The sequence below is a fragment of the Jiella avicenniae genome (genome assembly GCF_021390325.1).
Lineage (GTDB): Bacteria > Pseudomonadota > Alphaproteobacteria > Rhizobiales > Rhizobiaceae > Jiella > Jiella avicenniae.
On sequence record NZ_JAJUWU010000004.1, the window covers coordinates 112,895 to 225,614 of the forward strand.

At 67.6% G+C, this 112,720-nt stretch carries 108 protein-coding genes, 1 tRNA gene, 1 other RNA gene, 1 pseudogene and 1 riboswitch (2 of these 112 cut by a window edge); of the genes and pseudogenes, 65 read left to right on the forward strand and 46 right to left on the reverse strand.

Features of this window, described 5'->3' with window-relative positions; all coding sequences use genetic code 11:
- The 8 genes from LZD57_RS04935 to lpxB form a co-directional block, all read left to right on the forward strand.
- A protein-coding gene (locus tag LZD57_RS04935; RefSeq protein WP_233718093.1) for a phosphatidate cytidylyltransferase crosses the window boundary here: on the forward strand, positions 1-526 show its 3' portion. It extends 326 nt beyond the left edge of the window; the window shows 526 of its 852 coding nt (coding positions 327-852); its start codon lies beyond the left edge, outside the window; it ends in the stop codon at positions 524-526.
- Between the two features lie 120 nt (positions 527-646).
- A complete protein-coding gene (rseP, locus tag LZD57_RS04940; protein WP_233718101.1) occupies positions 647-1,786 on the forward strand; it encodes an RIP metalloprotease RseP in 1,140 nt (379 codons plus the stop codon).
- 200 nt (positions 1,787-1,986) lie between these two features.
- Positions 1,987-4,437 (forward strand): outer membrane protein assembly factor BamA, encoded by a 2,451-nt coding sequence (gene bamA, locus LZD57_RS04945; protein WP_233718102.1) that lies wholly within the window; start codon positions 1,987-1,989, stop codon positions 4,435-4,437.
- A 52-nt stretch (positions 4,438-4,489) separates the two neighbouring features.
- Complete coding sequence (gene lpxD, locus LZD57_RS04950) at positions 4,490-5,551, forward strand: UDP-3-O-(3-hydroxymyristoyl)glucosamine N-acyltransferase (protein WP_233718103.1); 1,062 nt, start codon at positions 4,490-4,492, stop codon at positions 5,549-5,551.
- Complete coding sequence (gene fabZ / locus LZD57_RS04955; protein ID WP_233718104.1) at positions 5,544-6,011, forward strand: 3-hydroxyacyl-ACP dehydratase FabZ; 468 nt, start codon at positions 5,544-5,546, stop codon at positions 6,009-6,011. The genes lpxD and fabZ overlap by 8 nt, the downstream gene beginning before the upstream one ends.
- A 2-nt stretch (positions 6,012-6,013) precedes the next feature.
- A complete protein-coding gene (gene lpxA, locus LZD57_RS04960) occupies positions 6,014-6,820 on the forward strand; it encodes an acyl-ACP--UDP-N-acetylglucosamine O-acyltransferase (RefSeq protein WP_233718106.1) in 807 nt (268 codons plus the stop codon).
- A 4-nt stretch (positions 6,821-6,824) separates the two neighbouring features.
- On the forward strand, positions 6,825-7,736 hold the full coding sequence (locus LZD57_RS04965; protein ID WP_233718107.1) for an LpxI family protein: 912 nt from the start codon (positions 6,825-6,827) through the stop codon (positions 7,734-7,736).
- The gene (lpxB, locus tag LZD57_RS04970) at positions 7,733-8,902 is read left to right on the forward strand and encodes a lipid-A-disaccharide synthase (protein ID WP_233718109.1); all 1,170 of its coding nucleotides are present in this window, start codon (positions 7,733-7,735) and stop codon (positions 8,900-8,902) included. The genes LZD57_RS04965 and lpxB overlap by 4 nt, the downstream gene beginning before the upstream one ends.
- A gap of 142 nt (positions 8,903-9,044) precedes the next feature.
- Here lpxB and LZD57_RS04975 read toward each other — a convergent pair.
- From LZD57_RS04975 to LZD57_RS05010, 8 genes are all read right to left on the reverse strand, one after another.
- Positions 9,045-9,120 (reverse strand) — tRNA-Ala (locus tag LZD57_RS04975).
- A 294-nt stretch (positions 9,121-9,414) separates the two neighbouring features.
- Positions 9,415-10,020 carry a recombination mediator RecR gene (gene recR, locus LZD57_RS04980; protein ID WP_233718119.1) on the reverse strand — a complete coding sequence of 202 codons (606 nt, stop codon included), beginning with the start codon at positions 10,018-10,020 and terminating at the stop codon, positions 9,415-9,417.
- Positions 10,021-10,038: 18 nt separating this feature from the next.
- Positions 10,039-10,362: a YbaB/EbfC family nucleoid-associated protein gene (locus LZD57_RS04985; protein WP_233718126.1), complete on the reverse strand. Its 324-nt coding sequence runs from the start codon at positions 10,360-10,362 to the stop codon at positions 10,039-10,041.
- A gap of 144 nt (positions 10,363-10,506) precedes the next feature.
- Positions 10,507-12,411, reverse strand: coding sequence for a DNA polymerase III subunit gamma/tau (locus tag LZD57_RS04990; RefSeq protein ID WP_233718128.1), 1,905 nt, complete (start codon positions 12,409-12,411; stop codon positions 10,507-10,509).
- Between the two features lie 97 nt (positions 12,412-12,508).
- A complete protein-coding gene (locus LZD57_RS04995; protein ID WP_233718130.1) occupies positions 12,509-12,832 on the reverse strand; it encodes a type II toxin-antitoxin system RelE/ParE family toxin in 324 nt (107 codons plus the stop codon).
- Entirely contained in the window at positions 12,819-13,112 is a 294-nt protein-coding gene (locus LZD57_RS05000; protein ID WP_233718132.1) for a ribbon-helix-helix domain-containing protein, read from the reverse strand. The genes LZD57_RS04995 and LZD57_RS05000 overlap by 14 nt, the downstream gene beginning before the upstream one ends.
- Positions 13,113-13,194: 82 nt before the next feature.
- Positions 13,195-13,485 carry an amidohydrolase family protein gene (locus tag LZD57_RS05005; protein ID WP_420844743.1) on the reverse strand — a complete coding sequence of 97 codons (291 nt, stop codon included), beginning with the start codon at positions 13,483-13,485 and terminating at the stop codon, positions 13,195-13,197.
- Entirely contained in the window at positions 13,479-13,847 is a 369-nt protein-coding gene (locus LZD57_RS05010; protein ID WP_233718133.1) for a hypothetical protein, read from the reverse strand. The genes LZD57_RS05005 and LZD57_RS05010 overlap by 7 nt, the downstream gene beginning before the upstream one ends.
- Positions 13,848-14,027: 180 nt before the next feature.
- On the opposite strand from LZD57_RS05010, the gene LZD57_RS05015 reads away from it, so the two are divergent.
- Positions 14,028-15,428, forward strand: coding sequence for an ammonium transporter (locus LZD57_RS05015; protein WP_420844744.1), 1,401 nt, complete (start codon positions 14,028-14,030; stop codon positions 15,426-15,428).
- Positions 15,429-15,638: 210 nt separating this feature from the next.
- Positions 15,639-16,646 (forward strand): zinc-dependent alcohol dehydrogenase family protein, encoded by a 1,008-nt coding sequence (locus LZD57_RS05020; protein ID WP_233718134.1) that lies wholly within the window; start codon positions 15,639-15,641, stop codon positions 16,644-16,646.
- Between the two features lie 313 nt (positions 16,647-16,959).
- Here the strand turns inward: LZD57_RS05020 and LZD57_RS05025 are convergent, their stop codons facing one another.
- From LZD57_RS05025 to LZD57_RS05040, 4 genes are all read right to left on the reverse strand, one after another.
- Positions 16,960-17,697: a DUF4396 domain-containing protein gene (locus tag LZD57_RS05025; RefSeq protein WP_233718135.1), complete on the reverse strand. Its 738-nt coding sequence runs from the start codon at positions 17,695-17,697 to the stop codon at positions 16,960-16,962.
- Between the two features lie 305 nt (positions 17,698-18,002).
- On the reverse strand, positions 18,003-18,236 hold the full coding sequence (rpsU, locus tag LZD57_RS24125) for a 30S ribosomal protein S21 (protein ID WP_338034684.1): 234 nt from the start codon (positions 18,234-18,236) through the stop codon (positions 18,003-18,005).
- 538 nt (positions 18,237-18,774) lie between these two features.
- Positions 18,775-20,187: a cytochrome P450 gene (locus tag LZD57_RS05035; RefSeq protein ID WP_233718138.1), complete on the reverse strand. Its 1,413-nt coding sequence runs from the start codon at positions 20,185-20,187 to the stop codon at positions 18,775-18,777.
- Positions 20,188-20,362: 175 nt separating this feature from the next.
- Positions 20,363-20,800 carry an acyl-CoA thioesterase gene (locus LZD57_RS05040; protein ID WP_233718139.1) on the reverse strand — a complete coding sequence of 146 codons (438 nt, stop codon included), beginning with the start codon at positions 20,798-20,800 and terminating at the stop codon, positions 20,363-20,365.
- A 216-nt stretch (positions 20,801-21,016) separates the two neighbouring features.
- Between LZD57_RS05040 and gyrB the strand changes: the two genes are divergently transcribed.
- On the forward strand, positions 21,017-23,455 hold the full coding sequence (gene gyrB / locus LZD57_RS05045; protein ID WP_233718141.1) for a DNA topoisomerase (ATP-hydrolyzing) subunit B: 2,439 nt from the start codon (positions 21,017-21,019) through the stop codon (positions 23,453-23,455).
- A gap of 56 nt (positions 23,456-23,511) precedes the next feature.
- On the opposite strand, the gene LZD57_RS05050 is transcribed toward gyrB, so the two are convergent.
- On the reverse strand, positions 23,512-24,276 hold the full coding sequence (locus tag LZD57_RS05050; protein ID WP_233718143.1) for a Uma2 family endonuclease: 765 nt from the start codon (positions 24,274-24,276) through the stop codon (positions 23,512-23,514).
- 60 nt (positions 24,277-24,336) lie between these two features.
- A complete protein-coding gene (locus tag LZD57_RS05055) occupies positions 24,337-26,517 on the reverse strand; it encodes an esterase-like activity of phytase family protein (protein ID WP_233718145.1) in 2,181 nt (726 codons plus the stop codon).
- 150 nt (positions 26,518-26,667) lie between these two features.
- On the opposite strand from LZD57_RS05055, the gene ybgC reads away from it, so the two are divergent.
- The 11 genes from ybgC (at position 26,668) to LZD57_RS05110 (ending at position 39,764) form a co-directional block, all read left to right on the forward strand.
- Positions 26,668-27,141 carry a tol-pal system-associated acyl-CoA thioesterase gene (gene ybgC / locus LZD57_RS05060; protein WP_233718147.1) on the forward strand — a complete coding sequence of 158 codons (474 nt, stop codon included), beginning with the start codon at positions 26,668-26,670 and terminating at the stop codon, positions 27,139-27,141.
- A gap of 369 nt (positions 27,142-27,510) precedes the next feature.
- Positions 27,511-28,215, forward strand: coding sequence for a protein TolQ (gene tolQ, locus LZD57_RS05065; RefSeq protein ID WP_233718620.1), 705 nt, complete (start codon positions 27,511-27,513; stop codon positions 28,213-28,215).
- A 106-nt stretch (positions 28,216-28,321) separates the two neighbouring features.
- Positions 28,322-28,771: a protein TolR gene (gene tolR, locus LZD57_RS05070; RefSeq protein ID WP_233718149.1), complete on the forward strand. Its 450-nt coding sequence runs from the start codon at positions 28,322-28,324 to the stop codon at positions 28,769-28,771.
- Positions 28,772-28,796: 25 nt separating this feature from the next.
- Positions 28,797-29,918 (forward strand): hypothetical protein, encoded by a 1,122-nt coding sequence (locus LZD57_RS05075; protein ID WP_233718151.1) that lies wholly within the window; start codon positions 28,797-28,799, stop codon positions 29,916-29,918.
- A 181-nt stretch (positions 29,919-30,099) separates the two neighbouring features.
- The gene (tolB, locus tag LZD57_RS05080) at positions 30,100-31,410 is read left to right on the forward strand and encodes a Tol-Pal system beta propeller repeat protein TolB (RefSeq protein WP_233718153.1); all 1,311 of its coding nucleotides are present in this window, start codon (positions 30,100-30,102) and stop codon (positions 31,408-31,410) included.
- Positions 31,411-31,658: 248 nt separating this feature from the next.
- The gene (pal, locus tag LZD57_RS05085; protein ID WP_233718155.1) at positions 31,659-32,189 is read left to right on the forward strand and encodes a peptidoglycan-associated lipoprotein Pal; all 531 of its coding nucleotides are present in this window, start codon (positions 31,659-31,661) and stop codon (positions 32,187-32,189) included.
- Between the two features lie 267 nt (positions 32,190-32,456).
- Positions 32,457-33,449: a tol-pal system protein YbgF gene (gene ybgF, locus LZD57_RS05090; RefSeq protein WP_233718157.1), complete on the forward strand. Its 993-nt coding sequence runs from the start codon at positions 32,457-32,459 to the stop codon at positions 33,447-33,449.
- A gap of 20 nt (positions 33,450-33,469) precedes the next feature.
- Positions 33,470-34,861: a tRNA lysidine(34) synthetase TilS gene (gene tilS / locus LZD57_RS05095; protein ID WP_233718166.1), complete on the forward strand. Its 1,392-nt coding sequence runs from the start codon at positions 33,470-33,472 to the stop codon at positions 34,859-34,861.
- 136 nt (positions 34,862-34,997) lie between these two features.
- Positions 34,998-36,917, forward strand: a complete 1,920-nt coding sequence (gene ftsH, locus LZD57_RS05100; RefSeq protein ID WP_233718173.1) for an ATP-dependent zinc metalloprotease FtsH — start codon at positions 34,998-35,000, stop codon at positions 36,915-36,917.
- A gap of 220 nt (positions 36,918-37,137) precedes the next feature.
- Complete coding sequence (glmM, locus tag LZD57_RS05105) at positions 37,138-38,484, forward strand: phosphoglucosamine mutase (RefSeq protein WP_233718180.1); 1,347 nt, start codon at positions 37,138-37,140, stop codon at positions 38,482-38,484.
- 338 nt (positions 38,485-38,822) lie between these two features.
- Positions 38,823-39,764 (forward strand): outer membrane protein, encoded by a 942-nt coding sequence (locus tag LZD57_RS05110; protein ID WP_233718182.1) that lies wholly within the window; start codon positions 38,823-38,825, stop codon positions 39,762-39,764.
- A gap of 105 nt (positions 39,765-39,869) precedes the next feature.
- On the opposite strand, the gene LZD57_RS05115 is transcribed toward LZD57_RS05110, so the two are convergent.
- Positions 39,870-41,762 carry a monovalent cation:proton antiporter-2 (CPA2) family protein gene (locus LZD57_RS05115; RefSeq protein WP_233718184.1) on the reverse strand — a complete coding sequence of 631 codons (1,893 nt, stop codon included), beginning with the start codon at positions 41,760-41,762 and terminating at the stop codon, positions 39,870-39,872.
- 149 nt (positions 41,763-41,911) lie between these two features.
- Here LZD57_RS05115 and LZD57_RS05120 point away from each other — a divergent pair, with 149 nt between their 5' ends.
- The 6 genes from LZD57_RS05120 to lpxK all read left to right on the forward strand — a co-directional run bounded on the left by LZD57_RS05120 (position 41,912) and on the right by lpxK (position 47,567).
- Complete coding sequence (locus LZD57_RS05120; protein ID WP_233718186.1) at positions 41,912-43,258, forward strand: TldD/PmbA family protein; 1,347 nt, start codon at positions 41,912-41,914, stop codon at positions 43,256-43,258.
- Positions 43,259-43,262: 4 nt separating this feature from the next.
- Positions 43,263-44,066 (forward strand): inositol monophosphatase family protein, encoded by an 804-nt coding sequence (locus LZD57_RS05125; RefSeq protein ID WP_233718187.1) that lies wholly within the window; start codon positions 43,263-43,265, stop codon positions 44,064-44,066.
- A 43-nt stretch (positions 44,067-44,109) separates the two neighbouring features.
- On the forward strand, positions 44,110-44,340 hold the full coding sequence (locus LZD57_RS05130; protein ID WP_233718188.1) for a DUF4170 domain-containing protein: 231 nt from the start codon (positions 44,110-44,112) through the stop codon (positions 44,338-44,340).
- A gap of 97 nt (positions 44,341-44,437) precedes the next feature.
- The gene (locus LZD57_RS05135; RefSeq protein WP_233718189.1) at positions 44,438-45,196 is read left to right on the forward strand and encodes a lysophospholipid acyltransferase family protein; all 759 of its coding nucleotides are present in this window, start codon (positions 44,438-44,440) and stop codon (positions 45,194-45,196) included.
- Positions 45,193-46,524 (forward strand): lipid IV(A) 3-deoxy-D-manno-octulosonic acid transferase, encoded by a 1,332-nt coding sequence (gene waaA / locus LZD57_RS05140; RefSeq protein WP_420844746.1) that lies wholly within the window; start codon positions 45,193-45,195, stop codon positions 46,522-46,524. Before LZD57_RS05135 ends, waaA begins: the two co-directional genes overlap by 4 nt.
- Positions 46,521-47,567, forward strand: a complete 1,047-nt coding sequence (gene lpxK, locus LZD57_RS05145; RefSeq protein WP_233718191.1) for a tetraacyldisaccharide 4'-kinase — start codon at positions 46,521-46,523, stop codon at positions 47,565-47,567. Before waaA ends, lpxK begins: the two co-directional genes overlap by 4 nt.
- Before the next feature lie 31 nt (positions 47,568-47,598).
- Here the strand turns inward: lpxK and LZD57_RS05150 are convergent, their stop codons facing one another.
- Complete coding sequence (locus tag LZD57_RS05150) at positions 47,599-47,817, reverse strand: DUF2093 domain-containing protein (protein ID WP_233718193.1); 219 nt, start codon at positions 47,815-47,817, stop codon at positions 47,599-47,601.
- A gap of 338 nt (positions 47,818-48,155) precedes the next feature.
- Positions 48,156-50,045: a DNA mismatch repair endonuclease MutL gene (mutL, locus tag LZD57_RS05155; RefSeq protein ID WP_233718195.1), complete on the reverse strand. Its 1,890-nt coding sequence runs from the start codon at positions 50,043-50,045 to the stop codon at positions 48,156-48,158.
- A gap of 236 nt (positions 50,046-50,281) precedes the next feature.
- On the opposite strand from mutL, the gene LZD57_RS05160 reads away from it, so the two are divergent.
- The 3 genes from LZD57_RS05160 (at position 50,282) to xylB (ending at position 54,244) form a co-directional block, all read left to right on the forward strand.
- Positions 50,282-51,085 (forward strand): hypothetical protein, encoded by an 804-nt coding sequence (locus LZD57_RS05160; RefSeq protein WP_233718196.1) that lies wholly within the window; start codon positions 50,282-50,284, stop codon positions 51,083-51,085.
- A gap of 160 nt (positions 51,086-51,245) precedes the next feature.
- Entirely contained in the window at positions 51,246-52,559 is a 1,314-nt protein-coding gene (xylA, locus tag LZD57_RS05165; RefSeq protein WP_233718197.1) for a xylose isomerase, read from the forward strand.
- 227 nt (positions 52,560-52,786) lie between these two features.
- Positions 52,787-54,244, forward strand: a complete 1,458-nt coding sequence (gene xylB / locus LZD57_RS05170) for a xylulokinase (protein ID WP_233718199.1) — start codon at positions 52,787-52,789, stop codon at positions 54,242-54,244.
- A 106-nt stretch (positions 54,245-54,350) separates the two neighbouring features.
- Here the strand turns inward: xylB and thiD are convergent, their stop codons facing one another.
- The 9 genes and pseudogenes from thiD to LZD57_RS05215 form a co-directional block, all read right to left on the reverse strand.
- Positions 54,351-55,163, reverse strand: a complete 813-nt coding sequence (thiD, locus tag LZD57_RS05175) for a bifunctional hydroxymethylpyrimidine kinase/phosphomethylpyrimidine kinase (protein WP_233718200.1) — start codon at positions 55,161-55,163, stop codon at positions 54,351-54,353.
- A gap of 290 nt (positions 55,164-55,453) precedes the next feature.
- Positions 55,454-56,047, reverse strand: a pseudogene (locus tag LZD57_RS05180) (thiamine phosphate synthase); the annotation flags it as partial.
- On the reverse strand, positions 56,044-56,829 hold the full coding sequence (locus LZD57_RS05185) for a thiazole synthase (protein WP_233718202.1): 786 nt from the start codon (positions 56,827-56,829) through the stop codon (positions 56,044-56,046). The gene LZD57_RS05185 and the pseudogene LZD57_RS05180, both read right to left, overlap by 4 nt.
- 4 nt (positions 56,830-56,833) lie before the next feature.
- Positions 56,834-57,031: a sulfur carrier protein ThiS gene (gene thiS / locus LZD57_RS05190; RefSeq protein ID WP_233718204.1), complete on the reverse strand. Its 198-nt coding sequence runs from the start codon at positions 57,029-57,031 to the stop codon at positions 56,834-56,836.
- Positions 57,028-58,005 (reverse strand): FAD-dependent oxidoreductase, encoded by a 978-nt coding sequence (locus LZD57_RS05195; RefSeq protein ID WP_233718206.1) that lies wholly within the window; start codon positions 58,003-58,005, stop codon positions 57,028-57,030. The genes thiS and LZD57_RS05195 overlap by 4 nt, the downstream gene beginning before the upstream one ends.
- A gap of 5 nt (positions 58,006-58,010) precedes the next feature.
- A complete protein-coding gene (thiC, locus tag LZD57_RS05200) occupies positions 58,011-59,846 on the reverse strand; it encodes a phosphomethylpyrimidine synthase ThiC (RefSeq protein ID WP_233718208.1) in 1,836 nt (611 codons plus the stop codon).
- 179 nt (positions 59,847-60,025) lie between these two features.
- Positions 60,026-60,134: riboswitch (TPP riboswitch) on the reverse strand.
- 75 nt (positions 60,135-60,209) lie between these two features.
- Complete coding sequence (locus LZD57_RS05205) at positions 60,210-60,512, reverse strand: type II toxin-antitoxin system RelE/ParE family toxin (RefSeq protein WP_233718210.1); 303 nt, start codon at positions 60,510-60,512, stop codon at positions 60,210-60,212.
- Positions 60,509-60,775, reverse strand: coding sequence for a type II toxin-antitoxin system ParD family antitoxin (locus tag LZD57_RS05210; RefSeq protein WP_233718212.1), 267 nt, complete (start codon positions 60,773-60,775; stop codon positions 60,509-60,511). Before LZD57_RS05210 ends, LZD57_RS05205 begins: the two co-directional genes overlap by 4 nt.
- A gap of 536 nt (positions 60,776-61,311) precedes the next feature.
- Positions 61,312-63,618: an NADP-dependent malic enzyme gene (locus tag LZD57_RS05215; RefSeq protein WP_233718213.1), complete on the reverse strand. Its 2,307-nt coding sequence runs from the start codon at positions 63,616-63,618 to the stop codon at positions 61,312-61,314.
- 188 nt (positions 63,619-63,806) lie between these two features.
- Here LZD57_RS05215 and LZD57_RS05220 point away from each other — a divergent pair, with 188 nt between their 5' ends.
- A complete protein-coding gene (locus LZD57_RS05220; protein ID WP_233718214.1) occupies positions 63,807-64,664 on the forward strand; it encodes a UDP-2,3-diacylglucosamine diphosphatase in 858 nt (285 codons plus the stop codon).
- Positions 64,665-65,699: a glycosyltransferase family 4 protein gene (locus LZD57_RS05225; RefSeq protein ID WP_233718215.1), complete on the forward strand. Its 1,035-nt coding sequence runs from the start codon at positions 64,665-64,667 to the stop codon at positions 65,697-65,699.
- Between the two features lie 51 nt (positions 65,700-65,750).
- On the opposite strand, the gene LZD57_RS05230 is transcribed toward LZD57_RS05225, so the two are convergent.
- Complete coding sequence (locus LZD57_RS05230; protein ID WP_233718217.1) at positions 65,751-67,091, reverse strand: DUF2252 family protein; 1,341 nt, start codon at positions 67,089-67,091, stop codon at positions 65,751-65,753.
- A gap of 254 nt (positions 67,092-67,345) precedes the next feature.
- Here LZD57_RS05230 and LZD57_RS05235 point away from each other — a divergent pair, with 254 nt between their 5' ends.
- From LZD57_RS05235 to LZD57_RS05255, 5 genes are all read left to right on the forward strand, one after another.
- A complete protein-coding gene (locus LZD57_RS05235; protein WP_233718219.1) occupies positions 67,346-67,957 on the forward strand; it encodes a hypothetical protein in 612 nt (203 codons plus the stop codon).
- Between the two features lie 270 nt (positions 67,958-68,227).
- Positions 68,228-68,395 (forward strand): hypothetical protein, encoded by a 168-nt coding sequence (locus LZD57_RS05240; protein WP_233718221.1) that lies wholly within the window; start codon positions 68,228-68,230, stop codon positions 68,393-68,395.
- Between the two features lie 5 nt (positions 68,396-68,400).
- Positions 68,401-68,799, forward strand: a complete 399-nt coding sequence (locus tag LZD57_RS05245; protein WP_233718223.1) for a hypothetical protein — start codon at positions 68,401-68,403, stop codon at positions 68,797-68,799.
- A 342-nt stretch (positions 68,800-69,141) separates the two neighbouring features.
- Positions 69,142-69,279, forward strand: coding sequence for a hypothetical protein (locus tag LZD57_RS05250; RefSeq protein ID WP_233718224.1), 138 nt, complete (start codon positions 69,142-69,144; stop codon positions 69,277-69,279).
- A 93-nt stretch (positions 69,280-69,372) separates the two neighbouring features.
- The gene (locus LZD57_RS05255) at positions 69,373-69,831 is read left to right on the forward strand and encodes a GNAT family N-acetyltransferase (protein ID WP_233718225.1); all 459 of its coding nucleotides are present in this window, start codon (positions 69,373-69,375) and stop codon (positions 69,829-69,831) included.
- 205 nt (positions 69,832-70,036) lie between these two features.
- Here LZD57_RS05255 and LZD57_RS05260 read toward each other — a convergent pair whose 3' ends face one another.
- A complete protein-coding gene (locus LZD57_RS05260; RefSeq protein WP_233718226.1) occupies positions 70,037-71,569 on the reverse strand; it encodes a YifB family Mg chelatase-like AAA ATPase in 1,533 nt (510 codons plus the stop codon).
- 433 nt (positions 71,570-72,002) lie between these two features.
- On the opposite strand from LZD57_RS05260, the gene LZD57_RS05265 reads away from it, so the two are divergent.
- The 4 genes from LZD57_RS05265 to LZD57_RS05280 are packed head-to-tail and all read left to right on the forward strand — an operon-like array spanning position 72,003 to position 75,193.
- Positions 72,003-72,884, forward strand: coding sequence for a zinc-dependent alcohol dehydrogenase (locus tag LZD57_RS05265; protein WP_233718228.1), 882 nt, complete (start codon positions 72,003-72,005; stop codon positions 72,882-72,884).
- A 28-nt stretch (positions 72,885-72,912) separates the two neighbouring features.
- Entirely contained in the window at positions 72,913-73,311 is a 399-nt protein-coding gene (locus LZD57_RS05270) for a 6-pyruvoyl trahydropterin synthase family protein (protein ID WP_233718230.1), read from the forward strand.
- Positions 73,308-74,375 (forward strand): glycosyltransferase, encoded by a 1,068-nt coding sequence (locus tag LZD57_RS05275; protein WP_338034680.1) that lies wholly within the window; start codon positions 73,308-73,310, stop codon positions 74,373-74,375. Before LZD57_RS05270 ends, LZD57_RS05275 begins: the two co-directional genes overlap by 4 nt.
- On the forward strand, positions 74,372-75,193 hold the full coding sequence (locus LZD57_RS05280; protein ID WP_233718232.1) for a class I SAM-dependent methyltransferase: 822 nt from the start codon (positions 74,372-74,374) through the stop codon (positions 75,191-75,193). The genes LZD57_RS05275 and LZD57_RS05280 overlap by 4 nt, the downstream gene beginning before the upstream one ends.
- A gap of 10 nt (positions 75,194-75,203) precedes the next feature.
- Here the strand turns inward: LZD57_RS05280 and LZD57_RS05285 are convergent, their stop codons facing one another.
- The 6 genes from LZD57_RS05285 to LZD57_RS05310 form a co-directional block, all read right to left on the reverse strand.
- Positions 75,204-75,746 carry a cytochrome b gene (locus LZD57_RS05285; RefSeq protein ID WP_233718233.1) on the reverse strand — a complete coding sequence of 181 codons (543 nt, stop codon included), beginning with the start codon at positions 75,744-75,746 and terminating at the stop codon, positions 75,204-75,206.
- Positions 75,747-75,815: 69 nt separating this feature from the next.
- Entirely contained in the window at positions 75,816-76,949 is a 1,134-nt protein-coding gene (gene modC / locus LZD57_RS05290; RefSeq protein WP_233718234.1) for a molybdenum ABC transporter ATP-binding protein, read from the reverse strand.
- Positions 76,946-77,617: a molybdate ABC transporter permease subunit gene (gene modB / locus LZD57_RS05295; protein WP_233718240.1), complete on the reverse strand. Its 672-nt coding sequence runs from the start codon at positions 77,615-77,617 to the stop codon at positions 76,946-76,948. The genes modC and modB overlap by 4 nt, the downstream gene beginning before the upstream one ends.
- A gap of 10 nt (positions 77,618-77,627) precedes the next feature.
- Positions 77,628-78,383, reverse strand: a complete 756-nt coding sequence (gene modA / locus LZD57_RS05300; protein WP_233718242.1) for a molybdate ABC transporter substrate-binding protein — start codon at positions 78,381-78,383, stop codon at positions 77,628-77,630.
- Positions 78,384-78,446: 63 nt separating this feature from the next.
- Positions 78,447-78,854, reverse strand: a complete 408-nt coding sequence (locus LZD57_RS05305; protein ID WP_233718244.1) for a winged helix-turn-helix domain-containing protein — start codon at positions 78,852-78,854, stop codon at positions 78,447-78,449.
- The gene (locus LZD57_RS05310) at positions 78,851-79,801 is read right to left on the reverse strand and encodes a ribokinase (RefSeq protein ID WP_233718246.1); all 951 of its coding nucleotides are present in this window, start codon (positions 79,799-79,801) and stop codon (positions 78,851-78,853) included. Before LZD57_RS05310 ends, LZD57_RS05305 begins: the two co-directional genes overlap by 4 nt.
- Positions 79,802-80,409: 608 nt before the next feature.
- On the opposite strand from LZD57_RS05310, the gene LZD57_RS05315 reads away from it, so the two are divergent.
- The 10 genes from LZD57_RS05315 (at position 80,410) to LZD57_RS05360 (ending at position 89,484) form a co-directional block, all read left to right on the forward strand.
- Entirely contained in the window at positions 80,410-82,302 is a 1,893-nt protein-coding gene (locus LZD57_RS05315) for a methyl-accepting chemotaxis protein (protein ID WP_233718248.1), read from the forward strand.
- Positions 82,302-82,616, forward strand: a complete 315-nt coding sequence (locus tag LZD57_RS05320; RefSeq protein ID WP_233718249.1) for an STAS domain-containing protein — start codon at positions 82,302-82,304, stop codon at positions 82,614-82,616. The genes LZD57_RS05315 and LZD57_RS05320 overlap by 1 nt, the downstream gene beginning before the upstream one ends.
- Positions 82,613-82,984: a response regulator gene (locus LZD57_RS05325; RefSeq protein ID WP_163463994.1), complete on the forward strand. Its 372-nt coding sequence runs from the start codon at positions 82,613-82,615 to the stop codon at positions 82,982-82,984. The genes LZD57_RS05320 and LZD57_RS05325 overlap by 4 nt, the downstream gene beginning before the upstream one ends.
- A gap of 82 nt (positions 82,985-83,066) precedes the next feature.
- Entirely contained in the window at positions 83,067-85,346 is a 2,280-nt protein-coding gene (locus LZD57_RS05330) for a chemotaxis protein CheA (RefSeq protein WP_233718250.1), read from the forward strand.
- A 5-nt stretch (positions 85,347-85,351) separates the two neighbouring features.
- Positions 85,352-85,834, forward strand: coding sequence for a chemotaxis protein CheW (locus LZD57_RS05335; RefSeq protein WP_233718251.1), 483 nt, complete (start codon positions 85,352-85,354; stop codon positions 85,832-85,834).
- Between the two features lie 171 nt (positions 85,835-86,005).
- A complete protein-coding gene (locus LZD57_RS05340; RefSeq protein ID WP_233718253.1) occupies positions 86,006-86,848 on the forward strand; it encodes a CheR family methyltransferase in 843 nt (280 codons plus the stop codon).
- 146 nt (positions 86,849-86,994) lie between these two features.
- On the forward strand, positions 86,995-88,026 hold the full coding sequence (locus tag LZD57_RS05345; protein WP_233718255.1) for a protein-glutamate methylesterase/protein-glutamine glutaminase: 1,032 nt from the start codon (positions 86,995-86,997) through the stop codon (positions 88,024-88,026).
- Between the two features lie 86 nt (positions 88,027-88,112).
- Complete coding sequence (locus LZD57_RS05350; protein ID WP_233718257.1) at positions 88,113-88,502, forward strand: response regulator; 390 nt, start codon at positions 88,113-88,115, stop codon at positions 88,500-88,502.
- Positions 88,499-89,038 carry a chemotaxis protein CheD gene (locus tag LZD57_RS05355; protein ID WP_233718259.1) on the forward strand — a complete coding sequence of 180 codons (540 nt, stop codon included), beginning with the start codon at positions 88,499-88,501 and terminating at the stop codon, positions 89,036-89,038. The genes LZD57_RS05350 and LZD57_RS05355 overlap by 4 nt, the downstream gene beginning before the upstream one ends.
- An 80-nt stretch (positions 89,039-89,118) precedes the next feature.
- On the forward strand, positions 89,119-89,484 hold the full coding sequence (locus LZD57_RS05360) for a hypothetical protein (RefSeq protein ID WP_233718261.1): 366 nt from the start codon (positions 89,119-89,121) through the stop codon (positions 89,482-89,484).
- A 164-nt stretch (positions 89,485-89,648) separates the two neighbouring features.
- Here the strand turns inward: LZD57_RS05360 and LZD57_RS05365 are convergent, their stop codons facing one another.
- The 5 genes from LZD57_RS05365 to rpsF form a co-directional block, all read right to left on the reverse strand.
- Positions 89,649-90,926: an SAM-dependent methyltransferase gene (locus LZD57_RS05365; protein ID WP_233718263.1), complete on the reverse strand. Its 1,278-nt coding sequence runs from the start codon at positions 90,924-90,926 to the stop codon at positions 89,649-89,651.
- Positions 90,927-91,275: 349 nt separating this feature from the next.
- Positions 91,276-91,872 carry a 50S ribosomal protein L9 gene (gene rplI, locus LZD57_RS05370; RefSeq protein WP_233718264.1) on the reverse strand — a complete coding sequence of 199 codons (597 nt, stop codon included), beginning with the start codon at positions 91,870-91,872 and terminating at the stop codon, positions 91,276-91,278.
- 81 nt (positions 91,873-91,953) lie between these two features.
- Entirely contained in the window at positions 91,954-92,919 is a 966-nt protein-coding gene (locus LZD57_RS05375; RefSeq protein WP_233718265.1) for a hypothetical protein, read from the reverse strand.
- Positions 92,920-93,107: 188 nt separating this feature from the next.
- Positions 93,108-93,356 carry a 30S ribosomal protein S18 gene (rpsR, locus tag LZD57_RS05380; protein WP_233718267.1) on the reverse strand — a complete coding sequence of 83 codons (249 nt, stop codon included), beginning with the start codon at positions 93,354-93,356 and terminating at the stop codon, positions 93,108-93,110.
- 6 nt (positions 93,357-93,362) lie between these two features.
- Positions 93,363-93,818, reverse strand: a complete 456-nt coding sequence (gene rpsF / locus LZD57_RS05385) for a 30S ribosomal protein S6 (RefSeq protein WP_233718269.1) — start codon at positions 93,816-93,818, stop codon at positions 93,363-93,365.
- Between the two features lie 389 nt (positions 93,819-94,207).
- Between rpsF and LZD57_RS05390 the strand changes: the two genes are divergently transcribed.
- The 7 genes from LZD57_RS05390 to LZD57_RS05420 all read left to right on the forward strand — a co-directional run bounded on the left by LZD57_RS05390 (position 94,208) and on the right by LZD57_RS05420 (position 99,119).
- The gene (locus LZD57_RS05390) at positions 94,208-94,612 is read left to right on the forward strand and encodes a DUF6152 family protein (protein WP_233718271.1); all 405 of its coding nucleotides are present in this window, start codon (positions 94,208-94,210) and stop codon (positions 94,610-94,612) included.
- 27 nt (positions 94,613-94,639) lie between these two features.
- Positions 94,640-95,119 (forward strand): DUF2214 domain-containing protein, encoded by a 480-nt coding sequence (locus tag LZD57_RS05395; RefSeq protein WP_233718272.1) that lies wholly within the window; start codon positions 94,640-94,642, stop codon positions 95,117-95,119.
- Between the two features lie 178 nt (positions 95,120-95,297).
- On the forward strand, positions 95,298-95,831 hold the full coding sequence (locus tag LZD57_RS05400) for a hypothetical protein (protein ID WP_233718274.1): 534 nt from the start codon (positions 95,298-95,300) through the stop codon (positions 95,829-95,831).
- A gap of 5 nt (positions 95,832-95,836) precedes the next feature.
- Positions 95,837-96,373: a hypothetical protein gene (locus LZD57_RS05405; protein ID WP_233718275.1), complete on the forward strand. Its 537-nt coding sequence runs from the start codon at positions 95,837-95,839 to the stop codon at positions 96,371-96,373.
- 479 nt (positions 96,374-96,852) lie between these two features.
- Entirely contained in the window at positions 96,853-98,472 is a 1,620-nt protein-coding gene (locus LZD57_RS05410) for a BCCT family transporter (protein WP_233718277.1), read from the forward strand.
- A gap of 91 nt (positions 98,473-98,563) precedes the next feature.
- Positions 98,564-98,827: a BrnT family toxin gene (locus tag LZD57_RS05415; RefSeq protein ID WP_233718279.1), complete on the forward strand. Its 264-nt coding sequence runs from the start codon at positions 98,564-98,566 to the stop codon at positions 98,825-98,827.
- Positions 98,808-99,119: a BrnA antitoxin family protein gene (locus LZD57_RS05420; protein WP_233718281.1), complete on the forward strand. Its 312-nt coding sequence runs from the start codon at positions 98,808-98,810 to the stop codon at positions 99,117-99,119. The genes LZD57_RS05415 and LZD57_RS05420 overlap by 20 nt, the downstream gene beginning before the upstream one ends.
- Here the strand turns inward: LZD57_RS05420 and LZD57_RS05425 are convergent.
- Both LZD57_RS05425 and leuB read right to left on the reverse strand, forming a co-directional pair.
- Positions 99,116-100,306, reverse strand: coding sequence for a BaiN/RdsA family NAD(P)/FAD-dependent oxidoreductase (locus tag LZD57_RS05425; RefSeq protein ID WP_233718283.1), 1,191 nt, complete (start codon positions 100,304-100,306; stop codon positions 99,116-99,118). The genes LZD57_RS05420 and LZD57_RS05425 overlap by 4 nt on opposite strands.
- Positions 100,307-100,395: 89 nt before the next feature.
- Positions 100,396-101,511 carry a 3-isopropylmalate dehydrogenase gene (leuB, locus tag LZD57_RS05430; protein ID WP_233718284.1) on the reverse strand — a complete coding sequence of 372 codons (1,116 nt, stop codon included), beginning with the start codon at positions 101,509-101,511 and terminating at the stop codon, positions 100,396-100,398.
- Between the two features lie 323 nt (positions 101,512-101,834).
- Between leuB and LZD57_RS05435 the strand changes: the two genes are divergently transcribed.
- On the forward strand, positions 101,835-102,758 hold the full coding sequence (locus LZD57_RS05435; RefSeq protein WP_233718285.1) for a mechanosensitive ion channel domain-containing protein: 924 nt from the start codon (positions 101,835-101,837) through the stop codon (positions 102,756-102,758).
- 40 nt (positions 102,759-102,798) lie between these two features.
- Here LZD57_RS05435 and LZD57_RS05440 read toward each other — a convergent pair whose 3' ends face one another.
- On the reverse strand, positions 102,799-103,359 hold the full coding sequence (locus LZD57_RS05440; protein ID WP_420844748.1) for a thioesterase family protein: 561 nt from the start codon (positions 103,357-103,359) through the stop codon (positions 102,799-102,801).
- 207 nt (positions 103,360-103,566) lie between these two features.
- On the opposite strand from LZD57_RS05440, the gene LZD57_RS05445 reads away from it, so the two are divergent.
- Complete coding sequence (locus tag LZD57_RS05445) at positions 103,567-104,979, forward strand: FAD-binding oxidoreductase (protein ID WP_233718287.1); 1,413 nt, start codon at positions 103,567-103,569, stop codon at positions 104,977-104,979.
- Between the two features lie 325 nt (positions 104,980-105,304).
- A complete protein-coding gene (locus LZD57_RS05450; RefSeq protein ID WP_255699801.1) occupies positions 105,305-109,174 on the forward strand; it encodes an AsmA family protein in 3,870 nt (1,289 codons plus the stop codon).
- On the opposite strand, the gene LZD57_RS05455 is transcribed toward LZD57_RS05450, so the two are convergent.
- The 4 genes from LZD57_RS05455 to ssrA all read right to left on the reverse strand — a co-directional run bounded on the left by LZD57_RS05455 (position 109,152) and on the right by ssrA (position 110,615).
- Positions 109,152-109,409 carry a ribbon-helix-helix domain-containing protein gene (locus LZD57_RS05455; protein ID WP_233718291.1) on the reverse strand — a complete coding sequence of 86 codons (258 nt, stop codon included), beginning with the start codon at positions 109,407-109,409 and terminating at the stop codon, positions 109,152-109,154. The genes LZD57_RS05450 and LZD57_RS05455 overlap by 23 nt on opposite strands.
- Positions 109,410-109,420: 11 nt before the next feature.
- Positions 109,421-109,615: a DUF4169 family protein gene (locus tag LZD57_RS05460; RefSeq protein ID WP_233718293.1), complete on the reverse strand. Its 195-nt coding sequence runs from the start codon at positions 109,613-109,615 to the stop codon at positions 109,421-109,423.
- A gap of 10 nt (positions 109,616-109,625) precedes the next feature.
- Positions 109,626-110,189, reverse strand: a complete 564-nt coding sequence (locus tag LZD57_RS05465) for an SspB family protein (protein WP_233718295.1) — start codon at positions 110,187-110,189, stop codon at positions 109,626-109,628.
- A 66-nt stretch (positions 110,190-110,255) separates the two neighbouring features.
- Positions 110,256-110,615, reverse strand: a transfer-messenger RNA (tmRNA) gene (ssrA, locus tag LZD57_RS05470).
- 205 nt (positions 110,616-110,820) lie between these two features.
- Here ssrA and LZD57_RS05475 point away from each other — a divergent pair.
- From LZD57_RS05475 to hflK, 3 genes are all read left to right on the forward strand, one after another.
- Complete coding sequence (locus LZD57_RS05475; RefSeq protein ID WP_233718297.1) at positions 110,821-111,615, forward strand: thymidylate synthase; 795 nt, start codon at positions 110,821-110,823, stop codon at positions 111,613-111,615.
- Complete coding sequence (locus LZD57_RS05480) at positions 111,612-112,139, forward strand: dihydrofolate reductase (RefSeq protein ID WP_233718298.1); 528 nt, start codon at positions 111,612-111,614, stop codon at positions 112,137-112,139. The genes LZD57_RS05475 and LZD57_RS05480 overlap by 4 nt, the downstream gene beginning before the upstream one ends.
- 180 nt (positions 112,140-112,319) lie before the next feature.
- Positions 112,320-112,720, forward strand: partial view of an FtsH protease activity modulator HflK gene (gene hflK / locus LZD57_RS05485; RefSeq protein ID WP_233718299.1) — the beginning only. Its footprint extends 739 nt past the window's final position; 401 of the gene's 1,140 nt are visible here — the first part of the coding sequence; its start codon is at positions 112,320-112,322; the stop codon falls past the right edge of the window.

Here is a 112,720-nt window from a genome sequence, read left to right on the forward strand (position 1 = left end):
CGAGCGCAAGGCCGACTGGCTCGTCGGCGGGCTCTTCTACGCCGCCGCGGCGACGTTTCCGGCCGGGCTCCTGCGCGGCGCCGACCTGCCCGGCCTCCTGACCATCGGCTTTCTGGTCACCGTCGTGTGGTCGACCGACATCTTCGCCTATTTCGCCGGTCGCTCGATCGGCGGCCCGAAGCTGATGCCGCGGGTCTCGCCGAAAAAGACGCTGTCCGGCGCCCTCGGCGGGCTTCTTGCGGCGATCGCCTTCGGCGCCCTGTTCGCCGATGCTGCGACGGGGTCGGTGCCGGCCCTGGTGCTCGTGCTGGCAGCGATCCTGTCGGTCGCCGGCCAGGCCGGAGATCTGTACGAATCCTGGATCAAGCGGCGGTTCGGGGTGAAGGATTCCGGCCGGCTCATCCCGGGTCACGGTGGGCTGATGGATCGCATCGATGCCCTGGTCGTCGCGACGACGGTCGCCTGGCTGGTCGGGATGGCGATCGCCGGCTTCGAGCGCCCCGCCGCCGGGCTGTTCCCGGTTTGACGGCGCCGGACCGTCGCGGAGGCGGATCACCGTCGCGCGGCGTGTTTGCGCAAATTCGGTCGCTGCTTTAGAACGAGGCAGCCGCTCGGCGGATTGGCCCGAGCGAGAAGGAGAACATCGATGGAGATCGGGGCGATGACCTCCGGCCTGTGGAGCCACGGGCTGATCTACGTGGTGCCGTTTCTCTTCGTCCTGACGATCATCGTCTTCTTCCACGAACTCGGCCACTTCCTGATCGGCCGGCTGTGCGGGATCAAGGCGCTGACCTTCTCGGTCGGCTTCGGGCCGGAACTCATCGGTTTCACCGACCGGCAGGGGACGCGCTGGAAGCTCGCGGCGATCCCGCTCGGCGGCTACGTCAAGTTTCTGGGCGACGAGAACGCCGCCTCGGTTCCCGACCGGAATGCCGTCGAAGGGATGAGCGAGGCCGAAAGGCGCCACGCCTTTCCCTCTGCGAGCGTCGCGAGGCGCGCGGCGACCGTCGCCGCCGGGCCGATCGCCAACTTCATCCTGGCGATCGTCATCTTCGCCGGCGTGGTCTTCGCCAACGGGCGGGTGGTCGGCGATCCGATCGTCTCCGGGGTCGAACCGGACTCGCCGGCCGCGGCTGCCGGCTTCGAGCCCGGCGACCGGGTGTTGTCGGCCGACGGCGAGGCGATCGACTATTTCTCCGACCTGCAGCGCCACGTCGCGGCCACCGGCGCGAATCCGATCGCCTTCCAGGTGGAACGCGGCGGTCGGACGGTCGAACTCACGGTCACGCCGCGGATGGAGACCCGCGAGGACGAATTCGGCAATTCCTTCACCATGCCGATCGTCGGCCTCAGGGCCGAGAACGTCAACGGCAGCTTCAGGGTCGAAAATCTCGGGCCGCTGGAGTCGCTGCAATACGGCGTCTCGCAGACCTGGTTCGTGGCGGCGCAGACGGTCGGCTTCATCGGCGAGGTGGTGACCGGGCGCCAGAGCGCCGACCAGATCGGCGGGCCGATCCGCATCGCCCAGGTGTCGAGCCAGGTCTCGACGATCGGCATCGGGGCGCTGCTCAATCTCGCGGCGCTGCTGTCGATCTCGATCGGCATCCTGAATCTGTTGCCGATTCCGATGCTCGACGGCGGCCATCTCCTGTTCTACGCCTTCGAGGCGGTGCGGGGCCGGCCGCTGAGCGAGCAGGTCCAGGAGGTCGGCTTCAAAATCGGTCTCGCCCTCGTCACGATGCTCATGATATTTGCTTTCTGGAACGACATCTCCGGCCAGGTCTGAGGGGGCTCGGCCGACAGGGGGGTGGGGGAACATTTGATTAACCATGTCGCCATGGTTCGTGACCGCCTTGCAACGGCGTTTCCGATTCCTCAATCCACAAGGGCGAGTCTGCTTGAACGGAATATCAAAGCCGGTACAAGGCGGACTCTGGAAATGCACGTCCTGCTGAACGGCAAGAAGACGACAAGGTGGTTGGAAACATGAAGGCTCGAACGAAAACCTTGCGCGCGGCGACCGCGATGGCGCTCTCTTCGACCCTCCTCGCCGCCACCACGATGACCGCCCAGCTCGCGGCGACGAGCCTCGCCGATGCGGCGACCGTCAACCGGATCGCGGTCAGCGGCAACAGCCGGGTCGACGCCGAGACGGTTCGCGGCTTCATCGAGATCAAGCCGGGCCAGAACGTCACCGAGGCCGATCAGGACGCCGCCGTCCGCCGGCTTTACTCGACGGGGCTGTTTTCGAACGTGCGCATCAGCCAGTCGGGCGGGACGCTGAACATCGCGGTCGAAGAGAACCAGATCGTCAATCAGGTGCTCTTCCAGGGCAATTCCAAGATCAAGGACCAGCAGCTCAACGCGGCCGTGCAGACGACGCCGCGCGGACCTTACTCCCAGGCGACCGTCGATGCCGACGTCGAGGCGATCAAGAACGCCTACGTGACCATCGGCCGCAGCGATGCCGTCGTGACGGCCCAGACGCAGCCGATCGGCCAGGGCCGCGTCAACGTCATCTTCAACATCCAGGAAGGTGACCGCACGAAGATCGCCTCGATCAGCTTCGTCGGCAACAACGCCTTCTCCGATGCCCGGTTGAAGCAGGTGATCTCGCTGCGCGAGACCGGCATCCTCAGCTTCATCCAGCGCGACGACGTGTACGATCCGGATCGGCTGCAGGCCGACGAGGAGACGGTGCGCCGTTTCTATTACAATCACGGCTATGCCGACTTCCGCATCCTGTCGGCGGTTGCCGAACTCGATCCGGACCAGAATTCCTACTACATCACCTTCACCGTGGACGAGGGTGAACGTTACACCTTCGGCAACGTGAGGATCGACTCGACCATCGAGGGCGTCGATACCGAGGCGCTCTACGGCGAACTCGACACCCAGCCGGGCGACGTCTACAGCGCCAAGGAGGTCGAGAACTCCCTGGTCAACCTGACCAACGCGCTGGCGAACAAGGGCTTCGCCTTTGCCCAAGTGACGCCGCGCGGAGACCGCGACTTCACCAACCACACCATCGCCATCGACTACGTGATCGACCAGGGCCCGCGGGTCTATGTCGAGCGCATCGAGATCCGCGGCAACACCAAGACCCGCGACTACGTCATCCGCCGCGAGTTCGACCTGTCGGAGGGCGACGCCTTCAATCAGGTGCTGATCCAGCGCGCCAAGCAGCGGCTCGAGGACCTGAAATACTTCACCACGGTGAAGATCTCGACGGCCCCGGGTTCGGAGCCGGACCGCGTCATCGTCCTCGTCGACGTCTCCGAAAAGGCGACCGGCGAAATCTCGGTCGGTGGCGGCTACACGACCAGCGGCGACTCCTCCGGCCCCGTCGCCGAAGTCGGCATTCAGGAACGCAACTTCCTCGGACGCGGGCAGTTCATCAAGGTTTCGGCCGGCCTCGGCACCAACAGCCGCAGCTACAACCTCTCCTTCACCGAGCCGTATTTCCTCGGACAGCGTCTGGCGGCCGGTTTCGACGTCTATCATACCGAGACCTCGACCGACGACTACGACGTGACGCGCACCGGCGGCGACGTTCGCCTGTCGGCCCCGATCACCGACCATCTGACGGCGACGGTGGCGTACAACTACAAGCAGGAGAGCTACGGCGACAACACCGGCAGGACGGTCGACAATCCGGCTTTCCCGGCGGATCCGACCGCCCCGGAGACGATCGACAGCACCTGCGGCGATCCCAATCCGCTCGGCAATCTCTTTGACGAGGGCGGCAATCCCCTCAATGCGCCGTCCTTCACCGACTCGCCGATCATCAACGAGGCGATCTGCGCCGGCGACTATCGCACGTCCTCGCTGTCCTATCAGTTCACCTACAACACGCTGGACAACAATCAGGATCCGCGAAACGGCTTCATCGGCTCGATCGGCCAGGAATTCGCCGGCCTCGGCGGCGATGCGAAATACGTCAAGACCACCGGTAAGGCATCCTATTTCAACCTTCTCAGCGAGGAATGGGACGTCGTCGGGCAGCTCGCCGGCGGTGCCGGCAACGTCACGGCCCTCGGCGACGACCTGCGCGTCTTCGACAACTTCTTCAAAGGGCAGGACATCGTCCGCGGCTTCGACACCCGTGGCATCGGCCCGCGGCAGTACGACGTCGCGATCGGCGGCGAGAACTATGCCAACGTCTCGGCCGAGGCGACCTTCCCGATCCCGGGCCTCAACCGCGATCTAGGCTTCCGCGGCGCGGTCTTCGCCGATGCCGGTTCGCTCTGGGGCTCCGAATTCGAAGGCCAGCCCGGGGTCGAAGGCACCGACTTCGCGATCCGCGCCTCGGCCGGCGTCGGCCTGATCTGGGCCTCGCCCTTCGGTCCGCTGCGGGTCAACTACGCCCATCCGCTGGCCAAGGAAGACTTCGACGACACGCAGGAGTTTTCCTTCGGCTTCTCGTCGCGCTTCTGACGCCAAAGAAAGGAGCGCGGGAGGCTCTTCGTCCCGCGCCGGCTTGCCCATCATGCCCGACACGTCGTTTTTCCCTCGGGGTGCGGGTCTCACCGTCGGCGAGATCGCCGGGCTGACGGGCGCCGAACTCGGCGCCGGGACGGAGCCGGGTATCCGCCTTACCGGGATCGGCGCGCTCGATCTCGCCGGACGGGACGACCTGTCCTTTTTCGACAATCCCCGCTATGCGGGGCAACTGGCCGCAACCCGGGCGGGTTGCGTCCTCGTGGCGAGCAAGTACCTGCCCCTTCTGCCGGAAGGCCTTCCGCATCTCGTCGCCGCCAACGTCCCGGCGGCCTTCGCCGTCGTCGGCCGGGAATTCTATCCCGCCGCCCGAACGCCTTCGGCGGTCCTTCCCTCGCTCGGCATCTCGCCGCGGGCCGAGGTCGATCCGACCGCCGAGATCGAGGACGACGTCACCATCGAGGCCTTCGCCGTGGTCGGGCCCGGTGCGAGGATCGGCCGTGGGACGATCGTCTCGCCGGGTGCGGTCATCGCCGGCGGCTGCGCGATCGGCCGCGACTGCCGCATCGGCGCGCAGGTCGTTCTGTCGAACGCGCTTCTCGGCAACCGCGTGATCCTCCATCCCGGCGTCAAGATCGGCCAGGACGGCTTCGGCTACGTCCCGGGTCGCGCCGGCCTCGACAAGGTGGTCCAGATCGGCCGCGTCGTCATCCAGGACGACGTCGAGATCGGCGCCAACGCGGCCATCGACCGCGGAGCGATCCGCGACACGGTGATCGGCGAGGGGACGAAGATCGACAATCAGGTCCAGATCGGGCACAACGTCGCCGTCGGCCGGCATTCGGTGATCGTTTCGCAGGTCGGGATCTCCGGATCGAGTACGGTCGGGGACGGCGTGATGATCGGCGGTCAGGCCGGCATCACCGGCCACGTCACGATCGGCGACGGTGCGCAGCTCGCCGCACTGTCGGGCGTCGCCACGGACGTTCCGAAGGGCGCGCGCTGGGGCGGCATTCCCGCCCGGCCGGTGCGCGAATGGCTTCGGGAGGTGCGATTCTTGACCGAACTTGCCAAGAAGGGGCGTTCGCCGAGGAATGAGCGGAATGACTGACGACAGAACGACGCTGGAAAGCGCCGACATCAACAGGATCATGGAGCTTCTGCCCCATCGCTATCCGTTCCTGATGATCGATCGGATCGTCGACATCGACGGCGACAGGAGCGCCGTCGGCATCAAGAACGTCACCGCCAACGAACCGCATTTCCTCGGCCATTTCCCGACGGCGCCGGTCATGCCCGGCGTCCTGATCGTCGAGGGCATGGCGCAGACCGCCGGCGCGATCTGCGCCCTTTCGCGCGGCGGGGAGGCCCCGTCGCTGGTCTATTTCATGACCATCGACAACGCCAAGTTCCGCAAGCCGGTGATCCCGGGCGACAGGCTCGAATACCACGTCACCCAGACCAAGCGGCGGGCCAACATCTGGAAGTTCGACTGCATCGCCAAGGTCGACGAACAGAAGGTGGCAGAGGCGACGGTGAGCGCCATGCTCGTCCCGCGCGACGCCGAATGACGATGAGCGAAACGACGATCCATCCCTCGGCGGTGATCGAGGCCGGCGCCGAGATCGGCGAAGGCTGCGAGATCGGACCCTTCTGCCACATCGGCCCGCAGGTCCGGCTCGGCGCGCGCAGCCGTCTGCGCTCGCACGTCGTCATCTGGGGCAACACGGTGATCGGCCCCGGCGCCCAGATCTGGCCCTTCGCCTCCCTCGGCCACGCGCCGCAGCACCTGAAATACCGCGGGGAGGACACCCGCCTCGTGATCGGCGACAACTGCCTGATCCGCGAGCACGTCACGATGAACGCCGGCACCGTGCAGGGCCGGTCCGAGACGACGATCGGCGACAACTGCGCCTTCTTCACCGGCGCCCACGTCGCCCACGACTGCGTCGTCGAGCGCAACGTCACCCTGATCAACAACGTCATGCTCGCCGGCCATTGCATCGTCGGCGAATATGCGACCGTCGCCGGCGGCTCGGGCATCCACCAGTTCACCCGGATCGGCCACCACGCCTATGTCGGGGGCCTGGCCGCCGTCGAGGGGGACGTCATTCCCTTCGGCATGGTGCTCGGCAACCGCGCCTATCTCTCCGGACTCAACGTCATCGGCATGAAGCGCGCCGGCTTCGACCGCCACGCGATCCGCAACGTGCGCCGGGCCTATCGCATGCTGTTCTCCGACGACCTGACCTTCAAGGAGAACATGGACGAGGTTCAGAGCGAATTCCCCGAAGACCCGCTGGTGCAGGATCTCATGGGCTTCATCCGCTCCGGTGGCGACCGCGCGCTCTGCTTCCCGCGGCACTCGCAGCTCTCCTGAGACGATGGATCCGCGCTTTCCCGGCGAGCCGCTCGGCCTGATCGCGGGCGGCGGGCGGCTGCCGCGGATCGTCGCCGAGGCCGCGCGGGCGCGCGGCTTCACGCCGATCGTCGTGCGGATCGCCGATGCCGAAAGCGACGACTGGGACGGCTTCGACGGCGGCTACTTTTCCTGGGGCCGCACCGGCGACGCCATCCGATTCCTGAAACGGAAGGCGGTCGCCCGGGTCGTCACCTGCGGCACGGTGAGCCGCAGGCCGGACTTTCGCTCCATGCTGCCGAGCTTCGCGACGCTCTTCCTGTTGCCCACCGCCTTTCGGATCGTGCGCGGCGGGGACGATCGGCTGTTGCGCAACGTCGCGGTCTTCCTGAAGGCGCAGGGGCTGGAGCCGCTGGCCGTCCAGGACGTCGCGCCGAAGCTTCTGGCGCCGACCGGGCCGATCGCCGGGCGCCGGCCCGACGCGGCCGAGGAACGCGCCCTTCATCTGGCACTGAACGCCGCGCGGACCCTCGGCAGCCTCGACGTCGGACAGGCCGTCGTCGCCTCGCAGGAGCGGGTGATCGCGCTGGAGGCGGCCGAGGGCACCCGCGAGATGCTTTTGCGGGTGGCGGAGCTGAAGACGCGCGGCCGGATCGGACGGGGCGAGCGGCTGGTGCTGGTCAAGGCGGTCAAGCCCCAGCAGGACGAGCGCTTCGACCTGCCGAGCATCGGCGTCTCGACGATCCGCGAGGCCGAAGGCGCCGGCATCGGCGCGATCGGCGTCACCGCCGAAAAGAGCCTGATCATCGACTGCGAGGCGCTGGTGACGGCGGCCGGCGAGGCCGGGATCGCCGTGGTCGGGCTCGCCGCCGGCGACGGCGACCCGGCAGCGGCGGCGCCGCACCATCACAATGCGCCGGGGGAGGGACAGCCATGAAGATCGCTTTCGTCGTCGGCGAACCCTCCGGAGACGCGATCGGCGCCGACCTGATCCGGGCGCTGAAGGCCCGGCTCGGCGGCGACCTCGAACTCGTCGGCCTCGCCGGCGAGGCGATGCGGGCGCAAGGGCTGCAAACGCTCTTCGACATCGACGAGCTGTCGATCATGGGGGTCTCGGCGATCCTCGCCCGGCTGCCGCAACTCGTCCGCCGCGTGAGCCAGACGGCGGAGGCGATCGTCGCGGCAAGGCCCGACGCCCTCGTCGTCATCGACAGTCCGACCTTTTCCCACCGTGTCGCCCGGCGGGTGCGGGCGAAGCTGCCGCAGGTGCCGATCGTCAACTACGTTCCGCCGACGGTCTGGGCCTGGCGGGAGGGCCGGGCGGCGAAGATGCGGCCCTATGTCGACCATGCGATCTGCGTGCTGCCCTTCGAGCCGGCGGTGATGGAGCGGCTCGGCGGCCCGCCCTCCACTTATGTCGGCCATCCGCTGATGAAGGAGCCGGGGCTCGCGGCCATCATGGCGGACGGGCGGCCGCTCGGCGAAAAGGCGGCCAAATCGCCGCCCCGCCTCGTCGTTTTGCCCGGCTCGCGGCGGGGCGAGATCGACCGGCTTGCCGGCGACTTCGGCGCCACCCTCGGGCGACTGGCCGAACTCGTTCCCGGCGTGACGGCGGTGCTGCCGACATTGCCGAGGCATCGCGAACGCATCGAGGCCGAGGTTGCGCAATGGCCGGTGAAGCCGGAGGTCGTCTTCGGCGCGGCGGCGAAGTGGCAGGCCTTTGCCGAAGCCGACGCGGCGCTGGCGGCCTCCGGCACGGTGTCGCTGGAACTGGCGCTCGCGAGAATACCCATGGCACTCGCCTACAAGCTCGACCCGGTCGCCTACCAGATCCGCCACCTGATTTCGGCCTGGACGGCGGCGATGCCGAACTTCGTCGTCGGCCATCCTTTGGTGCCGGAGCATTTCCACGAATTCGTCCGCCCGGAGCACCTCGCCCGACGCCTCGCCCGACTTCTCGCCGACACGCCGGAGCGGCGCGCCCAGCTCGAAGGCTTCGACGAGATCCGCCGGCTGATGGCGGTCGACCGCGCCCCCGGCGAGGCGGCGGCGGAGATCGTGCTGGATCTGGTCGAGAAGGGGCGGTGGGCAGGCCGCCCGTAGCCGCAAAGTCGCGGCGGCTCGCCCCTCCGACCTGCCGGACATATCCCCTGCGAGAGGGACGATCACCCTCGGGAGGATCGCGGCAGGGTCCCGACGATCCGCGCGGACGCCATCGAGAAGCATGGGCGGATTTGCGAAGAAATGGTGGAGCCAAGCGGGATCGAACCGCTGACCTCTACAATGCCATTGTAGCGCTCTCCCAGCTGAGCTATGGCCCCACTTTGCCGGCTGGCGGCGGAGACGGAACTGGGTGGCCCGTCTCGTGTGAGCGGCTTCATATTAAAGACGCGCATGGAGATCAAGCGGTTTTCATCGAAGTCTCAAAGCTTTTGCAGCGACAAGCGAACTTCGCGTCGGCGAGGGGCTCCCGCTTCTGTGACGACGCCGAGACGGGTCGGAGCGGGCGAAGCCCGATCCTCGTGATTCGTCCGGCGGACCGAAAGGTCCAGTGCCGCAGGCAACCTCGCTTCTGACGAGCTATGACTCTCGGCAGTGTCCTGCGCCGGAAGCGCTCACAGAGCCGTGCGCGAGCGCATGGCGGCGGCCAGCGTGCCCTCGTCGAGATAGTCGAGCTCGCCGCCGACCGGCACGCCGTGGGCGAGGCGGGTGACCTTGACGTCGAGGCCTTCGAGCCGGTCCATGATGTAGTGCGCGGTGGTCTGGCCCTCGACGGTGGCGTTGACGGCGATGACGAGTTCCCTGACGCCGCCGGCCTCGACCCGGTCGATCAGCTGGCGGATGGTCAGATCCTCCGGGCCGACGCCTTCCAGCGGCGACAGCACGCCGCCGAGAACGTGATAGGCGGCGTTCAGGGCCTTCGCCCGCTCCAGCGCCCAGAGATCGGCGACGTCCTCGACGACCACCACCGTCGACTGGTCGCGGGACTGGTCGGTGCAGATCGTGCAGGGATCGCGCGAATCGATGTTGCCGCAGGTCGAGCAGACGCCGATCCGGTCGCGCGCCTCGGCCATGGCGGCGGTGAGGGGCGCGAGCAGCTGCTCGCGGCGCTTGACGAGGTGCAGCGCCGCCCGGCGGGCCGAGCGGGGACCGAGGCCCGGAAGCTTGGCGAGCAGCTGGATCAGCTTCTCGATCTCCGGGCCGGCGACGGATTTTGCCATGATTGCGACGCTAGACGCTCAGAATGGAAACTTCATCCCGGCCGGAAGGTTGAGACCGGCGGTCATCTCCTGGGTCTTTTCCTGGATGGCCAGCTGCAGCTTGGCATGGGCGTCGGCATGGGCGGCGACGATCAGGTCTTCGAGAATGTCCTTCTCGTCCTCCTTCATCAGCGAGGGATCGACGACGAGCCCGGCCATCTCGCCGGTACCGCGCAGGGTGACCGTGACCAGGCCGCCGCCGGACTGGCCGGTCGCCTCGATCGTCTTCACCTCGTCCTGCAGCCCGGCCATCTTCTCCTGCATGGCCTTGGCCTGCTTCATCATGTTCATCAGGTCTTTCATCGCGGGGCTCCTCGGTCGGATCGAAGGGTGGCGGTTGCGCCGGCACTCGGGTGAGTAGAGGCGATATAAGGACGACGCGTCCGGGCTTTGAGGGTTTGCGGCGAAGCTTTCGCCATCGGCCGGCTTCGAAAGCCGCTATTCGGCTCAGTCGTCCTCGCCGAACGCGTCGAATTCGTCGGGATCGCCGGTGAAATCGTCGGCCGGGCCGGCAATTGCCGTTGCGGCCTCCTCGTCGCTCTCGCCGCGCAGGGTGACGTTGGTGATCTTCGCGCCGGGAAAGCTCGCGAGGATCGCCGCGACCTCGGGATCGGCCGCCGCGTCGTCGATCAGCGAGGCGCGCTTTCGTGCGTCGCGCTCGTCGAGCGTCGGCTCGCCGCCGACGGACGAGACGGTGACCACCCAGCGCTGGCCGGTCCACAGATGCAGGCGCTTGGTCAGGTCGCCGATCAGCGTTCCCGGTGCTCCCTCGGCCAGCCCCACCTCGATGCGTCCCGCCTGGAAGCGCACGGGCCGCAGATAGCGGCGGATCGACACGCGCATCAAAGAATCGCGCCGGTCTTCGGCGAGCTTCGCCAGGGCCTCGATGCCGGCGATGGTCACCTCACCGGGCGAGGCCTGAGGCGAGGCCTGGGGGCTTTGCTGCGGTCTCGGCCGCATGTCCATGCGCGCGCCGCCGCCGACGGCGGATGCAACGAGGCGCGGCGGCGAAAGGGCTGCATCGGCCAAGGAAGATGCATCCGTGGCGGCCGAACGGGAAGGGGCAGGCGGCGGCGCCGCACTCTCCGGCGCGCCGTTGCCCCCGTCCTGCGGCGCAGCGCCAGGGGTGGCCGCCGCCGGGAGCTTGCCGGAGCCGCCTTCGCGCAGCATCCGCAACAGATCGTCGGGGGAAGGAAGATCCGCCGCATGGGCGATGCGGATCAGCGCCATCTCGGCCGCCTGGCGCGGCGTCGTCGTGTTGCGCAACTCTTCGCTGGCCTTCAGCAGCATCTGCCAGATCTGGCCGAGCGTGCGGATCGACAGCTTCTGGGAAAGCTCCAGCCCGCGCTCGGCCTCGATCGGCGAAACGGCGGCGTCGTTGGTCGCTTCCGGCACGTAGCGCAGCGTCGTGACGAGATGGGTGAAGTCGGCGAGTTCGGAGATCACCACGGCCGGATCGGCGCCGGAGGCATATTGCTCGCGCAGCTCCTTCAGCGCGCCAGCCGCATCGCCCGCCATCAGCGTTTCGAACAGGTCGATGATCCGCACCCGGTCGGCGAGCCCCAGCATGTCCCGGACGGCGAGGGCCGTGACGGTGCCGGCGCCATGGGCGATCGCCTGGTCGGTCAGGGACAGCGCATCGCGCACCGAGCCCTCGGCGGCTCGGGCGACGAGCCGGAGCGCGTCGTCCTCGACCGAGACGTTTTCGGCCGCGGCGATCTTCTGGAGGTGGTGGATCAGCGTCGCCGACTCGACGCGGCGAAGGTCGAAGCGCTGGCAGCGGGACAGGACGGTGATCGGAACCTTTCGGATCTCCGTCGTCGCGAAGACGAATTTCACGTGCTCCGGCGGCTCTTCCAGCGTCTTCAAGAGGCCGTTGAAGGCCTGGTTCGACAGCATGTGGACTTCGTCGATGATGTAGACCTTGTAGCGCGCCGAGACCGGGCGGTAGCGCACCTGGGCGATGATCTCGCGCACGTCGTCGATGCCGGTGTGGGAGGCGGCGTCCATCTCGACGACGTCGACGTGCCGGCCTTCCATGATCGCCTGGCAGTGGACGCCGGGACCGCTCATGTGGATCGTCGGCTGGTGTATGTCGTCGGTCTCGTAGTTCAGCGCCCGGGCCAGGATGCGCGCCGTCGTCGTCTTGCCGACCCCCCGGACGCCCGTCAGCATCCAGGCCTGGGCGATCCGGCCGGTCTCGAAGGCGTTGGTGAGGGTGCGCACCATCGGCTCCTGGCCGATGAGATCGTCGAAGGAGAGCGGCCGATATTTGCGCGCGAGCACGCGGTAGGGCTCGGGTCTGCCGGCCTCGGCCGGGTTTTTCGTCTCGGTGCCCTCGGTTTCGCTCATGATGCCGCTTCAGCCGATCCTGATCTTCGCTGTGTGTCGTTCTGACGGGATCGGGGGGCGGGCGCAAGGGTGGTCGGATGCCGTCGAGTCTTGCCAGCTACTCGGGATCGAAGCGCCCCTTCTTGAACAGGACCTCGTAGTTTTGGCCGCGCGGGAAAATATTGGTGATCTCGACCACGTCGGTCACCCGATAGAGGATGAGCGCCTTATCCTCGAAAGGGACGCTTCGCAGGCCGACTTCAAGTTCGTCTCTTCGACGCCCGCCGCGTGGAGCATCGCCGATTTTTCGGCACCGAAGGACGATACGATCGACATATCGTTCTGCCACAAGAGAACTTTGGCTGAGCTGGGCAACGGCCTCGAGAATTTCATTCAGATCGGCAAGCGCTTCAGGTCGATAGATGACCTCAACGCGTTTCATCGGCGGCGGCTGCTTTTTCGCGCTCAGTCATGTATTCGCGCATCCGCGTGCGGAGTTCCGCTTCCGTGAGGCTCGGACGAGGGTCTTCAAGCGATCTGCGGATGCGGGCTCGAATGGCGTCGAGCTGCCGTTCATCCTCCTCCCGCTCTCGCTGCCACGCCCGAACCGCTTCCTGCAGCGCCTCGCTCTCCGAGCCGAACTCTCCCGCCTCGACGGTTTCGCGGATCGTCCGCAGCATCTCGGCGGGCAATTCGACGCTCAGCTTTTCTGCAACGGCCATGGCGCGCTCCTCAGGATCTTGCAAGCCAAGATAATCGAGACGCGCGCCTTTTGCACGGGACCCGGCGCCGGCCGGTCCGGCCTCAGATCCTCAACAGCCGCCGCGCGTCCTCCTTCAGGATCAGCGGGCGCACCTCGTCCTTCATCTCCAGCTTCTCGAAGTCGGCGAGCCAGCGGTCCGGCTCGATCACCGGCCAGTCGGAGCCGAACAGCATCTTATGGCGGAGGATCGAGTCGGCGTCTTTGGCGAGGATCGGCGGGAAGTATTTCGGCGGCCAGCCGGACATGTCGATATGAACGTTCGGCTTGTGCTGGGCGATCGCCGGGGCCTCCTCCTGCCAGGGGAAGGAGGGGTGGGCCATGATGATCAACATGTCGGCAAAGTCGACGGCGACGTCGTCGAGATGGATGGGATCGGAACCGGCGGGACGAGCCCGGCGGATCCCGGGTTTTCGCCGATGGTGATCGGGGCGGAAAGCGAGCCCGGCTGCAGCCGCTCCTCGGCGAAGAGCGCGAAGAACTTCTCGAAGGCGGCGATCTGGACAGCTCGCTCAACCAGCGGGCCATGCCTGCCGATCGCCAGCCCTCCTCGCCGCCCTCCAGGACGACGCCGCTCCTCGCCTGATCCGCATTCGAAGCGGATCTGCTCACGACTTGCCGAACCAATGGCAAGATCGCGGCAGCATCGCGGCCAAAACCGATCCGGCTGCTGCAAAAAGAGCAGATTGCCTATCACGAAGGCGTATGACGAAAAATTATGCAGTTAAGCAGGAGGTTCTGCGGCTGGAACCGCCCTCTTTTAGGCAATTTCCCCAGCGGGGCGAGTTGGCACGACTTTTGATTAGGAGTGAGCGGGCCCGGAGTTTCAAAGGCGCCAGCCGCAAGGGTCGGTCAACGATCGGAAGTACGAAAAAAGATGATGAGACCATTCTTCAACGCACGAACGCTCGCCGCCACGGGCCTGGGGCTCGGCGCGCTCGCGCTCGCCTGTCACCCCGCCCTCGCTCAGGACGCCCAGGCGACTGCGAGCGCGGCCACCGACGCGGCTGCTCCGGCCGCGAGCACCGTCGACAAGGGTGACGTCGCCTGGATGATGACGGCGACCCTTCTGGTCCTGTTCATGACGATGCCGGGCCTGGCACTGTTCTATGGCGGCCTCGTCCGGGCCAAGAACATGCTGTCCATCCTCATGCAGTGCACGATCATCACCGGCGTCGTGATGATCGTCTGGACCCTGTGGGGCTATTCCTTCGCCTTCGGCGGCGGCACCAGCTATTTCTGGGGCGGCTTCGGCAAGCTGTTCCTGGCGGGCGTGACCACCGATTCCAAGTCGGCGACCTTCACCGACGGCGTCGAGATCCCCGAATATCTCTTCATCGTCTTCCAGATGACCTTCGCGGTGATCACCCCGGCGCTGATCGTCGGCGCCTTCGCCGAGCGCATCAAGTTCTCGGCCGTCGTCGTGTTCACCATCCTGTGGGTGACCTTCGTCTATTTCCCGGTCGCGCACATGGTCTGGGACGGCTCCGGCCTGATCTTCAACGGCGTCCTCTCCGGCGGCGTCGGCGCGCTCGACTTCGCCGGCGGCACGGTCGTCCACATCAATGCCGGCATCGCCGCCCTGATCGGCTGCATGTTCGTGGGCAAGCGGACCGGCCTCGGCAAGGACATCATGGCGCCGCACTCGATGACGCTGACCATGGTCGGCGCCTCGATCCTGTGGGTGGGCTGGTTCGGATTCAACGCCGGCTCCAACCTCGAATCCACCTCGGCGGCGGTCCTGGCGATGATCAACACCTTCACGGCCACGGCCGGCGCCCTCGTCGCCTGGTGCGTGATCGAGTCGATGATGCGCGGCAAGGCCTCGATGCTGGGCGCTGCCTCGGGCATCGTCGCCGGCCTCGTCGCCGTGACGCCGGCCTGCGGCACGATCGGCCCGGTCGGCGCCATCGTCCTCGGCGCCATCGCCAGCTGCATCTGCTACTTCTTCGTCTCCGTGGTGAAGAACGCGCTGAAATACGACGACAGCCTCGACGTCTTCGGCGTCCACGGCATCGGCGGCATCGTCGGCGCGATCGGCACCGGCATCTTCACCTCGACCTCGCTCGGCGGCATCGGCTATGCCGAGGGCGTGACCATGGCGGGCCAGGTCTGGGCGCAGATCGTCGCGGTCCTGATCACCGTCGTTTGGTGCGGCATCGGTTCGGCGATCTTCTTCGCCATCACCAAGGCGCTCGTCGGCCTGCGTCCGACGATGGAAGAAGAGCGCGAGGGTCTCGACCTCATCTATCACGGCGAGGCGGCCTACCACTCGTAAGCCTCCGGTCCCTGCCGCCCTGTCTTCTCGGGGCGGCGGCAGACCAGACCTTCGGCCCGCGGATCGGCGACGATCCGCGGGCCTTGTCGTTTCGGCGGTGCGGACGCAGCGTTTCCTTGCCAAGCGCCGTCTGCCTCTAGCTCCTCTGCCGATACCGGCGGTTCCGGCCTCGTTTCGGACCGCCCGAGACATGGAAGAGGACATGATCCGATGAAGGCCATCAAACTGGCAAAGCCCGGCGGTCTCGACCGTCTTTCCCTCGTCGAGATGGAAGATCCCGGCGATCCGCGGCCGGGCGAGATCCGCGTCCGGCTGCGGGCGAGTTCGCTCAATTTCCACGATTACGGCGTCGTCTCCGGAAAGATGCCGACCGCGGACGGCCGCATCCCGATGTCCGACGGGGCCGGCGAGGTCGAGGCGGTCGGCGAGGGGGTCGACGAATTCCGGCCCGGCGATCACGTCGTCTCGGGCTTTTTTCCGAAGTGGCAGGATGGCGAAGCGGCCGTCGCCGATTTCACCACGACGCCCGGTGACGGCGTCGACGGTTATGCCCGCGAGGCGGTGGTCCGGCCGGCGACCTGGTTCACCCATGCGCCCAAGGGCTACGGCCATGCCGAGGCGGCGACCCTGACGACGGCGGGCCTGACGGCTTGGCGGGCGCTCGTCGTCGACGGCGGCCTGAAGGCGGGCGACACGGTGCTGACGCTCGGCACCGGCGGCGTTTCGATCTTCGCGCTGCAGATCGCCAAGGCGATGGGCGCGCGGGTGATCTCGACCTCTTCGTCGGACGCAAAGCTCGAACGGCTGACGAGCCTCGGCGCCGATCATGTGATCAACTACGAGACCACCGAGGACTGGGGGAAGGTGGTCCTCGACCTGACCGACGGCCGCGGCGCGGACGTCGTCGTGGAGGTCGGCGGACCGAAGACCCTCGGCCAGTCGATCACCGCCTGCCGCATCGCCGGCCACATCGCCCTGATCGGCGTCCTGACCGGCCGCTCCGGCGAAGTGCCGACGGCGGCGCTGATGGCGAAGCAGCAGACGCTGAAGGGCCTCATCGTCGGCAGCCGCACCCATCAGCGGGATTTCGTCCGGGCGCTGGAGGCGACGGGCGTCAAGCCGGCGATCGATCGGAGCTTCGGCCTCCCCGAGATCGCCGATGCCTTCCGGCACGAGGAGTCCGGTGCGCATTTCGGCAAGATCGTGTTGGAAATTTGAGGAAGGGCTTCGAGCCCTTTTGGGCGAGCGTTTCGGCAGCTCGCCCCCCTCTGCCCTGCCGGGCATCTCCCCCACAAGGGGTGAGATCGGCGGTTTTGGGGGCGGCCGATCCCTGTCGGCGTCGATGCTGTTATCGACGACCATGCCAGAGCATCAACGCATCAAAGGATCGAGAGGCAGTCGCGCAAGGTCGATCTCCCCCCTTGTGGGGGAGATGCCCGGCAGGGCAGAGGGGGGTGCCTCGGCGCATACTTGAGACAAGGATCTGCGGGACGATCGCAGCCGGCCCCAGCGAACGCGCGACCTATCCCCCCTACATCGCCTCCTTGATGCCCTTGTCGATCAGCCAGATGTTGACCGGATAGGCGGTGAGGAAGCCGCAGAGCATGGCGATCTGCATCATGAACCAGAACTCGACGCTGTCGACCTCGAGCTTGACGCCGATGAGGCTGCCGAAGATCCAGAAATGGGCGATCGCCATGAAGCCGTACATGCCGACCTGCCAGGACGTCAGCGACAAGGTGTCGGCCTTCAGCGCCGCGACGATGCCCTGGCCGGGGGACATGTCCTCGTTCATCGGCTTGATGGCGAAATACTGGAAAACGATGCCGAAGCCGAAGGCGAGGATATAGTCGAGGATCCAGACGGCGAAAATCTTCTCGGAAAACAGGCTCTGCCAGCCGAACCAGACCGCGATGGCGGGGATGAGGAAGGCCAGCCATTCGGCGCAGATGTCGCCGAGGGTGCAGCCGGCACCACAATGGGCGGCACCCTTGCCGACGCTGGCGTAATGGGGCGTCTCGGTCTTCGAGGGCATCGGCTCGTCCGCCTCCATCGCCGGCATCGCGCGGCTATGGGCGGCGAGCTTGCCCCATTTGCGATAGGCCCAGACGGCGAGCGGCCCGGCATAAAGGCCGGTGATCGGCCAGACGACGTTCATGATCGCCATGTGCTGGGGATCGCGCCGCGTATCGATCAGAATGTAGAGGGCGGAGAGGGCGCCGACGACGAGCGCGACGATCGCCAGAACGTGCAGCCAGGTGGGGATCAAAATGGGCCTCCAGATCGCGTTGCGAGCGAAGGCGGGCGCGATCTGCCCAAAAACGCCGCGCCCCGCGCGGTCCGGCGATCGGTTTCGATCACGGGGCCGCGCGGGGCGGGCGGAAATGCTCCCGGTCTCCTGCGTCGGACCGGCCGGCCCGGCGCCTTGCGGAGATGTCTGCCGGTCGGCCCGCCTCACGCCCTGATGGCTTGCGGCGCGGCCCTCGGTCGTTCAGATGCCGTCTGCCGCGCTGCTTCGAGGGGCGAATGATCCCGTCGGCTGATCGTTCCGGCGGAGATGCTTAGCCGTATGGCTCAGCCGGCGGCGCGGCGCTTCGGCCCGGGCAGCAGACCTTCGCGCTGCGCCTGCTTGCGGGCAAGCTTGCGCGAACGGCGGATCGCCTGCTGCTTCTCGCGGGCGCGGCGCTCGGAAGGCTTCTCATAGGCGCGGCGCGCCTTCATCTCGCGGAAAACGCCCTCGCGCTGCAGCTTCTTCTTCAGCGCGCGCAGGGCCTGATCAACATTGTTGTCTCGAACGTCGACTTTCAAAGCGACTCCCTTCTCTTCCTCAACGACGGGAGCCGACGGCGGTCGGCCGACGGCTCCGGCTACGGTTTGAAACGCGGGAGACGACGCCCTGCGGCATCGCGGAGCTTCCGCGCCTTGCTCATTCTTCTTCGCGGCAACGCCGAACGACCGGCTGACCGGCCACTTCCTGCCCACCGCGCGGTCGGCCTTGCGACCGTCCATGCCTCGGCTCGCTCTGCCTTTGCAGGGGAGCATCGACGTCTTGCCATCACTGGCGGATCGAACGCACCGGCGGCCCGCAAGTCGCTCCTGGAAGGCCAGCGCCTTCCGCGACCGATTCGGACCGAGGCATCCCCAAGAGCGTTTCGTCCCGAACGATCGGCGAAACCGGGATGACCGGTGTGTCAAAGCGTCTGACGTGCCCGCTTCAGGACCTGAAGGCAAAGCGGAATGCGCATCAAAGCAAGACCACGGTCGGTCATATAGGACAAAACCGCCACGATCGCAAATGACGATCGCGGCACGATCGGCCAGCCCCCGCCGCGCTACAGGCCCACGATCACCGCCGACGAGACAGGCGCATCGGCAGGCCGCCGTCCGGCTGGACGGTGATCCGCTGGACGACCTCCGGCGGCTTTCGCCCGTCATAGTCGAAACGCAGATGTTTCAGGAGCAGCGCCAGGGCGATGACCCCCTCCTGGATGGCGAAACTCGCGCCGATGCAGACCCGCGGGCCGACACCGAAGGGCAGATACTGGTAGCGGTCGATCCTGTCGCGGTTCTCCGGCAGGAATCGACTCGGCATGAAATGGTCCGGCCGGTCCCACAGCATTTCGTGGCGATGGACGAGCCAGGGCATGACGAGGAGGGTCGAGCCGGCGGGAATGTCGACGTCGCCGACCCGGTCGGGTTTGAGCGCCGTGCGGTTGAGCGAGGGGGCGGGCGGATAGAGCCGCATCGCCTCTTCGAAGGCGGCCTTGGTGTGGACGAGGGCGTCCGACCACTGGCTCGGATGGGTCAGCGTCGGCAGCACCTCGTCGATCTCCTTCTCGACCAGTGCCCGTTCGTCCGGCGCCTGGCTGAGAAGATACAGCGTCCAGGCGAGCGAGCGGGCGGTCGTCTCGTGGCCGGCGCCGATGAAGGTGATGATGTTGTCCTCGATCTCCTCGTTCGACAGCCCTTCGGCCTTGATGAGGAGTGTCAGGAGATCGTTGGGCGTGCCGTCCGGATCGCGCGCCAGCCTGTCGCGGCGCTTTTCGATCGTCTCGGCGATGAGGGAGCGGAAGAAGTTCATCGACTTGCGGCCGCGCAGCCGGCGCAGGCGGGGGAGAAAGGCCGGTGCGTTCAGAAGGTCGAGCGGATCGACCCGGCCCATCGAGCCGAGGAAGTCGCGGGTCGAGCGGGCAAAGCCCTCCGGCTCCGAGGCGATGTCGCCGGAAAACAGTGTTTCCTGGAGAATGTCGAAGGTGAGAAGCGTCATCTCGTGCGAGGCGTCGACGGTGCGCCCCTCGCTACGGGCCGCGAGATTTTCGGCGAAGAGTAACGAGCGGGCTTCCATCTGCTCGGTGAATCCGGCGATATGGCGCGGCGTGAACACCGGCGCGATCGCCTTGCGGGTGCGCCGCCAGAGTTCGCCCTCGGCGGTGAGGAGCCCGTCGCGCAGGAGCGGACGCAGGATGCGCTGGCGCAGCGGCTGCATCACGTAGTTTTTGGCGTTTTCGACCAGGCAGTAGCGGATGCCGGCGGGATCGTTGACGACGACGTTCGGCACGCCGAGCCAGGCGCCGCGGATATAAGGCTCCTTGAAGGCGCGCGTGCCCCAGATCTCGATCGGATTGCGCGTGGCGGTGCGGATGAAGCTCGCAAAGCCGAGCGGCTGGGAATGCGGCACCGGCGCCGGCGCGCGGAACGGGCGGCCCGCGGGCGTCTCGGCGGGCCGGGGCGCCGCAGGCGCCGTGGCTGTGTTGGACATGATCGCTGCTCGCATGTGTTGACGGCGGCCGCCCGGCCCGTCGCATGTCGGATCACGGTGGGCGGCACTCTTCCGGTCATATGGGTGGGCCCGGGCAACGCGTCGAGCGCAGCGATCGTCGCGGAGGGGCGAGAAGCGGTCGGGCGCCCGTGGTCCCGGCCCGTGGCCTCAACGATCAGCCGCCGGCCTCGCCCGCCGTTCCGATCGCCAGCGCCGACAGCCGTTCGCGCGTCTCCTGCGGCAGCGGGGTGGACTTGCGCGTCGCCTCGTCCATCAGCACGATCACCGTCTCGGCGCTCGCACAGAGGCGTTCGTTCTGGAACAGCGCCTGCCGCAGCCGGATCGAACTCGTGCCGATCCGTTCGACCCCGGTGCCGATCACGACCTCGCCCGGCCAGTTCACTTCGCGGCGAAAGTCGATGGTGATGCGCGCCAGAACGAAGGCCGTGCCGGGGGGCGGCGGTGCTTCGCCGACATGCAGGAGTTCGACCCGGCCGGTCTCGAAGAAAGTCGAGAAAACGGCGTTGTTGACGTGACCGAGCCGGTCGGTGTCGCCGTAGCGCAGCTTGTCGCGGGTCTTGAAGGCGAAATCGTCGAGCGTCGGTTCGGTCACGGATTCGGCGTCCTTTCATGGGATCTGAGAGCTCGTGCGGGCGGCGCATCAGCGGCGCCCGCGGCGGCCGGCTGCGGCGCAATGCCTGCCCGGGCGGTGAGGGGGGCGACGGCGCGATGGAGGCGCTTTCGCCAACGGGGATGAATCCCTATATAAAAGCTTCAAATCCGGCCGATTCGCGAGCCTCTTGCGGCCGGCCCGAGACCAAGGACCATCATGTCAGCCATCCCCGAGACCGATCCCCTTGCCAATGCCGAATACGGCGCCGATTCGATCAAGGTATTGAAGGGTCTGGATGCCGTGCGCAAGCGCCCCGGCATGTATATCGGCGACACCGACGACGGCTCGGGCCTGCATCACATGGTCTACGAGGTGGTCGACAACGCCATCGACGAGGCCCTGGCCGGCCATGCGACGCTGGTGACCGTGACGCTCAACGCCGACGGCTCCTGCACCGTCACCGACAACGGCCGCGGCATTCCGACGGACGTGCATACGGGCGAGGGCGTCTCGGCGGCCGAGGTCATCATGACCCAGCTCCATGCCGGCGGTAAGTTCGACCAGAATTCCTACAAGGTCTCCGGCGGTCTGCACGGCGTCGGCGTCTCGGTGGTGAACGCCCTGTCGAGCACGCTGAAGATGAAGATCAGGCGCAAGGGCCAGATCCACGAGATGTCCTTCACCCACGGCGTGCCCGATGCGCCGCTGGCGGTGACGGGCGATGCCGGCGGCGAGACCGGCACGGCGATCACCTTCATGCCGTCCTTCGAGACCTTCAAGGGCGTCACCAGCTTCGACTACGGAACCCTCGAACATCGCCTGCGCGAACTGGCCTTCCTGAATTCGGGCGTGCGCATCGTCCTGACCGACAAGCGGCCGGCCGACGAGAAGAAGATCGAACTGTTCTACGAGGGCGGGCTCGAGGCCTTCACCCGGTATCTCGACCGCTCGCGCAAGCCGCTGATCCCCGAGCCGATCGTCACCACGGGCGAGAAGGACGGCATCGTCGTCGAGGCGGCGCTGTGGTGGAACGACAGCTACAACGAGACGGTGCTCTGCTTCACCAACAACATCCCCCAGCGTGACGGCGGCACCCACATGGCCGGCTTCCGCGGCGCACTGACCCGCCAGGTGACCGGCTATGCCGAGGCCTCCGGCATTTTGAAGAAGGAGAAGGTCTCGCTGACCGGCGACGACTGCCGCGAAGGCCTGACCTGCGTCCTCTCCGTCAAGGTGCCTGACCCGAAATTCTCCTCCCAGACCAAGGACAAGCTGGTCTCGTCCGAAGTGCGGCCGGTGGTCGAAAACCTCATCAACGAGGCGCTCTCCACCTGGCTGGAGGAGCATCCGCAGGAAGCCAAGGTGGTGATCGGCAAGGTCGTCGAGGCGGCTTCCGCCCGCGAGGCGGCGCGCAAGGCGCGCGACCTCACCCGCCGCAAGGGCGCGCTCGACATCACCTCGCTGCCCGGCAAGCTCGCCGACTGCCAGGAGCGCGATCCGGCGAAATCGGAGATCTTCATCGTCGAGGGCGATTCCGCCGGCGGCTCGGCCAAGGGCGCGCGGTCCCGCCAGAACCAGGCGATCCTGCCGCTGCGCGGCAAGATCCTCAATGTCGAGCGGGCCCGCTTCGACCGCATGCTCGGCTCCGACCAGATCGGCACGCTGATCACCGCGCTCGGCACCTCGATCGGCAAGGACGAGTTCAACCCGGACAAGCTGCGCTACCACAAGATTATCATCATGACGGACGCCGACGTCGACGGCGCCCATATCCGCACGCTGCTCCTCACCTTCTTCTTCCGGCAGATGCCGGTCCTGATCGAGCGCGGCCACGTCTTCATCGCCCAGCCGCCGCTCTACAAGGTGACGCGCGGCAAGCAGAGCCAGTATCTGAAGGACGAGAAGGCGCTCGAAAACTACCTGATCGAGGGCGGCCTCGACGACGCCTCGCTGACCCTGCCGAACGGCGAGGTCCGCACCGCCCGCGACCTTCGCGGCGTCGTCGACGATGCTCTGGCGGTCCGCCAGGTGCTCAACGGCCTGCATTCGCGCTACGACCGCTCCGTCGTCGAGCAGGCGGCGATCCTCGGCGCTCTGGCACCGGAGGTCGCCGACCATCCGCAGGAGGGACCCGCCACGGCGGGGCGCATCGCCGAGCGGCTTGACCTCATCGCCGAAGAGACCGAACGCGGCTGGACCGGCGAGGCGGCCGACGGCGGCTATCGCTTCACCCGCGTGGTGCGCGGCGTCACCGAGCTTCGCATCCTCGACGCGGGCCTTCTTCATTCCGCCGACGCGCTGCAGCTGATGCGCCACGCGCCGCGGCTGAAGGAGGTCTATGACGGCGGTGTCCCGGTGCTCAGGCGCAAGGAGACCGAGCGGCCGATCGCCGGGCCGCTGGAGCTTCTCATCGCCGTCTTCGAGGTCGGCCGGAAGGGCATCGCCACCCAGCGCTACAAGGGCCTCGGGGAGATGAATCCCGAGCAGCTGTGGGAGACCACCCTCGATCCGGAGGCCCGCACCCTCGTCCGCGTCAGGGTGCAGGACGCGACCGATGCCGACGAGATGTTCGCCAAGCTGATGGGCGACGAAGTCGAGCCGCGCCGCGAATTCATCCAGGACAACGCGCTGAAGGTGGCGAATCTGGATATTTGAGTGAGGGCACCATCGGGCTCGCCTCGCTTCGCATGGGAGCCCCGAGAGTATCTGCCTCAGCGCGTCGCAGCATCTGTGGTGTGATCCGCCATGCGTAGTTCCGGCCTCTGTTTCGGAGTGAGCGTGTCGTAGATCTCGGAAAGGGGCAGATGGGTGCCTATCTCCGGCAGATCGATCGTGTCGGCCAGTTCGTCGTATTTCTCGATGGACCAGATGCCGTTCGGATCGCGGCGATAGACCCTCACCGACACGACGTCCGGCTCGACGAGCGCGATCACCCGGATGTCGTCGCGTCCCCGGTATTCTTCCAACTTGTCTGCCAGATCCGTCGTGAGCGTTCCGGGAGACGAGACTTCGACGACGATTGTCGGGCGTGATGCCTCCTTCGCATTGGCGTCCGGAGCGCCGCAATCGACGACGACGTCAGGAAATCGGATGCCCGAGGGACCGGTCCTGACGGCGGTGTCGCTCGATGTCGTTCGGCAACCATGACGTTTCGCATGGGGTGCCAGCGAGACGACGATGTTCGTCGTGACGACGTTGTGGCTTTCCTTGGCCCCAGCCATCATCCGAACCACGAGGCCGTCCGCGAGTTCGTAACGCTCTTCCTGGATTTGGATCCAGGCGAGAAAGCGATCCGCCGACATCGGCTCGTGCTTGGCTACGGCCATCTCGAAACGTCCTTTCCGGTCCGCCTTCGACTGCACGCCGTCCACCGGAACGGCGCGAACGATAGCAACTTGCCAAGGCGTGGAAAAGAACCTGCGATCTTGGCCACGACGAAAGGCAACCAAAATCGGTCGGACCGGATCGGACAGCACACATCATGAAGCCGCCTGCGCAAGGTGGCGCCGGCGGCTTCTATCCGTGGATTTCGCTCCTTACATCGACGAGCCGAGATCGACCTCGAAGAACAGCGTCTCGCCCGAGGAGTCGTCGACGCCGTCATTGTCCGTCACCGCATAGGCGGTGCCGTCCTTGGCGAAGGTGAAGCCTTCGATCTTGTCGACGACATACCCGCCGGTGGCCTCGAGGTCGGGCAGGAAGTCGTGGATCTCTTCCTTCGCCACCGTCGGCAGGTCCGAGCCGATCGCGCCCGGCGTCACGCCGTCGAGCGACACCTTGAAGAGCTTCTTCTCCCTGGCGGCCGCGCCGATCTGGTTGTCGCGTTCGAGGATGTAGAGCGCACCGTCATGGGCGGTGATTTCCGACAGACCGACCCAGCCCGTTTCCGCCTCGTCGAGCGGATATCGCACGGCGTTCCAGGTCTTCGAGCCCGGCTCGTAGGTAAGGAGCTTGACGGTGCCTTTCGGATCGTCCTTCCACTCGCGCTGGATGGCGATCCAGAGGCGGTCGCCGTCCATGGTGATGCCCTCGGCGCCGAAGCGGGTCGACTGGTCGGTCAGCTCCTTGGGCATCGGCACGGCTTCGATGATGGCGCCCTTGCCGTCGACATGCAGGATCTGGTGGGGGATTTCCTTTTCGGGATTGCCCTCGCTCGCCAGCCAGAAGCCGCCCTTGCCGTCGGCGGTGATGCCTTCGAGGTCGAGCTTCTTCGCCGGCTCGCCGTCCTTGGTCACGGTCATCGCGCCGGTGATCTTTGCCGGTTTGGAGGAGACGTCGATCGTGAAGATGCGGGGCTGGTTCTTGTAGAAGGAATCCGACACCGCGTGGAGCTTCGCGGCGTCGTCCGGATCGCCGGCGAGGCCGGAGAGCGCGCCCCAGCCGAGCGGCAGGCCGTCCTGATCCTCGGAAACGATCATCGGATAGGCGGGCGTGCCCTCGGCAAGCTCGTAGAGCATGACGTGGGAGCGCGCGCCGCCGTCCTCGACGAGGTCGGACTCGTTGGCGGTGACGAGGAGATTGCGGGCCGGGATGGCGACGGCGCCCTCCGGCGCGATACCCGACGGCAGTAGCTGGACGAACTTCGGATCGCCCTCGGTCACGTCGTAGACGCCGACGGTCGAGCCGCGCTCGGAGAGGACGAAGGCATAGGTCTCGTCGCCGAATTTCGCGACTTCGAGGCCCTCCGGCTCGATGCCCTTGGCGTCGGAGCGCTTGTCCGGATAGTGGCCGGCGCGGACGAGCTCGTATTCATAGGCCGGGCCGCTTTCGTAGACGATCGTGCCGTCCTTGTTCCAGACCGTGAAGGAGCGCGAGCCGCCCTCGTAGTCGCCCTCGTTGGCGGTGATCAGCCGGTCGTCGTCGATCCACTGCACCGCGTCCGGCTCGCGCCGGCGGCCCTCCTGCGAGTCCGTCAGCGCGATCTCGCCATTGTCCTCGGCGTCGACGTTCTTGAGGTCGACGGTGCCGGCGGAGAAGTGGTTCGTCACCGTGCCGGTGGCCGCATCGACGATGACGACGGCGTTGTTCTCCTGCAGGGTGACGGCGATTTCGTTCTTCGCATTGAAGTCGACGAATTCCGGCTCCGGATCGTCGCCGCCGATGTCGGAAAGACCGGTCATCTCGACCTTTTTCATCGTGCCGCAGTCCGGCGCGCCGTCCTTGAGGTCGAAGATGGTGACGTAGCCGGCCGGCATCTGCGGCAGCGCGCCGTCGTTCAGATCCTCGTCGCGCTCGTTCTCGATGGCGACGGCGGCGAACTTGCCGTCCTTCGACACCGCGACGGAGTCCGGCTGGCCGCCGAGGTCACAGGAGGCGATCTCCTTCTTGTCCGAGACGCTGACGACCGCGAGGCGGCCCGACGGCTCGGTGAAGCTCTCGGAGGTGTTGACGCCGACGAGGACGTCCGGTCCGGCGACGGCGACCGAGGTCGGCTCGCCCTGCATCGGGATGAAGCCGGCGGGCTTCGGCGCCTTCTCGTCGGTGATGTCGACCATGCCGATGCCGCCGGCCGGGCTGTCGGAATAGATCAGCGTGTTGCCGTCCCGGCTCACGGTGATGATCTCGGCGGAGGTCTCCTGCTTCGGATCGGCATCGGCCGGCAGGTTGCTCGCGACCGGAAAGGATGCGATGCGATTGAAAACCTGATCGGCCTTGGCGACGCCTGCGGCGGAAAGAACCGTGGTCGTCAGAAGAGCGGCGATGATATGGCGCGGCATGGGCATGCCTCCCGGCAATGAAGGGTTCGTGAACGCGCCGTTCTTCCTGACCTTGCGTGACAGGCCGATGACATCAGGCCGGGCCAAATTTCGAGAAAAACCCGGACTCCCTGCCAAGGCCATGATGGCAAAGACGAAAAATCGTTCGAGATGAAAACCAATCACGACATCGCCGGCTGGCTGGAGGACGGGGGACACCGCCTCGACGTCCGGGTCTATTTCGAGGACACGGATTTTTCCGGCGTCGTCTACCACGCCCGCTATCTGCATTTTCTGGAGCGGGGGCGGTCGGACTTCCTGCGGCTGAAGGGGATCGGCCACCGCGAACTCGCCGCGGGCGCGTTCGGCGCTCCGATGGCTTTCGCCGTCCGGCGCATGGAGATCGACTTCCTGCGGCCGGCGCGGATCGACGACGTCCTCACCGTGACGACGAGGACCCGCCAGCTCGGCGGGGCGCGCATTCTCCTCGACCAGGCGATCCGGCGCGGCGAGGAGCTTCTCGTCGAGGCCGACGTCAAGGTCGCGGTTATCTCGCCGGAGGGAAAGCCGATGCGGATGCCGGCGCCGGTGCTGGAGGTGCTGGCGCGGGATCTCGACGATGCGGGCTCGCCTGCCCGGCAGTGATCGGCCGGCACCGCGCGGCGAGATGCAGATTGACGGCGCGGCGTAACCGCTTGTTAACCATAGCTGGTCCAGAAGTAGAAGCGGCGGATTTGAGTCGATTTCGCCATGCTTTCACCGGAATCCATTGTGAAAGCGGGTGGGGGAGACGGTTCGCGCCGCCCGGACGGCTGGCGCGTGAGGAGGCCGTCTGCGGATCGGGCGTCCGAGACGCGGCATTCGCATGGCGCCGGCTCGCGATCGCGGCAGGTGGCGAACGGCCGACCGCTCCGGCAAGGGAGGCGGTGAAACGGGAAGCATCGGGCGGAGCGGCGTTTCCGCGACCGATGGTCGATTGGTTTTGAGGGGCTTGATCAGAAAATGGATGGGCAAATCGCTCAGGAAGCGCTGTCGGCCGCCGGATCCGTGTCCCTCTGGGATCTGTTCTGGCAGGCGGGCTTCATCGTCAAGCTGGTGATGATCGGACTGGTCGTCGCCTCGGTATGGTCCTGGGCGATCATCATCGACAAGTCGATGCGCTACGGCTCGTTCCGGCGCCAGCTGAACAAGTTCGAGAGCCACTTCTGGTCCGGCCAGTCGCTCGAAGAGCTTTATCACACCCTGTCGGAACGGCGCACCAGCGGCATGGGCGCGCTGTTCGTCGCGGCGATGCGCGAGTGGAAGAAGTCCTTCGAGAAGGGCGCGCGCTCGCCGATCGGGCTGCAGCAGCGCATCGAAAAGGCCATGGACGTGACGCTCGCCCGCGAGATGGACGGCCTCGAATCGCGGCTCGGCTTTCTCGCCACGGTGGGTTCTGCGGCACCGTTCATCGGCCTGTTCGGTACGGTGATCGGCATCATGACCTCCTTCCAGGCGATCGCCGGCTCGCAGCAGACGAGCCTTGCCGTCGTCGCGCCCGGCATCGCCGAAGCGCTTCTGGCGACGGCCATCGGCCTCGTCGCGGCGATTCCGGCGGTCATCGCCTACAACAAGCTGTCGGCCGACGCCGGCAAACTCGGCATGCGGCTCGAAGCCTTCGCCGACGAGTTCTCCGCCATCCTGTCGCGGCAGATCGACGAAAAGCTGACGCCGCGCTGAGGCCGGATCGGGCGCCCCGCGTCGCCGCGGGGCTTCGCCGAAACCATACCGGATCGATACCTGGCCGGTGCAGGGGTTGCGCCGGACGTGTTTGAGGGGATGAACCATGGGAATGTCGACGGGCAGTGGCGGCGCCAGGCGGTCGCGACGCGGCCGTTCGCGCCGGGCCCCGATGAGCGAGATCAACGTCACCCCGATGGTCGACGTGATGCTCGTTCTGTTGATCATCTTCATGGTCGCCGCGCCGATGCTGACGGTCGGCGTGCCGATCGAACTCCCCAAGACCCAGGCCAAGGCGCTGAATTCCGAGCAGCAGCCGATCACCATTTCCGTCAACGCGCAGGGGCAGGTCTACATCAACGAGACCGAGATCGCCGTCGAGGAGGTGGTGCCCAAGCTCGAGCAGATCGCCAAGACCGGCTACCAGGAACGCATCTTCGTCAAGGGCGACCGCACGGCGGACTACGGCACGGTGATGCAGGTCATGGGCCGCATCAACGCGGCGGGTTTCAAGAACATCGGCCTCGTCACCGATCAGGACACCAAGGCGCTATGAGCGGAGTTCGGAGACCGAGCCTCAGATGAAAGCCGGCGTCGTCGTCTCGACTGTCCTGCATGCCGTGGTCCTCACCTGGGGGCTGTGGGCCTTGAGCGCGCCCGAGCCGTTCGAGGTCGCCAACGTCGAGTCGCTGCCGGTCGAACTCGTCCCGGTCGAGGAATATTCCCAGTCGCTGATCGGCAAGAAGGACGCCCCCGTCACCGAGACGCCGGCTCCGGAGCCGACCGAGAAGCCGGCCACCGACGACGCGGCGCAGAATGTCGGCGAGAATTCCGTCGATCTCGATTCCCCGCCGACGCCGACCGAGCGGGAGCGGGCCGTCGAGCAGACCGCCGCACCCGTCGCCGCCGCCCCGCCGCCGCAGCCCGAGCCGAGCCCAGAGCCGGTTCCGCAGGCCGTGCCGACGCCGCGGCCCGAGCCGCAGCCGCAGCCGGCGGAGAGCGCCCAGCCTGAGGAGCCGGCGCCGGCCGAGCCGACGCCGGCCGAGGCCGATCCGATCGAAGAGGCGATCGCCACCGCCGAGGCCCAGCCGGAAGAAAAGCCCGAGCCGCAGCCCGAGCCCGAGCAGAAACCGACCCCGGCGCCCGAGGCGCCGCAGGTCGCCTCGCTGCCCGACCGCGGCCCCGTGCCGCAGGTTCGGCCGAGCCCGCCGCGGCCGGCGCAGACCGAGACGAAGAAGCCGGAAAAGCCGGTCGAAAAGCCGGTCCAGGCGGCCGACAACGACAGCGATTTCGATCCGGACAAGATCGCCGCGCTTCTCAACAAGGAGAAGTCGGCCGGCGGCGGGGCGAAACGCTCGCAGCAGCAGGCCTCGCTCGGCGGCGACCGGCGCACCGGTGCCAAGCTGTCGATGAGCGAACTCGACGCCCTGCGCGGTCAGGTCAGCCAATGCTGGTCGCCGCCGGCGGGCGTTTCCGAGGCCGGATCGCTGCGGGTGACGATCCGCATGCGCCTCGATCCCTCCGGCGGACTGGAAGGACGGCCGGAACTCGTCGACGGCGGCAGCGGTTCGACCATCGAGCGGGCGGCGGGCGAGGCGGCGCTCAGGGCGGTGATCCGCTGCGCGCCCTATAAGCTGCCGCCGGAGAAATACGACACCTGGTCGGAAGTCTTGCTGAATTTCGACCCCAGCCAGATGCTCTGACCGAAAGAAGCCTCGGCCGTCGCCATCAAAATTCCCGAAAGGGACCTAGTAAGGGCGACGGCACATCGACATGCCGGTTCCGGGGGAAGGCGGCCTTCGCCGCTGCGGAAGGCCGGATCGACACATTTCTGCGTGGCAGCCGACGGCGCGACGCGGCCGCTCAAGAGGGGTAGTTCCGCTCATGCATGAGATCTTCAAGGGCCTTTGCGTGGCCATCCTGATCATCGTCGCCGGTTTCGCCGCGACGACGCCGGCGCGAGCCGTCGTCGAACTCGACATCACCCAGGGCAACGTCCAGCCGCTGCCGATCGCCATTTCCGACTTCCAGTCGCAGGACGGCCTCGGCAAAAAGATTTCCGACGTCGTCTCGGCGGATCTGAAGCGCTCCGGCCTGTTCGCGCCGATCGACCCCTCGGCCTTCATCCAGAAGGGCCTCGGCCCGGACGTCAGCCCGAATTTCCAGGACTGGACGGTGATCAACGCCCAGGCCCTCGTCGTCGGCCGGGTGTCGCCGGAGGCGGACGGCCGGCTGCGCGTCGAGTTCCGGCTCTGGGACGTCTTCGCCGGCCAGCAGCTCGACGGCCAGCAATTCTACACCAACCCGGACAACTGGCGCCGGGTCGGCCACATCATCGCCGACGCGATCTACGAGCGCGTCACCGGCGAGAAGGGCTATTTCGACAGCCGCGTGGTCTTCGTCTCCGAAAGCGGCGACAAGGCCAACCGCGTCAAGCGGCTCGCCATCATGGATCAGGACGGCGCGAATGTTCGCTACCTGACCGACGGTCGCGATCTCGTCCTGACGCCGCGCTTTTCGCCGAACCGCCAGGAGGTCACCTACATGTCCTTCGGCAACGGCGAGCCGCGGGTCTATTTGCTGCAGCTCGAGACCGGCCAGCGGGAGATCGTCGGCAACTTCCCCGGCATGACCTTCGCTCCCCGGTTCTCGCCGGACGGCCAGAAGGTCATCATGAGCCTGCAGCAGAACGGCAACGCCAACATCTACGCGATGGATCTGCGCTCGCGGGCGACGACGCGGCTGACCTCGACCAGCGCCATCGACACCTCGCCCTCCTATTCGCCGGACGGCACGCGGATCGTCTTCGAATCCGACCGCGGCGGGCGCCAGCAGCTCTATACGATGGGCGCCGACGGCTCGAACCAGCAGCGCATCTCCTTCGGCGACGGCTCCTATTCGACGCCGGTCTGGTCGCCGCGCGGCGATCTGATCGCCTTCACCAAGCAGTCGGGCGGCCAGTTCCAGATCGGCATCATGCGGCCGGACGGCTCGGGCGAGCGCATCCTGACGTCGGGCTTCCACAACGAGGGGCCGACCTGGGCGCCGAACGGCCGCGTGCTCATGTTCTTCCGCGACCAGAAGGGCGGCGGCGGTCCGCAGCTCTATTCGATCGACCTCACCGGCTACAACGAACAGAAGGTGCCGACGTCGGGCTACGCCTCCGATCCAGCCTGGTCGCCGCTTCTCGACTGACGGGCGCGAAGAGGCCGGCTTGCGCCGGCCAAGCCCGGCGCAAGCCTTCTCCCCTAAAGGTCTCGGCTGTGGCACGCATGCACCAGCCAGCGGGTAAACGGCGGTCGGCAAGAGAAAACGCCGCCCGCGTCTCGGTCTTGCCCAACGGCTGCCGCGGGGTGGGAAGACCATTCGATTTTACCGCTCGTTAAGCTTGGCCGTGGTAAGCCGTCGATAACGAAAATTCCTTGGAATTGAAGGAGTTCGCCATGCTGAGCATGGTCTCTCAGGGCAAGACCCGCATCGCCCTCGCGCTCTTCGCCGGCCTCCTCGTCGCCGGTTGTGCCAGCAAGAAGGACGGCCTGCCCGACAATGCGGCCGGCCTCGGCCTCGGCGGCGCCAACGGTCTCGGCGGCGCCGGCAACGTCACGCCCGGCTCGCCCCAGGACTTCACCGTCAATGTCGGCGACCGGATCTTCTTCGAGACGGATTCCACCGAGATCACCGCGACCGGCCAGCAGACGCTGCAGCGCCAGGCGCAGTGGCTGCGGCAGAACTCGCAGTATCCGATCACCATCGAGGGCCATGCCGACGAGCGCGGCACCCGCGAGTACAACCTCGCCCTCGGCGCCCGCCGGGCCTCTGCGACCCGCGACTATCTCGCCCAGCTCGGTGTTCCGGCGAACCGGATGCGCACCATCTCCTACGGCAAGGAGCGGCCGGTCGCCGTCTGCGACGACATCTCCTGCTGGTCGCAGAACCGCCGCGCCGTCACCGTCCTCGGCGGCCCGTCGAGCTGATCGCCACTGGCTTGCGGCGAAGGCGGGACGGCCCGCCTCGCCGAGGCAGATATTCCATCGCCGACTTTGGCCTCGACGCCTGCTCGTCTTTCCGCTCTGGCGGATTGATGGGCGGGCCGTCAAACTTTGGCCGAACTCCCTCGTTCCATGCTTTTCTGGTGAATTCGTGCCGCGGCAGGATCGCGACGCAAGCGACCACGCGCGTGCGGACGTTGCCGGCGCGAGGTCCTCGTGGATTGCCGGCGGCCCGGGTGAGGGGAACGAATGGTGACGAAATTGAACGTGCTTCGCCGCAGCCTGGCTGCCGCGGGACTGCTTGCATTCGCGCTGCCGACGGCGGCGTCGGCCTTCGATCTGCCGGGGGTCTTCGTCGCGACGCAAGAGCCGGTGGCAGCCGTCGGGCTTCCGGCTCCGGCGGCGGCCGCGCCGGTTCCGCAAGGTTCGGCGGCGGCTGTCTCGAATGACGACCAACGGCCGGTGCGGCTCGCCCAGGCCGGCGATCTCGTCGTGCGGATCAATCAGCTCGAGGAGGAGGTTCGCCGGCTCAACGGCCGGGTCGAGGAGCTGAGCTTCCAGCTCCTGCAGGCCCAGGAGGACATGCGTAAATATCGCGAGGATTCCGAATTCCGCTTCCAGCAGATCGAGGGCGGCGGGGGCGCCGCACCGGCTTCCTCCCAGCCGGGCGAACGACGCGGCGAGGCGCCGTCGGCGCCCGCCTCGGGGTCTACCTCGACGGCAGCGGCCGAGGGCGGCGACGACATCGGCAAGCTGTTGTCCGGCGGTCTCGACACGGGTTCGCTCGGCGCCTCCTCGGGATCGGAAGGAGATTCGCCAGCGGCAAAGCCGGACGAATCGACGGTCGCCAGCATCGATGCCAGCGGCCCGCGCGACATGTACGATCTCGCCTACAACTATCTCCTGGCCGGCGACTATCAGCGGGCCGAGCAGTCCTTCCGGCAGTACTCCCAGACCTATCCGAGCGCCAGCGACGCGCCCGACGCGGAATACTGGCTCGGCGAGAGCCTCTACCAGCAGAAGAAATACGCCGATGCGGCGGAGGTCTTTCTGGACGCCCAGAAGTCCCACCCGAAAAGCGGCAAGGCGCCGGACATGATGCTGAAGCTCGGCATGTCGCTCGCCAAGCTCAACAATCGCGAGACCGCCTGCGTGACCTTCAAGGAGGTCTCCCGCCGCTACCCGCAGATGAGCGACAACGTCCGGCGCAAGCTGCAGGACGAGCAGAAGGCGGCCAGCTGCTGACCAGTCGGGAGGCCGTACCGGTGCCGGAACCGGTCGCAATCCCACCCGCGCAGCCTGCCGTCTTTCCCGCCGTCGACCGGGCGCTCCTCGACGCCCTGGACTGCCTCGTCGCGGCAGCGCGCCGGCGCCGCGGTCCGATCCGCGGCATTCTCCTCGCCGTCTCCGGCGGCCCCGATTCCCTCGCCCTTCTCCTCACGGCTTCCGCCTGGCATCGCCTGCAGGGCGCTTGGGCGCCGGCGCTTCGCATCGCAACCGTCGATCATCGTCTGAGACCGGAATCGGCGGACGAAGCGGCCTTCGTGGCCGGCCTTGCCGCAAGCTGCGGCCTTCCACACGAGACGCTGAGCTGGACCGCCGAGCCCGGCCCCGGCAACCTTTCCGCCAGAGCGCGCGAGGCGCGCTACGCCCTGCTCGTCTCCCATGCGCGGCGCCATGGCCTCGACCTCGTCCTCACCGCGCATCATCTCGACGACGACGTCGAGACCCACGTCATCCGCCAGCGGAATGGCGGCGACCTCGCCGCCTCGGCCGGGATGCGGCCGTTGCGCTGGCTTGCTCCGGACGTGTTTCTCGGCCGGCCCTTCCTCGATCTCCCGCGGCAGAGACTGGCCGGCGTGGTCGCCGCGGCGGGCATCCTCGCCGTCGACGATCCGACCAATCGCGACGCGCATTACGACCGGGCTCGCATCCGGCTCGAACTTGCGGCCGACCCGGCCCTGAGCGCGCGGCGACGGGCGACCCTGCGCCGCTGCAAAACGGCCCGCGACAGTGCCGAGCGGGCTCTCGCACGAGCGCTTGACGATCTCGAGGCCGCCGGGCGCCTGCGCTTTGCCGAGGATGGTGCGATCATCCTCGATCGCTCCGCCTTGGCCCAGGCCCCGCCGCGCTGCGCCGCCAGCCTTCTGTCGCGGGCCATCGTCGCAGCTTCCGGTACGACGAGGCCGCCCTCGGGGCCGGCGGTCGGCGGCGTATTGCAGTGGCTCGGCAAGGAAGCGCCGCGGGAAAACGCCAGAACCCTCGGCGGCGCGATCATCTGCCGCAGAGGCAGCGACGCCGTCTTCATGCGCGAGTTCGGCCGGAGCGGGATCGCCGCCCTGCCGCTCGATACGGCCGAGGCGCTCGGCGGCGGGTTTGCCGCCCGCATGGAATGGCCGGTCGTCTTCGACGGCCGCCTCGTCATCGACGTCGGTCCGTGGCGCGACCTGCCGGGCGCCCGGCTCCTCCCGCTGGGCTTTCTCGGCAAAGGCGGCAGTCGCCTGCGCTCCTGCCCGGTCGTCGTCGACGCGGATGGCCGGGCCCGGGCCGCCCTCGCCCCGGTGGCCGGGCGGTTGCAGCCCGGGATCGGCAATCTCGCATTCGAGGTGCTGGCCCCCCATCTCCTGCGACGGGACCTCGCTCTACCGGAAGGCTAACCGCGTCCACACCATGTTTGGAGTCCCGCTCGGCTTTTTGCCGCAAATGCCGGGCAATGTGTTGGCAAGGGGCGCCACAACACTTATCTTCCAAGGGTTCGCGCCGCGGCCCTTTACGCCGACTCAGGAAGAGTTGATGAATCAGAACTTTCGAAACTTCGCGCTGTGGGCGATCATCGCCCTGCTCTTGATCGCGCTTTTCCAGCTGTTCTCGAACGGCACGCAGACCGGCAACGCACGCGAAATCCCCTATTCGCTCTTCCTGTCGGACGTCGACAGCGGCCGGATCCAGTCGGTCAACATCCAGGGCCAGCGGATCTCCGGCAAATACGGCGATTCCGCCACCACCTTCCAGACCTATGCGCCGGAAGACGCCAATCTGGTTTCGCGGCTGGAGGGCAAGAACGTCCAGATCACCGCGAGCCCGCCGGGCGACAACTCCAATCCGATCTGGTCGATGCTCCTCTCCTTCGGTCCGATCCTGCTCATCCTCGCCGTCTGGATCTTCCTGATGCGGCAGATGCAGGGCGGGGCCGGCGGCAAGGCCATGGGCTTCGGCAAGTCGAAGGCGAAGCTTCTGACCGAGGCGCACGGCCGCGTCACCTTCGCGGACGTCGCCGGCGTCGACGAGGCCAAGGAAGACCTCGAAGAGATCGTCGAGTTCCTGCGCGAGCCGCAGAAGTTCCAGCGCCTCGGCGGCAAGATTCCGCGCGGCGTGCTGCTCGTCGGCCCTCCGGGCACCGGTAAGACGCTGCTCGCCCGCTCCGTCGCCGGCGAGGCCAACGTGCCGTTCTTCACCATCTCCGGCTCGGACTTCGTCGAGATGTTCGTCGGCGTCGGCGCGAGCCGCGTCCGCGACATGTTCGAACAGGCCAAGAAAAACTCTCCCTGCATCATCTTCATCGACGAGATCGACGCCGTCGGCCGGCATCGCGGCGCCGGCCTCGGCGGCGGCAACGACGAGCGCGAGCAGACGCTGAACCAGCTGCTGGTCGAGATGGACGGCTTCGAGGCGAACGAGGGCATCATCCTCATCGCCGCGACCAACCGGCCCGACGTGCTCGACCCGGCGCTGCTGCGCCCCGGCCGCTTCGACCGGCAGGTGGTCGTGCCGAATCCGGACTTCACCGGCCGCGAGAAGATCCTCAAGGTCCATGTCCGCAACGTTCCGCTGGCGCCGAACGTCGACCTGAAGACGATCGCGCGCGGCACGCCGGGCTTTTCCGGCGCCGATCTCGCCAACCTCGTCAACGAGGCGGCGCTGATGGCGGCGCGGCGCTCCAAGCGGCTCGTCACCATGCTCGAGTTCGAGGACGCCAAGGACAAGGTCATGATGGGCGCCGAGCGCCGGTCGATGGCCATGACCGAGGAAGAGAAGAAGCTGACGGCCTATCACGAGGCGGGCCACGCGCTGGTCGGCATCCACGAGCCGTTCAACGATCCGCTGCACAAGGTGACGATCATTCCGCGCGGCCGGGCCCTCGGCGTGACGATGAACCTGCCGGAGCGCGATCGCTACGGCATGCGCAAGAACGAGATGGAGGCGCGCCTCGCGATGATCTTCGGCGGCCGGGCCGCCGAGGAGATCATCTACGGCGTCGAGAACGTCACCACCGGCGCCTCGAACGACATCCAGCAGGCGACCAACATGGCGCGCGCCATGGTCATGGAATACGGCATGAGCGACAAGCTCGGCCGGCTGCGCTACAAGCAGAACCAGGACGAGGTCTTCCTCGGCCATTCGGTGGCGCAGCAGCAGAACATGTCGGAAGAGACGGCCCGGCTGATCGATTCCGAAGTCCGGCAGATCATCGAGACCGCCGAAAACAAGGCGCGCAAGATCCTCACCGATCACATCGACGAGCTGCATCTCATCGCCAAGGCGCTCCTGGAATACGAGACGCTTTCCGGCGACGAGGTCCACGACCTTCTGGCCGGCCGGCCGCTCACCCGCGACATGGGCGACGACACGCCGCCCTCGCGCGGCTCGGCGGTGCCGAAGGCTGGGCCTCAGCGCCCGGCCCGCGGCGACGGCCTGGAGCCGCAGCCGACCTGATCGTCGAATCTTCCGACGAACCAACGGGCGACCCGCGATCGGGTCGCCTTTTCTTTGCCCGCCGGCTTAACCTTTTCGCCGAAAGGCTTCCCGCCGAAGTTGATCCGTTCGACGCGTCTCGGCAAAGATGCGGCAAGCGTCACGGCGGCCCGCCCGCGGGGAGGGGAGAGGATCCGTCCGGGGGTGGCGAACTCCGCCCGGCACAGTCAATGGGGACCAGATGGCCAAGAGTTATTTCGGCACCGACGGCATTCGCGGCACCGCCAACCGCCATCCGATGACCGCCGAGGTCGCCATGAAGGTCGGCATGGCGGCCGGCATCGTGTTTCGGCGCGGCAACCACCGCCACCGGGTGGTGATCGGCAAGGACACCCGCCGTTCCGGCTACATGATCGAGAACGCCATGGTCGCGGGCTTCACCGCGGCCGGCGTCGACGTCTTTCTGCTCGGGCCGATGCCGACGCCGGCCGTCGCCATGCTGACGCGGTCGCTGCGGGCCGACATCGGCGTGATGATCTCGGCCTCCCACAATCCCTTCCAGGACAACGGCATCAAGCTGTTCGGGCCGGACGGCTACAAACTGTCCGACGACATCGAGGCGGAGATCGCCAGCCTCGTCGACGAAGACCTGTCCGGCCACATGTCGACGGGCGCCGACATCGGGCGGGCCAAGCGCGTCGACGGCGACATCTACCGCTACATCGAATTCGCCAAGCGCACGCTGCCGCGCGAACTCTCGCTCGACGGCATGCGGGTGGCCGTCGACTGCGCCAACGGCGCCGGCTACCGCGTGGCGCCGGAAGTGCTGTGGGAACTCGGCGCCGACGTCGTCAAGATCGGCGTCGAGCCGGACGGCGTCAACATCAATCGCGATTGCGGTTCCACGGCGCCCGACGCGCTGATCGCCAAGGTCAAGGAAGTGCGGGCCGACATCGGCATCGCCCTCGACGGTGACGCCGACCGCGTCCTCATCGTCGACGAGAAGGGCGAGATCGTCGACGGCGACCAGCTGATGGCGGTGATCGCCGAGAGCTGGGCCGACGACGGGCGGCTGTCGGCTGGCGGAATCGTCGCGACGATCATGTCGAATCTCGGCCTCGAGCGCTTTCTCGAGGCGAAGAAGCTGCAGCTCGCCCGCACCAAGGTCGGCGACCGCTACGTCGTCGAGCACATGCGCCAGCACGGTTACAATGTCGGCGGCGAACAGTCCGGCCACATCATCCTGTCGGATTTCGCCACCACCGGCGATGGCCTCGTCTCGGCGCTGCAGATCCTCGCCGTCGTCCGCCGCAAGGGCGGGCCGGTGTCGCAGGTCTGCCGGCGTTTCGAGCCGGTGCCGCAGGTCCTGAAGAACGTCCGCTTCCGCAGCGGCGAGCCGCTGCAGGCGAACGGCGTGCAGGCGGCGATCACGGCGGGCCGCGACAGGCTCGGCAATTCCGGCCGGCTGGTCATCCGTCCCTCCGGCACCGAGCCGCTGATCCGGGTGATGGCCGAAGGCGACGACGCCGTGCTCGTCAATGCCATCGTCGACGACATCGTCGGCGCGCTGAGCGACGCTGCGGCCTGACGCGGCGCCGGCCGGCCGCGCGTCGCGATCCATGACGGGAGGAGGCCCGGGAAGCCGCACTCCCACGTCGTAGGACGCGGCCTGCGCAGAGCTCGTCCCTCGAAGGTCCGATGTCGGACGCGACGCCGTTTCCGGGAGGGTTGGTTCACGCAAGCCTTCGGTCACGCCGATGCCGCGTCCACCAAGTCTCGCTCCAGGAAAGACATGAGTTGCCTAAAGGTTATGGTAAACGAACCCTCGTTCTAAACCATCTGTTAACCACTTCCGTTTACGGTCTTCGTCGAGGTCACCCTGTCCGGTGACGCCATCCGCACCGATCTCAACGGAGACGTTTGACAATGAAGACGCTGCTTTTGACGACCGTCACCGCCCTCGGTGCCTGGTCGCTGCTCGTGACGGGGGCCAATGCCGCCGACATCATCGAAGAGCCGGTTTACGTTGCGCCGCCGGCCCCGGCGCCGGTTCAGACGTCCGGCTGGTATCTGCGCGGCGACATCGGCTATAACTTCAAGTCGAAGTCCGACGGCCATTACGACTTCTACAATGTCGGCTTCGGCAACAACGGCATCGACAACACCGAGCACTACGACTCGATCACCTGGAAGAATTCGGCGAATTTCGGCGTCGGTGTCGGTTATCGCGTCAACGACTACTTCCGCACCGATCTGACCGTCGACTACTTCCGCACCGGCGTCGAAGGCTCCAGCAGATGCGGCTATCTGGTCGAGATCGGCTACGGTCTCGATCCGGTCAACAACAACTGCCGCTACGACGACTCTGCGCATGCCTCCGTCTGGACGGCGATGGCCAACGCCTATGTCGACATCGGCACCTATGGTCGCATCACGCCCTATATCGGCGCGGGCCTCGGCTTCGCCCATGTCAAATACGACGACATGGACAACGAGATCTCCTGCGGCGGCGGATCCTGCAACGGCTTCCCCGTCTACAACGCCAGCCATCCGGGCGAATCGTCCTGGCGCTTCGCTTCCGCGCTCATGGCGGGTGCCAGCGTCGACATCACCGATCAGCTGAAGTTCGACGCGGGTTACAAGTACACCCGCATCTCCGAAGGCGACGCCTACGGCTACGATGACTTCGATCGGGATAACGGCGCCTCCGGCGTGCAGGGCAAGGACCACGGCTTCGACATCCACACCGTCCGGGCCGGCCTGCGCTACGAGTTCGGCGGTTCGGGCTTCGGCAAGGGCAAGGAGCCCGCGCCGCTCTACACCGCCCAGGACACGGTCTATGCCGAGCCGGCGCCGGTCTACAAATAAGACCGGAAACCGGCCGACCGGCCACCGATGACGAGACGCCCGCCCGACCGGAAGGTCGCGGCGGGCGCTTCCGCGTCTGGACCGGCCGGTGCCGGCCGTCCCGCGCTACCGCGAGGCGACGCGATCGGGCCGTCGTCGGCGGCCGGCGAAGAGCCGTCCCCGGCGGCGGCGCTTCGGTGCGGCGTCGTCGATGATCGCGCCGTGATCCTCGCCGTCCGGCATCTTCTCGACGGCGTGCAGGCCCGGCCGCGGCTTGACCAGCGGTTCGGGCGTGACGACGTGGGTCGTCATCATGTCGCTGCCGGCATAGATGCCTTCCGCCTCCTGCAGTTTCAGCCGCGCCGTGTCGCGATTCCGGACGTCCTCGACGATGCGTGTGGCGAGCTCTTCCTCGACCCCGAGGGCGGCGATCGTCGCGCCTCCGAAGGACAGCGCCGATTCCACCGTCTCGCGGATCTCGTAGTCGACGCCGCGGGCCCTCAGCGACAGAGCGTGGCTGCGGTCGTAGGAGCGCACGAACAGCCGGACGTTGGGAAATTCCGAGCGGATCATGTCGACCACCCGGTCGGTGGTCTCGCGTTTGTTGGTGCAGACGGCGACGAGCCCGGCCTTGCGGATGCCGGCGGCCTCCAGGACGTCCTTGCGCACGCCGGAGCCGAAATAGATGCGGAAGCCGAAGCGCTCGGCGGTGCGGATCCGGTCGACGGAGGAATCGAGGATGGTGACGTCGATGCCGCTCGACAGCAGCACCTGGGCGACGATCTGGCCGAAGCGGGAAAAGCCGACCAGAAGCACTTCCGACCCCGCGCCGTCGAAATCCTCCTCCAGCTGTTCTTCGGCATCGGCCGGATCGAGGCGGCGGCCGAGCCAGGTCGAGAGCGGCGTCAGCACCATCGAGAGCGAGACGATGGCGACGAGGATGGACGAGGTCTCCGCCGAGAGAATGCGCCCCGCCGCAGCCGCGGAAAACAGGACGAAGCCGAATTCGCCGGCCTGGGACAGGAGGCCCGCGACGCGCAGCGAAAGCCCGCGCGTCTCGCCGAACAGCTTGCAGGAGCCGAAGATCAGGCCGGCCTTCACGATCATCAGGGCCGGCGCCACCGTGACGATGATCGGCCAGGCGCTCTCGAGGACGTCGAGATCGATCGACAGGCCGACGCCGATGAAGAACAGGCCGAGCAGCAAGCCGCGGAACGGCTCGATATTGGCTTCGAGTTCGTGGCGGTAGGACGAGTCGGCGAGGAAGATGCCGGCGATGAAGGCGCCCATCGCCATGGAGAAGCCGGCCGCCTGCATCAGCATCGCCGAACCGAGCACCACGAACAGCGCGGCGCCCAGCATCACCTCCCGCGCGCCGGCGGTCGCCATCAGACGGAACAGCGGATTGAGCAGAAACCGTCCGGCGAGGATCAGCGCCGCCACCGCGCCGAGCGAAGTCACGACCTGCATCGGCTCGATCGCCGTATTCTCGCCGCCGGGCTCCAGAAACGGCACGATGGCGAGAAGCGGCACCACCGCGAGATCCTGGAACAAAAGGACCGAGAAGGCCGCCTGGCCGTGCCGCGTGTTCGTCTCGCCGGCTTCGTCGAGGAGCTGCATGCCGAAGGCCGTCGACGACAGGGCGAGACCGAAGCCGACGACGATCGCCGCGGCGGCGCCGAGACCGGCGAGGAACCATCCGGCGACGGCGAGAACGATGCCGCTGACCATCACCTGGACGAGGCCGAGGCCGAAGATCTGGCGGCGCAGCGCCCAGAGCCGGTCGATCTTCAGTTCGAGGCCGATGATGAACAGCAGGAAGACGACGCCGAGCTCGCCGATCGACAGGATCTGCTCGCCTTCGCCGATCAGGCGAAGCACCGGTCCCATCAGGATGCCGGCGGCGAGATAGCCGAGTACGGTGCCGAGTCCGATGCGCTTGAACAGCGTCCCGGCGACGACACCGACGCCGAGCAGCAGGATCACTTCGAGAAATATGGCGCTTGATCCGTGTTCCACAGCCGGGCACTCGTTCCTATTTCTGGCCTATCTCTGGCGACAAGGGACCTGCGTCGACCGTCGGGCGGACGAGAATCGACGGCGCGCACGGAACAGCTTGCGTTGCTTGCGCCGCACAATAAATAGTCCGACGGAAAAGATCAGTAGGCATGGCGATGGATGACGATACGAGGCGGCTGACAGAGACCGCCGAACGGCTGATTTCGGCGGCGAAAAAGGCCGGTGCGGATGCGGCCGACGCGGCCGTGGTCCGCTCGATCGGGCGGTCGGTCGAGGTCAGGCTCGGCAAGGTCGAGGACACCGAGAGCTCCGAGAGCGAGGATCTGGCGCTGCGCGTCTTCGTCGGTCAGAGGGTCGCGACCGTCTCCGCCGACGTTCACGCCGACATCGACAGGCTGGCCGAGCGGGCGGTGGCGATGGCGAAGGTCTCGCCGGAAGATCGCTTCGCCTCGCTGGCGCCGAGGGACCGGCTGGCTCCGAACGACGGGCTCGACCTCGACCTCTACGATCCGACGGAGCTTGCCGGCGACAGGATGGTCGAACAGGCGCTGGCTTTGGAGGAGGCCGCGCGGGCGGTCTCCGGCGTGACCAATTCCGGCGGCGCCTCGGTCTCGGCCGGCGCCAGCGGCCTCGTCCTCGTCACCTCGGAAGGCTTCGTCGGCGAAAAGATGCGCTCGGGCTTTTCCCGGTCGGTCAGCGTCATCGCCGGCGAGGGAACGGCGATGGAGCGCGACTACGACTTCGATTCGCGCATTCACTACGCCGATCTCGATGCCCCCGAGGAGATCGGTCGGCGGGCCGGCGAGCGGACCGTGCGCCGGCTGGGCGCCGGCAAGGTTCCGACCGGCAGCTATCCGATCGTCTTCGATCCGCGGGTGGCGCGCGGCCTGATCGCCAGCCTCGTCGGCGCGATCAACGGCGCGGCGATCGCCAGAAAGACCAGCTTTCTCATGGACAGGATGGGCGAGCGGGTGCTGCCGGCCTCCGTCTCGATCGTCGACGAACCGCTCCTGCCGCGGCGGCCGGGTTCGCGCCCCTTCGACGGCGAGGGGGTGCGCGGCGAAACGATGTTCCTGGTCGAGGACGGCGTCCTGAGGAACTGGCTTCTCGACACCGCGACGGCGAAGGAACTCGGCCTGTCCTCAAACGGCCGCGGCGCGCGCTCCTCCGGCGGCGTTTCGCCGTCGTCGAGCAACGTTTCGGTGACGCCGGGCGCAATGTCGCCCGCCGAACTGATCGCCGAGACCCAGAACGGCATCTACGTCCACGAGCTGATCGGCCAGGGCACCAATCTCGTCACCGGCGACTACAGCCGCGGCGCCACCGGCTATCTCATCGAGAACGGCGAACTCACCCGGCCGATCTCCGAGTTCACCGTCGCCGGCAATCTCAAGGACATGCTGCTCGCGCTCACGCTCGCCGACGATCTCGACACCCGCTTTTCCCTCGTCGCGCCGACGATGCGCGTCGAGCGCATGATGGTGGCGGGGCACTGACGTCGTGGACGGCTTCTCCGCCAGCCTTGCCGACGATCTGAATCTCCTGCGCGAAGCGGCCTTTCGTGCGGGCGAGATCGCCATGGGCTATTTCCGCCGCGATCCGCAGGTCTGGTACAAGCACGGCAACTCGCCGGTGAGCGAGGCCGACTACGCCGCGGATCGCTGCCTGGAAGAACGGCTCGGAGGGGCGCGGCCCGATTACGGCTGGGTCTCGGAAGAGATGTCGGCGCCGGAGCGCGCCGGCGAGGCCCGCCACCGGGTCTTCGTCGTCGATCCGATCGACGGGACGAGGGCCTTCCTGCGCGGCGAGGACGTCTGGTGCGTCTCCGTCGCCGTCCTCGAAGCGGGCGTGCCGGTCGCCGGCGTCATTCACGTCCCGGCGCGAGGCGAGACCTTCGAGGCGACGGCGGACGGTCCGGCGCTTCTCAACGGCGCGCCCTGTGCGGTCGGCGATGCCACGCCGGCGAGCCGGATGCGGCTGTCGCTGCCCGATTCGATGCGAAAGAAAGTCGCCGACGCCGAAGGCCGCACCGTGGATGCGCTTCCGGCGATCCCCTCGCTCGCCTACCGCCTCGCTTTGGTCGCCTGCGGCCGGCTGGACGGCACGATCGTCCGCCCGCGCGCCAACGACTGGGACGTCGCGGCCGCCGATCTCATCCTCGACCGGGCCGGCGGGCGGTTCGAAGACGTCGAGGGGCGGCGCTGGCGCTACGGCGAGGATACCGCCGCCCATGCCGTCATGATCGCCGGCCCCCTTGGCTTGGCGCCCCGTTTGCGCGATATCGCCCGCAGTCTCGCCGCCTGAGGGCACTTAACCCTTGCTCTGCCGAACCACAGGGAGCCCCGCCATGCAGGAAGAAAAGCCCAAGCAGCTGCTGCACCTCGTCTTTGGGGGAGAGCTCAGCGATCTCTCCGCCGTCGAGTTCAAGGATCTGGAGAGCCTTGATATCGTCGGAATTTTCCCCGACTACGCCTCTGCGCTGGCCGCCTGGCGCGGCAAGGCGCAACAGACCGTCGACAACGCCGCGATGCGATATTTCATCGTCCACATGCACAGGTTGCTCGACCCGCAGAACTGAGCGCAACGAAGCCGAAAGGGTCGACGTGTCGCGTACCATGTCGGATGACGAATCCATCGTGCCCGGTGCGCGCCCACGTCCCGTGCCGCACTCCGACATGCCCGACCGTGCCCGCAGCAAGCCGAAGCCTCGCCGGACGGTGCGTGGGGCGCTTCGCCGGCTGGGCCGATCGAACGCCGCCATCGCCGTGGCCGGGGCTGCCGTCGGCGGTCTTCTGCGCCTCGTCAACGCCACCCAGCGGCGCACTGCCGGCTCCTCCGACTTCCGCCGCATCCTCGCCGAGGAGCATCCGGCCATCGTCGGGTTGTGGCATGGCCAGCACCTCCTGGCGCCGTTCTTCCGGCCGCGCGAACTGCCCTATGTCGCGCTCTTGTCGCGCAGCGCCGACGCCGAGATCAACGCCCGGGTGGTCGAGAGCTTCGGCATTTCGACGGTGCGCGGATCGGGCGGCCGCGAGGGCGTCAAGGTCAACCGGATGAAACGCAAGGGCGGCGCCCGTGCGCTCGTCGCCCTCCGCCGCATGCTCGCCGGCGGAACCGGCGTCTGCATGATCGCCGACATTCCCAAGGGGAGGCCACGCGAGGCCGGGCTCGGCATCGTTACGCTCGCCAAGATCTCCGGCCGTCCGATCGTTCCGGCCGGGGCGGTGACCAGCCGCCACCACGTCGTCGCGCGGGCCTGGGACAAGACCCGCATTCCCTTGCCGTTCGGCCGGATCGCGGTCGTCATGGGGGCGCCGATCACGGTGCCGGCCGATGCCGACGAGGCGCTGATGGAGGAGAAGCGCCGCGAGGTGACGGCCGCGATCGAGGCCGCCAACCGGGAAGCCGAACGGCTGGTCGGGACCGGCCGGTGAGCGATCCGATGACCCGCGCCGCCTTTGCCGCCTATCGCCTGGCCGGCGTCTTCGGCTACCCGTTCCTGAAGCCCTATGTCGGCTGGCGGGTGGCCCGCGGCAAGGAGGACCGGCGCCGCCTGAAGGAGCGCTACGGCATCGCCGGCACGACGCGGCCGGAGCCCGGACCGCTGGTCTGGATCCACGCCGCCAGCGTCGGCGAGAGCGCCGCGGTCGCGCCGATGGTTCGCGCGATCGCCGCAGACGGTCTCGCGGTGGTGATGACCACCGGCACGACGACCTCTGCGCAGTTCGTCGAGGATCGCCTCGCCGATAGCGTCATCCATCAATACGTGCCGCTGGACGTCAGGCCGGCGGTGCGGCGGTTTCTCGATCACTGGCGGCCCGACCTCGCCATCGTCGCCGAGAGCGAGATCTGGCCGCTGACGATCCACGAACTTTCGGCCCGGCGCATTCCCCAGATCCTCGTCAACGCCCGGCTTTCCGACCGCTCCTTTCAGCGCTGGAAGGGCAGGCCGCGCCTCGCCGAGGCGCTGTTCGAGAAGTTCGCCCAGGTGATCGCGCAGTCCGACATCGATGCCGAGCGCTTCCGCCTGCTCGGCGCGCCGGCGGTGACGCTTGCCGGCAACCTCAAGGCCGATGCCGAGCCGCTGCCGGCCGATCCGAAGGCGCTGGCCGAGCTCGACGCGGCGATCGGCCTGCGCCCGCGCTTTGCCGCGATCTCCACCCATCCGGGCGAGGAGGAGATCGTCGCCGAGGTACACGAGCGGCTGAAAGGGCGGCACCGGGGGCTCCTGACCCTCATCGTGCCGCGCCATGTCGAGCGCGGCGCGGTCCTCGCCAAGACGCTCTCCGCCCGGGGGCTCGTGGTCAGGCGGCGCAGCCTCGGCGAGTTGCCGGACGCAGACACTGACGTCTATCTCGGCGATACGATGGGCGAACTCGGCGTCTATCTCAGGCTGTGCGAGATCGCCTTCATCGGCAAGTCGATCACCGGCCAGGGCGGCCAGAACCCGATCGAGGCGGCGATGCTGTCGACCGGCATCCTGAGCGGCCGCTACGTCCAGAACTTTCGGGACAGCTACCAGCGGCTGCTTCGCAACGGCGGCGCGCGGCTCGTCCGCGATACCGACACGCTGGCCGCCCAACTCGACGGGCTGCTGCTCGATCCGATGCAGCGCATGGCCATGGCCGGCGCGGCGATGCGCTCCGTCGGCGAGATGCGCGGCGCGCTCGAACGGACGCTTCTCGCCCTCGACCCGTTCCTGCATCCGCTTCGTCTCTCCGTCAGCCTGGAGCGACGTGGCCACGTCGTCGCCGGCCGTTGAACGGCGGTCGGGCGCCGTCCTTCTGGTGGCGGGATGCCTCGCTCGCCTCCGATCTGCTCCTGCCGGCGGCCGCCCTCTACGGTTCGCTGGCGCGGCGCAACCTTGCCGATGGACGGCGGGCGGCCGTCGACGTGCCGGTCCTGTGTGTCGGAAACTTCACCGCCGGCGGCGGCGGCAAGACGCCGAGCGCACTGGCGCTGGCCGGCGCGGCCGCGGCGCTCGGCCGTAGGCCGGGCTTCGTCTCGCGCGGGCACGGCCGCCGGCGCCGCGGGGCGGTGGTGGTCGAGCCGGACCGGCACGGCGTCGCCGATGTCGGGGACGAGCCGCTGCTTCTCGCCGCCGCCGCACCGACGGCGGTCGGCGCGGATCGCGCGGCGGCACTGTCGCGGCTGTTGCAGGACACGGATGTCGACTTCGTCATCATGGACGACGGTTTCCAGAGCCAGCGGCTTGCGATCGACTATGCGTTGATCGCCCTCGACGCCCGGCGCGGCATCGGCAACGGCCGGGTCATTCCGGCGGGGCCGCTCAGGGCGCCGCTGCTCGACCAGGTGCGCCGGGCCGACGCGCTCCTCGTCATCGGCGAAGGGGAGGGGCGGGCAAAGCCGCTCCGGGCGATGGCCCGCGCCGGCCGCGCGATCTTCGAGGCGCGGCTCGTCTCCAGATCGCGGCACATCCTCATCGGCGAGCGGCTGCTCGCCTTCGCCGGCATCGCCGATCCCCAGAAGTTCTACGCCTCACTCGGCGAACTCGGGGCGGAGATCGTCCAGACGCGGGACTTTCCCGACCACCATGCCTTCACCGACGCCGAACTCGACGCCCTGACCGAGACGGCGGCGAAGGAGAAGCTGATCCTCACCACCACCCGCAAGGACGCGGTGCGGCTCGCCACCGGAAGCGAGACGGCACGGGCGTTTCTGCGGGACTGCGCGGTACTCGACGTCGCGCTGGAATTTGCCGGAGACGGCGACGGCAGGCGGATCGTCGAGGCGACGCTCGCCGCCTTCGACAGGCGTCGCTGGCGCATCGTCCCGGCGTCCTGACGGCGGAAAGGCGCCCCGGGCGCTCGAAAGCTCAGGCCGCTCCGGTGCCGCGTCGTTCGCGATCGCGTTTGAACGAGGCCGCCGCGTCGACATAGGCCTCCTGGCGCTCGACGCTCCAGTAGCGCAGGAGATCGAGTGGAATCGCCTCGCCGGTCACCGCGCAGCGCACATAGGAGCCGGCCCTGATCACCTGGAAGTCCGGGGTGCCGTAGCGCAGCTTCGCCTCGCCGGAATTCTCGAAACGGTTCATGGGGCCCCTCGGGATCGAACATGCCGGGCCAGACGCCCGGCAGGGCTGGCCGCTCTTTCAAATCGCCAGCCGCACTACGCCCTTTGCCGGGCAAAATCAAACCGTGCCGGTCTGGCCCAGGGCGATCACTTGAAGGCGAGTGCCATCGGTGACGCTTCGATCTCCGCCCTTGCGGGGGAGATGGGTGGCAACCCAGAAGGGGGGTCTCGCGCCACTCTCCAGCAGTCCGGAGCGAGGTCACCCCCCTCTGCCTGCCGGCATCTCCCCCGCAAGGGGGGAGAACAGGCCAACCGCCAGCCCGGGCTCGGCTTCAAGCGATTGCCCTGCGGTCTGGCCGGCTATCTTCGGCCGAACAGCTTCTCGATGTCGTCGAGGCCGAGTTCGATGAAGGTCGGGCGGCCGTGATTGCACTGGCTGGCCGAGGGCGTGCGCTCCATGCCGCGCAGAAGCGCGTTCATCTCGTCGAGTTTCAGCGTCCGCCCCGAGCGCACCGAGCCGTGGCAGGCGACCGTCGCGGCGACGTGATCGATCCGGCTCGTCACCGTGTCCCGCGTCCCGAATTCGGCGAGTTCGTCGGAAAGATCGCGCAGGAGCCGAGCGACGTCGATCTGGCCGAGGATCGCCGGCGTCTCCCGCACCGCGACCGCCGCCGGGCCGAAGCGCTCGATGCCGAGGCCGAGGCGGGCGAGATCGCCCGCATGTTCGCAGAGCCGGTCGGCATCGTCGGCGGCAAGGTCGACGATCTCCGGGATGAGCAGCATCTGGGAGGGCAGCGCCCGGCCGTGGATCGCTTGCTTCAGCGCCTCGTAGACCAGCCGCTCGTGGGCCGCGTGCTGGTCGACGATGACGAGGCCGCGCTCGGTCTCGGCGACGATGTAGTTGCCGTGAAGCTGCGCCCGCGCGGCGCCGAGCGGGTAGGTCTCGGGCTCCGTCGACGCCTCGGGAGCGGCGGATGCGTCCGTCGCCATGTCGCCATCGGGCATGCCGGCCATCGCCATGCCGGCCGACGGCGGGGCTTCGGCCGTGACATTCCGCGGGCGCTCGATCGTCGCGGCGCCGGCCGTATCCAGCGGGCGGAACGGCGAGGCGCCGGGATCGTAGGGCGCCTGTTTCGGCGCGGCGAAGCCCTCTGCGAAATAGCCGCCGGGGGCGAAACCGTCGAAGCGGCGCGGCGCCGGCGTCACGACGTCGGCTTTCGCGCGCATGCGCGCCAGAACGCCCGCCGCGCCTTCCGAGGACGACCGCAGCCCGCTCTCGGCGAAGGCCTGGCGCAACGCGCCGACGATCAGGCCGCGGACGAGGCCGGGGTCGCGGAAGCGCACGTCCGCCTTGGCCGGATGGACGTTGACGTCGACGAGGGCCGGGTCGAGCGTCAGGAACAGGACGGCGACGGGATGGCGATCCTTCGCCATGACGTCGGCATAGCCGCCCCTCAGCGCCGAGACGAGCATCTTGTCGCGCACCGGCCGGCCGTTGACGAAGAGGAACTGCTGCAGCGAATTGCCGCGCGAAAAGGTCGGCAGCCCGGCGAGGCCGGTGAGCCTGACGTCTTCGCGCTCGGCGTTTATCGAAACGGAATTGGCGGCGAAATCCTCGCCGACCACCTGGCCGATCCGCTCGCCCATGTCGCGGGCGGCGGGAAACACCGTCGTCGTGCGGTCCGGCCCCGCAATCTCGAAGCGGATCTCCGGCTCGGCGAGGGCGAGACGCCGGACGACGTCGGTGATCGCCGCCGATTCCGCCCGCTCGCTCTTCAGGAATTTCAGCCGGGCCGGCACCTTCTGGAAGAGATCGCGCACCTCGACGACGGTGCCGCGCGACAGCGCCGTCGGCCGCGGCCCCTCGCAGCGGCCGTGGTCGACGAGGATCTCGAAGGCTTCGTCGTGGCCTTCGGCCCGCGAGCGCACGGACAGGCGGGCGATCGAGCCGACCGAGGGCAGCGCCTCGCCGCGAAAGCCGAGGGTGGCGATCTTCTCGAGCCCGCCGGACAGCTTCGAGGTGCAGTGGCGGCGGACGGCGAGCGAGAGTTCGCCCTCGGGAATGCCGCAGCCGTCGTCCGTCACCCGCAGGAGCGTCTTGCCGCCGCCGGCGGTGGCGATCTCGATGCGCGAGGCGCCGGCATCGACGGCGTTCTCGACCAGCTCCTTGACGACGCTCGCCGGCCGCTCGACCACCTCGCCGGCGGCGATCTGGTCGATCAGATGGTTGTCGAGCTTGACGATGGCCAAGGGTCCGCTCCGCGCCGGTCTCACCATCGCCGTTCTAGTCGCGCCGGGCCCGACCGGCAAACCCCGCGCGGGCCGTCCTGCGGCGTGAACTCCGGTTTTCCACCAGCGACTTGCGGCCGGCAAGGGCTCCGGGCGGCGCCGGGGGAGCGAGTTCCTGACGGTCTCAGGATTGATTTACGAAATAATGCAACCTTAAGATAGACGATGGGCGAGATCGCGTGGAGGCTGCGACGACGATGCCGAGCCGGGAACCATCCCGCATTCATCTTGCCAGGGGGCTGTTCGGCTGTCTTGCCCTTGCGGGAATGGGGGAGGATGCCCGCGCGGGCGCCTGGACGCTCGCCGAGGGAAGCGGCGAGGTCATCGCGACCGGCCTGTCGTCCACCGCGGAGGAGACGTTCGGTTCCGGCGGCAGAGAGCCGGCGCCGGCGGCCTTCACCAAGGGGAGCGCCAGCCTCTTCGTCCAGCACGGCTGGACCGACCGGTTGACGGTGTTCGCCAAGGTCGAGGCCGGGCGCGAAGCGGACGACATGTCCGGCTATGCCCGCTCGGGCCTGTCGGAATTCACGGCGGGAGCGCGCTACCAGTTCCATGCGAGCGGCGGCTTCGTCGCCTCGGCCGGTCTTTCTGGCCGTGTCGCCGCCGAGGGGGAAGAGGGCATCGAACGCGGCGCGACGCGGATCGAGCCCCGGCTTGCCGCCGGTTACGGATTCGAGCTCTTCGGCCTGCCCGCCTTCGCCGAGGCGGAGGCCGGCTATGGCTGGCGGATCGCCGGCGAAGGCTTCGACGAGGCCAAACTCGACCTCGCCGTCGGATTGCGCCCCTGGGAGCGATGGCTCGTCCTCGCCCAGGCCTTTTCGACGATCGCCGTCGCCGGACCCGACGGCGCCGACGGCTACGCCCATCACAAGCTTCAGGGCTCGGTGGTCTACGACATCGCCGAGCACTGGTCCCTGCAGGCCGGGATCTTCGCGACGGTCGCGGGAAAAAACGCCCCGCAAGAGCGCGGCGTCGTTTCGGCGATCTGGTATCGCTACTAGAGCCGAGGCTCCCCCCGGGGCCCGCGAGGGCGCGATCGGGCGGCGGCGCGAAGCATCGCGCGCATCGAACCATATCCCCCGCTTGCCTTTGACGAAGCGCTCGCCTAGGCCAGACCGCGACAGCGTATACCTTGCTTCAGCCGATCCGGGAGGCCGACCGATGACGTCGCAGAGCTTTTTCACCCGCACCACACCCGTCGAATTCGCGGGAGCCGACAGCCGCGATCCGCTGGCCTTCCGCTTCTACGACAAGGACCGCAAGGTGATGGGAAAGCGCATGGAGGACCATCTGCGGTTCTCCGTCGCCTATTGGCATTCCTTCACCTGGCCGGGCGGCGATCCGTTCGGCGGCGAGACCTTCAACCGGCCTTGGATGCATGGCGGCGAGGCCCTGGACCTCGCCAAACAGAAGGCCGAGGTCGCCTTCGAGACGTTCCGCCTCCTCGACGTGCCGTTCTTTGCCTTCCACGACGTCGACGTTGCGCCGGAAGGCGCCTCGCTCGAGGAATCGAACGACAATCTGAAGGTCATCACCGACATCTTCGCCGGGAAGATGGAAAGCGCCAAGGTGCGGCTCCTGTGGGGCACGGCGAACCTCTTTTCCAACCGCCGCTACATGGCGGGCGCCGCGACCAATCCGGATCCGGACGTGTTCGCCTATGCGGTGGGCCAGGTGAAGGCGGCGATCGACGCGACGCATCGGCTCGGTGGGGCGAACTACGTCTGCTGGGGCGGCCGCGAGGGCTACGAGACCCTGCTCAACACCGACATGAAGCGGGAATACGACCAGCTCGGCCGGTTCATGTCGATGCTCGTCGACTACAAGCACAAGATCGGCTTTGCCGGCCCGATCCTGATCGAGCCGAAGCCGAAGGAGCCGACCAAGCACCAGTACGACTACGACGTCGCGACGGTCTACGCCTTCCTGCAGAAATACGACCTGACGAAGGACGTGAAGCTCAACATCGAGCAGAACCACGCGATCCTCGCCGGCCATTCCTTCGACCACGAGGTCAAGCTCGCCTTCGCCAACGGCATCTTCGGCTCGCTCGACATCAATCGCGGCGACGACCTGCTCGGCTGGGATACCGACCAGTTCGCGATGGACGTCAAGGAAATGGCGCTGGTCTTCCACGAGATGCTGAAGCATGGCGGCTTCACCACCGGCGGGCTGAACTTCGACGCCAAGATCCGTCGCCAGTCGATCGACCCGGACGACCTCCTGATCGCCCATGTCGCCTCGATGGACGCCTGCGCGAGAGGCCTTCTCGCCGCCGAGGCGATGCTGAAGGACGAGGCGCTGGCCGGGCCGCTCGCCGCGCGCTACGCCGGCTGGGACGGCGCCGAGGCGAAGGCGATGCTGGCGGGGAAGATGACTTTCGAGCAGATCGCCGAGAAGGCGCTTTCCCTCAACCCGCAGCCGAAGTCGGGCAAACAGGAAATGCTGGAAGGGATCGTCAACCGCTACGTCTGACGGCGGCTAATCGGCCCGGTCGGCATGGCTTCGGCCGGGGTTCCGGCGAGGCCCGTCGCCAGGCCGACCGTTCCCGATCGGGCTGGCGCGAATGCGACGGCGACGGCGTCGTTTTGTGCGGCGTCGGGCTCTTCGACCGGGGCGGCTGGTGGTATATCGGTACGCCTTCGGCAATCCGGCGCCCGCACTGCGGCCTATGCACGGCTCTGAAAGGAACCGAACACGACATGTCTACCTATCTCGGCCTCGACCTCGGCACCTCCTCCCTCAAGGCCCTCCTGATCGACGAGGATCAGGCGGTGATCGGTTCCGTTTCGGTGCCGCTCACCGTCGAGCGGCCGCATTTCGGCTGGTCGGAGCAGAACCCCCAGGGCTGGATCGTCGCCTGCGAGGCGGCGATGCAGGAACTGCATGCCAAGCATGGACGGGCTTTCGCCGAAATTGCCGGGATCGGCCTGTCCGGCCACATGCACGGCGCGACCGTGCTCGGCGCCGACGGCACCCCCTTGCGGCCCTGCATCCTGTGGAACGACACCCGCAGCCACGAGGAGGCCAAGGCGCTCGACGACGCCGAGGCCCGCGCGATCACCGGCAACATCGTGTTTCCCGGCTTCACCGCGCCGAAGCTCGCCTGGATGCGCAAGCACGAGCCCCGGCTGTTCGATCTGGCGCGCTGCGTACTGTTGCCGAAGGACTATCTGCGGCTGTGGCTGACCGGAGAGGCGGTGTCCGAAATGTCGGATGCGGCCGGCACCTCCTGGCTCGACACCGGCAAGCGCGACTGGTCGGAGCGGATGCTGGAGCGCACCGGGCTGACCCGCGGGCACATGCCGAAGCTCGTCGAGGGAACCGAGGCCTCCGGCGAGGTCCGCCCCATCCTGGCCGACAAGTTCGGCCTGAAGCCCGGCGTGATCGTCGCCGGCGGCGGGGGCGACAATGCCGCTTCGGCCTGCGGCGTCGGCGTCGCGGCGCCCGGCACGGGCTTCCTCTCGCTCGGCACCTCGGGCGTCCTGTTCACCGCGACGGCCGGCTACGATCCGGTTCCCGAGACGGCGCTCCACACCTTCTGTCATGCCATCCCGGGGCTCTGGCACCAGATGGGCGTGACCCTGTCCGCCGCCGGCTGCATGGACTGGCTGTCGAAGCTCCTGAAGGAGGAGCCGGCGGCCCTCACCGGCGCCCTCGGCGAGACGATCGCCGCGCCCGGCCGGCCGATGTTCCTGCCCTATCTCTCCGGCGAGCGCACGCCCCACAACGACGCCGACATCCGCGGCGTTCTCACCGGGATCGAGAGCGACACGAGCCGCGAGGCGATGACCCGGGCGGTGCTCGAAGGCGTCGCCTATTCGATGCGCGACTGCCTCGACGCCGCCGGCGAAAAGCCCAAGCCGCAGCGGCTGATCGCGGTCGGCGCGGGGTCCCGCTCGGCCTACTGGCTGCAACTCATGGCGACGGTGCTCGAAACCGAGATCGCGCTGCCGGCGGCCGGCGACTTCGGCGCGGCCTTCGGCGCCGCCCGGCTCGGCATCACCGCGGCGACGGGGGCCGATCCGAAGAGCATCATCAAGGAGCCGCCGGTCGCCCGGACCTTCGAGCCGGTGGCCGACGAGATCGACGTCTTCCGGGAGGCGCACAGGCGCTACAAGGCGCTCTATCCGGCGATCAAGCAGGCGATGGCGGTGTAGGGCCGAACGTCGGTCCGGCGCCGACCGCAAGCGATGGTCGGCGAAGCGGGGCGCGTTCGATCGGGCTGGACGATGGCAGCCGCCGTTTTCCATGCGGTCTCCCGCGTCACCCGTCTTCGGCCGCCAGCAGCCCGCGCACGTGATCCTTTCCCGCTCCGCAGGCCTCTTCCAGCGCGTCGCCGGCTGCCAGACGACAGGCGATGGCCGTCGCCAGCATGCAGCCGGTGCCGCGCAGCGAGGCGTCGAGGCGCGGCGTGCCGTAGCGGCGGGGAGGGGCGCCGTCCTTGCGGTAGAGGACGTCCGTCGCTTCGCCGCCCGTGTCGTGGCCGCCCTTGACTAGAACGGCGCCTGCGCCGGCTTCGAGAAGGGTCCGGGCCGCCGAGGCGCTCGGCGACGCTCCCGCCGGAAGGTCGCGGGCGGCGATGTCGTCGGTCGCGGCGTCGCCGGCGTGACGGGGTTCGTCCATCCGGCTCGCCAGAAGCGAAAGCTCCGGGAGGTTGGGAGTGAGAAGCGTCGTCCTCGGCAGCAGCCGCCCGACGAGTTCGGCGATGCCGGCCTCGCTCAGGAGCAGCCCGCCGGAGCTCGCCGCGATCACCGGATCGAGGACGACCGCCCCGTCGAAGCCGGCGAGCGCCTCGGCCACGGCGGCGACGATCGCCGCATCGGCGAGCATGCCGAGCTTGACGGTGGAAACCCGGCCGTCCTCGAGCGCGCAGGCGATCTGTTCGGCGACGAGAGCGGGCGGCATCGGTGCCACCGTGCCGACCCTCCCGTTCGTCTGCGCGGTGACCGCCGTCACTGCGAGCCGGGTTTCGACGCCATGGGCCGCAGCCGCGCGGATGTCGGCCGCGAGGCCGGCCCCGCCGGAGGAGTCCGTGCCGCCGACGAGGAGGATGGCGGGGCGCAAGGGCCGGTTCATCGGGGCGCCTTCGCGTGACGGGCCAGGACAGTCTCGCGTGGTCTGGCGCCGCTTACCCCCCTCTGCCCTGCCGGGCATCTCCCCCGCAAGGGGGGAGATCGATCTCGCGCGGGCGCTTGCGGGGCGCTTTCCACAGATCAATCCTGCACAAACGGCGAAGAAGAGGGCGACGTCGCCGCCTCCTCCGATCTCCCCCCTTGTGTGGGAGATGCCGGCAGGCAGAGGGGGGTATCGCGGGTGCCATCCGCGGAAACGGCGGGTTCGCTCTTCCTCCGGTGGGCATACCCCCGCGTCGCCGCGATCCACTCCCGCGTCCGTCCTTCCGGGTCGGCGTTCCGGGTCACGTCGGTGACGACGGCCGCGACGTCGGCGCCGTTCGCGAACACCTCCGGCAGACGCTCGACCGTCACGCCGCCGATGGCGACCAGCGGCAGGTCGCCGATCGCCTGTTTCCACGCCGCAAGGCGGGCCGGCGTCTGGGGCGCCCAAGGCATTGTCTTCAGGGTCGTCGGCCAGACCGGGCCGAGCGCGACATAGTCCGGCTTGGCGGCAATGGCCGTTTCGAGCTCCGCCTCGTCATGGGTGGAGACGCCCAGCGACAATCCGGCGCGGCGGATCGCGCCGACATCGGCCTCGGCGAGATCCTCCTGGCCGAGATGGACGAAGTCGCAGCCCTCCTCGATCGCCAGCCGCCAGTGGTCGTTGACGATCAGCCGGCAGCGATGGCGATGGCAGGTGTTGCGGGCGCGGCGGATTTGGGCCCGCAGCGACGGCTCGGGTGTCTCCTTGACGCGAAGCTGCACCAGCTTCACGCCGAGCGGCACCAGCCGGTCGATCCAGTCGGCGCTGTCGACGATCAGATAGAACGGATCGAGCGGCGTCATGCGAACACCGCGCCGCCGAGCAGGGCTTGGCCGAGGACCGGCGTCGAGGCCTCCGCCATGTCGCGCGGCTGCAGAGGATCGGCTTCGAAGGCAAGGCGCCCGGCTTCGACCGCCAGCCGGAAGCCCCGCGCCATCGTCACCGGATTGCCGGCGAGCGCCACGGCCGAGGAGAGCAGCACGCCGTCATAGCCGAGTTCCATCGCCTGGGCGGCATGGGAGGGAACGCCGATCCCCGCATCGACGAGGAGGGTCAGATCGGGAAAGCGGGCTCGCATGGCTCTCAGCCCATAGACGTTGTTGAGTCCGCGGGCCGAGCCGATCGGCGAGCCCCAGGGCATCAGAACCCGGCAGCCGGCCTCGACCAGCCGGTCGGCGGCGACGAGATCCTCGGTCGTATAGGCGAGCACCTGGAAGCCGTCCTCGGTCAGGATGCGCGTCGCCTCGACGAGGCCGAAGAGATCGGGCTGCAGCGTGTCGGCGTCGCCGATGACCTCGAGCTTGACGAGGTTCGTGCGGAAGACCTCGCGGGCCATCTGAGCCGTCGTCACCGCCTCGCGGACGGAATGGCAGCCGGCGGTGTTGGGCAGGACCTTCACGCCGGTCTCGCGGATGAGGTCCCAGAATTTCTGCCCGGCCCGCTCGCCGGCCGCTTCCCGACGCAGGGACACGGTGACGATCTCGGCACCGGAGGCAAGGATCGCCTGCTTCAGGATCTGCGGCGAGGGATAGCGCGCCGTGCCGAGCATCAGCCGGCTCTTCAGGGTTTCGTCATAGATGCGCATCGGGTCAGCCTCCCTGCATCGGCGCGATGATCTCGATCGCGTCGCCTTCGGCCAGTTGCCTTTCGCGCCGCTCGCCGGCCGGAACGAAGTCGTGGTTCAGCGCGGTGGCGAAGGGGCCTTCGCCATAGCCGAGTTCGTCGAGCGCTGCGGCGAGCGTCGCGGCGCTTACCTCGGCGGGTTCGCCGTTCAGGATGATCCTCATGCGGCAATCTCCTCTCGGGATGAGCTGCCGAGAGCGAGGTCGGCCGCCTTCGCCGCGCAATCCGGCGACAGCAGGAAGCCGTGGCGGTAGAGGCCGTTGACGGAGACGATCCGGCCTCGTCGCGTCACCCTCGGCAGATTGTCGGGGAAGGCCGGCCGGCGCCCGGCCTTCATCTCGGTCACCTCCGCCTCGGCGAAAGCCGGGTGGAGGGCGTAGGCGGCGTTCATCAACTCGACCGCCGAGCGAAGGGTCGGGCCGCCCGACGCCTCGCTTTCGATCATCGTCGCGCCGACCATGAAGCGCCCCTCCGCCCGGGGCACGACATAGACCGGCATGCGCGGATGGAGGAGGCGGATCGGCCGCGACAGGCGGATGTCGCGGGTCTTCAGGACCATCATCTCGCCGCGGACGCTGCGAAGCTGCGGCGCGTCGGCTGCGATGCCCCGGCAGTCGAGGACGACGTCGCCCGTTGCCGCCTCCGGCATGATGTCGGAGCCGAAGTGGATCGTGCCGCCGAGGGCGCGAAGACGCTCGGCGAGGGCGACCAGCGCCCGCCGCGGGTCGAGATGGGCTTCGGTGGCAAAGTGAAGGCCGCCGGAAAAGCGCCCGGCCAGATCCGGCTCCAGGGCCTCTACTCCCTCGGCGTCCAGCATAAGCCCCTCCCGGGTCCTGCGGGCGTAGCGCTGCACCTCGCCGGCGTCGCGGCGGGGCGCGAGTACCAGCGTGCCCTGGCGCATTACCTCCGGCACGCGCGCCGCCCACCAGTCGATGGCGGCACGTCCCGGCGCCACGATCGACGGATCGGCGCTCTCGGCCTCGCAGAAAGGCGCGAGCATGCCGCCGGCGAGCCAGGACGCGGCGTTTTCGCCGAGACGGTCCGAGCGCTCGTGCAGCGTCACCGCCGCGCCCCGTTCGGCGAGGGTCACGGCTGCGACGAGGCCGGCGACGCCGGCCCCGATCACGGTGATCGTCATCGCAGTCACTCCGCCGGCTCGGCCTTCGCCGCGATCTCCTCCGGCGTCATGTAGAGGTCGCCGCCGGCGCGGTATTTCTCCGCCATCGCCGCCATGCCCTCCTTCTGGGCCTCGGCTCTGATGTCGTGGGAGATCTTCATCGAGCAGAATTTCGGCCCGCACATGGAGCAGAAATGCGCCACCTTGTGCGCTTCCTTCGGCAGCGTCTCGTCGTGATAGAGCTGCGCCGTTTCCGGATCGAGCGAGAGGTTGAACTGATCTTCCCAACGGAACTCGAAGCGGGCCCTGGAGAGCGCGTCGTCGCGGACCCGCGCCGCCGGATGGCCCTTGGCGAGATCGGCGGCGTGGGCGGCGATCTTGTAGGTGATCACGCCGACCTTGACGTCGTCGCGGTCGGGCAGCCCCAGATGCTCCTTGGGCGTCACGTAGCAGAGCATCGCCGTGCCGAACCAGCCGATCATCGCCGCGCCGATGCCCGACGTGATGTGGTCGTAGCCCGGCGCGATGTCGGTGACGAGGGGGCCCAGCGTATAGAAGGGCGCGTCGCCGCAGAGCTGCTGCTGCTTGGTGACGTTGACGCGGATCTTGTGCATCGGCACGTGGCCGGGGCCCTCGATCATCACCTGGCAGTCCTTGGCCCGGGCGATCTTCGTCAGTTCGCCGAGGGTTTCGAGCTCGGCGAATTGCGCCCGATCGTTGGCATCGGCGATCGAGCCGGGGCGCAGGCCATCGCCCAGCGAGAAGGAGACGTCATAGGCGCGGCAAATGTCGCAGATCTCGTCGAAATGCTCGTAGAGAAACGATTCGCGGTGATGATGCAGGCACCACTTGGCCATGATCGAGCCGCCGCGCGAGACGATGCCGGTGACCCGGTCGACGGTGAGCGGGATGTGCTGGAGCCGGACGCCGGCATGGATGGTGAAGTAGTCGACGCCCTGTTCGGCCTGTTCGATCAGCGTGTCGCGATAAACCTCCCAGGTGAGATTCTCGGCGATTCCGTCGACCTTTTCCAGCGCCTGATAGATCGGCACGGTGCCGATGGGGACAGGGGCGTTGCGGATGATCCAGTCACGGATGTTGTGGATGTTGCGGCCGGTGGACAGGTCCATCACCGTGTCGGCGCCCCAGCGGATCGCCCAGACCATCTTCTCCACCTCCTCGGCCATGGAGGAGGTGACGGCCGAGTTGCCGATATTGGCGTTGATCTTGGTGAGGAAGTTCCGGCCGATCGCCATCGGCTCGAGCTCGGGATGGTTGACGTTGGCGGGGATGATCGCCCGGCCCGACGCGATCTCCTCGCGCACCCATTCGCCGGTGATGAAATCCGGGATCTCGGCCTCGAAGGGATCGCCGTCCCTTGCGCGCTGATCCTGCTCGGCTGCGCGACCGAGGTTTTCGCGGATCGCGACATATTCCATTTCGGGCGTGACGATGCCGGCCCGCGCATAGGCGAGCTGGGTCACGGCCTTGCCCGCCTTGGCGCGGAGCGGCCGGTGGGCGACGGGAAAGGCGGGGGTGAGCTTTTCGGCCGGCAGGTTGCCGTTGTCCTCGGGCTTCACGAGGCGGCCCTCATAGTCCTCGACGTCGCCGCTCGCGAGCGCCCAGTCCGTGCGATGTCGGGGCAGGCCCGTGGCGATGTCGATCGTGGCGTCCGGATCGGTGTAGGGGCCGGAGGCGTCATAGACCGTCACCGGCGGCTCGCCCGCCGTCGGGTGAACCGCGATTTCGCGCAGCGGCACGCGGATGGCGGGATGCGCCGTGCCGGACAGATAGACCTTGCGGGATGCCGGCAGGGGGCCGGTGGTCACGGTCGGGGCGGTGATTTTGGCAATGACATTCACGGGTGGAACTCCTTCGACGAGCGTTGGAGATCCAGTTCGGTCGATCGGTGATCGAAAAGGCGCCGCTGATCGGATGCCTCGAAAACGCCGGCCTTGGGGGCCGTTACGTCTGCCGGTGTCCCGGCATCCCGTCTTCGAATGCGCGCCGCCTTGGAGAAATCGAAACCCGTCGGCGGCCTTTCACGGCCTTCTTCCATCCCTACGCCAGTATGAACTGGATCAGGTTCGACGGGTCGCCGCGCGCTAGCGGCCTCTCAGTTCCTTGGCGGAACTCCCCGTGGACGGTTCGAAGGGTAGCAGAGGGGAGAGTGGCGTCAAGCAGCCTACGAGCGTTCGGGACGCTGGCCGTTCTCTCCCTTTGTGTCACTCCGGTTTGGGGAACAGAATGCTCTCGTAGTCTTGGGCGCCATTGAGGACATGCAGCACGACGACGGTCTTTTCCTCAGCCCGATAGAAGATCAGGTAGTTGCCATAGGGTCGACGCCTGATGGAGTGTTCCTCGTAGCCGGGGACCAGCGCGTAGGCCGAAGGCATGTCCGCGAGCCGGCGGCACGCTTCCTTCAGTTCGACGAGAAAGGTTTCGGCCCGGGCCGGATTGTCCCTCCGAATGTAGCGGCCGATGCTCACCAAGTCGGCGATGGCCGTGTCAGTCAGAACGACCTTCACACGGCGGAGCTTTCACCATCATCGGCTTCGATGCCCGTGCGGATCTTGTCGAAGGCTTCGTCGAGCGCAGTGACGCGCCCCTCATTCACGTCTGCCAGACCCGCAGCCAGTGCGAGATCCAGAGCAGCCAGACGCTTCTCGCGCTCTTCAACGAGGCGCACGCCTTCCCGCAAGACTTCGCTGCGGGAGTGATAACGCCCGGACTTCACGAGGTCGGTGACGTAGTTTTCGAGATGCTGTCCGAGATTTGCGCTGCTGGCCATGGTCGCTTCTCCTTCATCCATTATGCCGGGAAGCAATAACTGTTGGCAACGGCTAGGACGGTGTTTCGCCACCCCGCGACGTGCGGGAGGGCGAGTTTCGCGCAACGCAGCATCACATCGACGATCTAATTGTCGCTATCTCGCGTGCCGTCTGAACGGAGCTTTCGAAGCCAGCGCGAAACCGAAGCTCCGACAAAGCCCAGCAGGACGAACGGTAGGATATAGAGCGGCAACGCCATCAAAATCTCTGAAAAGCTCCCTAACAGAAGCGGAGACACGAGAATAAATCCGTACAAGGCTGCCATCCTGAAAAACTGGACGACGGACGAACAAGCGAATGAATCAAAACCCTGGTTCGCAATCGTATCGACGTCGCCATAAACGTGAACGTCAGCGCTCAGACAGAAGCGTGTGGCTGGCCAGAACTGATTGATGGAAAAGCCGATGAGGCTGACAAGAAGCACAAAGCTACAAGAGGCGATGCTCCATCGCAGCATGCTTTTGATGAAGGGGGAGAAAGTGATCGGATTATCTCCTCACCCCTCCAGCCCGATCGCCTGAGCCGTCGCGATCGCCGCCATGTTGACCACCCCGCGCGAAGTGACCGACGGCGTCAGCACGTGGGCCGGGGAGGCGGCGCCGAGGAGGATCGGGCCGACATGGAGGGCGTCGGTCATCTGCTTGACGACGTTGAGGGTGATGTTCGCGGCGTCCAGCGTCGGGAAGATCAAAAGGTTGGCTTCGCCCGAAAGCGTCGAATCCGGCATGTTGCGCATGCGGATGGTTTCGGACAGCGCCGAGTCGCCATGCATCTCGCCGTCGATCTCGAGATCCGGCATTTCGGCCTTCACCAGCTTCAGAGCCTTGCGCAGCTTGACCGTGTCCTCGGTGTCGTCGGTGCCGAAATTGGAATGGGAGACGAAGGCGGCCTTGGGGTCGATGCCGAAGCGGCGGAGTTCTGCAGCCGCGAGGCGGGTCATTTCGGCGAGTTCCTCGGCGTTGGGGTCCCGCTGGACGTAGGTGTCGAGGAAGAACTTCGTCGACCCTTGCGTGATCAGAAGGCTCATCGCCGCGAGCTTCCGGACGTCCCGGCGCATGCCGATGACCTGCGAAATGTCGCGGACGTGATGGGGGAAGCGGCCTTCCAGCCCGCAGATCAGGCTGTCGGCCTCGCCCCGCGAGACGGCGACCGCGCCGATGACGGTCGTGTTGGTGCGCACCACGGTGCGGGCGGTGTCGGGGCTGACGCCCTTGCGCCCGACCCGCTGGAAATAGTGGTCGACATAGTCGCGATAGCGCGGATCGTCCTCGGGGTTGATCACCTCGAAGTCGGCGCCGGGGCGGATCTTGAGGCCGTAGCGTTCGAGCCGGGTTTCGATGACGGCCGGCCGGCCGATCAGGATCGGCACGCAGACCTCGTCCTCCATCAGCACCTGGGCGGCCCTCAGCACCCGCTCGTCCTCGCCGTCGGAGAAGATCACCCGCTTGCCGGCCTTGCGGGCGATCTGGAAGATCGGCTTCATGATCATGCCGGAGCGGAAGACGAAGCGGTTCAGCCTTTCGACATAGGCGTCCATGTCGGCGATCGGCCGCGAGGCGACGCCGTCCCGCTCGGCCGCTTTCGCGACGGCCGGGGCGATCTTCAGGATCAGCCGGGGATCGAAGGGGGAGGGGATCAGATAATCCGGCCCGAAGACCGGCGTTTCCGACCCATAAGCCTTGGCCGCGACTTCCGAGACCTCCTCGCGGGCGAGCTCGGCGATGGCGTCGGTCGCCGCCTGCTTCATGCCTTCCGTAATGCCGGTGGCGCCGCAGTCGAGCGCGCCGCGGAAGATGAAGGGAAAGCACAGGACGTTGTTGACCTGATTGGGGAAATCCGAACGGCCGGTGCAGATCATCGCGTCCGGCCGCACCTCGCGCGCCAGATCCGGCATGATCTCGGGGACGGGATTGGCGAGCGCCAGGATCAGCGGCTTGGCGGCCATCTTCTTCAGATAGTCGGGCTTCAACACGCCGGCCGCCGAGAGGCCGAGGAAGACGTCGGCGCCGTCCAGCGCCTCTTCGAGCGTCCGCATCCCGGTGTCGCGGGCATAGACCTCCTTCCAGCGGTCCATGGCGACGGTGCGGCCCCTGTAGACCAGGCCGTCCTTGTCGGTGACGAGGATGTTTTCGAGCTTCGCCCCGAGCGAGACGAGGAGATTGAGGCAGGCGAGCGCCGCGGCGCCCGCGCCCGACGCGACGATCTTCACCTCTTCGAGCTTCTTGTTGCCGAGGCGGAGCGCGTTGCGCACCGCGGCGGCGGCGATGATCGCGGTGCCGTGCTGGTCGTCGTGGAAGACCGGGATCGCCATTTCCTTGCGCAGGCGGGCCTCGATCTCGAAGCATTCCGGCGACTTGATGTCTTCGAGGTTGATGCCGCCGAAGGTCGGTTCCAGCGCCGCGACCACCTTGCAGAAGTGGTCGATGTCGAGAGCGTCGACCTCGATGTCGAAGACGTCGATGTCGGCGAATTTCTTGAACAGGACCGCCTTGCCCTCCATCACCGGCTTGGAGGCCAGCGGCCCGATGTTGCCGAGGCCGAGGACGGCCGTGCCGTTGGAGATCACCGCGACGAGATTGGCGCGGCTGGTATAGTCAGCCGCGAGCGCCGGATCCCGCGCGATCTCGAGGCAGGGGGCGGCGACGCCGGGTGAATAGGCCAGCGCGAGGTCGCGCTGGTTGCCGAGCGGCTTGGTGGACTGGATGGCGAGCTTGCCGGGCTTGGGATGGCGATGGAAGAACAGCGCCTGCTCGTCGAGGTCGCTCTTCTTGGTTCCGCCTTCCGGGGACTGGTTGGTGCTCATCTCGGCCTCGATGGTCTGTCGCGCGATCGGCCCGCGCCTCTCCGTGCCGCCCTCTTACCCCCACCTTCGACCCGGCGGCAAACCGCAATTGCCGGCGGGCCCGGTCGAATCGCAGGGATTTCCGCGCCGCCTCGTCATATGCCTGCAATGCGAATCGGCCATTGCTGCCCCAGCGGAGAGGCGGACAGATGTTGCGCGAGGCGGCGATCATGACGGACGAGGCGGCAGCGCGGCATTTCCGGACGTTGTTCATTTCCGACATTCATCTCGGCGCCAAGTCGGCCCAGGCGGAAATGCTGATCGATTTCCTGCGCTTTCACGATGCGGAGAAGATCTATCTCGTCGGCGACATCGTCGACGGCTGGCGGCTGAAGCGATCCTGGAACTGGCCGCAGAGCCACAACGACGTCGTCCAGAAGCTCCTGCGCAAGGCCCGCAAGGGCGCGACGGTGATCTACATTCCCGGCAATCACGACGAATTCCTGCGCGACTTCACCGGCCGGCATTTCGGCGGCGTCGAGGTGAAGCTGAGCGACGTCCACGTCACCGCCGACGGCCGGCGGTTCCTCGTCATGCATGGCGACGAGTTCGACGTCGTGGTACGCAATGCGCGGATCATCGCCTATCTCGGCGACTGGGCCTATGACGCGGCGATCGCCATCAATCTCGTCTTCAACAAGATCCGCCGGCGGCTGGGCTTCCCCTACTGGTCGTTCTCGTCCTGGGCCAAGCTGAAGGTCAAGAACGCCGTCAACTTCATCGGTGCCTTTGAGGAGGCGCTCGCCGAGGAAGCCCGCCGGATGGGCTGTGACGGCGTCATCTGCGGCCACATCCACCATGCGCAACTGGCCGACCACGCGGACGTCGGCTATATCAACACGGGCGACTGGGTCGAAAGCTGCACGGCCGTCGCCGAGCGCCACGACGGCTCCTTCGAGCTCATCCGCTGGAGCGAAGTCGTCAGGGCGCGCGCCCACGCGAAGGCGGCCCAGCCGCGCATCGTCTCGGAGCAGCGCCCGGTGGTCCGCCCGACGGAGGCAGCCTGAATGCAGCGAATCCTGATCGTCACCGACGCCTGGCATCCACAGGTGAACGGCGTGGTGCGGACGCTGGCGAGCCTCGTCTCCGAACTTGCGGACCGCGGTTTCGACGTCAGGGTCGTCACGCCCCGGGACTTCCGCACGATTCCCTGCCCGACCTATCCGGAAATCCGTCTGGCGCTGACCGGCACCGACGGGATGGCGCGCCTGATGGACGCCTTCCTGCCGGATTCGGTCCACATCGCCACGGAGGGGCCGCTCGGCTTTGCCGCGAGACGGGTCTGTCTGAAGCGCGGCATCCGCTTCACCACCAGCCTGCACACCCGCTTTCCGGAATATCTGCGCAAGCGCGCGCCGATCCCCGAGCGTTGGACCTACAACGTGCTGCGCTGGTTCCACAACGCCGCCAGCCATTGCCTGGTGCCGACGGAATCGATGCGCCGACAACTGGAGCCGCTCGGCTTCCGCAACCTCGTCACCTGGACCCGCGGCATCGACCGGCACATTTTCCGGCCGAGCGAACCGATCCCCCTCGACCTGCCGCGGCCGATCTTCCTGACCGTGTCGCGGCTGGCGCCCGAGAAGAACATCGAGGGCTTCCTCGACCTCGACCTGCCGGGATCGAAGCTCGTGGTCGGCCACGGCCCGTCGATGGCCGGGCTGGTCGCGCGCTACCCGAAAGCCCACTTCGCCGGGCTGCAGACGGGCAATGCCCTGGCGAGCTACTATTCCTCGGCCGACGTCTTCGTCTTTCCTTCCAGGACCGACACCTTCGGCAACGTCATCATCGAAGCGCTCGCCTGCGGCGTGCCTATCGCGGCCTTTCCCGAGCCCGGCCCGAACGACGTGATCGCCGATTCCGGCGCCGGCGTGATTTCCGAGGATCTGCGCGAGGCCTGCCTTGCGGCCCTGTCGATCGACCGGGACACAGCGTTCCGCCGATCCTTCGCCTACAACTGGGAAGCCTGCGCGGAGATCTTCCTCGATCACGCCTTCGGCGCGGGCCGGACGCAAGGGCGGAGCGACCCGCTCGCCGCCTGAGCCATGGGCGTCCGTGCGAGGCGCTCACTCGCCCGATGCACGCGGGCGGGATCAGGCCTCCAGCATCGCCCGCAGCAGCGCGTGGTCGGCGATGACCCGCCTCGAATAGGCTCGGGCGGTCTCGATCAGGACGTCCCCGGAATCTTCGATCCGCGCGGCGATCGCCGTCTCGAAGGCGTTGGAGCGATGATCCGTGCGGCCGTGGGCGAGGGCGAGGGACTGCCCGCAGGCCTCGACATATTGCCGGAGCGGCTTGCCCGGATCCTCGGCGAGGCAGACTTCCTCGGGATCGAGGCTGTAACGGGCATGGTGGCGCGAGCGGACCAGCCATTGCGAGCCGTTCCAGGCGACCTCGTCGAGCAAAAGGTCCGGCTCGCGCTGCATCAGCCGCTGCAGGTCGACGGTGAGATGGGCGGGCGACAGGCGGTTGCGCGGATCGATGTCGGCGAAGTGTCTGAGCGGTGCGGCATGACGCTGCTGCTTGACCTCGACCACGTGGCACATCGGCAGCTCCGCATGGGTCGAGGCGTCCGCCGGGCCGACCAGCAGATAGTAGCGCTCGACATTGACCGAGCCGGTCCCGGCGCCGAGCCGCTCGACGACGTCGAGAATCTCGTCGTCGACATAGGGGCGGAACTCCGAGCGGATGCTCGCGGCGCTGGATGCGTCGAGGCGGCGGTAGCGGCCCGGACGAGCGCGGAACCGCAGGCCCTCCTCCGTCATCGCGACGGCCTTGCCGAGGGTGCTCTTGGTGTGGAATTTCTTGCCGCCGATCGACCGCTTGCGGGCTTTCTTCAACCCCTCGTGAAGGAGGTGATGCCTGGGAAAGCCGGATTTCACGGTGCGCCGCTGCGACGGATCCGCCGCGATCGCCTCGGCCATTTTGCGATAGGCCTTCAGGAAGGCGCGGGCGGCCTTCTCCTGCTGCTTTTCTGACGGGGCCTTCAGGCCGGACAGGTCGTCGAAGTCGCTGGTTTCGTAGCGGCCGTCGAGAATGCCGTGGGCGAAGTCCGAGGCCAGGAAGATGCTGGCGAGAAAGCGCGTCAGATCCCAGGCGGCGTGGCCGATGCAGGCATCGTCGAAATCGTTCGGCACGAAGACGACGAGATTGCCGTGCGAGCCCTTTTCCGTGACGAAACCGAAATTTGCCATGTGACAGTCGCCGATGACGGCGGTCGGTTTGACCCATTCGGTGATGCCGGCCGGCAGCAGCAGAACGCCTTCCTTCAGGTCTGTGTAGAAGATCTGGGCGGAACCGCGATAGAAGTGGAACGGGCTCGACGCCATCTTGCGATGTTTGCGCCCGGGCTCGTCCCGACCGGGGCGAACGCCATCCACCCGCTCCAGTTCGTCGGCGATCAGCTGCGCGCGTCGTTCGTCGCGGTGTTCCATGGCCGGGAGTTAGGCCGCGTCTGCCCTCGAGGCAAGCAAGAGGGGACGCCGCCCTGCCCCCGCTGGGAAGGCATGGTCAGCCCCTCTCAAGCGAGAGTTTCCATAGTGCGGCATCGCGGGCACATCGCCGGCCGGGCGAGACGAGCCGGCGACGCCGCGTCGTGGGCTGCGCATGACGAGCGAGGGCGACATGCGGCAGCAAGGTGCCGACGCCTGGAACGCCCGGCCGCGCGGCGAAAGACGGGAGGAGATCGATGACGGGCGCGTTCAAACGCATCGTGCTGGGCGTCCTGGTGGCCGTGCTGGCCGTTGCCGCCGGCATCGCCGCCGCCGGCGCCGAGGGCGGGGCGCCGCGTGGCTGGGCGGCCGGGCCGGAGGAAGACGCGGTGATGGAGATCGGCCAGCGCTTCGACTGCACCGGCCCCGGCTGCCCGACGGATCTTTCCTGCCTCTACGCGCTGGCGCCGACGCGGCCGCCCGGTTCCTGGCCGATCGACACCGCCTTCATGCTCGACGAGCAACGCATGCCCTGGTCGGACGTCGAGGCCTGGCTGTTCGCGAAGGCCAAGGCCCTGCGGCCGGACCTCGCCTACGATCCGCTGGTCCGCCCCGGCAACTTCACGGCCCGCACCAAGCCCGAAGCGTTCGACCTGCCGGGCGGCGAATACGTGGTTCGGGACTATCGCCTCGCGGCCAAGCGGGGGAGCCAGGATCTCACCACCTATATGTGGAGCGTCAAGGGGCGTCTTCGGATCACCTTCTGCCTTCGCCCCGCGTCAGAGCCCTCGCTGCGCCCGGCCGTGCCGCCGGTCGAAGCGCTGCTCGCCGATCTGCGCCGCAGGGATGGCCAGGAGGACGGCCGGTAGGCATCGCCGGCTGGCTGCCTGGCGAGCCTTGCGCCTCGCCCGGCGAGCGGCATGGCCATCGCGACCTTTCCGCCCCGGATCCCGCCCGCGACGCCCTCGTCGGGCCGGCCGGCCGAATCGCGGCCTGTCGAAAATTCTCAGGGTCCGGCCCGCGGGCCCGAACCGCGAGAGTGGAGCGGCCTTGCGGCCCGGCAGCCGATCACGTCTTTCTGTAGCAACTCCCGGACGCTTCTTTCGTTGGCGATGAGTGCCAGATGCGAAAGGGACGTGATGCAGAAGCCGTGGTCGAAGCTCAAAATCGTGATCGTAGCGGCCGGATGCGCTTCCATCCTCGGCGGATGCGTCGCCAGCGACGGGACGGCGACACGCAACCGGGCTTCCCTGGCCGATCGCGATACGCCGTCGGGCGGCATCGTACCCGGCCAACTGCCGGATTGAGGCGCGTGTTTGCCGATATTGCCGCCGCGCTCGTCTCGATCGGCGCGAAACGCAGGGTAAATCGAAGGAATGACGACATGATCTGGAAGATTGCAGGACTGGCGGCCGCCATGGGCGCGTCGCTGTTGCCGCAGACCAATGCCGTCCTGGCTCAGGAGTACGGAGCTCGCGTGGACAGGCCGGCCGTCGTCCTGTCGAACCGGGAGCGACGCGTCGCCTATTCCGTGCGGCTGCCCGACGGTCGGGTGGTCCGGCGAGCCGGCGGCGGCGGCATTCCCTGGTTGTACGGCCTCGGAGACGTTTATGGCAAGGCATCGGCAGTGCCGCTGGTCGACGGCTCGACGCCGTCCGTTCTCGCCTCGACCCCGTCTGGGGGGGTCGTGCCGGGACAAGAACCGCGCTGACGGGTGTGGCCCAGCCGCGGCGTCGCTCTGCTTGAAGCATTTGGCAGGAGCGCCAGCCCCCGGATGCTCGGCACTGACCCATGGTCGCTTGCCCATGCGGTGATGCGACGTTGAGGAGACCGCCAAAGACTCGGCATGCTGCCGGTCATTTCGTGCGGCTTCCGTGCTCGGTGCCCGGTGCCCGAAGATCGGTGAGGTCACTGTCTGTTCGCGCGATCCTCCGACCTTTTCGAGTCGCGGCAAGCGGTTGCGGCCACCGTTCCGCCGGAGTTGGATGGTGGGGATGCCCGGCGCTCTCCGCCGGGAGGCGCTGCCTCCCCTCCAGCCTGGGAATCTGCCGCCTTGACCCGCTGCCTTCCACTCGCCGCCGCCTGTGCGCTTCTCGTCCTCGCCTCCGCCTGCGCCTCCAAGCCGGTCGACGATCCCGGCGGCAAATGGGCGAAACAGGCCGAGACGGTCGACAATTCGCTTTTTCGGTGACGCCGCGCGGCCGGGCGGTTGATGACCGTCGCCCGGCCATGCGAGACAGGGCGACCATAAGGCCTTTTGCCGCAGCCTCATGGGAAATCCGCTTTGTCCGACCTTTCGATTCGCCCCAACGTTCCCTTCGATCTCAGCCCGCTCGCACGGCTTCTCGCCGACGAGGCCGATCTCGCGCTCGTCAATCCGAGCGCCAAGCATCCGTTCGATCCCCTGGAATGGCAGGAGAAATGGCTGAACGAGCCGGACGACCAGTCCTTCTATCTGGTCGACGCGGCCGGTCGCGACGTCGGCTTCTTCGCGCTTCGGATCGGCATCGGCCCGGAGGTGCGCCATCTCGTCTACGTCTTCGTCGAGGAAGCGGCCCGCGGTGGCGCGGGCAAGCAGTTGGCGGCCCATGCGGAAGAGGCGGCGAAGGAGCTCGGCGCGATGTCGGTCACCCTCAAGGTCGAACTCGACAACGAGCCGGCCCTCGCCGTCTATCAGGCGGCCGGATATGAGGAACTCGGCCGCTCCAACGGCATGGCGACCATGCGCCGGGACCTCGTCTGACGCGGGCGCCCGCGATCCCCAGTTCGGCGCCGAACCATCGACGCGGCTTGCCATGGGGGCGTAGACCTGGCCGGCGCAGTCAAATGCAACGTCGGCAATGCTCTTCGATCCCCCTCGCGAGTGTCGCCGGGCCTGCGGCCCGGCGCCGACCATTGCGTTCCATTCGGCATTCGGATGCGTCGGCACTTCCGTCCCTCCGGCCGGTTCAGGCGGCCGCGGCGAGCCGTTCGCCCGCGACCCGGTATGAGATCGCCTCGGCGAGATGGACGCGCTGGACGCTGCCCGCCTGATCGAGATCGGCAAGGGTGCGCGCGACCTTGAGAATGCGGTGATAGGCTCTTGCGGAGAACTTCATCTGCTCGGCCGCGTCGTGCAGGAGTTGTGTGCCGGGCCGGTCGACCGAGGCGACGTCCTCGATCATGCTGGCCGAACAGTGTGCGTTGAGCGTTTCGGCCGGCAGGCCGAGGGCGGAAAACCGCTCCGTCTGACGAAGGCGGGCCGCGACGACGCGGGCGAGCACCGCCGATGACGGCTCGGCCGGAGCCGGCCTGATCAGATCGGACGCCGTTACCGCCGGAACTTCCACCCTCAGATCGATCCGGTCGAGCAGCGGACCAGAAATGCGCGACTGGTATTCGCCGGCGCAGCGCGCGCCGCGGGGACAACGGTAGCCCGGCTCCCCCGCCATGCCGCAGCGGCAGGGATTCATCGCCGCGATCAGCTGGAATTTCGCGGGATAGGTGACACGGTGATTGGCGCGGGCGATGACGCTTTCGCCGCCTTCCAGCGGCTGGCGCAGGGAATCGAGCACGATCGGCGAGAATTCGGGCAGTTCATCGAGAAACAGAACGCCGCGATGGGCGAGCGAGACCTCGCCGGGCCTTGCCCGCAAGCCGCCGCCCACCATCGCCGCCATCGAGGCCGAGTGGTGCGGACTGCGGAACGGCCGCCGGTCGGAGAGCTTGCCGCCGCTGAGTTCGCCGGCGATCGAGGCGATCATCGACACTTCCAGGAGTTCGCGCGGCGCGAGCGGCGGCAGGATCGAGGGCAGCCGCTGGGCGAGCATCGACTTGCCCGACCCTGGAGGGCCTACCATCAGGAGGTTGTGGCCGCCGGCCGCGGCGATCTCCAGCGCCCGCTTGGCGACGATCTGCCCCTTGATCTCGGCCAAGTCCGGCAGATTCGCCGGCCCCGAGCGGATCGCCGGCTCGGGACGGGCGATCACCTGGGTTCCGCGGAAGTGGTTGGCGATCTGGATCAGGCTGCGGGCCGCGACGATCGGCATGTCGGCGCTCGCCCAGGCCGCCTCGGGCCCGCATTCGGACGGGCAGATCAGCCCCATTTCGAGAGCATTGGCGCGCATCGCCGCCGGCAGCACGCCGGCGACCGGCGTGATCATTCCATCGAGCGAGAGTTCGCCGAGAACGCAGTAGCCGGCCAGCGTGTCGGAAGGCACCGCACCGAGCGCCACCATCAGGCCGAGGGCGATCGGCAGGTCGTAGTGGCTTCCCTCCTTCGGAAGGTCGGCCGGCGCGAGATTGACCGTCACCTTCTTGGGCGGCATCGACAGGCCGGAGGCGTGCAGGGCCGCCTGCACCCGCTCGCGGCTTTCGGCCACGGCCTTGTCCGGCAGGCCGACGATCTGGATCCCGACCTTGCCCGGCGCCACCATCACCTGGACGTCGACCGGCACCGCCTCGATGCCGTGGAAGGCGACCGTCTTGACGCGCGATACCATGGGCCTGCCTCCGTTCGCGATTGATCCATCGACGTCCAGCGGTTGTCATGAATGAAAATGCATCTCATCACAGCATTCAGGATAAAACAAGAACTTTCGAGGAACAAAATGTGCTTGCCGATTTCTTCCCGCCGTGCCAGGATCGACGGACCGATGCGGGTCTTGAAGGCTGAATGGAGGAGGGCAGGTACCGGAGCGCTGTGTTCGCCGGCTGAGAGTGTGCCCGGCCCGACCTCCGGCCGGTGTCGACGTGAGCCCGGCGGGCGTTTTCGGCGACGATTGCGACCGGGGCCGAAAGAGATGTTGCCATCGTGAAAGGGCCAGCGGCTTGGCGGAGGAGGAGAACGGCGTCGAGGCGAAGGCGCTTTGGATCGTTGGAGAAAACCGCGCCGACCGGCGCAGCGAGGCGTCTCTGCGGCCTGGGTCGAAAGAGGTGGCGGTTGCGTCCGCTTTCGGCGCGATCAGCCGGGGGACGGAGTCGCTCGTCGCCGCCGGCGCCGTGCCGGAGAGCGAATGGGAGCGGATGCGTGCGCCGTTCCAGGAGGGGGCGTTCCCCTTTCCGGTGAAATACGGCTACGCGACGGTGGGGCGGATCGTTGCCGGGGATGCGGCGCGGAACGGCGAGTGGGTGTTCTGCCTGCATCCGCATCAGGACCGGTTCGTCGTTCCGGGGGAGGCGGCGGTGCCGGTGCCCCAGAACGTGCCGGCCAGCCGCGCGGTGCTTGCCGCCAACATGGAAACCGCGCTCAACGTCGTCTGGGATGCCGGGATTATGCCGGGCGACAAGGTCGCGGTGATCGGCGCCGGCGTCGTCGGGCTTCTGGTGGCCTATCTCGCGGGGGCAATCCCCGGGACGCAGACGACGATCGTCGACGTCAATGCCGGGCGGGCGGACGTTGCCGAGCGCCTCGGCATAGGCTTTGCGACGCCCGGCGGCGCGCCGGCGGAATGCGACGTGGTCGTGCACGCCTCGGCGAGCGAGGCGGGGCTTGCCAGCGCCATCGAGGCGGCCGGCTTCGAGGCGCGGATCGTCGAGGCGAGCTGGTATGGCGAGAGCGCGCCGACGGTCCCGCTGGGCGGCGCCTTTCACAGCCGGCGCCTGTCGCTCGTCGCCTCGCAGGTCGGCAGCGTGCCGGCGAGCCGGGCCGGGCGCTGGAGCAACCGGCGGCGGCTCGAAACGGCGCTGCGCCTGCTCGCCGATCCGCGGCTCGACGCGTTGTTCTCGGGCGAGACGGCTTTCGTCGACTTGGCCGCGCGCTATGTCGCCATCCTTCAGGATCCGGCGACCCTCTGCCATCGGGTCCGCTACGACTGACGAAGAGCGACGTGAGAGGAATGCGACGATGTACGCCGTCGAGGTCCGCGACCACATGATGGTCGCCCACAGCCTGCCGCGGCCGGTCTTCGGCCCGGCGCAGAAGATCCACGGCGCGACCTTCGTCGTCGACGCGGCGTTCTTCGCCGAGGAACTCGACGAGGACGGCCTCGCGGTCGACATCGGTCTGGCGAGTTCGGTCCTGAAGGCGGTTCTCGAACCGTTGAACTACCAGAATCTCGACGAGCTCGAGGTGTTTCGCGGCAAGATCACCACGACGGAGTTCCTCGCCCGGTATCTGTTCGACCGGCTGGCCGAGCGCATCGCGGCAGGCGCGCTGGGAAAAGGCGGCGGGCGCATCTGCCGCCTGAAGGTCAGCCTGGAGGAATCCCACGTCGCACGCGGCTGGTACGAGGGCGCATTGTGAGCCTGCGCCGGCTGGTCTTCGCGATCCCCGGCGATCTTTCGACGCCGAGCGGCGGCTACGGCTACGACCGCCGCCTGATCGGCGAATTGCGGCGGCTCGGCTGGGAGGTCGAGCATCTTCGCCTGCCGGACGGGTTTCCCCGACCGAGCCGCGCCGAACGCGCGGACGCTGAGGCGGCGTTCGCCGCGCTGACGGATGGGGACCTCGTCCTCGTCGACGGCCTCGCCTTCGGGGCCATGCCGGACATCGCCGACCGGCACGCATCACGACTCCGGCTCGCCGCGCTCGTCCACCATCCGCTGTTCCTCGAAACCGGCCTCGACCGGTCGACGCGCGAGGCGCTGGATGCGAGCGAGCGACATGCGCTTCTCGCGGCCCGGGCGGTCGTCGTGACGAGCCCGGCGACGGCCGAGACCGTGAGCGCTTCCTTCGCCGTGCCGGCCGAGCGGCTGACGGTCGCCCTGCCGGGCACGGACAAGCCGTCGCCGCCCCTGCCGGCCGGTGGACGCGGCGAGGCGCCGCCGACGATCCTGTCGATCGGCACGCTCATTCCCCGCAAGGACCATGCGACGCTGGTCGCCGCCCTCGCCGGGATCGCCGATCTTGCCTGGCGATGCCGGATCGTCGGCAGCATGAGCGCCGATCCGGACACCGCCGAGGCCTTGCGCCGGCAGATCGAAACCCTCGGCCTTTCGGGTCGGATCGAACTCGTCGGCGCCATGGCCGATGTCGCCGCCGAATATCCGAAGGCCGATCTCTTCGTTCTCGCCAGTCGCTACGAGGGCTACGGCATGGTCTTCGCCGAGGCCCTGGCCCATGGCCTGCCGGTGGTCTTCTGCGCGGCGGGCGCGCCGCAGGACTTCATTCCGGAGGCTGCCGGTCGGCGCTTCGAGCCGGGCGATGCCGAGGGCCTCGCCGCCGCGCTTCGCGCGCTGCTCGTCGACGGGAACGCGCGCGCCGGTGCCGCAGAGGCGGCGTACGCGGCGGGGCGGGCGCTGCCCGGCTGGGACGAGACGGCGCGGATCGTCGCTGCTGCGCTGTCGCGGCTGGACGATCGCCGATGAGCGGCTTCGAGCCGTCCTGGCTCGCCTTGCGGGAGCCGGCCGATCTGCGCGCCCGCGATGCCGGACTGATGCGAAAGGCCGCCGAATGGCTCGCCAGGGCGGACATGGCGCCCGTCGTCGTCGATCTCGGCTGCGGCGCCGGCTCGACGCTCGCGGCGATGCGCCCCGTCCTGCGCGCCACGGGCTGCAACGCCCGCTGGCGCCTGGTCGACGACGATCCGGCGCTTCTCGACCTTGCGGCAAAGCGGGCGGCGGAGTTCGGTGTCGATGCCGAAACCTGCCGCGTCGACCTGTCCGACGTTGCGGCGATCCCGATCGACGACGCCCGGCTGGTCACGGCGTCGGCCCTGTTCGACCTTGCCGCGCCGGACTTCGTCTCGGCGCTTGCGGGCGACGTCGCGAAGGCGCGGGCCGCGCTCTATGCCAGCCTCAGCTATGACGGCTCGACGACGTTCGAGCCGGCTCATCCGCTCGACGGCATCGTCGTTGCCGGGTTCAACCGCCATCAGCTGCGGCCGAAAGGGCTCGGCGATGGCCCCGCGCTCGGCCCGGCCGCCGCGCGGATGCTGGCGAAGGTCATGCGGGCAGAGGGCTACGAGGTGGACCTTGCCGAGAGCCCCTGGCGGCTCGGACCGGAGGACGGGGGCCTCGCGGTTCGGCATGTCGACGGCATGGCCGAGGCGGTCGGCGAACTCGGCGTCCTCGACCCGGCGGAACTCGCCGGCTGGCGGACGTTTCGGCTCGAAAGCGCCGGCGAGACCCGCGCGATGGTCGGCCATCTCGATCTCCTGGCGCTTCCAGGTCCCGTCGACGGCTGACCCGTTCGCCTCAGAGCATGCGGTGCAAGGTGGCGTCGCGGCGGATGACGTGGTGATGCAGGACGCCGGCGAAATGCAGGCAGAAGAGGACGAGGATCGACCAGCCGAGAAAGACGTGGACGCTCATCAGGCTCGGCGCGAGATCGGATTTGCCGATCGGGCTCCAGACTGTGACGAGGCCGAACCAGTCGAGCGGAAAGCCGAAGGCGTTAGTCGAAAGGAAGCCGAAGATCGGCTGCAGGACGAGCGCCGCATAGAGCAGCCAATGGACGAGAACGGCGACGCGTCTCTGCAGGAGCGGCATCTCCACTTCCGGCGGCGGCGGAAAGACCAGCCGCACCGCGAGCCGAGCGAGCATCAGCCACAGGATCAGGAAGCCGAAGGATTCGTGCACGACGTAAAAGCCCGTCTTCGCCTCGTCCTTGACGAAGTGGATGACGAAACCGACCGGCCAGACGACGAGGACGAGGAGCGCGACGAGCCAGTGCAGCACGCGCGCTGCCGGCCGATAGCGGGCGGCGTCGGCGACGTGGCTTGGGGCGAGACTCGACATGGGGATTCCTCCATCCGCGCGTCTCGTCCGGCATAGCGGCAATTGCCGGAACGGCAAAGTCCGTTGACCTCAGCGTGACCGCGGCATCGCGGAGGTGGCGAGCGACACCGACTTGATCTGGGCGTGCAGCCGGTCGCCGGGGGCGAGGGACAGCCGGGCCGCCGACCGGCGGGTGACCTTGGCCATGAAGGTCAGATCCGGCGCCCCGTCGAGGGCGAGAAGGATGGCGAGGTCGGCGCGTCCTCCCGGCTCGATGGCGAGGATCTCGACGCCGAGGATGTTGAGGATGGTCGAACTGGCGAGGGGAGCGCGGGCGAGGCTGACGTCGCTGGCGACGATCCTGAGCCGCCGTTCGAGCCCGATCTCCTCCGGCCCGCTGCCGTCGACGAAGACCCTCTGGCCGCCGAGATCGAGTTCGGCGAGCCCGTCCTCCTGCGAAAAGGCGACGACCCGCGCCGGCAGGACCGCCGCGGCGCGCGGATCGCGCACGAAGCCGAGACCGAGGTCGGTCAGGGCCGCGTTGAGCGGGCCGCTCGCTCGGACCTTGCCGTCCGCGACGACGACGATCCGGTCGGCCAGGCGCTCGATCTCGGCGAGATCGTGGCTGACATAGAGGATCGGCAGGTCGAGGCCGGCTGCCAGCCGCTCGATGAAGGGGAGGATCTCGTCCTTCGCCCGGTGGTCGAGGCCCGACAGCGGCTCGTCCATCAAAAGGAGCCGCGGCCGCGACAGGATCGCGCGGCCGATCGCGACGCGCTGTCGCTCGCCGCCGGACAGATCGGCGACGGCGCGGGACATCAGCCTGTCGAGGGACAGGAGGTCGATCACCTCGCGGCGCATGGCGGCGTCGACGCCGCCGGGGCTGCGCCGCGCGCCGTAGGCGAGATTGCCGTCGACCGACAGATGCGAAAACAGGCTCGCCTCCTGGAAGACGTAGCCGAGGGCGCGGCGGTGGGGCGGCAGGAAGCGCGCGCCCTCCTGCCAGGTCTCGCCGGCGACGCGGACGCGGCCGTCGAGGCGAGTGAGCCCGGCGATCGCCCGGAGGATCGAGGTCTTGCCGGAGCCGGACGGGCCGAACAGCGCGGTGACGCCGCGGGCGGGCGCCGTGAAGGCGGCATCGATGGCGAAGTCGCCGCGCCGGCCGGCGAGCGCGACGTCGAGGCCGCCCGGCGCCGCGCCGCTCGAAACGCTTTCGGCCGTCATGGGCGAACCTCGCCGATCCGGCGGCCGATCCGCGACATCGCCAGGATGACCAGGAAGGAGAAGACCAGCATGCCGCCGGCGACGAGATGGGCGTCGGCGAAGCGAAGCTGTTCGACATAGTCGAAGATCGCGATGGACAGGACCCGGGTCTCGCCGGGGATGTTGCCGCCGATCATCAGGACGACCCCGAATTCGCCGACGGTATGGGCGAAGCCGAGCACGGTGCCGGTGAGAAAGCCGGCGCGGGCGAGCGGAACGGCGACGGTGAAGAAGCGATCGAGCGGCGAGGCCCGCAGCGTCGCCGCGACTTCGAGCGGGCGATCGCCGACCGCCTCGAAGGCGTTGCGGATCGGCTGGACGACGAAGGGAAGGGAATAGACGACGGAGCCGATCACCAGGCCGGGAAAGGAAAAGGCGAGGGACCGCAGCCCGAACAGGCCACCGAGCCCGGAGGGGCCGAGCGCGATCAGCAGGTAGAAGCCGAGCACCGTCGGCGGCATGACCAGCGGCAGGGCGACCAGGGTTCCGACCATGTCGGAGACGAGGGAGCGGGAGCGGGCGAGCCACCAGGCGAGCGGCGTTCCGAGGACGAGCAGCACCAGGGTCGTGACGGTGGCGAGCTCGAGGGTCAGCGTCAGCGCCGAGAAGACGTCGCCCGTGTCGATCATCGGGGCCGCCTCATCCACCGGTCGCGTAGCCGTATTTCTCGATGATCTTCGCCGCCTCCGGGCTCTTGAGGAAGTCGAGAAACGCCTTGGCGGCCGGATTGGATGCGCCGGTGTTCAGAAGGACCGCATCCTGGCGGATCGGCGCGTGGTCCTCGGCCGGCACGACCCAGCGGGAGCCGCCCTTGGTCGTGGCGATCTGCGACAGGGCGACGAAGCCGAGTTCGGCATTGCCCGTCGCGACGAACTGGAAGGTCTGGGCGATGCTGTTGCCCTGGACGATCCTGCTCGCGAGATCGTCGTAGACGCCGAGCTTCCGCATGGTCTCGACCGCCGCCGCCCCGTAGGGCGCCGTCTTCGGATTGGCGATGGCGATCTTGTCGAAGCTGCCGCCCGTCAGCGTCCCGGGGCCGGTGACGAGGTCCGGATCGGCGCTGTAGAGAACCAGCGTTCCGACCGCATAGGTGAAGGCGCTGCCTTCCACCCCGAGACCTTCCGTCACCGCGCGGCGGGGCCGCTCGTCGTCGGCCGCAAGCAGCACTTCGTAGGGCGCGCCCTGGCCGATCTGGGCGTAGAGCGAGCCGGTCGATCCGAAGCTGAGTTCCGCCGTGTCGCCGGTCTTCTCGGCGAAGGCCGCGGCGATTTCCTTGGCGGGCTCGGTGAAGTTGGCGGCGACGGCCACGACCGTCGTTTCGGCGGCGGCGTGGCCGGCGCTCGCTGCAAATGCGAGGGCGAAGGCGAAGGCGAGCAGCGGGAAGGAACGGTTCATGGCAGATCTCCGATATGTTTTGCAGAACATATCGCTTCGGTCCGCCGGTCAAGTGGGGCGCATTCAGTTTTTGCCGTCGTTGCGGGGGAGGGGGAGGTCGGAGCCGGCCTCGATGCCTGCCTCCGGCGCTGCCACGAGGGCCCGCAGCGCCGCGATCTCGCCCGCCACGGCGGCCTCGGCGCGACTCTCCACCCGCCGGTAGCTCGCGAGCACGGTTTCTCCGGCCGGCGTGAGACAGGCGCCGCCGCCGCTGCTGCCGCCCCGGGCGGAGGCGACGAGCGGTTCGCGGAAGCCGCGGTTCATCTCCTCGACCAGGCTCCAGGCCCGCTTGTAGCTCATCTTCAGCCTACGGCCGGCGGCGGCGATCGAGCCCGTCTCGGCGATGGTTTCGAGCAGCCGCGCCTTGCCCGGCCCGATGCTGCAGTCCTGGCTGAGGCGCAGCCGCAGATGGGCGACGGCGGGAAGGCTCATGCGCCCGCCAGCGCCGCATCGATCTCGGCGACGGAGGGCATGGCCGTCTGCGCGCCGACCTTGCGGCAGGCGAGCGACGCGCCGACGGCGGCACGTCGCGCCGCATCGGCGATCGACAGTCCCTCGGCGAGGCCGCTTGCGAAGACGCCGACGAAGGTGTCGCCGGCCCCGGTGGTGTCGACGACGTCGACCGGCAGTGCCGCGACATGCGTCGTCTTGCCGCCGCCGTCGGCGATCAGGACGCCGCCAGCGCCGAGCGTGGCGATGACGGTGATGGCGAAACGCCGCGCCAGTCGATCGGCCATGGCAGCAGAAGCCTCGCCGACGACCTGCGAGATCATTGCCGCCGAAGCAAGTTCGGTTTCGTTGACGACCAGTACGGTGCTCGCGGCAAGAATTTCCGCGAGTTCGTCTTGCCGAAGATTTGTCGGTACCGGTGCGAGATTGACGACGACGCGCCCGCCCGCTGCACGCATCCGCTTTGCCGCCGCCAGATTTTCGCCGCGCGGGATCTCCATTTGCAGGACGAGAACCGCCGCCTCGTGGAACCGCGAGGGATCGATGCCCGAGGCGTCCGCTTCGAGATTGGCGCCGCTCGCGACGGTAATGGCGTTCTCGCCCGCCTCGTCGATGGCGATGAAGGCGCAGCCGGTGCGCTCGCCAGCGGTTGCGAGATCGGCCGTGTCGATGCCCTCCTCGTCGAGGCTCCGGCGTGCGCCGCGCCCCAGGTCGTCGTCTCCGACGGCGCCGGCAAAGGCGACGGGAAGGGCGGAGGAGCGCCGGGCGGCGACCGCCTGGTTCGCCCCCTTGCCGCCATTGAGCTGCTCGTAGCGTGCCGACAGCACTGTCTCGCCCGGCCGGGCGATCGCCGGGACCCGGCAGACGAGATCGACGTTCACCGAGCCGAAAACGATGACGGTCGGTCGCTCGGTTCTCGTGTCGGTCATCGTCTCCGCCGTCCTTCCTCGCGCTGCAGGCAGCGTTTGTCCATCATTCTTCTGCCGGTCACAAGTGGGCGGGCAAGGCTCGCACAGGCCGGACGGCTTTCAGTCGATCGGCGCATTGCGAACGGCCGCCCGGACCGGCTCCGCTCGGACTGCGCGGCGGTGTGGGCCAGGCAGGATAGACTTTCGAGTATTACGTAAGTGATCGTGATGTTCTTGCAGGTTGCCCATGCGAGCCCAATCCATCTTCAGGCATCCGGGGTCGCGATAAAGAATTGATTAGGAGCTTGCCGCTAGTTTGGCGTCGACAGTCACGGGTTCCGAGCGGTCGAAGCACGAGACGGTCGAGGGAAACCGAGGACGAACGATCATCTTCCCGAGCTGACGCAATCGCTCGCAGCGCCGACCCGGATCGCGATGGTCGTCGGCGCTTCGATCCGATGGAGCATCGGCGCGATGGAGTGCGTCGTCCTCGTCAAGGACGCGCGGAGCGCCGTCGGACCGCATGTAGCGGTGGATGAATTTGCCGAGTGAGGCAGCTGTTAGGGCAGAGTTCGATGAATTTCTCGATTACCAGAAAATTGTGGGCGTTGATCGGCGTGGCGGCTCTCGTGAGCGCTCTTGCAATGTCGCTGCAGCTCTACTCGCTGCACCAGACGATATGGAAGGATCGCCAGGCGCTGATCGTCTCCCAGGTCGAGAGCGCGATCTCCATGCTTGCCGGCTTCCAGGCGCGGGTGGAGAAGGGTGAAATTTCCCTGCAGCAGGCCCAGGACAGGGCCCGCGAGGCGGCCCTTCCGATCCGTTTCGGCGAGAACGACTATCTGTTCATGATGGATGGCGACGGCAAGCGCGTCATGCATCCCGACCCGAAGCTGATGGGCACCGACGCCTTTACTGCCAAGGATCCGACGGGGCGTTTCTACAACCGCGAAATGGTCGAGAACGCCCACAAGGGCGGTGGCTTCACGCCGTATTATCGTCCCCGCCTCAAGGGCTCGGACGACCTGGCGCAGAAGCTGTCCTATGCGCAGCTCTTCGCGCCCTGGGACTGGACCGTCGCGGCGGGGCTGTATGTCGACGATCTCCAGACGCAGTTCATGAACGAGGTCTACAAGACCCTGCTCTGGTCGGGCGTCCTCTTCGTCGTCCTGATCGCCTGTGCCGTTCCGCTCGCCCGTTCGATCTCTCATCCGATCAATGCCATGACGGCGGCCATGCGCCGGCTCGCCTCGGGCGACAAGTCGGTCGAGGTTCCTGCCACCGGCCGCGGCGACGAGATCGGCCAGATGGCCGGTGCCGTTCAGGTCTTCAAGGAACAGGCGCTCGCCCGCGACCGGCTGGAGAAGGAAGCCGAGGCGGCCCGTGTCTCGGAAGCCGATGCCAAGCAGCGTCAGGCCGATCTGGAACACGCCAAGGCGGAGGATCTCAGGGCCTTCATGGGCGTCGTCGACGCCGGCTTCGACCGGTTGTCCTCGGGTGACCTGACGGTTCGGATGACCGGTCATGTCGCGCCGGAATTCGAGCCCATCCGGGCGAAGTTCAACGCCTCGGTCGAGGAACTCGAAGCCGCGATCGGCCGGGTGATCGGCACCGTCGGGACGATCCGCACCGGCCTGTCGGAGATCACCGTCGCGTCCAACGATCTCGCCCAGCGCACCGAGCAGCAGGCGGCGAATCTCGAAGAGACTGTCGCGGCGCTGAGCCAGGTGTCGAGCGCGGTCAACCAGACCGCCGACGGAGCCAGCGAAGCGCGCAAGAGCGCCGAGTCCGCCCGCCAGAAGGCGATGCGCGGCGGCGAGATCGTCGCCGAGGCGGTCTCGGCGATGAACGGCATCGAGTCCTCGTCGCAGCAGATCTCGCAGATCATCGGCGTGATCGACGAGATCGCCTTCCAGACCAACCTTCTCGCCCTGAATGCCGGCGTCGAGGCGGCGCGGGCAGGCGAGGCCGGCAAGGGCTTTGCCGTCGTCGCCCAGGAGGTGCGGGCGCTGGCCCAGCGCTCGGCGGAAGCCGCCAAGGAGATCAAGGGACTGATCAACGCCTCGTCCGAGCAGGTGGAAAAGGGCGTCGACCTCGTCTCGGCGTCGGGCAAGTCGCTCGACGAGATCGTCGCCGAGGTCGCCGGCATGGCGGAAGTCGTCGCCAAAATCGCCGAATCGGCCCGCGAACAGGCGACCAGCCTGCGCGAAGTGTCGGGTGCGGCCGACCAGATGGACAAGGTGACGCAGCAGAACGCCGCGATGGTCGAACAGTCGACGGCGGCCGCCCAGACCCTGTCCACCGAGACCGACGGTCTCGCCCAGGCGGTGGCGCGCTTCAAGACGGCCGGCGGCAAGAGCGCCGGCGCAGCCCCCGCGAGGGCGCAGGCCGCCGCAAAAGCGCACAAGCCGGCCGCCAAGGCCGCGCCGCGCGCCGTGCCGCAGATGCGGTCGACGGGAACCGGCGGTGCCGCCCGGGCTCATGACACCGACGCATCGGCTCAAAGCTGGGAGGAATTCTGATGGCCCGTAAGTCGACCAAGACGAGCAATGCCGAAGGCGCGGTCTACGCCCTGCCGGAGGTGCTCGACCTCAAGGCGGCGACCCCGCTCGCCGAGAAGCTGATGTCGCTGCGCGGGCAGAACATCGTCCTCGACGCATCCAAGGTGGAGCGCCTCGGCACGCAGTGCGTGCAGATCCTCATCGCGGCCGCTGCCACCTGGAAAGACGAGATGGCGGCCTTCAGCATCGCCGAACCATCCGATTCGTTCACCTCCGGCCTGCAGGTCCTCGGCCTCACGCCCCAGGCCATTCTCGAGAAGGAAGTAGCCCAATGAAACGCACCATTCTCACCATCGACGACTCGCGCACCATGCGCGAGATGTTGAAGGTCACGCTGGCGTCGTCCGGTTTCACGGTCGTCCAGGCCGAGGATGGCCAGCACGGCATCGAAGTGCTCGAAGGCATGGAGATCGAGCCGGACGTCATCATCACCGACATCAACATGCCCCGCAAGGACGGCTTCCAGTTCATCGAGGAAGTGCGCGCCGACGCCAGCCGCCGCGCCATTCCGATCCTCGTCCTGACGACGGAGAGCGACGCGGAGAAGAAGCAGCGCGCCCGGCTCGCCGGGGCGACCGGCTGGATCGTCAAGCCGTTCGACCCGACCAAGCTGGTGGATGCGATCAACCGCGTCGCCGCCTGACGACGATCGGTCGGACGGCGCAGGGCTCGAGGAAAACATGCCGGCTTCGACGCGCCGGATCGAGGGTGGAAAGAGATAGACCATGGACGCAATGGCCGAAATCCGGCAAACCTTCTTCGAGGAATGCGCCGAGCAGTTGGCGGAACTCGAAGCGGGGCTTCTGGCGATCGAAAACGGCGAGGCGGATTCCGATACCGTCAATGCCGTCTTTCGCGCCGTTCACTCGATCAAGGGCGGGGCCGGTGCGTTCTGCCTCGACGATCTGGTCCATTTCGCCCACGTCTTCGAGACGACCCTCGACGAGATGCGTTCCGGCCGTCTCGATTCCTCCGAGAAGGTCGTCAAGATCATGCTCCGCTCGGCCGACGCCCTGGCCGATCTCGTCACCGTGGCACGCGACGGCGGCACGGCCGACGCCGAACGCAATGCGGGGCTGATCGACGAGCTGAAGGGGCTGGTCGCCCTCGCCAAGGGCGAAGAGCCGCCGGCACCGACGGCCGCCGCCGGTGGTGGCGCGAGCGACGGTCCTGTCTATGACGACGGCATGGGCGACATCGACTTCACGCCCGTGGCGGTCGACCTCAGCGACCTGATGGGCATCGGTGGCGACAACAAGTTCCGCATCGTCTTCAAACCGTCGCCGCGCATGTACGCCAAGGCGAACGAAGCCAACCGGGTGCTGCGCGACGTCTATGCCCTCGGCGAGGCGAAGGTCTCCTGCAACACCTCCGAAGTGCCGCACCTGACGGCGATCGACCCGGAAGGGGCCTACCTCACCTTCACGATCGAGCTGTCGACCGCCGAGCCGGAGGAGAAGGTCCGCGAGGTCTTCGAATTCGTCGAATTCGACTGCGATCTCTCGATCGAGGCCATCCACGATGCGCCGGACGGCGACATCGAAGCCGACGATCCGGACATCGCGGAAATTCTCGCCCGCATCCGGGCGACGCCGGACGACGAGCCGACGCCCGCAAAGACCGACGAGGCCGAAGAAGAGGCGCCGGTCGCGGCCAAGGCAAACCAGCCGGAACCCGAGCCCGAACAGGCGAAGGCCGCGCCCCAGCCGGCCAAGCCGGCCGCCCCGAGCGCGCCCGCCGCGGCCAAGGCCGACGCTGCCGGTGACGGCAAGGGCGGTGCCGGCGTCGGCGGCGCCGCGCAGACCATCCGCGTCGACCTCGAGCGCGTCGATCGCCTCATCGATCTCGTCGGCGAGCTGGTGATCCACCAGGTCATGCTGTCCCAGCGGGCCTACCAGGCCGGCCTCGCCAGGGCTTCCGACGTCGCCGTCGGTTTCGACGAACTGGAGCAGCTCACCCGCGAGATCCAGGACTCGGTCATGGCGATCCGCGCGCAGCCGGTGAAATCGGTGTTCCAGCGCCTGCCGCGTCTCGTCCGCGAGGTCGCCGACATCTCCGGCAAGCAGGTGCGTCTCGTCACCGAGGGCGAATGGACCGAGGTGGACAAGACCGTCATCGAACGGCTCGCCGATCCGCTCACCCACATGATCCGCAACGCCATCGACCACGGCCTCGAAAAGCCCGAGGACCGGCTGGCGGCGGGCAAGGCCGAGGAAGGCGTCGTCCGCGTCGCGGCGATGCACCGCTCGGGCCGCATCGTGATCGAGATCTCCGACGACGGCGCGGGCATCAACCGCAAGCGCGTCAAGGAGATCGCCATCAAGAAGGGGCTCGTCCCGGCCGAGGCGAACCTCTCCGACGAGGAGACCGACAACCTGATCTTCCTGCCGGGCTTCTCGACGGCGGACAAGATCTCCTCGCTCTCCGGCCGCGGCGTCGGCATGGACGTCGTTAAGCGCTCGATCCAGGCGCTCGGCGGCCGCGTTTCGATCGCTTCGCGGCCCGGCAAGGGCTCGACCTTCACCATGAGCCTGCCGCTTACCCTGGCGGTTCTCGACGGCATGATCGTCTCGGTCGGCGACCAGACCGTGGTGGTGCCGCTGACGGCGATCATCGAGACGCTGCAGCCGAAGGCGAGCGAGGTGAAGAGCTTCGGCGGCGACGCCAGGCTGGTGCAGGTCCGCGACACCTTCATGCCGCTCGTCGACGTCGCGAGAGAGCTCGGCTACTCGCACGAACTGGCGAGCGCCACGGGCGGCGTCGCCATTCTCGTCGAGGCCGAGAACGGTGCGCGTTCGGCGCTCCTCGTCGACGGCATCCAGGGCCAGCGCCAGGTGGTGATCAAGAGCCTCGAAGCCAATTACGGCCGCGTCCCGGGCATTGCCGCGGCGACGATCCTCGGCGACGGACGCGTGGCTCTCATCCTCGACGTCGACGCCGTGGTGGCGACGTCGCGCGTCGAGGGCAATTTCTTCAACAGTGGCATGAAGCACGCAGCGGAGTAAGAAGGATGACGACCGTTTCGCCACCTCTCAACGACAACCGGAGCGACCCGCGGTCGGCGCGCGAGCTCATCGCCTTCTGCATCGGCGAGCAGGAATTCTGCGTCGACATCATGTCGGTCCGCGAAATCCGCGGATGGACGCAGGCAACGCCCCTGCCGCACGCCCCGTCCTACGTCAACGGGGTGATCAACCTGCGTGGCGCGGTGCTGCCGATCGTCGATCTGGCGGCGCGGCTGGGATTTCCGCGCACCGTGCCGACGGCGCGCAGCGTCATCATCGTCGTCAGGGTCGAGCAGCAGCTTTTCGGCCTCCTGGTCGACGCGGTGTCGGATATACTGACCATCACGGACGAGCTGCTGCAGCCGACGCCGGATCTCGCTTCCGATCTCGCCAAGACCTTCGTCAGGGGCGTCATGGCGATCGAAGGCCGGATGATTTCGCTGATCGCGACGGACAACGTTCTGCCGCAGTTCCAGTCGGCGGCCTGAGACGATGCGAGTGCGGCGTCCCGGGCGGGGCGTCCGCGAACGAACACGGGCAGCGACACGGCTGCGCCCACCCAGGAGTACAGGTCGGTGACGGCAACGCGTGAGTCCATAACGCACGTTTCGAAGCGAGCGGGCGCGGGTGGCGCGACGCTGGGCAACGGCGAATTCCCGATGACGGAGCGCGACTTCGCGACCATCGCGAAACTGCTCTACGAGGATGCCGGCATCTATCTCGCCGACACCAAGGCGACCTTCGTCTATTCGCGGCTTTCCAAGCGCTTGCGCGCCCTCGGGCTGGAAAGCTTCAAGGACTATTGCGCCCTCGTCCAGGCCGGGCCGGGGTCCGACGAGCGCATGACGATGCTCGCTTCGCTGACGACCAACGTGACGCATTTCTTCCGCGAGATGCATCACTTCGACCAGTTGCGCGACACGCTGCTGCCGCCGCTCCTCGCCGAGGCCAAGCGCGGCGGCCGCGTCAGGATCTGGTCGGCCGGCTGTTCGATCGGCCACGAGCCCTATTCGATCGCCATGACCATCCTGTCGCTGATGCCGAACGCGGCCGACTACGACGTGCGGATCCTCGCCAGCGACATCGATCCCAATGTCGTCGCGACCGGCCGGGCGGGGGTCTATGGCGCGAGCGCCCTGGAGAGCATCCCCGTCGATCTGCGCCGCAAGTGGTTCCGGCCGAGCGTCGCCGAGGGCGGCAACCGCGGCGTCGCGGCGACGGAAATGCTCTACGAGGTGGCCGATCCGCTGCGCGATCTCGTCGCCTTCCGCGAACTCAACCTCAACGGCGAATGGCCGATGCGCGGAATGTTCGACGCGATCTTCTGCCGGAACGTGACGATCTATTTCGATCAGCCCACCCGCGAACGGGTCTGGAAGCGGTTCGTCGAACGTCTTCTGCCGGACGGCGTGCTGTTCATCGGCCACTCCGAACGGGTCACCGGACCGGCCCTCCAGGCCGTCGAATTCAACGGCAACACGTCCTACCGCAAGATCCGGTGACGGCATGCGGGAACCTGCCGACGGCCCACGCAAGCCGGGACCCGTGCCGCACGCGGCGCGACGACTGCTCGAAGAGGAAGCTCAGGCATTGTGCCGCCATCCGAAGATCCGCGCGAGGATCGCCGGATCAGGGAGAGATCTGGGAAATGTGCGCAGCTAGCGTTCTCGTCGTCGACGACTCGGTCACAATGCGGGCCCTGATCCGGCACGCCTTGAGCCGCGATCCCGACATCGTCGTCGTGGGCGAGGCGGCGAACCCGTTCGAAGCCCGGGACAAGATGAAGCAGCTCGATCCGGACGTCGTCACCCTCGACGTCGAGATGCCGAACATGAACGGCATCGAGTTCCTGGAAAAGATCATGACGCTGCGCCCGACGCCGGTGATCATGGTTTCGAACCTGACGGCGCCCGGTGCCGCTGCGACGCTCGCGGCGCTGGAGATCGGGGCGTTCGACTGCATCGCCAAGCCGAGCGCCCGCGAGACCATGTTCAGCGAGCTGCCGGGACTGATCAAGGAGGCGGCCAAAGCCAAGACGGGGATGGCGAAGCGCCGCAAGGGCGGCGTCACGCACGCCCATTCCGCCTCCGATCCGGTCAGGGACCGTCGCGTCCAGCTGCCGCATCTCGTCGCCATCGGCTCGTCGACGGGCGGGGTCGAGGCATTGATGCAGGTCCTCTCCGAGTTCCCGGCGGACTGTCCTCCGACGGTGATCGTCCAGCATCTGCCGGCGGCCTTCACCGGCTCCTTCGCCGCCCGCCTCGACAGGGTCTCCCGGGCCCGCGTCAGCGAGGCGAAAGGCGGCGAGCCGCTCATCCCCGGACACGTCTATCTGGCGCCCGGCGGCAAATGCCACATGATCGTCAAGTCGGGAGCGCGGCCGTCCGTGGCGCTCGTCGAAAGCGAGACGGTCTCGGGCCACCGCCCCTCGGTCGACGTCCTGTTCACCTCGATTGCCAGGAATTTCGGCGGCCCCTCCTGCGGCGTGATTTTGACGGGTATGGGCCGGGACGGCGCCCAGGGGCTCCTCGAAATGCGCAAGACCGGGGCCCAGACGCTCGGCCAGGACGAGGAGAGCTCGCTCGTCTACGGCATGCCGCGCGTTGCCAACGAGCTCGGCGCGGTCGAGCGTCAATTGCCACTCGGAAAGATCGCAAGGCATATATTCAATGTTGGGTAAACACTTGCCGTTCAAGGATTTTATGAGGGGAGGAGAGACTTCTTTCATCAAATTCGTGTCTACTCGGCCTCGGAAGGAATAGCCCCATGAGCATCGCAAATCATCTCAAAGTCCTGATCGTCGACGATCACCGAACCAGTCGCATGCTGATTCGCGACGCGTTGGAGCAGCTCGGCATCAAGCAGATCGTCTTCGCCTGCGACGGCGAGGAAGCGTTGAAGGCGATGATGCAGACACCCTGTCACATCATCATCTCGGACTTCAACATGCCGAAGCTCGACGGGATTCAGCTACTCAAGGCGATCCGCTCCTATGGTGCGACGAAGAAGACGCCTTTCATCATCCTCACCAGCAAGGGCGACCGCGAACTGGTCATGAAGGCGGCACAGCTCGGCGTGAACAATTTTCTCGCCAAGCCGATCACCGTGCCGGTCCTGAAGAAGACCATCGAAGCGGTCGTGGGGCGACTTCAATGATCACGGCAGGTCGGCAGAACCGCATTCACATCATGCAGGGCGAGGCGAGGGTCGAGCGCGGGGAGGATACCGTCCTGACCACGCTCTTGGGGTCCTGCGTGGCCGCCTGCATCCGCGACCCCGAGGCCGGCGTCGGCGGCATGAACCACTTTCTCCTGCCGGGAAGCGGCGGCTCGGAGGCCGGGCGGGCCGAGAGCTTCGGCCTCTATCTCATGGAGGTCCTGGTCAACGGTCTGCTGACGCGTGGGGCCCGGCGCGGACATCTCGAGGCGAAGCTCTTCGGCGGCGCCCGAACCGTCGACGGCCTCTCCGACGTCGGCGCCAAGAACGCCGCCTTCGCCGAACGTTTCCTGCAGATGGAAAACATCCGCTATCTCGGCGGATCGCTCGGCGGCACGCGCGGTCGCAGGATCGAATACTGGCCCCATTCGGGCCGGGCGCGGCAGATCTTCTTCGAGGAGACGTCGATGCCGAAGATCCCGGTGGCAGCTCCGGTCAGGGCGCCGCAAACGATCGGCGACGTCGACCTGTTCTGACCGACACCGTCGGCGGCACAGACGTCTGCGTGTCCGTCTTCAAGAAAACCGCCGACAGGCCAGACCAGTCGAGAGTGCCAATGACGTCCCTTCCCATCTCCAGCCTGTTGCAGATTCTGGCCGAGGAACTGCGCTCGCTCGCCGTCACCGCCGAGGAAATGCACCACCTCGTCTGTCACGAGCATCTCTCCCGCGACCCCAGCTACATCCGGGCGGTGCAGAAGATCGACCATACGACCCAGGTTCTCGACAACCTGTCGAATTTCGTCTCCGCCGTCGGCGAGGAGACGGGTGAGGGCTGGTCCGTCACGATCGGCTCGGCGCTCGACAAGATCCGGCTTTCCGAACTGAAGCAGCGGCTCCACAAGGCGGAAATCGACGACACGGTCGCCAACGACGATCACGACGATCACGACGACCACGGCGATCTCGAACTGTTCGGCTGACATTCGCTCGCCAGGCGGTTTTCCGAGGATCGCCCGGCCGAGGAGCGTCACGCCGGGCAGGGTACGCCATTGCGAGGCAGTGCTGTCTCAACGTCGAACGACGAGACCGCGGCAGACCCTGCCGCGGGCTCGTCGTTGTTCGTTCGCCTACGAAGCGTCGCCCGCTACTCGGCCGCTTCGCAGCGGCGCAGATCGGCGACGTTTCCGGATCCCGGCTCGTCGAGCCGCCGCAGACGTTCTTCCTCGGCGGCCATGTAGCCGCGGGTGATCGGCAGGGTGTCGAGGCTCTTGGTGAACTGCAGCTGGAAGACGACGAGGTCCTGCCACCGGAAGGCGGTTTCCGATGCGGCGAGGTAGAACTCCCACATCCGGCAGAAGCGTTCGTCGTAGAGCGCCTTGGCCTCGTCGCGACGGCTGAGAAACCGCTCGCGCCAGTGCTTCAGCGTCTCGGCATAGTGAATCCGCAGGATCTCGACGTCGCTGACGATCAGTCCGCTGCGCTCGGCCGCCGCCATCACCTCGGACAGCGCCGGGATGTAGCCGCCGGGGAAGATGTACTTCTGGATGAAGGCGTTGGTGTTGCCGGGGGGATCGTAGCGGCCGATCGTATGCAACAGCATCACGCCGTCGTCCTTCAGGATTTCGGCGCAGTGGGAAAAATAGGCGTCGTAGAAGCCGACGCCGACATGCTCGAACATGCCCACCGAGACGATCCGGTCGAACGGGCCCTGCGTCTTGCGATAGTCCTGCAACCGGAATTCGGCGCGCTCGCTCAGGCCGGCGTCTTCGGCCCGTTGCCGGGCGATCGCCAGTTGCTCGTCGGACAAGGTCACGCCGACGACGTCGGCCGACAGCTTGCCGGCGAGATAAAGGCCCATGCCGCCCCAGCCGCAACCGATGTCGAGGACCTTGAGGTCGTCGCGGTCCAGCCTCAACTTGGCGGCGATATGGCGCTTCTTGGCGAGTTGCGCCTCTTCGAGCGTGGCGTCCGGGCGCTCGAAATAGGCGCAGGAATACTGCCGGTCCTCATCGAGGAAGAGGTCGTACAAGGCGCCCGACAGATCGTAGTGATGCTTGACGTTGGAGCGGGCGCGGGTGGGCGTATTGTACTGGACGATCCCGCGGGCGACGCGCCGCATCCGTTCGATCGCCCGCATCCAGGGCCGGCTGGTGACGTGGTTGCCGGCGTTCTGGAAGATCAGGGCGAGCACGTCGTACATCGTGCCTTCGACGACGTCGGCTCCGCCGTTCATGTAGACTTCGCCGAATCTGAGGCTCGGATTGAGGGCCACCGCCCGCTCCGCCGCATGCGAATTGAAGCGGACGGTGAGCGGCTCGCCGGTGCCGTCGCCCCATGTGCGGAGGTTTCCGCCGGCGTCGATGACGCTGAAGGTCCCGGTGTGGATCAGTGTGTCGAGATAGTATTTGAGAATGCGATTCATTGGCGCCGATCTCCTGGCAAGAGCCGTCGGAGCACCGGGTGGCCCGCAGCCCGCCAGGCGACCCGTCGCGACGACGGCGCACCTTCCCCACGGTCGCCAGGAAACCGGACGTTCACCGACTGTCGAGCCCCCCGCTCGCCGTCTTCCCCGTCCGTTTCGATGTCCCCGCGGATTGCGTTCAGGTGGTCACCCGAGGCCCCAGAGACCGCGGCGGCTGGACTCTGCCGTCGGGTACTGGTTGCTCGTTCAACTTACAACGGGAATCCTAAGGATCTCGGCGCATATGAAAAGAGCCCCATTGGTATGGGGCTCATATTTTCGACATCAAATCGTCATTCGTCGGCTGTTTTTATGCAGCCGGCTCGCCTGCCTCGGCCTCATCCTCCGTCTCGGCCTCGTCTTCCTCGGCCTCGTCTTCCTGGGCGTAGTCAGGCTCGTCCGCGCCGTAGATCGCGTCGGCCGAGGTCAGGTCCTCGCCGCGCGCCTGCCGTTCGGCTTCGTCCGGCGAGCGGGCGATGTTCAGCTGAACCTCGACGGTCACCTCCGGATGCAGGCTGATCTCGACCTTGTGCAGGCCGATCGCCTTGATCGGCTGGTTGAGCTCGACCTGGTTGCGGCCGATCTTGAAGCCCTCATTGGCGAGGATCTCGGCAATGTCCCGGGTCGAGACCGAGCCGTAGAGCTGGCCGGTTTCGCCGGCCGAGCGGACGACGACGAAGGAGCGGCCGTCCAGCGTCTCGGCGACGCCGCGCGCCTCGGTCTTGCGCTCTTCGTTGCGCTGGATCAGCTGGGCCTTCTGGGCTTCGAAGCGGGCCCGGTTGGCCTCGTTGGCGCGCAGCGCCCGGCCGGTCGGCAGGAGGTAGTTGCGCGCATAGCCGTCGCGGACGCGAACCGTGTCGCCCATCTGGCCGAGTCTGGCGATACGCTCGAGGAGAATGACCTGCATGTCTGTCTTCCTTGTTCTTTCTGGGTTTCTGACTTGTCTTCGAATGTCCGGCTCGGGCCGGGAAGATTGGGCGCTTCGGTCTCAGGCCGTGGAAGCGGGACGCATCCGCCTGATCGTGTCGTAGAGGCCGAGGCAGGTGAATACGAACAGCGGAAACGAGAGGATCATGATCGCCGCGTAGGAGACGACGAGCAAAAGCACGCGGTTCGAGCGGCCGCGGGTGCGGGCGTGGAGCTGGCCGAGACCCACCAGGGTGAACGCCATGCCGAAGGCGCCGCAGACGACCAGCGCGATCTGCTCCACCGGGCCGGAGGTGAAGCTCGCCGCAAGGCCCGCCGCGAAGACGAACAGCGCCGCCGGCGGAAGATGGAGCGCCGTCGGCAGATCGTCCTTCGGCCGCGGCAGCCGGTCGGAGATGCGGGTGAGCCAGGCGGCGACGTAGAGCCCGAGGCCCAGCACCAGCGTCAACACCGCCGGCTGCACCAGGGGGATCAGCGACAGGAGCAGCGTCGCGACCGCTTCGAACTCGACGTCGCTCATCTGGCCGGCATTGCCGCTCTCGCGCAGCGTGTCGACGATTTCCGGCTTCAGGGCCGTCACGTCGTAGCCGAAATACCAGCCGAGCCCGACGCAGGCGAGGGCCGCCATCGCCGCGATGGCGAAGAGGACGCGTTCCACAGGGAACCACATGAGTTGCGGGTGTTCGCCTGCCTGTCCGGCGGCGCGTTCCGCCTGGCCGGAGCCGTCCTCGGCGATCGGCCGCGCCAGCCCCGCAAGGTGGCCGGCGATCGCCGCCGGCAGGCTCATTGCGGCGAACAGCAGGACCCCGCCCGAAACGAGGCCGGAAATCGCCGCGACGAGCCCCGCCGAGACGACGGCCGCGAGGAAGCCGGCGAGGCTGCCCCAGCCGAGACTGGCGATGAAGATCGGAATCGGTGCGGCGAGCGCCAGGGTGACGGCGGAACCCGACTGGACGACCAGCCCGACGAAGAGCAGCGCGCTGGCCGCTCCCGCCGCAATGGCTATGAGGAAATTCGAAGGCTTCATCGTCCGGTCGCTGTCCTGCGCATTTCGCAGTTAGAGGCCGCTCCGGGCCCCAACGCGATCGCCGCGGAGGGATGTCCTCGCGGTGATCGTCATGACGATCGCGCCCGGCTATTTTCCGCGCGCGATCGAGTCGTTCGCCCCTGCGGGCCCCTTCTTCCGCCCCTCCGCTAGGAGGGACGGCGCGGATCTTACTTGATCACGTAGGGCAGAAGGCCGAGGAAGCGGGCGCGCTTGATGGCGTTGGCCAGGGCCCGCTGGTTCTTCTGCGACACCGCGGTGATGCGCGAGGGAACGATCTTGCCGCGCTCGGAGATGTAGCGCTGCAGGAGACGGACGTCCTTGTAGTCGATCTTCGGCGAATCGGAGCCGGAGAACGGATCGGACTTGCGACGGCGGTGGAACGGCCGGCGGGTTGGAAGCTGTGCGATATCGACCATCTGAACTTACTCCGAATCGTTGTCGCGGGGGCGGCGGGGACGGTCGTCGTCCCGGTCGCGGCGCGGGCCCCGGTCGCCACGATCGCCGCGGTCACCCCTGTCGCCCCGATCGCGGTCGCCGCCGCGGCGCGGCCGGTCGTCGCGCTTCTGCATCATCGCCGAGGGACCTTCCTCATGCGCCTCGACGCGGATGGTCATGTAGCGCAGGACGTCCTCGTTGAAGCGCATCAGGCGCTCCAGCTCGTCGACGGCGGTCGAAGGCGCGTCGATGTTGAGCAGCGTGTAATACGCCTTGCGATTCTTCTTGATGCGGTAGGTCAGGGTCTTCAGACCCCAGTTCTCGACCTTGACGACCTTGCCGCCATTGGTCTCGAGAATGCCCCGGAACGTCTCCACCAGCTGGTCGACCTGCTGGTTCGAGATGTCCTGGCGCGATAGGAATACGTGCTCGTAGAGAGCCATTCGCGTAACGCCTTTCCAATACGTCCGTGTTGAGCCCGATCCAGCGGCTAAGCCTCTGCGACTTCCCTGGTCGGCCCTGGGGCCGCTTCGGAAAGGCGATGTCGAGAGCGGTCGAGAGCGGAGACACGGGAAGCAGGCGACATTCCAGCGCCATGAAGCCGGCGAACCGGCAGCCTTCCGTTCAGCCCCCAGCTGAAAAACCGGGCTTTGACGGGGCGGGCGATACACCGTGCCGGGATAAAACGCAAGGCCTCGGCCGTTCACGAGGTGGATCACGCCGGCTTGACGGATCGGAGTGCCCGTCGCGGCGTATTGACGGGTGAGTGTGGAGATCGGGCGGCGACGAGCCGACCGACGACCGCAGGAACCTTAACGGGAGACAGTGATCCATGCCAAGCTCGTTCATCTCGCGCGGCGCCGCCGCATTCGTCGTCGGCGCCGGCCTGCTCGCCGGCCCCGTCGCCGCCTTCGCCCATCACGGCTGGGCGTGGACGGAGGAGCAGGAGAGCCGGCTCGAAGGCACGATCACGGAGATCTCCCTCGGCAATCCGCACGCCCATCTTCAGGTCGAGGCCGAGGACGGTGTCTGGGAAGTCGATCTCGCCCCGCCCTATGCCACCGAGCGCGCCGGCTTCGTCGATGGCGAAGCCAAGCCCGGCGATCGGGCGATCTTCACCGGCCATCGTTCGAAAGACGCCGGGGAGCGGCGCTTCAAGGCCGAGACCGTCACGGTGGGCGGCAAGACCTACGACGTCTATCCCAACCGGCAGAAATCCATGAAGCCGGACGCGTGACGCCCTCGGCCTGATCGGGGCGGCGCGATGCTCGAAGCCCTTCTCGGCGCGATCGCCGAGTCCTCGACGGCCCAGGCGCTGAAGGCCTCGCGGATCCTCTATCCGCTGGTCAATGCGGCGCACATTCTGGCATTCGCGACGCTCTACGGCTCCATCGTCACGCTCGATCTCGCCGTCCTGACCAGGGCGCGAAGCGACCATCTCGCGCCGCTTGCCCGCTTGGTGCCGGTCGTCGCGGGAGCCGGGCTCTGCGTCGCGATCGCCACCGGGCTGATCCTGTTTTCCGTCCAGCCCTTCGACTATGCGGACAACCCGGCGTTCCGGGTCAAGCTCCTCCTCGTGGCAGTGGGGCTTCTCCATGCCGGCGCGCTGCATGCGACCCATGGTTTCCGGGCGATGAAAGTCACCGGCGCGGCCTCCGCCGCGGTCGTCCTCTCGGCGGCCGTCTCCCTGCTGATCTGGACTGCGGCGATCGTCGCGGGTCGCTTCATCGCGTTCATGGCGTGAGGTTGCCAACGCGATATTCCGCTACGGCAGTTTGATGGTGACGGCATTGCACGATGGACTTATGATGGTCCGACGAACGAGCGCCGGATGCAGCTTCCGGCGGCGAAGCCGGTCGTTTTCGCTGGTCTCGGCGCGCGCTTACCGGCACAGTGGCCGACGCAACGTCGAGAGGAGCAACATGGCCGGGTTTGCAGTCTCGCCCCGGGTGCGAGCCGGGGTGGCGTCGCTCGCCTTCACGCTTTGCCCGCTCGTCTCGGGTGACTTTGCCACCGGTCGAGCCGAGGCGACCTCGCTCGCGCTTTACCCCGATCCGGCGGGCGCGATGACGCCGGGCGAGTTGCAACGGACATTCGCGGGACAGGACCTCGACGGCTATTATTCCGCGGATGGCGGAGCGTGGAGCGAAGTCTACCGGTTCGACGGGTCGCTGAGCTACCGCGATGCAGCCGACCAGACGAGTGGCCGCTGGTCGGTGAATGGTGACCGCTTCTGCACGACCTACGACGACGAAGCGCTGCAGGAGGCCTGCTTCCTGGTGCGGCGGCGGAGCGACAACTGTTACGACTTCTACGACACCGGCGAGAATTTTCGCCCGACCGCCTCGGCTGCGGCCATTCGAAACGGGGCCGACTTCGCGGCGCGGGCCTGGCGACGGGCGGAGGCATCGACCTGCCCGCCCATTGCCGAGAGCCTCAGTCCGGGCGGGGAGTGAAACCGATGCTCGCGGGCCGGCCCGACACGCCGAGGCGTTTTCTGCTTCCCCTGATCCTGGCGATCGTTTTCCTCGGGAGTCATCCCGGCACGGGTTGGAGCACCGCGGCGCCGGAGGCCGGGCTCGCAGAGACCATGATCCTCGACGAACCGGGGCTCGTAGCGGTGTTGTCTGGCCGAAACCTCGAGGGCGTCTATGCCGACGCGACCCCCTGGTCGGAGTCCTACGCGACCGACGGGACCCTGTCCTATCGAGATCGGCTGGGGCTCTGGACCGGGGACTGGAGTGCCTCCGACGGCAGGTTCTGCACCTTCTATCGCAGCCAGGGCATCAACGGCGGCTGTTTCCTCGTCGCAAGGCGGGGAGCCAACTGCTTCGACTTCTACGCCCTCGATGCCGCCCTGCGGACGGGGGCGACCCGCGAGGAGATCTTCGCCGGACGGAACTGGACGGCCCGCGGCTGGTACGTCGAAGCCGAGTCCAGCTGCCCGACGGACGACCGGCAGATCGTCGGACGCGCGCGCGGGCGGCACACGGGATGAGGTAGGTCGGCTCGATCTGCCGCGGGCGATCGTCGACGAAAAATGGCGGCCGATCCTTCGATCGACCGCCGTCATGGCTCATTCCCGAGGGTGAGCGCCGCGTCAGACCCGGCGCGGTTCGCGCTGCGGCGGCGGGGCGTGCCGGGGCTGCTTGTCCCGCTCGAGGAATTTCTTGGCGATCCAGCCGACGACGATCGTCTTCAGAATACTCCTGATCATCTTTCATCTCCTGTCAGAATTTCCTGAAGCGAGAACGCGTCAGACGTCGAAGAGTTGCGTCCAGAAGACAAATCCGGGACCGGCGACCGGATCCTGCCTTCGACTTTTCGATGAGGCGGCTGCCCTTGACGTTGCGTAGAGCGGGTTCACGTAGTCGTCGACGAACAACGCGGACGGGTCACCGGAATTTGACGACAGCAACGAGCGACGACCGCGGCCGACGCGCCGGGGAAGGCCGGGCGCAAAAGGACGGCACCGGCGTGAAGACCGGTCCGCTCGGGCCGTTTCCCCATGTCAGCCACCCGGTCTTCTTGACCTCCGCGGCGCTGATCATCGGGTTCCTGGTCTTCGGGGCGGGCTTTCCGGAGACCGCGAACACGGTGTTCCAGGGCGCCCAGACGGCCATCGCCGACTATTTCGGCTGGTTCCTCATCCTCGTCACCAATCTCTCCCTCGTCCTCACCGTCTATCTCGCCTTCTCGCGCTTCGGTGACATCCGGCTCGGCGCCCAGACCGAGACGCCGCAATACGGGCTGATGTCCTGGATCGCGATGCTGTTTTCCGCCGGCATCGGCATCGGTCTTCTCTATTGGGCCGTCGCCGAGCCGCTGTTCCACTTCTTCTCGCCACCGATGGGCGAGGCCGAAAGCGTCGAGGCGGCAAAGCAGGCGATGGTCCTCGCCTTCTTCGACTGGGGCCTGCACGGCTGGGGCATCTATTGCATCGTCGCCCTGTCGCTCGCCTATTTCCACTATCGCCAGGGCCTGCCGCTTTCGATCCGCTCGGTGCTCTATCCGCTGATCGGCGAGCGCATCTACGGGCCGTGGGGCCACGCGGTCGACATCCTCGCCGTCTTCGGCACGATGTTCGGCGTCGTCACCTCGCTCGGTCTCGGCGTGATGCAGATCAATTCCGGGCTTCAGACCTTCCTCGGCGTGCCGGACAACATCTTCATCCAGCTCGGCCTCATCGCGATCATCACCGCCTTCGCGACGATCTCGGTGATGCTCGGTCTCGACGGCGGCATCAAGCGGATCTCGAACTTCAACATCTATCTGAGCTTCGCGCTGCTCGCCTTCTTCGTCGTCGTCGGACCGACGCTCTACATCTTCGACAGTTTCATCGAGAACGTCGGGAACTACATCGGCAGCCTGATCCGGTTCAGCTTCTGGGTCGAGGCCTATTCCGGCACCAACTGGCAGGTCGACTGGACGCTGTTCTACTGGGCCTGGTGGATCTCCTGGTCGCCCTTCGTCGGCATCTTCATCGCCCGCATCTCGCGCGGGCGGACGATCCGCGAGTTCCTGCTCGGCGTCCTTCTCATCCCGACCTCGATCCTGTTCTTCTGGTTCACGGCCTTCGGCGGCACCGCGGTCAAGATGGAACTCGACGGCAATCCGGGGCTGATCGAGGCCACCAAGGCCGACTATGGCGACGCGATCTTCAAGCTGATCGAGTATTTCCCGGGAACGCCGCTGATCGGCGGCATCATCATCGTGATGATCGTCGTCTGGTTCGTCACCTCGTCCGACAGCGCCAGCTTCGTCATCGACATGCTGACCGCCGGCGGCCACGCCGATCCGCCGCGCATCCAGCGGCTCTTCTGGGCGATCACCGAAGGCGCGATCGCGGCGATGCTGCTCGTCGCCGGCGGTCTCAAGGCGCTGCAGGCGGCGGCCGTCGTCGCGGGCTTTCCCTTCGCCTTCGTGCTGCTGGTGATGATGTATTCGCTCCTGCGCGGCCTCGGGCGCGACAAGCTCGTCCTCTACCGCGCCGACCAGTGGTTCCAGACCGAGAAGGAAACCGACGTCAACACGCCGGACCCCTACCGCGACGAACACGCGCTGAAGGGCCCGCCGGGATTGGCGAGCGGCGGGTGAGGGCGGTTCTTCGTTCGAATGCCGAACGGCATCGGGTCGAGCGGTGGCGGGTTTTCCGCCACCGCTTTATTTTTTGTGATACATAAATTACATGAGGATCGTGTGGGACGAGCCGAAGCGTTACGCCAACATTGCCAAGCACGGACTGGATTTTCGATCGCTGACGACGGAGTTCTTCGAGGCCGCCGTGACTGCAGCAAGCCGCGACGGGCGATTTCTGGCGATCGGACCGCTCGAGCCGTCTTCGACCGTCTCTGTCGTATTCAAGCCGCTCGGTTCCGAGGCCGTTTCCGTCATCAGCATGCGTCCTGCCTCGCCAGGCGAAAGGAGGTTCCATGACGAATTCCAGCGATAAGGTTTTCGATCCGGAGCACGCTGCTGCGAATGGCTATACGAAATCCGATTGGGATGAAGTAGCCGACAACCCTGAATGGACCGCGGAGCATTTTGCTGCTGCAAAGCCCTTCGACGCGATGTTTCCCAAGCTCGACGCGAGCATCAAGCGCAGTCGGGGCCGGCCGAAGATCGAAAAGCCGCGCCAGCAGATCTCCCTGCGGCTCGATCCGGACGTCATCGCCAAGTTCAAGGCGACGGGGGAAGGGTGGCAGTCCAGGATCAACGAGATTCTGAAAAAGGCCGAACTCTAGGCGTCGGCTGGCCGCCTCTTCCCGTCCGCTGCCCCGATCGCCCGCCCCGCCGCGACGCCCGACGACCACGCCCACTGGAAATTATACCCGCCGAGCCAGCCGGTGACGTCGACGGCCTCGCCGATGGCGTAGAGGCCGGGCAGCTTGCGGGCCTCCATGGTCTTCGACGACAGCTCCGCCGTGTCGATGCCGCCGGCGGTGACTTCGGCCTTGGCGTAGCCCTCCGTACCGGTGGGGCGGAAGGTGAGGCGGGTGAGTGTTTCGGCCGCCGCGTCGAGCGCCTTGTCGGGCAGGGCGCCGAGTTCGGCGTCGATGCCGATGCGGGCGGTGAGAGCTTCGGCGAGACGGTTGGGCAGGCGTTCGGCGAGCGCGGCCTTCAGATGCGCACGGGGCATCCGGCGCTTGGCGGCGCGCAGGTGGTCGCTCGCATCGGCGAGAACGGTGAGCGAGATCGTCTCGCCGGGCGACCAGTAGGAGGAGATCTGCAGGATCGCCGGACCGGAGAGGCCCTTGTGGGTGAACAGCGCCGCCTCTTCGAAGGCGGCGCCCCGGGCCCGCGCGACGACCGGGCAGGCGATGCCGGAGATTTCTTTGAACATCCGCTCCTCGCCCCCGAGGGTAAAGGGCACCAGCGCGGGGCGCGGCGTGACGACCTTCAGACCGAACTGTTCGGCGATGGCATAGGCCCGGCCGGTCGCCCCCATCTTGGGGATCGACGGCCCGCCCGTGGCAATGACGAGGTTCGGCGCAGTATCCCGACCGACCGTGAAGCGACCATCCGCATGGCCGATCTCGCCGATCGGCGTCGACAGCCGGATCTCGACGCCGCCGCGACGGCACTCCGCGAGCAGCATGTCGACGATCTGCCGGGCCGAGCCGTCGCAGAACAGCTGGCCGAGGGTCTTTTCGTGCCAGGCGATGCCATGGGCCTCGACGAGGGCGAGGAAGTCCCACTGGGTGTAGCGCTTCAGCGCCGACTTCACGAAATGCGGGTTTTCGGAGAGGAAGCAGCGAGCTTCGACGCCGAGATTGGTGAAGTTGCAGCGTCCGCCGCCGGAAATCAGGATCTTCCTGCCGGCCTCGCTCGCATGATCGACGACGAGAATCCGCGCGCCAGCCTGTCCGGCGGTTGCGGCGGCGAGAAGGCCGGCGCCGCCGGCCCCGAGAATGATCGCGTCGTAGGACATTCTAGTCTTCAACGGGAGCATAGGGGCTCATTGAAGCCTCCGTGCTCCGCCCGGACTTGTGTTCTGTGACTTATGCCAGCTCGCCCCACTCAACCCGCGAGCTTCGCCCGGAATCGCTCGGCCACCGCGTCGCCCATGCCGCTCGTGCCGACTTCCGTCGAGCCCGGCGCCATGACGTCGCCGGTGCGGATGCCGGCCTCCAGCGTCTCGGCGATGGCGGATTCCAGCGCGTCGGCCTCGGCGATCATTGCGAAGGAATAGCGCAGGCCCATGGCGAGCGAGGCGATCATCGCCAGCGGGTTGGCCTTGCCCGTGCCGGCGATGTCCGGCGCCGAACCATGGACCGGCTCGTAGAGCGCCTTGCGCTTGCCGGTTTTCGCATCCACGGCACCGAGCGAGGCCGAGGGCAGCATGCCGAGCGAGCCGGTCAGCATCGCCGCGATGTCGGACAGCATGTCGCCGAAGAGATTGTCGGTGACGATGACGTCGAACTGCTTCGGCGCCTTGACGAGCTTCATGCCGCCGGCGTCGGCGAGTTCGTGCTCCAGCGTCATTTCGGGATACTCTTCCCGGTGGACGCGGGTGACGACCTCGTTCCACAAGACCCCGGACTTCATCACGTTGCGCTTTTCCATCGAGGTGACCTTGCCGGTCCTCGTCCTGGCGAGGTCGAAGGCGGCTCTCGCGATGCGCTCGATCTCGTAGGTGTCGTAGACCTGGGTATCGATCGCCCGCTTCTGGCCGTTGCCGAGATCGACGATCTCCTTGGGCTCGCCGAAATAGACGCCGCCCGTCAGCTCTCGCAGGATCAGGATGTCGAGGCCCTCGATGATCTCGCGCTTCAGCGAGGAGGCGTCGGCGAGCGCCGGGTAGCAGATGGCGGGGCGCAGATTGGCGAAGAGCTCCATCTCCTTGCGCAGGCGCAGCAGGCCCGCCTCCGGACGCTTATCGTAGGAAACGCCGTCCCATTTCGGCCCGCCCACGGCCCCGAAGAGCGTCGCGTCGGCGGCCTGCGCCAGTGCCATCGTGGCGTCGGAGACCGGCGCTCCCTCGGCGTCGTAGGCCGAACCGCCGACGAGCGCGGTTTCGGTCTCGAAGCCGGCACCCGCCACGTCGTTGAGGACGGCGATCTGCTTTTCGACCTCGGCCATGATTTCGGTGCCGATGCCGTCGCCGGGCAGGAGCAGGAGCCTCTTCGATGCCATGGTGGTCTCGATCGTTCTGGAGTGATGGAAAAAAGCCGTATGAGCGGCACCGGGATAGAATTTGCGCGGCGCCTTTGCAACAATTCGCGGCGGCGGCGGTGATCGGACGATGAGGCGCGCGTCCGCGGCAACGTCTCTCGTCGAACGGCGCAGCGCGGGTGTGAAGACGGCGCGCGAGGCCCCGAAAACTCCTCGAAATGACCACAATCGGTAAAGCTCCGATTAACCGTGTCGGCGTCATATCGGGTCGAGTTCAAACCGTTCGTCGAGCCGGAGCGTCGTCGCCTTTCATGGGTGTCTGGACGCCGGCGGGAGCCTTTGCGTTGTCCTTCTTCATTCCGCCGCGTATCGCCGACAATCTGACCGTGACGCTGGTGATGATCGCGGCGCTGTTCGCCTGCCGGATGATCGGCGACGCGCTGATCGGGCGCCGGTCGGACCCGGTGCTGGTGCGGCGGCACCGGTTCAAGCTGAGGGCGATCTGCAATGTCGTGCTCGCGGTCGGGATCCTGGCCATCTGGCTGTCCGAGATCCAGGACATGATGCTGTCGCTGACGGCGGTGCTCGTCGCCGTCGTCGTCGCGACCAAGGAGCTGATCATGTGCGCGGCGGGCTCGATGCTGCGTTTCGGCGGCCATCTGTTCAAGGTCGGAGACCGCATCGAGATCGGCGGCATCCATGGCGAGGTAATCGACCACGGCCTGTTCTCGACGACGATCACCGAGCTGCCGTCGCGCAATCTCGGGGCGTCCGGGACCGGCCGGACGGTGATGCTGCCGAACTCTGTGCTGCTCACTGGCGCCGTCAAGGTCGAGGCGCAGCCGCGCCACTACGCGCCGCATCGCTTCACCCTGACCCTCGAACAGGCGCATCTGCCGGGACGCGTCATCGCGGCGATTGAGGCGGCGGCGCAGGACGCGCTCGCGCCCGACCGCGAACTCGCCTCGAGATTCCATCAGTTCGCCGCGCGCAAGGCCGGCTTCGAGACGGCCGGGCCGGAGACGGAGGTCAGCGTCGCGACCAGCGACATCGGCAAGCTGCAGTTCCACGTCATGATCTACTGCCTCGCCAAGGACGCGCGCCAGCTCGAACAGGCGATCACCCTTTCGGTGCTGGACGAACTCGGCATCGGCGCACAGGGCGCTCACCCGAGGACCGGCGGCGCCGAAGCGGCACTCTCCGAACTCGCCCGCCAGCTCCGCGAAACCGCGCCGAAGGAGCGCCGGGACGCCGCCAGGGCCGCGTGAGCCGGCAACGGCCGAGCCGGGATGCGGCGCTTCGTCCGGCTCAGCCGAGCGGCCGGATCGCCCGGCAGAGCGCGGCCGGGCGCGGCAGCCGCGAATGCGCCGCGTAGGCCGCCTCGATGCTTTCGAACGTCTCGGCCGGAAACGGCGCAACCTTCGGCGCCGGGCCGCGCTGGTCGATCGACAGGCTCAGATTCTCCAGCGTCGCCGCCAGCCAGCCGTCGGTGTGGTGCATCTCCTGGAACATGTGCAGGCGCTTGGCGTCGAGCCCGACGATCGTCGTCGAGACGAGGACCCTCGCGTCCGGCGGCACTTCCTTGAGGTAGCGGACGTGCGCTTCGGCCGTGTAGGTGGTGAAGCCGGTCCGCTCACGGTAGCGCTCGCCGAGACCGATCGCGTCGTAGAGATCGTCGATGCCGCGATCGAAGAGCACGTGATAATAGGCGAGGTTGAGATGGCCGTTGTAGTCGATCCAGCCGGGTTCGAGCGACAGTTCGCGGGAGCGGAACGGCGCGGCGATCGTTTCGTCCATGGTGTCGGCCTTCTCGTCTGACGGATCCGTCCCCGCGAGTTCGCGCCGGTATCGGCAGATGTCAATTGCCATGCCGGCCGTTCCTCGCCCGCCGCCCGGGGCGAGCTTTGCCCGGCAGGCTCGCCGTGGCAGAAGGGCGGGACGCGGCAAATGCGGCGCAGGTCGCCGTCGCGCTCGGCAAGGCATTGATGTTCCTGCCCGTCCGGGCGCATGGTGGTCGGTACGAAAAGACGATTCCCTCCGTCGGTGCCGATCGACGGCGGCAAGGAGAGAGGCCCCATGGCGCTCAAGGACATTCTGGCCGAACGACCGGCCGTGCGGACCGGCATCGCGGCCACCGTCGCAAGCCTGCGGGAAAGCTTCGGCGAGCGCCTCGTCACCGGCGAGGACGTTCGCCGCGCCCATGGCCACACGACCACCTACCTGCCCAACCAGGCGCCCGACGCCGTCGTCTTCGCCGCGTCCGAGGCCGAGGTCCAGAAGGTGGTGCGGATCTGCGCGGCGAACGCCACGCCGATCATCCCCTTCGGCACCGGCTCGTCGCTCGAGGGGCACGTCAACGCGCCGCAGGGCGGGGTGTCGATCGACCTGTCGCGCATGGACCGCGTCCTCGCCGTCCATGCGGAGGATCTCGACTGCGTCATCGAGCCGGGCGTCACCCGCGAGGCGTTGAACGCGCACCTGCGCGACACCGGCCTGTTCTTCCCGATCGATCCCGGCGCCAATGCCAGCCTCGGCGGCATGGCGGCGACCAGGGCCTCGGGCACCAACGCCGTGCGATACGGCACGATGCGCGACAACGTCGTCTCGCTGAACGCGGTGATGGCCGACGGCCGGATCATCCAGACCGCGCGGCGGGCGAAGAAGACGTCGGCCGGCTACGACATGACGCGGCTTCTCGTAGGCTCGGAGGGAACGCTCGGCATCATCACCCGGCTGACCCTGAAGCTCTACGGCATTCCCGAAGACGTGCTGGCCGGCGTCTGTCCGTTTCCCTCGGTGCGCGACGCGGTGAACACGGTGATCCAGACGGTGCAGACGGGCATTCCGGTCGCCCGGATCGAGCTGCTCGACGCCCAGTCGATGGAGGCGGCAAACGCCTATGCCAAGCTCGACCTGAAGCCGCAGCCTTCGCTCTTCGTCGAGTTCCACGGTTCGCCCGCTTCCGTCGCCGAGCAGGCCGAGACCTTCGGCATGATTGCCGCCGACAACGGCGGCGGGGCGCTCGAAGCCTCGAATCGGCCGGAAGAGCGAAGCCGGCTGTGGAAGGCGCGCCACGACATGTACTGGGCCTCGATGCAGCTGCGGCCGGGCAGCCGGGCGATCGCCACCGATGTCTGCGTTCCGGTCTCGCGGTTGGCGGACTGCATCGGCGAAACCCAGGCCGACATCGAGGCGAACGGCCTGATCGGCCCGATCATCGGCCATGTCGGCGACGGCAACTTCCACGTCACCCTGCTTCTCGACATGACGGACGGCCGCGAGATCGACGCGGCGGAAGCCTTCATGGCGCGGCTCGCCGCCCGGGCGGTGGAGATGGACGGCACCTGCACCGGCGAGCATGGCATCGGGCAGGGCAAGCGCGGCTATCTCGCCGCCGAACTCGGCGAGACGGTGGACTTCATGAGGATGATCAAGGCGGCCCTCGATCCGAACGACATCATGAACCCTGGCAAAATCTTCATGTTGTGACGCAACAATTACCCCTCGACATTCCGGGTCTGTTCTGGCCTATCCTCCAGGGCTCCGTTTCGTCATGACCGGGCGCGCATCCGGTGCGACGGCTGCTCGCCCCCGCTCCGGTTCGGGACGAGGCGGGAGGCGCCGGGGAGGGCACCGGGATCGGCCGGATCGGCGCGATCGGCTTTCGACGGCCTCGATGCGCGGAGCGGGTGGACTGGAGCGGCCTTCGCGCGCCCCGCGGCGCGTGCCGCGTTCCGGGGGTGTCGGGCGGCATTTCGGTGGGGACCGGGTGATGAGGCGATAGGGAGAACGGAAGCTGGTCAGAGCCTTCGTCCTGTTCGGTGGACTGCTCGTTCTGGTGCTCCTCGCAGCGCTGGTCGCGCCTTACTTCGTCGACTGGACGGCCTATCGCGCCGATTTCGAACGCGAGGCCTCGTCGATTCTCGGCCGCAAGGTCATCGTCAAAGGCTCCGCCTCGGCGCGGCTCCTGCCGTTTCCTTCGGTGACGTTCAACGACGTCGAGGTCGAGGACGAGAACGGCTCCTCGCTGATGACGGTCGATCGGTTTCGCATGGATGCCGAGCTCGCGCCCTATCTCTCCGGCGAGATCTACATCTATTCCATGACCCTCGACCGGCCGCGGGTGCGGCTGCCGCTGCGCCCGGACGACACGATCACCTGGGTCGCGAACGATCCGAAGATCCCGACCGGCGCGCGGGTCGTCCTGCAGAACGTCGCCGTCAACGACGGCATGGTGGTGATCGAGGACGAGGCCCGGGGGCGGACGAAGACCCTCCTCGACATCGATGCGACGCTCTCCGCCGGATCGCTCGCCGGGCCGGTGGACGGCAGCGGCTCGTTCAGCGTCGACGGCGATCTGGTGACGTTCGACCTGTCGACCGGCATTCCGGGCGACGACGGTGCGATGCCGGTGCGGCTCACCGCCGGCAACCGGAACCTCGACGCCCAGATCGTCCTCGACGGCAATGCCACCGCCTCCGGTGCGGTGCCGCAGTTCGCCGGCAGCGTCAGCCTGATCCGCCCGGCGCCGGCGCCGCTCGAAGCGGCGGATGCGGAAAGCCCGTTCGAGAGCCTCGGCGCCGACGGCGAAGATGACGAGCCGGCGGGCGAAAAGCCCGCCGTCGCCCCGCTTCGGGCGAGCGGTGCGATCACCCTGACCCCGGAACGCGCGGCGGTGTCCGAACTCCGGGTCGAGGCGGGCGGCGGGCCGCAGCCCTATGTCCTCACCGGCAGCGGCAGCCTCGATTACGGCGACGAGACGCGTTTCGACGTCGCCCTGGAGGGCGAGCAGGTGAATGTCGACGCCCTCGGCGGCAACGCCGCGAGGAACGGCGGGACGCCGGATTGGGCCTTGCGCGGCGCCGAAACGCCGGACGAAGCGCCGCAGCACAGCATGGCGCGGCGCGTCGAGGCGATGCGCTCGGTCCTTGCCGAGGTGCCGCGGCCGACGATCGACGGCACGGTCGAGATTTCGCTGCCGGTGGTGACCGCCGGCGACACGACGATCCGCGACGTCGCCGTCGTGGCACGGCCGCAGCCGACCGGCTGGAAGCTCGACAGCTTCGTTGCCGAGGTCCCCGGCCGGACGCGCATCGAGGCCTCCGGCGAACTCGGCATCGACGGCGCGCTGACCTTCGACGGCGATCTCCTCGTCGCCTCCCAGCAGCCGTCCGGCTTTTCGGACTGGCTGTCCGGCAACGTCGATCCGGCGGTCCGGGCGCTGCCCCGGGCGGGATTTTCCGCCAAGACGACGCTGACGGCGGACCGTCAGGTCTTCGACGCGCTGGAGGTCGACGTCGGCGGCAACCCGATCAAGGGTCGGATCGCCCGCGAGGAGGCGGACGGCGCGACCACGATGAGCGCCGATCTGACCGGCGGGACCGTCGATCTCGATGCCGTCCTCGCGCTCTCCCGCCTCTTCACCGGCCGCGAGCGCTCGCTCGCCGAGGCCGATCGTTTCGACCTGGCGCTGCAGGCCGGACCGATCACCTATGCCGGCGCCAGCGCCGATGCCGTCGACGCCGATCTCAGCTTCGACGGCGATTCCCTTTCGGTCGACCGGCTGCGCATTGAGGGCCTCGCCGGCGCGCGGCTGACGTCTTCGGGCAGCCTCACCGATCTTTCGGGTGGCGACGCCAAGGGCAAACTGGACGTCGAGCTGGAGTCCCGGGAGCCGCAGCGCTTCTTCGCCTTCCTGCAACGCATCTTCCCGGGCATTCCGCTGATCGACGTCCTGGCGCCGCGCGCCGCAAGGCTCGCGCCGCTGAAACTGTCCGGCGAAGTCGAGGCGACCGAAGGCGAGACCGGCAAGAAGCCGACCCTCCTCGTCCGGCTCGACGGCACGGCGGACGGCACCAACATCGACCTCGAATCGGCGGTCGAGAACGGCATCTACGCCGCCGTCGAAAGCGGCCGCTTCGGCCTCGATCTGCGGCTCGAGAACGACCGGCCGGCGGTTCTGCTCGGCCAGCTGGGGATCGCGGCGGCAGAGGCCGAGCCGCCGTCGCCGCTGGAGGTCGAACTGTCGGTTTCCGCCGCCGAGACCGGGCCGGCCGTCGCCAGCGCGACGATGCGCGCGCCGGGCAACGAAATCAGCCTCGACGGCAGCGTCGACGTGACGCCGGAGGGCGTCACGGGGGCGGATCTCTCCTTCTACGTCGACAGCGAGGACGTCGCGCCGTGGATGAGGACGCTGGCGATCGATCTCGGCCAGTCCTTCGACGCGGTGCCTGTCCAGATGAACGCCGGCGTGATCTTTGGTCAGGGGGCATGGCAGATCGCCGGAATCAACGGCAAGATCGCCGGCGTCGACGTCTCGGGCGATCTGGTCGAGCCGGCCGGCAAGCCGCTCGGCGGCAAGCTCGTCCTGTCCGATCTGTCGCTCCCCTGGCTCGCCAATCTCGTCTATGGCCGCCCGCCGCTGGGACCATCGGGGGAGGTGTCCTGGTCGCGGGATGCGTTCACGCCGGGGCTGCTGCCGAAGCTCGACGCGGCCGTCGACCTCTCGGCCGGCCGGATGGAACTCGGCGGCGGGCTGACGCTGTCGAACGTCACGACCAGCCTCGAACTGACGCCGACCTCCGCGTCTCTGAAGAACGTCCGTGCCGAGTTCGGCGGCGCCGAGACCGCCGGCAGCCTCGTCATGCGCAATGCCGACGGGCTCGCCGGCTTCTCCCTGGCGGCCTATGCCGACGGCCTCGATCTCTCGGCGCTGGCTCCGGCCGTTTCCGGCGGCGAGGGGCCGGCCCGGCTCGACGGCGAGATCCGGCTGGATTCGAGCGGCCAGTCCTATCGGGCTCTCGTCGCGGCGATGTCCGGCGCCGGCGGGTTGACGCTGACCAACGCCCGGCTGCCAGGTGTGCCCGCCGCGATCGTGCAGCCGCTTCTGGCCGCCGCGAACGCGCCCGACTTCAAGCCGCAGGCGGAGGCGGCGCAGACCTTCCGATCGCTCAGCCAGGAGAGGGCCTTCGACATCCCGCAGGCGAGCGCCGATTTCGCGGTGACGGGGGGGACGCTCAAACTCTCCCCGGTCGAACTGGCCGGGGAGGATTCCCGTCTGACCATCGATGCCAGCCTCGATCTCGCCAGCCTCGGCCTCGGCGGCGAGATGAGGCTGACGCTCGATCCGGGGCTCGAGCGCGTCGAGGGAGCCGAACCGGTCGTGACCTATGGGCTGGCGGGCCGGATCTCCGCGCCTGAGATCGATCTCGATGCCACGGCGCTGACGAACTATCTCGCGGTGCGGGCGCTGGAGCGCGAACAGGCGCGGGTCGAGGCGATGCAGGAGGGCCTCGAGGAGAAGCTGCGGCTGCGCCGCGAGGCGCGGTTCTACCGCTGGCGCGAGACCGTCGCCGAAAATCGCGCCGCAGAGGCCGAGGCGCGCCGGAAGGCGGCCGAGGAGGAAAAGGCCAGAGCCTTGCGGGAAGAGCAGGCCCGGCGGGAGGCGGAAGAGCAGGCGGCGCGCGAGGCTGCGGCCAGGAAGGCCGCTCAGTCGCAGCCTCCGCCTGCGGCCGCACCACGCCGGGAGGCGCCGCAAAAGCCCACTCCGCCGGCGCGCGGCGGCAACGCCAATCGCGACGTTCCGCCGGCACTGACCTTCGATCGGCCTCTGCCGAATGCGAGCAACGCCGACAAGCCGGACTTCCAGTCGCTGCCGGGCGTCACCAATCCTCTGGATTTTTGAACGCGCCCTCGGGTTCCGCGCCCGTCGCGGCGCGCGCGAGGGCGTCTTCCAGAACGTAGAGCCGGATGGCCGAGGAGAGATTGGCGGCCGGATCGCGCTCGGCGTCGATCCTCGCGATCAGCCTTGCCAGCGGCAGATCCTCCCGGGCCGCGATCTCGCGCAGACACTGCCAGAAACGCTCCTCGACGCTGATCGACGTCGGATGGCCGCTGATCGAGACGGATCGCTTGATCACCGTCACCTTCGTCAGGCGCCGGGTTTTTCGGGCCGATCGATCCTCGCACCGTCGAGCACCGCCTCCTTGCGGCGGTGCTCGGCCGCTTCGCGCGTCCGTTCGAGCTTGCCGCGCCCGAACCGCTTGCGGTTCTCGGCGGCAAGACGCTCCTTCTCGTCGCGCGCGCGTTGCTTGCGGGCTTGTCGCAGATTGACCAGATCGCCCATGGCGACCGTCTCAGGTCTTCTTGCGGAAGGCGTCGAGCGAAACGACCTCGGCGTCCTTGCGGTCCGCCTCGTCCACCTCTCCGTCACCGCCGGCTTTTTCCGCCTTGGCCGCGTCCTTGCCCTTGCGGGCTGAAGGACCCGGGATCTGCGTCGTGGAGAGCGGCGTCGGCGCGGGCGCGGGCTCCTGCGGTTCGCTCTCGGCGTTGGCCGCGACGGCGCCCTGCACGTCGAATTCCAGTTCGAAATTCACCGCCGGGTCATAGAAGCCGCGGATCGCGCTGAACGGCACCAGCAGTCGTTCGGGAATGTCCGAGAAGGACAGCCCGACCTCGAAGGACGCCTCGGTGACCTGCAGGTCCCAGAACTGATGCTGAACCACGATGGTCATCAGCTCGGGATATTTCTCCCGCAGCCGCGAGGAAATCCGCACACCCGGAGCCGAGGTCAGGAAGGTGATGAAGAAATGATGTTCCCCGGGCAGGCCGGTCTTGGCCACCTCGCTGAGAACCTTGCGGATGACGCCGCGAAGAGCCTCCTGCGCAAGAACGTCGTAACGAATAAGATCCTGGCCCATTCCGGCGTTCCGATCCCCTCAGTCCCCTTTCCGAGCGCGGTTTCTTCCGCATGCCGGATCATGAAAAGTGGAGGCTTCTGTTGCCAGGCGCCTCCGAGCCCCGCCTAGAAGTGCGAACCCCCAGGACTTGAATTGAAGCGTTCGCGCTGCTTACGCAGCGAGACGAGCTTCCGCATAGTTGTCGTTGGCAACTATTTTTTCGGCCCGATAACGGCGGAACCATGCCGAGCGAAAATTCGATCTTTACACCCTCGTCGATCCTATTTCGCCCCCGCCACATGCCAGAACCGCCGCTCTGGCATGTGGTGGAGGCGCCGGGTACCGCCCCCGGGTCCGAAAGGCTTATTCCATCGAACGTTTATCGCCATAGCCGGACGAATGCCCGGCGAGCCGAATATAAGGATATTACCCTCGTGTGAAAAGAGGATGATCGGCCGCGGACGCCTCGCCGAGGCGAAAGGAACGGTGGCCGGGCAGAAGTTTTGGGGGAAACCGCTCCCGCCGGAGTCGACTCGCCGCCGAGTTTTCGCCACTTCCTGTGTGACGGGAAGGCCTGTGCCGACCAGGCCGCCTTTCGCCTGCTTCGTCCGGATTGGCTTTCCGGTTCACTTCGTCCCGCCATGGGGAAACGATGCGCCAGTATCTCGACCTTCTCGATCGCGTCCTCACCGAAGGCGTGGAAAAGAGCGACCGCACCGGCACCGGGACGCGCTCGGTCTTCGGCCATCAGATGCGGTTCGACCTTGCCGCCGGTTTTCCGCTGCTGACGACCAAGAAGCTGCACATCCGCTCGATCGTCCACGAGCTCCTGTGGTTCCTGAAGGGCGACACCAACATCGCCTATCTGAAGGAAAACGGCGTCCGCATCTGGGACGAATGGGCCGACGAGAACGGCGAGCTCGGCCCGGTGTACGGGGCGCAGTGGCGCTCCTGGCCGGACTATCACGGCGGCCACGTCGACCAGATCGCCAACCTTCTCGACGCGATCGGCAAGACGCCCGATTCGCGCCGCCTGATCGTCTCGGCCTGGAATCCGGCGCTGGTCGACGAGATGGCCCTGCCGCCGTGCCACTGCCTGTTTCAGTTCTACGTCGCGAAGGGCCGGTTGTCCTGCCAGCTCTACCAGCGTTCGGCCGACGTGTTTCTCGGCGTGCCGTTCAACATCGCCTCCTATGCGCTTCTGACGGCGATGGTCGCGCAGGTGAGCGGGCTCGAGCCGGGGGATTTCGTCCACACGCTGGGCGACGCCCATCTCTACGGCAACCATCTCGATCAGGCCCGGCTGCAGCTCACCCGCGAGCCGCTGCCGCTGCCGCGCCTGACACTCAACCCCGAGATCGACGATCTCTTCGCCTTCCGCTTCGAGGATATCGCGATCGAAGGATACGAGGCCCATCCCCACATCGCGGCGAAGGTCTCGGTGTGAGCGGCGCGGTCCCCCTCGTCGCCGTCGTGGCGATGGCCGAGAACCGCGTGATCGGGCGGGACGGTGCGATGCCCTGGTCGATCCCCAGCGATCTCAAGCGCTACCGCCGGCTGACCATGGGCAAGCCGATGATCATGGGCCGCAAGACCCTGGAGTCGATTGGCCGCGTCCTCGACGGCCGCGACACCATCGTCCTCACGCGCGGGGACCGCGTGCCGTTCGAAGGGGCGCATCTGGCCGCGACCCCGGAAGCGGCGCTCGAAATCGCCGCCGCGTGCGCGGAATCACGCGGCGCGGACGAAATCGTGATCGCCGGCGGCGGGGAAATCTATCGCCTCTTCTTCGAGCGGCTCGAACGGCTCTACGTCACCGAGGTCATGGCCGCGCCCGAGGGTGACGCGGGCTTTCCGGCGATCGATCCGGCGATCTTCGAGCCCGTCCACAGCGAGGGTCCGGCAAAGGGCGAGCGCGACAGCGCGGCGACGCGCTTCACCATCTATCGGCGCATTGCCGCCACGCGCTGAGGTGGGGCGAACGGGGGCGGACGCTCATCGAATCGTAACGTTGCGGCCATCGCCGGGCCCGAAAACGTCACCGACGCGTTGAAAGCCGATTTTTCAGTACTTATAAGGGCTGAGCGCGCGTTACGCGCGGGTTTCGAGGGGATCGAGACCCGATTTTCCCGGACCATTGAAAGGACATCGATGCCCTGGAGCAATCAGACCGGCAACGGGGGCTGGAAAGGCGGCGGAAACGGTGGTCCCTGGGGCCAGCGTCCGCAGGGACCACGGCCCTCGGGCGGCGGGGGAAATTCGCCGGATCTGGAGGACATCCTGCGCCGCGGTCAGGATCGCCTGCGTCGGGCGATGCCCGGTGGCGGCGGCAGCGGCGGCGGCAAGTCCGCCTTCGGCTGGGTGCTTCTGGTGCTCATCGTCGGCGGCGTGCTGTGGCTGTTCAAGAGCGTCTACACCGTCCAGCCGGACGAGGTCGGCGTCGAGATGCTGTTCGGCAAGCCGAAGGCCGAGCTTTCCGAACCGGGGCTGCACTTCCTGTTATGGCCGTTCGAAACCGTCGACACGGTGCCGGTCGTCGAAAGCCAGATCAC

Excerpts from the sequence above, each read along its gene's own strand:
- rseP (WP_233718101.1), top strand. The coding sequence starts at position 647 with ATGGAGATCGGGGCGATGACCTCCGGCCTGTGGAGCCACGGGCTGATC.
- bamA (WP_233718102.1), top strand. The coding sequence starts at position 1,987 with ATGAAGGCTCGAACGAAAACCTTGCGCGCGGCGACCGCGATGGCGCTC.
- lpxD (WP_233718103.1), top strand. The coding sequence starts at position 4,490 with ATGCCCGACACGTCGTTTTTCCCTCGGGGTGCGGGTCTCACCGTCGGC.
- fabZ (WP_233718104.1), top strand. The coding sequence starts at position 5,544 with ATGACTGACGACAGAACGACGCTGGAAAGCGCCGACATCAACAGGATC.
- lpxA (WP_233718106.1), top strand. The coding sequence starts at position 6,014 with ATGAGCGAAACGACGATCCATCCCTCGGCGGTGATCGAGGCCGGCGCC.
- LZD57_RS04965 (WP_233718107.1), top strand. The coding sequence starts at position 6,825 with ATGGATCCGCGCTTTCCCGGCGAGCCGCTCGGCCTGATCGCGGGCGGC.
- lpxB (WP_233718109.1), top strand. The coding sequence starts at position 7,733 with ATGAAGATCGCTTTCGTCGTCGGCGAACCCTCCGGAGACGCGATCGGC.
- recR (WP_233718119.1), bottom strand. The coding sequence starts at position 10,020 with ATGGCAAAATCCGTCGCCGGCCCGGAGATCGAGAAGCTGATCCAGCTG.
- LZD57_RS04985 (WP_233718126.1), bottom strand. The coding sequence starts at position 10,362 with ATGAAAGACCTGATGAACATGATGAAGCAGGCCAAGGCCATGCAGGAG.
- LZD57_RS04990 (WP_233718128.1), bottom strand. The coding sequence starts at position 12,411 with ATGAGCGAAACCGAGGGCACCGAGACGAAAAACCCGGCCGAGGCCGGC.
- LZD57_RS04995 (WP_233718130.1), bottom strand. The coding sequence starts at position 12,832 with ATGAAACGCGTTGAGGTCATCTATCGACCTGAAGCGCTTGCCGATCTG.
- LZD57_RS05000 (WP_233718132.1), bottom strand. The coding sequence starts at position 13,112 with ATGGCCGTTGCAGAAAAGCTGAGCGTCGAATTGCCCGCCGAGATGCTG.
- LZD57_RS05005 (WP_420844743.1), bottom strand. The coding sequence starts at position 13,485 with ATGTTGATCATCATGGCCCACCCCTCCTTCCCCTGGCAGGAGGAGGCC.
- LZD57_RS05015 (WP_420844744.1), top strand. The coding sequence starts at position 14,028 with ATGATGAGACCATTCTTCAACGCACGAACGCTCGCCGCCACGGGCCTG.
- LZD57_RS05020 (WP_233718134.1), top strand. The coding sequence starts at position 15,639 with ATGAAGGCCATCAAACTGGCAAAGCCCGGCGGTCTCGACCGTCTTTCC.
- LZD57_RS05035 (WP_233718138.1), bottom strand. The coding sequence starts at position 20,187 with ATGTCCAACACAGCCACGGCGCCTGCGGCGCCCCGGCCCGCCGAGACG.
- gyrB (WP_233718141.1), top strand. The coding sequence starts at position 21,017 with ATGTCAGCCATCCCCGAGACCGATCCCCTTGCCAATGCCGAATACGGC.
- LZD57_RS05055 (WP_233718145.1), bottom strand. The coding sequence starts at position 26,517 with ATGCCGCGCCATATCATCGCCGCTCTTCTGACGACCACGGTTCTTTCC.
- ybgC (WP_233718147.1), top strand. The coding sequence starts at position 26,668 with ATGAAAACCAATCACGACATCGCCGGCTGGCTGGAGGACGGGGGACAC.
- tolR (WP_233718149.1), top strand. The coding sequence starts at position 28,322 with ATGGGAATGTCGACGGGCAGTGGCGGCGCCAGGCGGTCGCGACGCGGC.
- LZD57_RS05075 (WP_233718151.1), top strand. The coding sequence starts at position 28,797 with ATGAAAGCCGGCGTCGTCGTCTCGACTGTCCTGCATGCCGTGGTCCTC.
- tolB (WP_233718153.1), top strand. The coding sequence starts at position 30,100 with ATGCATGAGATCTTCAAGGGCCTTTGCGTGGCCATCCTGATCATCGTC.
- pal (WP_233718155.1), top strand. The coding sequence starts at position 31,659 with ATGCTGAGCATGGTCTCTCAGGGCAAGACCCGCATCGCCCTCGCGCTC.
- ftsH (WP_233718173.1), top strand. The coding sequence starts at position 34,998 with ATGAATCAGAACTTTCGAAACTTCGCGCTGTGGGCGATCATCGCCCTG.
- glmM (WP_233718180.1), top strand. The coding sequence starts at position 37,138 with ATGGCCAAGAGTTATTTCGGCACCGACGGCATTCGCGGCACCGCCAAC.
- LZD57_RS05110 (WP_233718182.1), top strand. The coding sequence starts at position 38,823 with ATGAAGACGCTGCTTTTGACGACCGTCACCGCCCTCGGTGCCTGGTCG.
- LZD57_RS05120 (WP_233718186.1), top strand. The coding sequence starts at position 41,912 with ATGGCGATGGATGACGATACGAGGCGGCTGACAGAGACCGCCGAACGG.
- LZD57_RS05130 (WP_233718188.1), top strand. The coding sequence starts at position 44,110 with ATGCAGGAAGAAAAGCCCAAGCAGCTGCTGCACCTCGTCTTTGGGGGA.
- LZD57_RS05135 (WP_233718189.1), top strand. The coding sequence starts at position 44,438 with ATGCCCGACCGTGCCCGCAGCAAGCCGAAGCCTCGCCGGACGGTGCGT.
- LZD57_RS05150 (WP_233718193.1), bottom strand. The coding sequence starts at position 47,817 with ATGAACCGTTTCGAGAATTCCGGCGAGGCGAAGCTGCGCTACGGCACC.
- LZD57_RS05160 (WP_233718196.1), top strand. The coding sequence starts at position 50,282 with ATGCCGAGCCGGGAACCATCCCGCATTCATCTTGCCAGGGGGCTGTTC.
- xylA (WP_233718197.1), top strand. The coding sequence starts at position 51,246 with ATGACGTCGCAGAGCTTTTTCACCCGCACCACACCCGTCGAATTCGCG.
- xylB (WP_233718199.1), top strand. The coding sequence starts at position 52,787 with ATGTCTACCTATCTCGGCCTCGACCTCGGCACCTCCTCCCTCAAGGCC.
- thiD (WP_233718200.1), bottom strand. The coding sequence starts at position 55,163 with ATGAACCGGCCCTTGCGCCCCGCCATCCTCCTCGTCGGCGGCACGGAC.
- LZD57_RS05185 (WP_233718202.1), bottom strand. The coding sequence starts at position 56,829 with ATGCGCATCTATGACGAAACCCTGAAGAGCCGGCTGATGCTCGGCACG.
- thiS (WP_233718204.1), bottom strand. The coding sequence starts at position 57,031 with ATGAGGATCATCCTGAACGGCGAACCCGCCGAGGTAAGCGCCGCGACG.
- LZD57_RS05195 (WP_233718206.1), bottom strand. The coding sequence starts at position 58,005 with ATGACGATCACCGTGATCGGGGCCGGCGTCGCCGGCCTCGTCGCAGCC.
- LZD57_RS05210 (WP_233718212.1), bottom strand. The coding sequence starts at position 60,775 with ATGGCCAGCAGCGCAAATCTCGGACAGCATCTCGAAAACTACGTCACC.
- LZD57_RS05215 (WP_233718213.1), bottom strand. The coding sequence starts at position 63,618 with ATGAGCACCAACCAGTCCCCGGAAGGCGGAACCAAGAAGAGCGACCTC.
- LZD57_RS05220 (WP_233718214.1), top strand. The coding sequence starts at position 63,807 with ATGTTGCGCGAGGCGGCGATCATGACGGACGAGGCGGCAGCGCGGCAT.
- LZD57_RS05225 (WP_233718215.1), top strand. The coding sequence starts at position 64,665 with ATGCAGCGAATCCTGATCGTCACCGACGCCTGGCATCCACAGGTGAAC.
- LZD57_RS05230 (WP_233718217.1), bottom strand. The coding sequence starts at position 67,091 with ATGGAACACCGCGACGAACGACGCGCGCAGCTGATCGCCGACGAACTG.
- LZD57_RS05235 (WP_233718219.1), top strand. The coding sequence starts at position 67,346 with ATGACGGGCGCGTTCAAACGCATCGTGCTGGGCGTCCTGGTGGCCGTG.
- LZD57_RS05240 (WP_233718221.1), top strand. The coding sequence starts at position 68,228 with ATGCAGAAGCCGTGGTCGAAGCTCAAAATCGTGATCGTAGCGGCCGGA.
- LZD57_RS05260 (WP_233718226.1), bottom strand. The coding sequence starts at position 71,569 with ATGGTATCGCGCGTCAAGACGGTCGCCTTCCACGGCATCGAGGCGGTG.
- LZD57_RS05270 (WP_233718230.1), top strand. The coding sequence starts at position 72,913 with ATGTACGCCGTCGAGGTCCGCGACCACATGATGGTCGCCCACAGCCTG.
- LZD57_RS05280 (WP_233718232.1), top strand. The coding sequence starts at position 74,372 with ATGAGCGGCTTCGAGCCGTCCTGGCTCGCCTTGCGGGAGCCGGCCGAT.
- LZD57_RS05285 (WP_233718233.1), bottom strand. The coding sequence starts at position 75,746 with ATGTCGAGTCTCGCCCCAAGCCACGTCGCCGACGCCGCCCGCTATCGG.
- modC (WP_233718234.1), bottom strand. The coding sequence starts at position 76,949 with ATGACGGCCGAAAGCGTTTCGAGCGGCGCGGCGCCGGGCGGCCTCGAC.
- modB (WP_233718240.1), bottom strand. The coding sequence starts at position 77,617 with ATGATCGACACGGGCGACGTCTTCTCGGCGCTGACGCTGACCCTCGAG.
- modA (WP_233718242.1), bottom strand. The coding sequence starts at position 78,383 with ATGAACCGTTCCTTCCCGCTGCTCGCCTTCGCCTTCGCCCTCGCATTT.
- LZD57_RS05305 (WP_233718244.1), bottom strand. The coding sequence starts at position 78,854 with ATGAGCCTTCCCGCCGTCGCCCATCTGCGGCTGCGCCTCAGCCAGGAC.
- LZD57_RS05310 (WP_233718246.1), bottom strand. The coding sequence starts at position 79,801 with ATGACCGACACGAGAACCGAGCGACCGACCGTCATCGTTTTCGGCTCG.
- LZD57_RS05320 (WP_233718249.1), top strand. The coding sequence starts at position 82,302 with ATGGCCCGTAAGTCGACCAAGACGAGCAATGCCGAAGGCGCGGTCTAC.
- LZD57_RS05325 (WP_163463994.1), top strand. The coding sequence starts at position 82,613 with ATGAAACGCACCATTCTCACCATCGACGACTCGCGCACCATGCGCGAG.
- LZD57_RS05330 (WP_233718250.1), top strand. The coding sequence starts at position 83,067 with ATGGACGCAATGGCCGAAATCCGGCAAACCTTCTTCGAGGAATGCGCC.
- LZD57_RS05335 (WP_233718251.1), top strand. The coding sequence starts at position 85,352 with ATGACGACCGTTTCGCCACCTCTCAACGACAACCGGAGCGACCCGCGG.
- LZD57_RS05340 (WP_233718253.1), top strand. The coding sequence starts at position 86,006 with ATGACGGAGCGCGACTTCGCGACCATCGCGAAACTGCTCTACGAGGAT.
- LZD57_RS05345 (WP_233718255.1), top strand. The coding sequence starts at position 86,995 with ATGTGCGCAGCTAGCGTTCTCGTCGTCGACGACTCGGTCACAATGCGG.
- LZD57_RS05350 (WP_233718257.1), top strand. The coding sequence starts at position 88,113 with ATGAGCATCGCAAATCATCTCAAAGTCCTGATCGTCGACGATCACCGA.
- LZD57_RS05355 (WP_233718259.1), top strand. The coding sequence starts at position 88,499 with ATGATCACGGCAGGTCGGCAGAACCGCATTCACATCATGCAGGGCGAG.
- LZD57_RS05360 (WP_233718261.1), top strand. The coding sequence starts at position 89,119 with ATGACGTCCCTTCCCATCTCCAGCCTGTTGCAGATTCTGGCCGAGGAA.
- LZD57_RS05365 (WP_233718263.1), bottom strand. The coding sequence starts at position 90,926 with ATGAATCGCATTCTCAAATACTATCTCGACACACTGATCCACACCGGG.
- rplI (WP_233718264.1), bottom strand. The coding sequence starts at position 91,872 with ATGCAGGTCATTCTCCTCGAGCGTATCGCCAGACTCGGCCAGATGGGC.
- LZD57_RS05375 (WP_233718265.1), bottom strand. The coding sequence starts at position 92,919 with ATGAAGCCTTCGAATTTCCTCATAGCCATTGCGGCGGGAGCGGCCAGC.
- rpsR (WP_233718267.1), bottom strand. The coding sequence starts at position 93,356 with ATGGTCGATATCGCACAGCTTCCAACCCGCCGGCCGTTCCACCGCCGT.
- rpsF (WP_233718269.1), bottom strand. The coding sequence starts at position 93,818 with ATGGCTCTCTACGAGCACGTATTCCTATCGCGCCAGGACATCTCGAAC.
- LZD57_RS05390 (WP_233718271.1), top strand. The coding sequence starts at position 94,208 with ATGCCAAGCTCGTTCATCTCGCGCGGCGCCGCCGCATTCGTCGTCGGC.
- LZD57_RS05395 (WP_233718272.1), top strand. The coding sequence starts at position 94,640 with ATGCTCGAAGCCCTTCTCGGCGCGATCGCCGAGTCCTCGACGGCCCAG.
- LZD57_RS05400 (WP_233718274.1), top strand. The coding sequence starts at position 95,298 with ATGGCCGGGTTTGCAGTCTCGCCCCGGGTGCGAGCCGGGGTGGCGTCG.
- LZD57_RS05405 (WP_233718275.1), top strand. The coding sequence starts at position 95,837 with ATGCTCGCGGGCCGGCCCGACACGCCGAGGCGTTTTCTGCTTCCCCTG.
- LZD57_RS05415 (WP_233718279.1), top strand. The coding sequence starts at position 98,564 with ATGAGGATCGTGTGGGACGAGCCGAAGCGTTACGCCAACATTGCCAAG.
- LZD57_RS05420 (WP_233718281.1), top strand. The coding sequence starts at position 98,808 with ATGACGAATTCCAGCGATAAGGTTTTCGATCCGGAGCACGCTGCTGCG.
- LZD57_RS05425 (WP_233718283.1), bottom strand. The coding sequence starts at position 100,306 with ATGTCCTACGACGCGATCATTCTCGGGGCCGGCGGCGCCGGCCTTCTC.
- leuB (WP_233718284.1), bottom strand. The coding sequence starts at position 101,511 with ATGGCATCGAAGAGGCTCCTGCTCCTGCCCGGCGACGGCATCGGCACC.
- LZD57_RS05440 (WP_420844748.1), bottom strand. The coding sequence starts at position 103,359 with ATGGCAATTGACATCTGCCGATACCGGCGCGAACTCGCGGGGACGGAT.
- LZD57_RS05445 (WP_233718287.1), top strand. The coding sequence starts at position 103,567 with ATGGCGCTCAAGGACATTCTGGCCGAACGACCGGCCGTGCGGACCGGC.
- LZD57_RS05460 (WP_233718293.1), bottom strand. The coding sequence starts at position 109,615 with ATGGGCGATCTGGTCAATCTGCGACAAGCCCGCAAGCAACGCGCGCGC.
- LZD57_RS05465 (WP_233718295.1), bottom strand. The coding sequence starts at position 110,189 with ATGGGCCAGGATCTTATTCGTTACGACGTTCTTGCGCAGGAGGCTCTT.
- LZD57_RS05475 (WP_233718297.1), top strand. The coding sequence starts at position 110,821 with ATGCGCCAGTATCTCGACCTTCTCGATCGCGTCCTCACCGAAGGCGTG.